Here is a 102,647-nt window from a genome sequence, read left to right on the forward strand (position 1 = left end):
CCTGACCGCGGAGATCCCGCTGACTTCGGACCTGGAGCAGGTGTGCAGTACTACGATTCGATGATTGAGCTGGTCGGCAACACCCCGCTGGTAAAGCTCAACAACGTCACCGAGGGCATCCGGGCGACCGTTCTGGCCAAGGTCGAGTACTTCAACCCGGGCGGTTCGGTGAAGGACCGCATCGCCGTACGGATGATCGAGGCCGCCGAGCGCTCCGGGGCGCTGCGGCCGGGCGGCACGATCGTCGAGCCGACCTCCGGCAACACCGGCGTGGGCCTGGCCATGGTCGCCCAGCGCAAGGGCTACAAGTGCATCTTCGTCTGCCCCGACAAGGTGTCCACCGACAAGATCAATGTGCTGCGGGCGTACGGCGCCGAGGTCGTGGTCTGCCCGACGGCCGTGGACCCCGAGCACCCCGACTCGTACTACAACGTCTCGGACCGCCTGGTGCGCGAGACCCCGGGCGCCTGGAAGCCCGACCAGTACAGCAACCCCGACAACCCGCGCTCGCACTACGAGAGCACCGGCCCCGAGCTGTGGGAGCAGACGGAGGGGAAGATCACCCACTTCGTGGCGGGCGTCGGCACCGGCGGCACGATCAGCGGCACCGGCCGCTACCTCAAGGAGGCCAGCCAGGGCCGGGTCCAGGTCATCGGCGCCGACCCCGAGGGCTCGGTGTACTCCGGCGGCAGCGGCCGCCCGTATCTGATCGAGGGCGTCGGCGAGGACTTCTGGCCGACGGCCTACGACCGGACCGTCGCCGACCGGATCGTCGCGGTCTCCGACAAGGACGCCTTCCAGATGACCCGGCGGCTCGCCCGCGAGGAGGGGCTGCTGGTCGGCGGGTCGTGCGGGATGGCCGTGGTCGCGGCGCTGCGGGTCGCGCAGGAGCTCGGCCCCGACGATGTGGTGGTCGTCCTGCTCCCCGACAGCGGCCGCGGCTATCTCTCCAAGATCTTCAACGACGAGTGGATGGCGGACTACGGCTTCCTGGAGGAGGAGGGCCCGGCGGTGCGCGTCGGCGATGTGCTCCAGGGCAAGGAGGGCGGGCTGCCCTCGCTCGTCCACATGCACCCGGACGAGACGGTCGGTCAGGCGATCGAGGTGCTGCGGGAGTACGGCGTCTCCCAGATGCCCATCGTCAAGCCGGGCGCCGGCCACCCGGATGTGATGGCCGCCGAGGTCATCGGCTCGGTGGTGGAACGCGAACTGCTGGACGCGCTGTTCGCGCAGCGCGCCGCGCTGAGCGACCCGCTGGAGAAGCACATGAGCCCGCCGCTGCCGCACGTCGGCTCGGGCGAGCCGGTCGAGGACCTGATGGCGGTGCTGGGCGGGGCGGACGCGGCCATCGTGCTGGTGGAGGGGAAGCCGACCGGCGTGGTGAGCCGTCAGGACCTGCTGGCCTACCTCGCCAAGGGGCAGCGCTAGCCGCTGCTCCGGGGCGCAACTCCCGCCGCGGAAAAGGTCGTACGGCCTTCCGGTAAGTGGTACGTGCGTGTCACGCGCCCGCAGCACAGGCTTAACACAGCTCCGGCAGATTAGGGGGTGTCGGAAAGGACGACACCGACACCCGAAAACGGCGACACGGACCTCCGGAGCGGCTCCCGGACCTCCATGGTCGCCCGGACGTGGCAGCCAGGCCCTGACCCGGCCCGCGTCCCTCGCGGGGACCGCCGTCGTCCCGCCCTCGGTGCTCACACCGGGGTGCGGCGGTTCCCGCGCTCAGATTCACCCGTCCCACTCGTCGCGCGACTTCCCGCGCAAGCGGCGCAGCCAGGAGAAGCCGCCGGACGCGTGCACCACGTTGACCCCGAAGATGCCGGCCCAGGTGACCACCAGCCCGGACAGCCCCGCGTTGACCACGGCGATCGCGGAGAGCGGGATGGCCAGCACGAGCGAGGTCGCGACGAAGGCGAAGCGCTCGCCGACCCCGAGCCCCTGGCCCTGCGCGGGCCGGCCCGTCGTATGGGGACGCGCCCCGCGGGCCGCGGCCATCTGCTGCTCGGCCAGCTGCCGCCGCACATGGCGGTCCGCGGTGTCGTTGAACCGCTGCTCGACCTTCTCCATGAAGGAGTCGACCAGCTCCGTCTCGTACTCCGCCCCCAGCTCCTTGCGCGTCTGGAGCGTCGCGTCGAGTTCGCGCTTGAGATCGGCGTCCCGGCTGTCCATGGTCCAACGGTACGGTCACGGGGACGCATTGTCGGTAGGGCTAGCCCCCTGAATCGCCCGGGGGGACAGGTACCTGTACGGCGGGCTCACCGTGGCCCGCCCGGGCCCGCTGTGGAAGGAGCCAGTCCGTGTCCGCACCTCTGCTTACGTCCCTCGCCGAACCGGGAGGCGCGGGAGACGACAGCCCCGACGCGCTCACCGTCGGCGGCCGTGCCTGCTCCCGCGAGGAACTGCTCGGCGCCGCGGGCGCGGTCGCGGCCCGGATCGCCGGGGCGCCGGTCGTCGCCGTGCGGGCGAGCCCCACGGCGGAGACGGTGACGGCGGTGGTGGGCGCGCTGCTCGCCGGGGTGCCCGTGGTCCCCGTACCGCCGGATTCCGGGCCCGCGGAACGGGACCACATCCTCCGGGACTCCAAGGCCGCGCTCCTGCTGATGGGTTCGCAGACGGGGGAAGAGGCCGGGCAGCCGGCCGCGCCCGTCGAGACCGTCCCGGTGGACCTGGCCGAGCGCGCGGCGTGGAGCGGGCCCGAGCCGGACCCGGAGTCGACGGCGTTCGTTCTCTACACCTCCGGCACCACCGGCGCGCCCAAGGGCGCCCTGATCTCCCGGAGCGCGGTCGCCGCCGATCTGGACGCGCTGGCCGGGGCCTGGGCCTGGACGGCGGAGGACACGCTGGTCCACGGCCTGCCGCTGTTCCATGTGCACGGGCTGGTGCTCGGCGTGCTGGGCGCGCTGCGCGTCGGCAGCCGCCTCGTCCACACCGGTCGGCCGACCCCCGCGGCGTACGCGGCGGCGGGCGGCAGCCTGTACTTCGGCGTGCCGACGGTCTGGCACCGGGTCGTCCAGGACCCCGACGCCGCCCGCGCCCTGTCGGCCGCCCGCCTGCTGGTCTCCGGGAGCGCGCCCCTGCCCGCCCCCGTCTTCCGCGACCTGGAGCAGCTGACCGGCCACCGGCCCGTCGAGCGCTACGGCATGACCGAGACGCTGATCACCATCAGCACCCGGGCGGACGGCGAGCGCCGCCCCGGCTATGTCGGCACCCCGCTGTCCGGTATCCGCACCCGGATCGCCGCCGAGGAGGGCGCGGAGATCGGTGAGCTGCAGCTCACCGGCCCCACCCTCTTCGACGGATATCTGGGCCGCCCCGAGGCCACCGCCGGTTCGTACACCGAGGACGGCTGGTTCCGCACCGGCGACATCGCCGCCATCGAGCCGGACGGCTTCCACCGCATCGTCGGCCGGGCCTCCACCGACCTGATCAAGTCCGGTGGCTACCGCATCGGCGCGGGCGAGGTGGAGAACGCGCTGCTGGACCACCCGGCGGTCCGCGAGGCGGCGGTCGTCGGCGCCCCGCACGAGGACCTGGGGCAGCAGATCGTGGCGTATGTGGTCGCCGACGGGGTGAGCGAGGCGGAGCTCATCGACTTCGTGGCCGGACGGCTCTCCGTCCACAAGCGCCCCCGCAAGGTCCGCTTCCTGGAGGCGCTGCCGCGCAACGCCATGGGGAAGCCCCAGAAGAAGCTGCTGCCCCCGGCCTGACGAGGCACCAGCCTGACGAGGCACCGGCCTGACAAGGCAGAGGGAGGGCAGCGCGGCCCGCGCTGCCCTCCGGCGCGGCGCTATCGCTTGGCCAGGCCGTTCCGCTTCACCCAGTCCGCCGCCACCTCGTCCGGGTCCTTCTTCTCCACGTCGACCAGCTTGTTCAGCTTGGCCAGCTCCTGGGTGGTGAGCGCGCCGCCCAGCCGGGCCAGGGCCCTGCGCACCTTGGCGTCGGCCTTGGCGCTGCGGATGACGGGGACGATGTGCTGGGCGGGGATGAGCTGCTTGGGGTCGGCGAGCGCGACCCAGCCGTTGGCCTGGATGTCGGGGTCGGTGCTGAAGAGGTTGGCGACGTCGACGTCGCCCCTCTTCAGGGCGCCCTTGACCAGCGGGCCGGAGGCGTCCAGGGACTTGAACTCCTTGAAGGTGGTGCCGTAGACATCCTTCAGACCGACCAGGCCGACGACCCGCTTCTTGTCCTCCGCCGGGCCGCCGAAGACCAGCTCGCCGTCGAGCCTGTGGAGGTCGGCGAGGCTGCGCAGCCCGTGCTTGTCCGCCGTCTCCCGGGTGACGGCGAAGACGTCCTTGTCCTCGGCGGCGGCGTAGGGGAGGGCTTCCAGGGCGCTGGGGAGGGCGACGGCCAGAGCGTTCTGCAGATCGCCCGCCTCCGTCTGCTTGGCGGTGTCGTCGAAGTGCAGCAGCAGGTTGCCCTGGTATTCGGGGAGCAGGTCGATGTCGCCCTGCTGGAGGGCGGGGATGACGATCTCGCGGGAGCCGAGGTTGGGGCGGACGCTCGCCTTGACGCCGGCGGCGCGCAGCACCTCGGCGTAGAGGTAGCCGAGGATCTGGTTCTCGGTGAAGTTGGCGGTGCCGACGACCAGGCCGCCCGCGCTGCTGCCACCGCCGGAGCCACCGCCGCCGGACCCGCCGTCGAGCGAGGTGACGCCGCCGCAGGCGGCGAGGGCGGGGAGGGCGGCGGCGCCGAGGAGGCCGCCGAGCAGGGCCCTGCGGGTGGGGCGGGAGGTTTGAGGGGCCCGGGGGTTCAGGGAGCCCCGGGGGTTCAGGGGGGTCATACGGGACTACTCCTCAGTGCGAGTGGGCGTGCGAGGGCGCGGGGCGGTTGCGGAACAGCAGGCGCTGCACCCCGGCCAGCGCCAGGTCCAGGGCGATGGCCAGCACGGCGACCAGCACCGCCCCGCCCAGCACCTGCACCAGGTCGCGCTGGGCGAGCCCGTCGAAGACGTACCGGCCGAGCCCGCCGAAGCTGACGTACGCGGCGATGGTGGCGGTCGCCACCACCTGCACGGCGGCCAGCCGCAGCCCGGTCATGATCAGCGGGAGCGCGAGGGGGAGCTCGATCTGCAGCAGGACCTGGTGGGCCCGCATGCCCTGGCCGCGCGCGGCGTCCTTGACCTCGGGGTCGACGGCCGCCATGCCCGCGTAGGTGTTGGTGACGATGACCGGGACCGCGAGGGCGACCAGCGAGATGTACACCGGCCACATGCTCAGCCCGCTGGCCAGGAAGACCAGTGTGACCAGGCCGACCGTGGGCAGCGCGCGCCCGAAGCCGGCGAGGTTGATGGCGAGGAAGGCGCCGCGTCCGGTGTGGCCGATGAGCAGGCCGACGGGGAGGGCGATGAGGGTGGCGACGAGGGTGGCCAGGAGCGAGTACTGCAGGTGTTCCAGGAGGCGGGTGGCGATGCCGTCGGGCCCGGACCACTGGGCGCCGCTGGTGAGCCAGTGGGCGAGGTTCTTCAGCAGCTCGATCATGTCAGGCACGCCTCCTCAGCCACGGGGTGCACAGCCACTGGACGGCCACCAGGACGGCGTCGGCGACCAGCGCGAGCAGCAGGGACAGGGCGACTCCGGCGACGACGGGGGTCGGGTAGTTGCGCTGGAAGCCGTCGGTGAAGAGCTGGCCGAGGCCGCCGTATCCGATGTAGCTGGCCACGCTGACCAGCGAGATCGCCATGACGGTGGCGACCCGGACGCCCGCCATGATCACCGGGAAGGCGAGCGGCAGCTCGACGGTGAGCAGGGTCCGCAGCGGGCGGGTGCCCATGGCCTTGGACGCCTCGCGGACCTTGGTGGGGACGCTGTCCAGGCCCTCGACGGTGTTCCGGAGCAGCACGACCAGCGTATAGATGGTCAGTCCGGTGATCGCGGTGGTGCGGGTGAGGCCGGTGACCGGGAGCAGCAGCACGAAGATCGCGATGGAGGGGATGGTGAACAGGACGTTGGACAGCCCCAGCAGCAGCCCCCGCAGCGGCCGTACGCGGTGGGCGAGCACGGCGAGCGGCACCGCGATCAGCAGCCCGAACAGCACGGAGGGGACGGCGGTGGACAGATGGTCGAGGGTGAGCCGGACGAGGTCGTCGCGATGGTCCGGGAACCAGTCCCAGTCGATGGTCATGCCGTCACGCTCGCGGCGGCGTCCTGGGCGCCGGGGTCCTGGGAGGCTTTGATGTCCTGAGGCGTGGCGGTCCGCGCCGCCTCGGCGTGGCGCCGCCCCGCGTGCTCATGGATCAGCTCGCGGTCGGTCACACCGGTCAGGACGCCGTCGGCGTCGACCCGGGCGACCAGCCCGGCGGGGGAGGCTATCGACTCGTCGAGGGCGGCCAGCAGGGAGTCGCCGTCCCGCAGCGGGCGCACCGGCAGCAGCGGGGCCCGGTCGCCCCGCGGGCCCTCGGCGTCCCGCCAGCCCAGCGGCTCGCCGCGCTCGGAGGTCACCAGCAGCCAGCGCCCGCCCTCGCCCTTGGGGCCCGCCTCCTCGGTGGGGGCGGGGCGCTGCGGTACGTCGGCGAGCGTGGAGAGCGAGAGCAGCTTCAGGCCGCGCTCGGCGCCGAGGAAGCCCGCGACGAAGTCGTCGGCGGGGTCGGCCAGCAGCTCGGCGGGCGGGGCGCACTGCACGAGGTGGCCGCCGGTGCGGAAGACCGCGATCCGGTCGCCCAGGCGCACGGCCTCGTCGATGTCGTGGGTGACGAAGACGACGGTCTTGCGCAGCTCGCTCTGCAGGCGCAGCAGCTCGTTCTGCAGCTGAGCCCGTACGACCGGGTCGACCGCGCCGAACGGCTCGTCCATCAGCAGCACCGGCGGGTCGGCGGCCAGCGCGCGGGCGACGCCGACGCGCTGCTGCTGGCCGCCGGAGAGCTGGTGCGGGTAGCGCTTGCCGGCGTCGGCGGTCAGGCCCACCAGCTCCAGCAGCTCGGCGGCGCGCGCCCGCGCCTTGCGGCGGCCCCAGCCGAGCAGCAGCGGGACCGTGGCGATGTTGTCGAGCACCGTGCGGTGCGGGAACAGCCCGGCCTGCTGGATGACGTAGCCGATGCCGCGCCGCAGCTCGGCGGCGTCGGCCCGGCGTACGTCACGGCCGCCGACGCTGATCGTGCCGCTGCTCGGCTCGACCATGCGGTTGACCATCCGGAGGGTCGTGGTCTTACCGCAGCCCGAGGAGCCCACGAGGACGGTGATATCGCCCTCGGGGAGTTCCAGATCCAGGTTGTCGACGGCGGTGGTGCCGTTCGGATAGTGCTTGCTGACGTGCTTGAAGCTGATCATCCGCTTCCCCTTGCCCTGTCTGCATATAGTCATGCACAGTCATAGGCGAGTGAATAGAAGTCAATAGTTTCGCGTTAATCAACGGTTACTTCTGCTCACATTCCGGGACGGAAGGTTGACGTCCGTCCGATTAGGGTGCGGATGGGAAGGGGCTTCGCTGGATGTTGTCTCAGATTCTGGACTCCGCGGGGACGGCGGGTGACGCCGCGCCGCGCATCGTGCTGGACGGGCGGACCCTGCGCGTGGCCGACGTCGTACGGCTCGCCGACCGTACGGGCCGGCCCGCCGCCCCCGACCCGGACGCCCTCGCCCGCGCCGAGCGCGCCTGGGAGACTGCGATCCGGCTGGCCGCCACCGGACGCGTCTACGGCCGCAGCACCGGCGTCGGCGCCAACCGCACCGAGGACATCGGCGCCGCCGACCAGGACCACGGCCTGCGCCTGCTGCGCAGCCACGCCGGAGCCATCGGCGCGCCGCTGCCCGCCCGCGAGGTCCGCGCCATGCTCGCCGTACGCGCCAACCAGCTCCTCGCGGGCGGCGCCGGACTGCGCCCCGCCGTCGTCACCGCCCTCGTCGAGGCCCTGGAGCGCGGCGCCCACCCGGTCGTCAACGAACACGGCGCGGTCGGCACCGGCGACCTCGCCGCGCTCGCCCAGACCGGCCTCGCGCTCGTCGGCGAACACCCCTGGGACCTCACCGACGCCGCCCCGGGCGGCAGCGCCCCCGAGCCCATCGAACTCGACAGCAACGACGCCCTCGCCCTCATCAGCAGCAACGCCCTCACCCTCGGCCAGTCGGCGCTCGCCCTCGCCGAGCTGCGCCGGCTGCTGGCCGCCTCGCTCACCGTCGCCGCGCTCTCGCTGATCGCGGTCGGCGGCTCGCTGGAGGCCTACGCCCAGCCCGTGCACGAGGCCCGCCCGCACCCCGGCTCCGCCTGGGCGGCCGCCCGGATGCGCGCCCTGCTCGGCGCCCCCGCCCGCCCGACGCCACCGCTCGGCCGGATCCAGGACCCGTACGGCTTCCGCTGCCTGCCGCAGATCCACGGCCCGGCGATGGACGCCGCCGACGCGCTGGAGCGGGTGCTGACCGTCGAGTTCAACGCCGCCGCCGAGAACCCGCTGATCTGCCCCGACGACGAGGCCGCCTACCACCACGGCAACTTCTACGCCGCGCACACCGCCCTCGCCCTCGACCACTTCCGGCTCGCCGCCCTGCAGACCGCCCGCCTGTCCACCGCCCGGCTCGCCGCGCTCTCCGAGCCCGACTTCACCCGGCTGCGCCCCTTCCTCGGCGACACCGCGCCCGCCAGCTCGGGCGTGATGATCCTGGAGTACGCGGCGGGGGCGGCCCTCGGCGAGATGCGGGCCGTCTCCCACCCCGCCTCCCTCGGCCACGCCGTGCTCTCGCGCGGCGTCGAGGAACAGGCCAGCTTCGCCTCGCTCGGCGCCCGGCAGACTCTGCGCGTGGTCGACAACTACCGGCAGGTGCTGGGCTGCGAACTGGTCGCGGCCGTACGGGCGCTGCGCCAGCGCGGTCTTGAACCGGACCCGGGGCTGCCGGTCGGCGCGGCCTACGCGTTGGCCGAGAAGGCGCTCGATCCGAGGATGGAGGACCGGCCGCTGACGCAGGATGTGGCGGTGGCCGCGGGCCTGCTGGACGGGCTGGCGGACATGAGCGCGGAGAGTTGATCATCGGGGAGCGGGCCCGGGAGGGCCGAGAGGGGCAGGAGAAAGCGATGAGTATGGATACGGGGGCGTCGGCGGGGGCGGCCGGGGTGGTCGGCGCGGGTAGGGCTGCCGGTGTGACCGGTGCGGCTGACGAGGCCAGCGCGGCCGGTGCGACCAGTGCGGCCGACGAGGTCGGGGCGGTCGGGGCGGGCGACGTGGCCGGGGCGGGCAGTGGTGCCGCGCGGCTTCAGCAGCTCTTCGAGGGCCACCGCCTGACGCCCACCCAGCGGCGCATCGCCCACTGCATGGTGCGGCAGGCGGCCGACGCGCCGTTCCTGTCGAGCGTCGAACTCGCCGAACTGGCCGGCGTCAGCCAGCCGTCGGTGACCCGCTTCGCGGTCGCCCTCGGCTTCGACGGCTACCCGGCGCTGCGCAGGCACCTGCGGGAGGTCGCCCCCGCCCCGGCCGAGCGGGTGGCGGGCGAGGGCACGTACAACGAGTACCAGCAGGCGGTGCAGTCGGAGATCGACAACCTGCGCCACCTGGCGTCCCTCCTCGCCGACCCGGCCCCCGTCGCACGGGCCGGGCGGCTGCTCGCCGGGTCCCGGCCGCTGCCGGTCCTCGGGCTGCGCGCGGCCTCGGCCCAGGCGGGCGGCTTCGCGTACTTCGCGCGCAAGGTCCACCCGGACGTACGCCTGCTGGACGAGGGCGGCACCATGCTCACCGACCGCATCGACGCCGCCGCGCGCGCGGGCGCGACCGCCCTGCTGTGCTTCGCCCTGCCGCGCCATCCGCGCGAGGTCGTGGAGGGCCTGGAGTACGCCCGGTCCGCCGGGCTGACCGTGGTGACGGTCGCCGACAGCGCCTTCGCGCCGGTGGCCCGCCACAGCGATCTGCTGCTGCCCGCGGCGGTGGGGACCGGCCTCGCCTTCGACACGGCCTGCGCGCCGATGCTGCTGGGGCGGGTGCTGCTGGAGGCGATGTGCGACGCGCTGCCGGACGCGCAGGCGCGGCTGGAGGAGTTCGACGCGAAGGCCGCGGAGCGGGGACTCTTCGTGGAGTAGGCGTGGACTAGGCGTGGAGTAGGCGCGTCTCACGGAATTCTCACTCCCGGTGGCTAGAGTCCGTGCCCGAACGGATGTATGTACGGCTTGAGCATGAGCCGAATTCGTTGACGAACTTCTGTGACGAGGAGGTCTGTCGTGGGGCGCGGGGCGTATGCGCTGGCTCGGGTGGCCGTGGTCGTACGGGCGCCGGCCGGGTGGCTGTGGTGGCTGGGCGTACTGGCCGCCGGCGTCGGGGTGTTGGTGCCGGGGCTGACGGGGCGCCGGATCGGAGTGCTGGCCGGGGCGGCGCTGTTCCTGATCGCGGCGGCCGTGGCCTTCCTGGCGCGCCGGGGGCGATATCTGGAACTGGCGCGCGGCGCCACGCGCGCGGGCAAGTCGGTGTTCCTGCAGGACCGCGCGGTGACGGTACGGGCCCGGCGGCGGGCGCTGCGCTGGTGGCTGCTGCTGGCGTTCCTGGCCGCGGTCGGGTCGTCGTTCGCCGCCCCCGCGGTCGCCGGGATGCTGCTGGCGGGGGTCGGCGCGGGTCTGTGGGCCAAGGCGCTGTGGCTGGGCCGCTGGGAGCGGGCCAACGACGTGCTGCTGTGGGTGCGCGCGGAGTGGGTGGCCCGCGGCAGGCCGGCGGGCAAGGGCGTCAGCGCCTACCAGACGACCGGGATCGTGGCCGGCGACGCGGGGCCGGGCGGAACCCGGCGGGCACGCGCGACAGCGGGGGCAGCGCGCTGACGCGGTGACGGTGGCCCTCCGCGGTGGCCCTACGGTGGCCCTCTGCGGCGGCGCTTGCGCGGCGGCGCGGGCGTGCGACGACGGCGGTCCGCGGTGGCCCTCTGCGGCGGCGCGGCCCCTGCGGCGGCGCGCTGACGGTGGCCCGCCGCGACGACGGCGGCGGTGACCCTCCGTGGCGGCCCTCCGCGACGGCCCTACGGTGGCCCTCTGCGGCGGCGCGGCCCCTGCGGTGGCGCGGGCGCGCGACGGCCGCGGCGGCGCGCTGACGGCGGCCCGCGGTGCCCCTCTGCGGCGGCCCTCTGCGGTGACGGCGGCCTGCGGTGGGCCCTCCGCGGCGGCGGCCCTCCGCAGCGGCGCTTGCGCGCGCCGGCGGTGTGCCTGTCGTGATGGCGCCGGGCATGTTGCGCCGACGCCGCGCCGGTGGGGCCGGTGCGCGGCGGTATGGGCGGGGCCCCTGCCTCCCGCCCCGCGCTGCCGCGCACGCGACGCACGGCCCACGGGGACCGGGGCACGATGGGCCGGGCGTCCCGCTCGTCGCGCCGCACGGCGCCGCCGCGCCGCGCCGCTCGCCGCACGGCGCCGCTCGCCGCACGGCGCCGCTCGCCGCGCCGCGCCGCCCGCGCCCCCTGCGTCCCGCACCCTCGCGGGTCACAGGCCCGACAGCGCGGCCGTGTGCTCGCCGCCGCTCTCGGCGACGATCTCGTCGAGGGACTGCGGCGAGCGCACCGGGGCGAAGCGCACGCGGCCGTGTTTGCCGTCGTCGACCGAGAAGCCGTAGATCCCGGGGCGGGGCAGGCTGTTGTACGCGAAGTGGTTGGAGAAGTAGTACGCGCCGGTGTCCAGCAGCGCGACCAGGTCGCCCGCCTTGAGCTCGGGCAGTGGCCGGTTCGCGGCGACCAGGTCGCCCGCGAAGCAGCACGGTCCGGCGACGTCCTGGGCGACCGGGCCGTCGGGCCCGGTCGGCTTGGCCACGCCCTCCCCGTCGTACGCCGCGACCCGCAGCGGCCATGACTCGGGGGCGAACACGGTGCGCGTGGCCAGCTGGGCGCCCGCGTGGGTGACGGCGATCGGGCGGCCGCCCGCCGACTTGGCGTACTCGACGCGCGCCAGCACCGTGCCGGACTTGGCGATCAGCGACCGCCCGAACTCGGTGACCAGCCCGTACCGGCCGTCGAACAGCCCGGGGACGGTGGCGAGCAGCAGCCGGGCGTAGTCGCGGTAGCCGGGGGTGACCTCGTCGGAGCCGAAGTTGACGGGCAGCCCGCCGCCGATGTCGAGCGTGTCGATCTGCTGTCGGCCGACCGTCCGGTTGATCTCCTCGGCGAGCTCGTACGCCGCCCGTACGCCCGCCGCCATCAGCTCCAGGGGGCAGCCCTGCGAGCCCACGTGTGCGTGCAGCCGGGTCAGCCAGGGCCGTTCGGCGAAGGCGCGCACGACCCACTCGCGCGCCCCCACATCCAGCAGCGCCACCCCGAACTTCGAGGTCGCGGTGGCGGTGCTGAGCGCCCCGATGCTGCCGCCGCCCACCTGCGGATTGACCCGCAGCCCCAGCGGGCCGGGCGGCAGGACGGGCCCGGGGCCGTTCTGCGGCGCCACCAGCGACCCGAGGCGCGCGAGCTCCTGTGGGTTGTCGGCGTTGACCGCGATGCCGAGCTCCACGGCCTCGCGCAGCTCGGCGGTGGTCTTGGCGGGCGAGTCGAGCACGATGTGCTCGGGCCTGACCCCCGCGGCCCGGGCCAGGGCCAGCTCGCCGGGGCTGGCCACCTCGCAGCCGATGCCCTCGTCGGCCAGCAGCCGCAGTACGGGGACCAGCGCGGCGGCCTTGACGGCGAAGGCGTGCAGCACGGGTGTGCCCGGCGCGGTCACCTCGTCGAAGGCGGCCCGCAGCTCGGCCGCGGCCGCCCGGATGCCGGCCACGTCCAGCAGCCCGACGACGGGCTGATCGGCCCCGATCAGCCCCTGCTCCACGGCGGCCCGCACCGCCCGCTCCCGACGGGCGGCCGCGCCCGCCCCTGTCCCTGTCCCCACCACGACCGGATTCGACGTCATGCCCTCAGCCAACCACCATGCGCCCCCGCGGCCCAGCCTGTCCCACGGGCGGTCCCACGTGGTGGGCCAGGTGGACGCGCGTCGAGGATCGGGCCGTCCGACCGTCCACAGCTCGGTGCGTGGCCGGCGCCCGGGGAGCCCGGGCCTGTCTGACGGATCAGTCGCCGGTTCCGCCGGACGGTACGCGGGACACGGCCGTCGTCACCGAGCGGCTCGGTAGGGGGCTGGAGTAGACGACGCTCGTGGTGACGGAGCCGAGGGCCGCGATGCGGCCCGTGGTGCGTTCCAGGTCGCGCATCGAGCGGGCGACGACCTTGAGGACGAAGCAGTCATCGCCCGTCACATGGTGGGCCTCCACGATCTCTGGTGTGGTGTCGAGCAGGTCGTGGAAGGGCTTGTAGTTCCCGGTGGGGTAGCGAAGGCGGACGAAAGCCAGGATGCCGAGCCCCAGGGCCTCGGGGCTCACGACGGCGGAGTACCCACAGATGGCGCCGCTCTCCTCCAGCCGTCGGATCCGTTCCGTGACGGCGCTCGGCGACATGGAGACGCTGCGGGCCAACTCGGCGTAGCTGGCGCGCCCGTTGCGTTGCAGGGCTTCCAGGATGCGTATGTCGGTGGTGTCGAGGGAATCAGCGGCCATTGCCGATGGATACCACGGATTGCACGGCGAAGTGCGGGCCGGGCCGTTGATCTCGGGTTCTAGGGAAGGCGCGGCGAGCTTAGCGTTGAGGACATGTCCAACAGCCAGATCAGCGCCGCCCTGCGGGTGCCGCCGGCGGCACCCGCCGAGGCGGCCGCCTTTTTCGCCGCACGCCTCGCCTTCCAGGCCGACGTGTCCGATGTCCACGCCTCGCTGGAGTCCGGTGACCCGGGATTCACGCTCATCGACTCACGCGGGGACGAGGCGTGGGCGCAGGGGCATGTGCCCGGCGCGGTGCACCTGCCGACCGCCGAGATACCGGCGCGCGCCGCGAAGCTGCTGGACCCCGCCCTTCCGGTCATCACCTACTGCTGGGGGCCCGGCTGCGACGGCGCGACCCGTGCGGCGCTCGCCCTCGCCGGACTCGGCTATCACGTCAAGGAAATGATCGGCGGCATCGAGTACTGGACCCGTGAGGGGCTCCCGGTCGAGGGTTCCAACGGTGTGGTGCGGCGCGCGGCCGACCCGTTGACGGCGCCGGTCGGATCCGCTCACTGCGCGTGCTAGGGGCTTCCCGGCCCTTGCCGATGTGCGGCTTGGCCGCGTGGCGCCGCACACCGTCCGGTAACTAGCCCGCCGCGGGCGTCCGCGTGGGGCCCAGGTCTCCGCCGAGGTCGCGCAGCGGGCCGCCGACCCGCTGCGCGAGCCCGTCGCGCAGCTCCGTCAGCCGCTCGATGCGCTCGTCGAGATACGCCAGCCGGCGCCGGACGATCATGTTGGGGAGGGTGCACAGCCCGCCCTCCCCGTCTGCACGGGGGCCGGTGGTCGCGGGGCTCACCCCGCGCCGGCCCTGCGGCAGCGCGGCGATGGCCGCGACCAGGGTCCGTACGTCCTCGATGGTCAGCCCGGCCGCCAGCAGCTCGCGCACGGCCCGCAGATGGCGCACGTCCTCGGCCGTGTAGTCGCGGTGGCCGGAGCGCGTGCGGCGCGCGGTGAGCAGCCCGCGCTGTTCGTAGTAGCGCAGCGCCCGTGGCGTCAGCCCGGCGGCAGCGGCCGCGTCCCCGATCCGCATGGGTGTCCCCCGTCCCAGACCCTGGTCTCTTCCATGTCCGAGGGCCATTCTCGCGCCGTGTCGTCTACAACTCCACCAGCACCGCGCCGACATGGCGCCCCTCGACCAGTTCGCACAGCGCGCGCGGCGCCTGCTCGATGCCCCGCAGCCGGGCGTGCGGGTAGGTCATCGTGCCCTCGCGCAGCGCGTCGCCGAATTCGCGCTCGTACTGCGGATACGCGTCCATGTGGTCGAAGGCCGCGATGCCGCGCAGCGTGATGCCCCGCGCGATGAGGTCGAAGGTGCTGATCCCGACGGTGGCCATGGCGTCGCCGGTCAGCTGCGCGGACAGGGCGCCGACGAGGGCGAAGCGGGCGCCCCGGCGGGCCACGGCCAGCGCGGCCAGCAGCTGGTCGCCGCCGACGTTGTCGAAGAGTACGTCGATGCCGTCCGGGGCCGCCTCGCGCAGCTGGTCCTCGATCGGTCCGGCGCCCCGGACCACGGCCGCGTCGTAGCCGAGCTCCTTGACCAGGTGGTCGGCCTTGCGCCGGGAGCCGGTGGAGCCGATGACCCGGGCGGCGCCGTGCAGCCGGGCGAACTGCCCGGCCAGCGTGCCGACCCCGCCGGCCGCGCCGGTGACGAACACGGTGTCCCCGGCCCGTACCCCGGCCCCGCGTACCACCCCCAGCCAGGCGGCGAAGCCCTGCGAGAGGTACGCGGCGGGGTCGGGCAGCGCCTGCGGGCTCAGGCGCTCGGCCTGGGCGGCGTCCACGACCGCGTACTCGCGCCAGCCCAGCCGGTGCCGGACCAGCTCACCAAGCACAAGGTCGGTGCCGGGCGCGACCGCGACCACCTCGCCGATGGCCGGGCCGTGCATCGGGTCGCCGGGCCGCTGCAGCAGTTGGGACAGGGCGAAGCTGTCGGGGTCGGCGATGGTCATGGGCCGCATCACGGCGGCGACGTTCATGAGGCGGTTGCGCACGAGCACCTGCCCGGGGCCCGGCTCGGGCACGGGAGCGGTGGTGAGCTCGAAGTGGTCGGTGGTGAGCGTGTCCTGGGGCAGGGCGGCCAGCAGCACCTGGCGGTGGGTGGCGGGCACGGCGGCCGGGGTGGACTCGGGCAGCGGCATGGAGCGCTCCTCGGTGTGGAGGTGTCGCGGTGGAGCGGAACGCCGAGACGGTAAGACCTGACGTATACGTCAACCGCAAGCCCGTCCCCCGGGAACTCTCCGTGAGGCGGTATTGACTAGCTATATTCAACGAGGCAAAGATGTGAATATCTCGATCCAGTCGACGGCAGGGAGGCACGGCCCATGTCAGGACCGCGACCCGTACGCGCACCGCGCGGCACCGAGCTCAGCGCCCGGGGGTGGCAACAGGAAGCCGCCCTGCGGATGCTGCAGAACAACCTCGACCCCGAGGTCGCCGAGCACCCGGACAAGCTCGTGGTCTACGGCGGTACGGGCAAGGCGGCCCGTGACTGGCGCTCGTTCGACGCGATGGTCCGTACGCTCACCACGCTGAAGCAGGACGAGACGATGCTGGTCCAGTCGGGCCGGCCGGTCGGCGTGATGCAGACCCACGAGTGGGCGCCGCGCGTGCTGATCGCCAACTCCAATCTCGTCGGCGACTGGGCCAACTGGGAGGAGTTCCGCCGTCTGGAGGCGCTCGGCCTGACCATGTACGGCCAGATGACCGCGGGCTCGTGGATCTACATCGGCACCCAGGGCATCCTCCAGGGCACCTACGAGACCTTCGCCGCGGTCGCCGCCAAGCGGTTCGACGGCACGCTGGCCGGGACCATCACCCTCACCGCCGGACTCGGAGGCATGGGCGGCGCCCAGCCGCTCGCGGTCACCATGAACGACGGCGTCGCCATCTGTATCGACTGCGACCCGCGCGCCATCGAGCGCCGTATCGAACACCGCTACCTGGACGTACGGGCCGACAGCCTGGACCACGCCCTCCAGCTGGCGGTCGAGGCGCGCGACGCCCGGCGGCCGCTGTCCATCGGCGTCCTGGGCAACGCGGCCGAGCTGGTCCCCCAGCTGCTCGCGATGAACGCCCCCATCGACATCGTCACCGACCAGACCAGCGCCCACGACCCGCTGTCGTATCTGCCGCTGGGCGTGGACTTCGACGAGATGGCCTCGTACGCCGCCGAGAAGCCCGCCGACTTCACCCAGCGGGCGCGCGAGTCCATGGCCAAGCACGTCGAGGCCATGGTCGGCTTCATGGACGCGGGCGCCGAGGTCTTCGACTACGGCAACTCGATCCGCGGCGAGGCCCAGCTGGCCGGATACGACCGCGCCTTCGCCTTCCCCGGCTTCGTGCCCGCCTACATCCGCCCCCTCTTCGCCGAGGGCAAGGGCCCCTTCCGCTGGGCGGCCCTGTCCGGCGACCCCAAGGACATCGCGGCCACCGACAAGGCCATCCTCGACCTCTTCCCGGAGAACGAGTCTCTGGCCCGCTGGATCAAGCTGGCGGGGGAGCGGGTCCACTTCCAGGGCCTGCCCGCCCGGATCTGCTGGCTCGGCTACGGCGAGCGCGACAAGGCGGGCGAGCGCTTCAACGACATGGTGGCCGACGGCACGCTCGCCGCGCCGCTCGCGATCGGCCGCGACCACCTGGACTGCGGCTCGGTGGCCTCCCCGTACCGCGAGACCGAGGCGATGCTCGACGGCTCGGACGCGATCGCCGACTGGCCGCTGCTCAACGCCATGGTCAACGTCGCCTCGGGCGCGTCCTGGGTCTCCATTCACCACGGCGGCGGCGTCGGCATGGGCCGCTCCATCCACGCGGGCCAGGTCACGGTCGCCGACGGCACGCCGCTGGCGGGCGAGAAGATCCGCCGCGTGCTGACGAACGACCCGGGCATGGGCGTGATCCGCCACGTCGACGCGGGCTACGACCGCGCGGACGAGGTGGCGGAGGAGCGAGGCGTAAGGATCCCCATGCGAGAGGGGGACACCACGTGAGTGTGGGCAATCGTCCCGCGGAGGGGGCACCTCCCAGCGGTAGCTGGGGGAGGGACGGGTGGGCACACGCCACCCACCGGCCCGCACCCGCCCACGAAACGGAACTCCAGGCGGCGCCAGGCGCACCCGGGCCCACGTTCCACGAGATGTGGCGCGACCTGCTCCCCCTCGGCCGCCACGCGGAAACCCGCGGCTACCGCCGCTACGCCTGGACCGGCGCCGACGCCGACTGCCGCGCCTGGTTCCGCGCCCAGGCCGAGACCCGCGGCCTGGCCTACGAGGAGGACCGCAACGGCAACCAGTGGGCCTGGCTGGGCGACCCGACCGCCGGGGACGCCGTCGTGACCGGCTCGCACCTGGACTCCGTGCCGGACGGCGGCGCCTTCGACGGCCCTCTCGGCGTCGTCTCCTCCTTCGCCGCGCTGGACGAGCTCCGCGCCCGCGGGGCGCGCCCCGCCAAGCCGCTCGCCGTCGTCAACTTCGGCGACGAGGAGGGTGCCCGCTTCGGCCTGGCCTGCGTCGGCTCGCGGCTGACCGCCGGGCAGCTGAGCGCCGAGCAGGCGCATGCGCTGCGCGACGGCGACGGGGTGAGCCTGGCGCAGGCCATGGAGCGCGCCGGGTACGACCCGGAGGCGATCGGCCCCGATCCGGAGCGGCTGGCCCGCATCGGCGCGTTCGTGGAGCTGCACGTCGAGCAGGGGCGCGCCCTCGCGGAGACACCGCACCCCGTCGGCGTAGCCTCCGCGATCTGGCCGCACGGCCGCTGGCGGTTCGACTTCCACGGCGAGGCCAACCACGCGGGGACGACCCGGCTGGACGACCGCCACGATCCGATGCTGACCTACGCCAATACCGTCCTGGCCGCCCGCAAGAAGGCGCGGCTCGCCGGGGCGCTGGCGACCTTCGGCAAGGTCGGCGTCGAGCCGAACGGCGTCAACGCCATCGCCTCGCTGGTGCGGGGCTGGCTGGACTCGCGGGCCCCCGACGAGGAGACCCTTGCGGCGGTCGTCGGCGAGATCGAGCGCGCGGCCGTCGAGCGGGGGCGGCGGGACGGCGTGGACGTCAAGGTCACGCGGGAGTCGTTCACGCCGGTGGTGGAGTTCGCCCATGGCCTCCGCGACGAGCTGGCGGGGCTCCTCGGCGGCGCCCCGGTGCTGCCCACCGGCGCGGGACACGACGCGGGCATTTTGTCCGCTTCGGTACCGACCGCCATGCTGTTTGTAAGGAACCCCACCGGCGTCTCGCACTCACCCGCCGAGACGGCGGCCGAGGATGACTGCCTCGCCGGGGTGACGGCACTCGCCGACGTACTGGAGGGCCTGGCGTGTCGCTGACGGCGCAGACCTACTGGGCGGAGCATGCCTGGATGGGCGAGAGCGTGCAGCCGAACGTGCTCATCGTGACGGCGGTCGACGGCCGGATCAAGGCGGTGCGGGCGAACACGCCCGTGCCGCCCGCCGGGGCCGTGTGGCTGCGCGGCCTGACCCTCCCGGGCCTGGCCAACGCCCACAGCCACGCCTTCCACCGCGCCCTGCGCGGTGTCGTCCAGGCGGGCAGCGGCACGTTCTGGACCTGGCGCGAGGTGATGTACGGCGTCGCGGACAAGCTCACCCCCGAGCTTTACTTCGAGCTCGCCCGCGCCGTCTACGCCGAGATGACCATGGCGGGCATCACCTGCGTCGGTGAGTTCCACTACCTGCACCACGCGCCCGGCGGCACCCGCTACGACAACCCCAACGCGATGGGGGAGGCCCTGATCGCGGCTGCCGCCGAGGCCGGGATAAGGATCACCCTCCTCGACACCTGCTATCTCTCCTCCGGCTTCGGCGCCGAGCCGGGCGCCCATCAGCTGCGCTTCTCCGACGGCTCGGCACAGGCCTGGGCGGAGCGGGTGTCCGCGCTCAAGGGCGACGGCAACACCCGTATCGGCGCGGCCGTCCACTCGGTGCGGGCGGTGCCCGTGGACCAGATCGGGACCGTCTCCGGCTGGGCCGACCACCACGCGGCGCCCCTGCACGTCCACCTGTCCGAGCAGACCGCCGAGAACGACGCCTGTGTCGAGGCGCACGGCTTCACCCCGACCCGGCTGCTCGCCGACCACGGCGTGCTGGGCCCGCGCACCACGGCCGTGCACGCGACCCATCTCACCGCCGGGGACATCCGGCTCCTGGGCCACTCGGCCACCGGTGTGTGCATGTGCCCGACCACCGAGCGCGACCTCGCCGACGGCATCGGCCCGGCCGCCCAGCTGCAGCAGGCGGGCTCGCCGCTCTCGCTGGGCAGCGACAGCCACGCCGTGATCGACATCCTGGAAGAGGCGCGCGCCATGGAGATGGACGAGCGGCTGCACACCCGCACCCGGGGCCACTGGAGCGCGGCCCGGCTGCTGCGCGCCGCCACCGTCGACGGCCACGCCGCCCTCGGCTGGGGGGACGACGCGGGCCGGATCGAGCCCGGCGCGCTCGCCGACCTCACGACGATCGCGCTGGACTCCGTCCGCACGGCGGGACCGCCGCCCCGGCTCGGGGCCGAGACGGCCGTATTCGCGGCGACCAACGCGGATGTCCGGCACACCGTGGTCGGCGGGCGCCATGTCGTACGGGACGGGGCGCATCAGCTCGTCCCACGCGTCCCCGAGGCCCTGGCCGAGTCCATCGCAGCCCTGCGGGACTGAGCCGGGGCCCCACGCAAGGCACCCACGCCCCCCACGGCCCCATGAACGGCCCTATGAAGGAGAGCGCCCCCGCGATGACGACCGCGACAGCCATCATCGACATCTCCACCCTCGTCACCAACGACCCCTCCCTCGGCGAAGGCCCCCTCGGTCTGCTCCAGGACGCGGCCGTCGTCATCGACGGCGACCGCGTCGTCTGGGTCGGTGAGTCAAGCAAAGCACCCGCCACTGACAATCAGGTCGACGCGGGCGGCCGGGCGCTCCTCCCCGGCTTCGTCGACTCCCACTCCCACCTGGTCTTCGCGGGCGACCGGACGGCGGAGTTCAACGCCCGGATGTCCGGCCGCCCCTACAGCGCGGGCGGCATCCGCACCACCGTCGCCGCCACCCGCGCCGCCTCCGACCAGGACCTGGAGGAGAACGTGGCGCGCTATGTCCGCGAGGCGCGCCGCCAGGGCACCACGACGCTGGAGATCAAGTCCGGCTACGGCCTCACCTCCCAGGACGAGGCCCGCTCGCTGGAGGTCGCCACCGCCTTCACCGACGAGGTCACCTACCTCGGCGCGCATGTCGTGCCGCCCGAGTTCGCCGACGACCCCGCCGCGTACGTGGACCTGGTCACCGGCCCGATGCTGGACCTGTGCGCCCCGCACGCCCGCTGGATCGACGTCTTCTGCGAGCAGGGCGCCTTCGACGGGGACCAGGCCCGGACGATCCTCACCGCCGGAGCGCGGCGCGGTCTGACCCCGCGCGTGCACGCCAACCAGCTGACCCAGGGCCCCGGCGTCCAGCTGGCCGTCGAGCTCGGCGCCGCCTCCGCCGACCACTGCACGCATCTCTCCGACGCCGACGTGGACGCCCTGGCCCAGGGCGACACGGTCGCCACCCTGCTGCCGGGCGCGGAGTTCTCCACCCGCTCGCCGTATCCCGACGCGCGGCGCCTGCTGGACGCGGGCGTGACGGTGGCGCTCTCGCCCGACTGCAACCCGGGCTCGTCCTTCACCAGCTCCATGCCCTTCTGCGTGGCGCTGGCCGTCCGCGAGATGGGGATGACCCCGGACGAAGCGGTCTGGGCGGCCACGGCGGGCGGGGCGCGGGCCCTGCGCCGCACCGACGTCGGCCGGGTCACCCCCGGCGCCCGCGCCGATCTGACCCTGCTGGACGCCCCCTCGCACGTCCACCTCGCCTACCGCCCCGGCGTCCCCCTCGCCGCGGCGGTCTGGCACGGCGGCACCCTGGTCTGATCAGCACCCTGACCAGCGCCCGGGCCTGACCAGCGCCCGGCCCTGGCGGCGCCCGGCCCGACGGCGCCCGGGTGCGACCGCCCCGTCCGGCCCGCGCTACGCCGATACCTCCAGGACCGCCTTTCCGCGCACCCGGCGGCCGAGCAGCGCCTCGGCCGCCTCAGCGGCCCGCGTCCAGTCGCCCCGCCAGGCGATCTGCGGGTCCAGCTCGCCGCGCGCCAGGAGCCCGGCCAGCCATGCCAGGTCCGCGTCCAGCCCGTCCGCGTCGTCCAGCAGGAAGTACGTGGTGATGGACCGGTTGTGCCGGCCTTCGTTGCCGAACAGGGCCCCGTACCCGAAGCTCTCGCCGTCACCGCCGCTGTGCCCCATGGCGACCAGCGTCCCGTGCGGGGCCAGGGCCTCGTACGCGGTGACCAGCGCCGCGCCGCCGATGAGGTCGATCACGCCGTGCACCGGCTCGGACGGCTTCACCCCGGCCGGTTCTCCGGCGCTCACCACGACCTCGTGCGCCCCCAGGGCCCGCAGCTCGGCCTCCTTCGACGGGTCCGAGGTGGCCGCGACGACCTGCGCGCCGCCCCGGGCCGCGAGCTGTACGGCGAAGCGCCCGACCCCGCCGCCCGCGCCCGTCACCAGCACCCGCCGGCCCAGGATCGGCCCCAGGCGGCGCAGCCCGCGCAGCGCGGAGCCGGCGGCCACCGGCAGGGTGCTGACCGCGCCGGGGTCGGTGCCGGGCGGGACGGCGGCGAGCAGGCCGGTGTCCACCGCGCGCAGCTGGGCCCAGGCGCCGTCGGCGCCGATGGAGACCACGGGGGTACCGACGGCCGGGCCCGAGCCGTCCGCCGCCGCCCGGACCACCACGCCCGCCGCGTCCCAGCCGGGCACGGCCCCGTCCTCGCCGCCGGGTACGACGTGGGAGACCTCGCCGTAGTTGAGCGAGAAGGCCTCGACCCGGACCAGCGCCTGGTGGGGAGCGGGCTCGGGGTCGGGGATCTCGGCCAGGGACAGATGCCCGGGGGCCGCATGGTCGATCGTCAGGGCGCGCAACTTCGCCTCCGCGGTTCACAGGTGCTGATCAAGGAAGCGCCATAGTGCCACTCAGTGGCATAAGCCTTCAAGTGGCAAAAGTTCGGCCGGCGGGCCGGGCGGTAGGCTGCCCGGCGTGGTGAACGAACTGCCGCTGCGCGAGCGCAAGAAGCTGCGCACCCGCGAGGCCCTGGTCGAGACCGCTCTGGCACTCTTCTCGGAGAAGGGGTTCGGCGCGGTCACGCTCGATGAGCTGGTGGCCGCGGTGGAGGTGTCCAAGCGCACGTTCTTCCGTACGTTCTCCTCCAAGGAGGACGTGGCGCTCGCGCCCGAGAAGGAGCTGTGGGCCGCGTACACCGCGCGCATCGAGGCGCACCCGCTGACCGGCCCGCTGCTGGCGGCGATCGAGGACACGCTCTTCGCCGCCGTGGCGGACATGGCGGACGGCTGGGAGCGCCGCTTCCGCGTCAGTCGCGCCCTCGCCGACCGCACCCCGGCGCTGACCGCGCACAGCCTCGGACACTGCGCGGACGTCACCGACGCCATCGTGCGCTCCGTCACGGACCGCCGGCCCGATCCGGCGACCGACGAACTGCGCGTGCGGCTGCTGCTCGAGCTGATGCTGGCGGCGTGGCGCTGCGCGCTCAAGGACTGGGCGCAGGCCCCGGGCGACCCGGGCCGCGATGCGCTGCGGGCGCGGACGAGGGAGGCGTTCGACGCGATCCCGGACGTCGCAGAGCTGGCCTCCACCGGAACCGGAATCGGAACCAGGACCAAGACCCGGTCCGGGGCCGAGCCCGGAACCGCGCCCGGAACCGCGCCCGGCTCCGGGGCCGACGTGACGGGATGAGCGGGGGGCAGGAGTGATGCGGATACGGCGGGGGGTCGCGGCGTGCGCCGCGCTGGTCGCGGCCGGGCTGCCGGCCGCGGGCTGCGGCTCCGGCGCCGGGGACGAGCGGGGCGGCACCGCCGGCGAGAGCGGCAAGGGCCGGCCGGGCGCGGAGGCGAAGCCCTCGATGAGCGCCCCACGCGTCCCCGGGGTCGACGAATCCGCCGACCCCGCCCGTCTGTTCACCGAGGCCCAGCTGGAGAAGGCGCTGCTGGACGGCGACGAACTCCCCGGCGGGGGGCGGGAGGTGTGGAGCGCGCGGGGCACCTTCAACCAGGTGGCCCGGATACCCGAAGGCGGCGCCCTGTGGGCGGACTGCCCGGCCGCGGTCGAGGGCGACATCGCGGAGCTGTGGGCCTTCCGCGCGCCGAGCGTCGTACGGCATCTGGTCCCCGGCGACCGGAAGGCGGCCGCGGGCGGCGGCGGCATCAGGCCCGAGGTGCTGCTCTCGATGACACGGGAGCGCGCCGACCGCTATCTCGCGCTCAGGCGCGCGCTCTACAGAAGCTGCCCCCGGACGGCGGTCGACGCCGAGGCGGGCCCGCCGCACACCTACCGCTACACCGTGGACGACGTGGAGCTGGGCGACGACGCCTTCGTCGAGGCGGCGCAGTCGAAGGAGGCCGACGCCGAGCTGGAGGACGCGGCCGACCGGGGCCCGTCGTACCAGGTCTATGTCCGCCTGGGCGGCGTGATCGTGACGTCCGGTGACTGGAAGGACCGCGCCGCCGCGCTCGCCGCGGCCGCGAAGGCGGCGGAGAAGGTCCGGACGACGCTGTACGCGGGCGCCTGAACGGGCGCGGACCCGAAAGGGGCGGAGCCGAAAGGGGCGGACCCCAGGGGGCGCGGACCCGAGCGGGCGCGGATAAGGGCCCGTCCCACGTGGGGGCGGGCCCTTATCCGTCTGCGGTGAGCGCTTATTCCTCGACCATCAGCCCACGGCGGAGCCGGACGAGTGTGCGCGACAGCAGCCGGGAGACATGCATCTGGGAAATACCCAGCTCATCTCCGATCTCCGATTGCGTCATATTTGCCACAAAACGGAGCGAGAGAATCTTGCGATCACGCGGCGGGAGATCCGCGATGAGGGGTTTGAGGGATTCGACATATTCGATGCCCTCAAGTCCGTGATCCTCATAGCCGATGCGGTCCGCGAGCGCGCCCTCGGAGTCGTCCTCCTCCGGCTGGGCGTCCAGCGAGCTCGCGGTGTACGCGTTGCTCGCGGCCATGCCCTCGATGACCTCGGCGGTGGTGAGGCCCAGCCGCTCGGCCAACTCGGCGGCGGTCGGGGCGCGGTCCAGCCGCTGGGCCAGTTCGTCCCCGGCCTTGGCCAGGTCGAGCCGGAGTTCCTGCAGCCGCCTGGGCACCCGTACCGACCAACTGGTGTCCCGGAAGAAGCGCTTGATCTCGCCGACGATGGTCGGCATGGCGAAGGTGGGGAATTCCACGCCCCGGCTGAGCTCGAAGCGGTCGATGGCCTTGATCAGGCCGATGGTGCCGACCTGGACGATGTCCTCCATGGGCTCGCTGCGGGAGCGGAAGCGGGAGGCGGCGAACTTGACCAGGGCCAGGTTCAGCTCGACCAGGGTGTTGCGCACGTACGCGTATTCGTGCGTGCCTTCCTCGAGGGCCTCGAGCCGCTCGAAGAGCGTCTTGGACAGCGCCCGCGCGTCCACCGGCCCCACCGTCTCGTACGGCGGGATCTCCGGTAGGTCGGCCAGATCGGGCAGGTCCTCGGAGGAATGGCCGGTGGCCTTGGGGCCGTCCGGGCCGGATGTGAACTGCTGTGACAACGACGTCATTGCCGACGAGGCGGTGATCCGAGTGTCCTGAGTGGTCGATGTGTTCACAGAGGAATCGGGGCGCGATTCGTCGAGCCGGGGTGACATAAGTCTCCTCCCTCATTCTCGGCATATGGCTGCCGATGCCATTACGAGCTGCTGCGGTTTGCGGCGCCTCCAAAGCCGGCCGTGGTGTGTGTGTCTCTACTACGCCTACCCGCAACCACCTCCAACTGGCAAGTCCATCTTGTCCATATTTGGCGAAGTATGTGGAATGTTCAGCTACCGGAGGGCGTGGAGAAGGCGTAATGTTCGATGCGCGCAATCGAAAGCAACGAGACGCCAGAAGAGGTGCGCACATGGACCGCCAGATGGTCGGCAGCGCAAGCAAGGGCCGACTGCAGGTCGAGGTTCGGCACCACGGGGCGAGTGCGGTCGTGACGCCGGCCGGTGAGCTGGATCACCACACCGCCGAGGCATTGCGCGAACCGCTTGAGGCCTGCGTGGAGGAGGGGCATGCGCGGCTGGTCGTGGACTGTTCCAAGCTGGAGTTCTGTGATTCCACCGGGCTCAACGTCCTCCTCGGCGCCCGCCTGAAGGCCGAGGCCGAGGGCGGTGCGGTCCATCTGGTCGCGATGCAGCCGGTCGTGGCGCGCGTGTTCGAGATCACGGGCGCGGAGGCCGTCTTCACGGTGCATGACTCCCTGGACGCGGCGCTCGTCGAGTAGCGCCGGCCCCTCCTGTTCCCGGCGTTCCCCGGGCGCCTCTTCGGCGCGTCATCGACGCGTATCCCTCGTCACACGAGACGTTCGGGGGAAGTGGGTGTTCTCACGCTTTCGTCGGGCAGGAGACAGGCTGAAACTGTTGAAAAGATCAGGTATCTCTTGTCCCTGAATCGGTGAATCGGTGAGGTGAAGCCGCTGATGAGCACCACCCGGCCGTACCCGCCGGGCGACCGTGGCCCGGAGCCGGACGGCCCCGCTGCTTCGGCCACCCCAGCGGTGTCCCCGCCCGTGGGGCACATCCGTCAGATCCGCAGGCTCCACCTGATCGGAGCCAGCGGCGCCGTGCCGCGCGCCCGCGACTTCACCCGCGAGGCGCTGCGCGACTGGGGCTGGCTTCCGGCCGTGACGGCCGATCAGCAGGCCGCCGCCGAGGATGTCCTGCTCGTCGTCTCCGAGCTCGTCACCAATGCCTGTCTGCACGCCGACGGGCCCGAAGAGCTGCGCGTCAGCAGCTCGCCGAAGGTGCTCCGGCTCGAAGTGGTGGACCTCGGCTCGGGCACCCCCGCTCCCCGCACCCCCCACCGCGCGGGCCGCCCCGGCGGCCACGGCATGTTTATCGTGCAGCGGCTGTGCCTCGACTGGGGGGTCGTGCGGAACCCCGACGGCGCCGGCAAAACGGTCTGGGCCGAACTGGCTGCCCCCTCCTGACGCCCGGGGCCGCCCCCTCCTGACACCCGGGCCGCCGTCCCGGCCTGCTCCGGTCCTGTGACACTCCTGCGGACACGGGCCCCTGGGCCCCGGTTTCCGTATCTTCACCCGCTGCGCGCCGAACCGGCGCGCACTTTGTCTTCCCTCGGCAAGGTCCCCGGCGTACTGTCAGCGCCCGATCTGATGTGTCGTCAGTAACATTCGGCTGCGGCACTTGACGAGAGGGGATCTCGAGGTGTCCCACACGAAACGCCACCCGGTCGGCCGTGGCGCAGCCCTCGCACTCGCCGCTGCCGTGGCCGGTTCGGCGGTACTCCTCACCGCCCCGGCCGCGTATGCCGCCACCGTGGACGTCAACTACAAGTGCAAGACGCCGATCGGCGACAAGAGCGCCGTGTCGCCCATCGACATCAAGGCCGTGAAGAGCGGCAGCGCGTACAAGCTCACCATGTCCTTCCAGAAGGGCGTCTCCTCCAGCCCCGTCGAACTGGGCAAGGGCGCGATGCATCCGAGCGCGCTCATCAAGCTCGGCGGCGCGGAGACCGGCACGCTCCAGGTGACCGGGCCGCCCAACCCCGAGGCCATCCCGGCCAACACCCCCATCAAAATCACCGATCTGTCGGGTACGTACACCCCGAAGAAGACCGGGAAGGTCACCTTCACCGCCTCGACCCTCACCATCAAGGCGCTGGGCACCACCACGACCTGCACGCCGGGCAACAACCCGGGGCCCTCCCTGACGCTGGACGTCACGGGCGCGGGCGGCTCCGGCGGCTCCGGCGGTACGGGCGGCTCCGACAGCACGGGCGGGAGCGGTACGAGCGGATCGGGCACCAGCGGCACCAGCGGTGCGCAGAGCTCTTCCGGCGGTGGTCTCCCGCAGACCGGACCGGCCGACTCCGCGATCGCCCTCGGCACGCTCGGCGCCACCGTGGTCCTCGCCGGCGCGGCCGGAACGCTCTGGCTGACCCGCCGCAGGCGCCCGCACCGGGCCTAGGCCGACGGGCCGACGGGCCATCGGGCACAGGGGCGTACGGAAGGCGTACGGAAGGCGCACGGAAAGGGACGCAGCGGTCCGCCTCGGGCGGCGGGCCGGTCCGCCGCCGCCCCGCGGCCACGCACGAGCACGAGCACCAGCACCCAAGGAGCCGCCGATGCCGTCTCGTATCCGCGCAGCATGGACGGTCGCCGCCGTGCCCGCCGTCGCCGCCGCGCTGCTCACCGCGCCCGCCACGGCCGCCGGGCCCAACTGGTCCGCGCGGCCCGCGGCCGGTGGCACGGCCGGGCCGGGCGCCGGCGACCGGCCGTACTTCTATCTGGAGGGCGGGCCGGGCAGCGCGCTCCGGGACCGGCTCTCCGTCGTCAACCGCGGTGAGGGGCCCCGCACCGTCCAACTCCGCCCCGCCGACGCCACCCCTGACGCGCCATCGGCGGGGCGGGGCAGCGGTGCGTGGATCTCGCTCGCCGCCAAGCGGGTCACGGTCCCGGCCCGCACCCGCGCCGACGTCCCCTTCACCCTCACCGTCCCGCCCGAGACGCCACCCGGCGACCACCCCGGCGCCATCCTCGTCACCGGCGGCGGCAGGGAAGTCCGGGTGCCGGTGCATCTGCGGGTCCGCGGGCGGACGCTGGCGGCGATCACCGTCGAGGACGTGAAGGTGGTCAAGGACGGTGGCGGGGCCACCATCCACTACGCGCTCGTCAACCGCGGCAACACCGTGCTGACGCCCCGCCTCGCGGTGCGCGCCGACGGGCTCTTCGGCGAGGTGCTGCGCCGGGACGCCCGCACACTGCCCGTCGAGCTGGCGCCGGGCCGCCGGGTGCGGCTCACCGAGAAGTGGCCGGACCCGCCCGCGCTCGACTCGGTGGACGTCACCCTCACCGCCACCGCGGCGGGCGGCGCCCACGCGGTCGCCTCCGCCGGTTACACCCCCGTGCCCTGGGGCGTTCCGGCCGGGGCGGGGGCCCTGGCGCTGGGCGCGGTCGCGGGCGGGGGCGCCTGGCTGCTGCGGTGGCGGCGCGGACGCCACCGCACCGGGGACGGTGACGCGCCCGCGGAACCGGCGCGGGAGGCGCGGGAACCAGCAGGCACGGGGTCAGGAGCGAGGACATGACAGGCCGTACGGACACCCAGCCGACCCCGCGCCCGGCACCCGCACCAGCACGCGTACCAGCGCCACGCGTGCGCGCGGCCCGCCACCTGCGCCGCCCGCTCGCCGCGCTGTTGGCCGTGTGCACGCTCGTCGTGCTCGCGCTGGGCGCACCGCCGCAGGTCCGCGAGGCCGCCGCGGCCGAGGGCCCGACCGCGACGGTCTCGGACCAGGAGGCGGGCGCGGGTGGCACGGTCACCGTGAGCGGCCGGGGCTGGCGGCCCCGCGCCCTGCTCATGATGCTCATCTGCGGACAGAACATGATCGGCGGCACCAACTCCTGCGCCAACTCCGACGGCAGAGCGGTCACCACCGATGCTCAGGGCGCCTTCCGCAAGAAGCTGCCGGTCGCCGAGCCGCCCAAGCCCTGCCCGTGCGTCGTCCATGTGGCGACGGTCACCGGCGAAGCCGCCTATGACGATGTGCCGTTCCGGGTCGCGGGGCATCCGGTCGCGCCGCTGCCGAAGCAGGAGGGGACCGGGGGCGAACGGCTGCGGGCGCTGTCGGCGCGGCTCGACGGGTCGAGCGGGCTGCTCACCTGGTTCGGCGCGCCCCCGCAGCGCCGCCTGGTGGTCACCGTCGCCAACCTCGGCTCCACCCCGGCCCGCGACCCGGTCTTCCGGGTCGGCACCTCGCACGGCGTGTTCGCACCCTCCTGGGAGGAGCAGCAGTGGCGGGGGACCATAGCGGCCGGGAAGAAGGCACAGGTCAAGCTCCCGGTCGAGCTGTCGGCGGGTGCGCACGGCGACTATCGGGTCTCGCTCAGGTACGGCCGGAAAGTGCTGGTCGAAGAGGCGTGGACGGTGGGGCGGCCGTGGGGCGTCACCCTCTTCTGGATTCTGCTGTGCGTGGTGGTCCCGGCGGCGGTCTTCCGCATCGGCATGGCCGTCGTGGACAAGGTGCGGCCACGTACGGCGGCGGTCGCGGCGCGCGGCGGCGACGACGGCGGCGCGCTGCCCTGGTTCACCCCGGACACCCTGCCGCAGGCACAGAGCACACAGACGCAACACCTTTCCGCACCGTCCCAGGAGAACCGACCGACCCCGAAAGGATCGACGTGAGTACGCAACGAAGAGTGGGCGCGGCAGCGGCCGCGCTGCTGCTCGGCGGTGCGGGCGTGCTGATGGGCGCGGGCACCGCACGGGCGGCCGAGGTCTCGTACGCGACCGAGTGTCTGCCGCCGCCGATCTCAGGCCTGCCTCCGGTGGAGGGCACCACGACGGTGGAGGTGCAGGCCCCGGCGACGGCGAAGGTCGGCGACGAGGTCGAAGTGGTCTGGAAGACCGTGCAGGCCGCCTCCAAGAACCCGCCGATCCTCGACATCGAGGAGAACACCGTCAAGCCGACCGGCACCCTCACGGTGGGCGGCGCGCAGACGGGTGAGCTGGCCATGGAGGGGCCGCGGGAGAATCCGGCGATCCCCAAGGACAGCCCGATGAAGCTGTCCGACATGAAGGGCAAGCTCAAGCTGACGCAGGCGGGGGAGGTGACGCTGACCCCGGGCGCGTACGACATCAACGTCAGCAAGCCGCTGTCCACGGACACCAAGTGTTCGGCGAAGGAGGCGGTCAAGGCCGCGGCCACCATCAAGGTGACGGCCAGTGGCGGCAGCACCACGGGCGGCTCGACCACAGGCGGTAACACCACAGGTGGCAACACGACGGGAGGTAACACCACCGGGGGCAACACGACGGGCGGGAACACCACGGGCGGCAACACCACAGGTGGCAACACGACGGGCGGCAACACCACAGGCGGGAACACCACCGGCGGCGGTGGGGGCGGCGACTCGTACACCGGCAAGGAGGTCCCGGTCGCATACGCCTGCAAGACCCCCATCGGCGACAAGAACGCCACCTCCCCGGTCCGCGTCAACGCCGTCAAGAACGGCGGGAGCTTCGACCTGACCGTCAAGTTCGGCAAGTCCGTCATGGACAGCCCGGCCGACATCCCCGCGGACTCGGTCAAGCCGTCGATGGCCGTCAAGCTCGGCGGCGCGGACAAGGGCACGGTCGCGGTGACGGGTCCGACCAACAAGGGGCCGATCAAGTCGGGCGAGCCGATCGAGATCCCCGACCTCACCGGCACCTACAAGCCGGGCGCGAGCGGCAAGTCGACGCTCACCCCCGGCGTGCTCACGGTCAAGGCGCTCGGCACGACGACCACCTGCACCCCCGCCCGGGACACCCAGGCCTCGCTCGAGCTGGACACCACGGCCCAGTCCAACGGCGCTTCGGGCGGCAACGGCAGCGGGAGCAGCGGTTCCGGCGGCGGCACCGCCACGTCCGGCGGCGGCGCCTCCACCAGCGGCGGGCTCGCCGAGACCGGGGCGAGTGACCACGGCGGCCTCAAGGCGCTCGGGCTGGTGGCCGGCACGGCCGTCCTGCTCGGCGCCGCCGTCTTCACCCTGACCCCCTGGCGCAAGCTGCGCGGCACGCGCTGACCCACGGCGTACGGCGTACGGGGAGGCACCGTACGGAGCACGCGAGGGGCCCGGCGCGATCACCGCGCCGGGCCCCTCGCTCATGTGCGCCGCCTCAGTGGACGTCGGCCATCAGCCGTACGACCTTCTTGCGGGAGAAGTAGATCGCGACACCGGCCGCCGCGGCCACCGCCGCCTCCAGCGCGATGATCCCCACGCCGCTCAGGTCGACCCCCGCGATGGACAGCAGACCCGTGGTGCAGTCACCTGCCGTGACGGCCAGGAACCACACGCCCATCATCTGGCTCGCGTACTTCGCGGGCGCCATCTTGGTCGTCACCGAGAGCCCCACCGGCGACAGGCACAGCTCGCCCATGGTCTGGATCAGATAGATCGACACCAGCCACATCGGGCTGACCGTCGTGCCGTCCGAGGCCATGGCCATCGGGACGACGAAGACGAAGAACGATCCGCCGATCAGCATCAGGGCCAGGGAGAACTTCGCCATCGTGCCCGGCTCCCGGCTGCGCCGCGCCAGGGCCAGCCAGGCCCAGGCGAAGACCGGCGCCAGCGCCATCACCATCAGCGGGTTCACCGACTGGAACCAGGAGGACGGGAAGTGCAGGCCGAAGATCGTGTCGGCGGTCTTGGTCTCGCCGAAGGCGGACATCGTCGAGCCGCCCTGGTCGTAGATCATCCAGAAGACGGCGGCGGCCACGAAGAACCAGATGTAGCCGCTGACCTTGGTCTGCTCGACCGGGCTGAGCTCCTTGTCGCGCTTGATGCGGACCAGGACGCCGGTCGGGATGATCAGGCCGAGGACGGTGATCGGCACCAGCGCCCAGTTGAGGGTCCAGTGGCCGGTGGCCACCACCACGGAGTAGAAGACCGCGGCGACGACCAGCCAGACCAGGCCCTTGCGCAGCCAGGCGGTGCGCTCCGCGACCGCCAGCGGGGTCGGCACCACGCTGCTGCGCGGGCTCAGGTGGCGGGTGCCGATCAGGAACTGGGCCAGGCCCAGCGCCATGCCGAGTGCGGCGAGCGCGAAGCCCAGGTGCCAGCTGTAGCTCTGGCCGATGGTGCCGATCACCAGGGGCGCGGCGAAGGCACCGAGGTTGATGCCCATGTAGAAGATCGTGAAGCCGCCGTCCCGGCGCGGGTCGGAGGGGCCGTCGTAGAGGTGGCCGACCATCGTGGAGATGTTGGCCTTCAGCAGGCCCGAGCCCAGGGCGACCAGCGCCAGACCGGCGAAGAAGGTGGCCTGTCCGGGCACGGCGAGCGCCAGGTGGCCGGCCATGATGATGCCGGCCGAGATGGCCACCGTCTTGCGCGGGCCCCAGACGCGGTCGCCGAACCAGCCGCCCGGCATGGCGAGCAGATAGACCATGGCCAGGTACACCGAGTAGATGGCCACCGCGTTGCCCTCGGACAACCCGAGGCCGCCGCCCTGGCTGCCGTGCTTGGCGTCCGGGCCTCCGGCGATCAGGTACAGCACCAGGAGGGCCCGCATGCCGTAGAAGCTGAAGCGCTCCCACATCTCGGTCATGAAGAGGGTGGCCAGGCCGCGGGGGTGGCCGAAGAAGGTCTTGCCGCCGTTCACAGGGGTTTCCTGGCCGGCCGCGTCCTTCGTCAGGCTGGACGCCATGGTGGTGGTTCCTTGCGTGTGCTCGTGCCCGGGCATGACGGCCCGAAGGCACGCCCGGTGGGGGGTGGCGGCCGCGTGCCGGGCTGACAGAGCTGGTGGCTGCTGCCGCGGGGTACACGACGAGGACCTTCGGCGCCGTTATGCGGCCAAAGGTCCCAGAAAGTTGCTACGGACTCCTTGTCACCATACGACACGCCATGCTCGGCGATGACCGTATTGAGAGATAGCTCACGCGTGGCGTGTGCAACCTTTTGCGCTTCGTCCGTAGTCCTGTGCGCGCCCCGTGCGCGAACCTGGTCGGACTACCATCACCCCATGACCCGAGTACTGCTCGCCGAGGATGACGCATCCATCTCGGAGCCGCTCGCCCGCGCCTTGCGCCGCGAGGGGTACGAGGTCGAGGTGCGTGAAGACGGACCGACCGCGCTGGACGCCGGTCTGCAAGGGGGCGTCGATCTGCTCGTCCTCGATCTGGGCCTGCCGGGCATGGACGGCCTGGAGGTCTGCCGCCGGCTGCGTACGGAGGGCCACGGCTTCCCGGTGCTGGTGCTCACCGCGCGCGCGGACGAGGTGGACACCGTGGTCGGCCTGGACGCCGGCGCCGACGACTACGTCACCAAGCCGTTCCGCCTCGCCGAGCTGCTGGCCCGGGTGCGGGCCCTGCTGCGGCGCGGCGCCGTCGAGACGCAGGCGCAGCAGCCGGCCACCCACGGGGTGCGCATCGACGTCGAGTCGCACCGCGCCTGGATGGGCGACGAGGAGCTGCAGCTGACCGCCAAGGAATTCGATCTGCTGCGGGTCCTGGTCCGGGACGCGGGGCGGGTCGTCACCCGCGACCAGCTGATGCGCGAGGTGTGGGACACCACCTGGTGGTCGTCGACCAAGACACTCGACATGCACATCTCCTGGCTCCGCAAGAAGCTCGGTGACGACGCCGCCAACCCCCGGTACATCGCCACCGTGCGCGGCGTCGGGTTCCGGTTCGAGAAGAGCTGAGAGACATCTCAGCGTGACACGGTAGGGCTATGCGCCGTCGCTTGATCAACTCCACGCTCGCCGTGGTGCTCGTCGTCATCGCCGTCTTCGGACTCTCCCTGGTCATCGTGGAGACCCGGACGATCGAGAACAGCGCCCTGGAGAGCGTCGACGCCGACGCGGTGCGCCTGGTCAGCATCGTCGACAGCAGGCTGCTGGGCGGCGAGGGGGTGACCCCCGCGGTGCTGCGCGAGCAGATCGAGCCAGGGCGCTACGCCGTGATCACGATCCCGGGCCATGAGGTGGTCGAGATCGGCAAGCGCCCGACCGGCAGCGTCATCTCCGCGCAGGAGCGGGGCGACCAGGGCGAGACGGTGCGGGTCGAGGCGTCCCGCTCGACGGTCAGCCGGGAGATCGGCCGCACCATGCTGATCATCCTGGGGGTGGCGCTGCTCGCCGTGCTCGCCGCCGTGGGCCTCGCCGTACGGCAGGCGCACCGGCTCTCCGCCCCGCTCACCGACCTCGCCGAGACCGCCGAGCGCCTGGGCTCGGGGGACCCGCGCCCCCGCCACCGGCGCTACGGGGTGCCGGAGCTCGACCGGGTCGCCGATGTGCTCGACGCGAGCGCGGAGCGGATCGCCCGGATGCTCACCGCCGAGCGCCGGCTGGCGGCCGACGCCTCGCACCAGCTGCGGACGCCGCTGACCGCGCTGTCCATGCGGCTGGAGGAGATCACGCTCACCGACGACCCGGAGACGGTCAAGGAGGAGGCCACGATCGCGCTGGCCCAGGTGGAGCGGCTCACCGACGTCGTCCAGCGCCTGCTGACCAACTCACGGGACCCGCGGACCGGCTCCGCGGTGGCCTTCGACCTGGACGAGGTGGTCAAGCAGCAGATCGAGGAGTGGCGCCCGGCCTCGCGCAGCGAGGGCCGCGCCATCGTGCGGTCGGGGAAGAAGGGGCTGCGCGCGGTCGGCACTCCGGGAGCCGTCGCCCAGGTGCTCGCCACGCTGATCGAGAACTCGCTGATGCACGGTGACGGCACGGTCGCGCTGCGCACCCGCGTCACCGGCAACCAGGCGGTGGTCGAGGTGTCCGACGAGGGGCCGGGTGTGCCGTCCGACCTGGGCGCGCGGGTCTTCGAGCGCACGGTCAGCGGGCGCAACTCCACGGGCCTCGGGCTCGCCGTCGCCCGTGATCTCGCGGAGGCGGACGGCGGCCGTCTGGAGCTGCTGCAGCAGCACCCGCCGGTCTTCGCGCTCTTCCTGAGCCGCGAGGGCGACCCGGGCCGCGAGACCGACTCGGGGGCCGGCTCCGACACCGTGTGATGCCTTCCGGACCGGGCCGCGCCCCCCGGGGGCTACTTGCGGACCGTCGGCTGGTCGCTCGCCTGGGACAGGAAGGACTCGGCGGTCTCCACCGCCTCGCGGGCGGGCAGCGCGCGGAACACCCAGGTGCGGTAGGACCAGAACCGGAAGAGCGTGGCGATGCCGATGCCGAGGAACTTGAACACGTTGTTCTGCAGCTGGCTGTCCCAGCCGAACCCGTACGTCGCCGCGTAGAGCACGCCGTTCTCGATGACCAGGCCGACCGCGCTGAACAGCAGGAAGAGGGTCAGCTCCTTGGTGCGCCCCTGACTGTCGCGCTCCCGGTAGGTGAAGTACCGGTAGCCCAGGTAGTTGAACAGGGTGGCGACGACGGTGGCCACGATGCTGGCCCGCACCGTGGGCAGTTCGGTGAGGTGTTTGATCAGGTTGAAGACACCGAGGTTGACGAAGACACCGGCACCCCCGACGGCGCCGAACTTGAGGACCTCACGGGCGAGTTGGTCCACTCGTGCGCGCAGCCTGCCGATCGTGCGCTGTTCACTCATGGCGACTACTCAGCCCCGTCCGATCGGCGTCTACAACTCCGACCATGCTAACCAGCGGCCGCGGAGCCCGCCCGTCGGTGTGACGGAACCGGCCTTTTATCACCGAACTGTCACAGGCCGCCACGGGTGCGCATCCGCAGCTCGAGCACCGCGGCCACCGCTTCCAGCCACCGCGCCACGGTCTCGTCCCCCGCCACGCCCTTCACCAGGGGCGCGGCCGTCCCCAGCCACTCGCGCGCCAGCGCGCCCGCCTCGGGCCCGGGCAGCGGTTCCGGCAGCTCCGCGGCCATCCGGGTGCCGCCGCGCCGTACCACCTCCCCGAGGTACGCCACCGAGCGCGGCAGCACCCCCAGCCGCTCGGCCCCGAGGGCGGCGGCGATCGTCCCGTCCCCGAAGAGCGCGGTGCGGTGGGCGCCGCCGAACATCAGCCCGTAGCGGATCATCAGGGGGACGTCGAGGGCGAGCAGCTCCTCGTCGGTCATGTTCTGGTGTGTCATGGGCCGGGGTCACCTCAGCGGGAAGGCTCATCGGGGCAGGGAATACACATACGCGTTCGGCAGGCGGCGGTCGGACGCCTTGTCCATGTGGTTGTTGACGAAGTCTTCCTCGCTGACCCAGGTGGTGTACCCCCACGGGTTGTAGACCTCGAGCTTGTCGCCCTCATAGCCGACGATCAACATGGCGTGCCCGGAGCGCACCTGGCCGGAGCTGTCCGTCGAATACCCTTCGACGCCGATCGGTACGGGCTTGCCCTCGTCCACCGCCTCCTCGATCAACGGCAGGGCGTTCCGCCGGCTCTCCGTGTCGTTCATTCGGTGGTGCTCATAGGTGCCGCCGGTGCGCGGCGCGAGCTCGTCGTTGAGGATTTCGCGCTTGCCGTTCAGGTCCATGCCACCGTCGGGGAGGGGATGGCCGCCACCCTCCTCGTGGACCCGGACCTGCTCGTTGAGCAGCCGCTTCTTGAACGCGGCGGGGCTGTCGTACGCCGGGTCGCCGGGGTGCCCGCCGGTGGTCAGCCGCAGCGTGTAGACGGGGTCGACCAGGGCGCGGGCGGCGACGGTGGACGAGGACACGCAGGTCCCGTTCTTGCCCTGCGTCCACTCCGCCCCCTTGGCGCCGGGGACGTCGAACTCGGACGCGGAGTCCACGCCGACCCTGGTGTCCCCGCTGGTGTGGAACGGCGCGAGGTGTTCGCGCAGCCAGGTCGCGTCCCGGCCGTGGATGTCCTCGCCGAAGGACCGCAGCGTCTTGATGTCGTACCCGGCGGCCAGGGCCTTCATCAGATACGCCCCCTCCTGCGGGGACTTGGCGCGGGACATCAGCTGGTCGAACTCGGCCTGGTCCTGCGCGCTCAGCCTGTCCCTGAACTGCGCGGAGCGCTTGAGCTCGTTGGCGCTGAGGATTTCGTTGAGGTCCGCGGGGCCGCCCGGGTCGGCCGCGTCGGCGATGACCAGCCGGTCCGCGTCGGTGAGGCCGTTCGCGGTGACCTTCCGGGTCCGCGCCTGCGCGGCCAGCTTGCTGAGCTTGTCCGCCGCCTTCTTCCCGCCCTCCTTGGCCCGGTCGTCCGCCTCGATCAGGTACGTGATGCCGTCGAGGGTGGCCTTCTTGGCTTCCGTGAGCTGTTTGCCGTCGCTGAAGAAGGGGGTGCACAGCGACTTGGCGTTGTCCAGCGCGAGGCGCGCGTATTCGTCCGTCGCCTGCGCCGCTCCGATGTCTATGGCCAGCTGCCGCAGCACCGGCACGGCCTCCCGGAGCTTTTCGGCCGTCTCGTCCGTGGAGCGCGAGGCGGCGCCCGCGACCTCGCTCGCCTTCTCCCCGGCCGTGCCCACCCACACCGCGGGCAGTCCGGCCTTCGCCACCTTTCCCAGGTCGCCCTGCGCGGACTCCAGGAGCTCCGCGGCCCGCGTGTAGCGCGCCGCGACACCGTCGATGTGGTCCGAGTCACCGAGGGGCGTCGGAGTGTCCCGTGCCTTGCCGATCGCGTCGGACAGCGCCAGGCAGAACGCGTACGTCTCGTCGTCCGAGGGCTTCAGAGCCTGCACGTGCTTGTGCAGTGCGTCCAGCTTCTGCCGCTTGGTCTGATCCTGCGGCTTGTGCTGGGTTTTACCGTCCCCGGCCATATGCGCCCTGCCTCTCAGGAGTTCCGCGAGTAGCGGTCGATGGCGCTGAAGTCGCTCTCTCTGGCCTGGTCGGTTCCGCGGTACGCCTTCGAACTGACCCCGATCTTCTTCTGCAGCTCGCGCACCGCGCCCTCGAGGGTCTCGCACTCGGCGATCCACGCCTCGGAGAACTCGTTGAAGGCGGGCGCGGCCCCGTACTCGCCGAAGTGCAGGAGGGAGGAGGGCAGTTCGAGGAAGCCGCCGATGCCGGGGAAACCGCCCTCGCCCTTCTCCAGCAACCCCTTGGCCGCCTGGATGTCATCGGCGGCGAGCCCCAGGCGCTCCCCCTGGCTGAGCGCGCCGCCGTGCTGGATGCCGAGGTCCTTGTCCCGTCCCATGAAGGCCTCCCCCGAGGAAGTGGACGCGGCGGGTCCGCGTCAAATACGGCCGAATCCTAACCATCGTCGCTGAGACCGGGCCGGGCAGGGCCGGGCAGGTCATGGGCGCCGCTCCCCGGACGCCGGATCAGCGCACGGTCACCCGGTAGGTGACGGTGTGGGGGAGGCCGGAGGAGTAGCCGCCGGCGGACTTGTCCGTGCCGAAGGAGTTGGCGAGGACGATCCGGGTCTGACCGGCCTTCAGCGCCTCGAAGGTGAAGTACTTGGTGTGGCCCCCGCCGATGAGTTCCTTCTCGCGGGCGGTCTGGTACGAGCTTTCGCCGACCTTGCGCAGCACCGCCGTGGACGGGCCGGGCTCGGCCACGCTCCAGTCGGCGCGCGCGGAGATGTTCTGCCGCATGGCGATCGAGAACCGCTCGCCGCGCTTCACGGTGATCGGGCCCTCGGTGCGGTCCAGGTCCTTGGAGTCGGCCCGGTCCTGGTGGATCGTGCCGAGACCGGCGGGTTTCGGATCGGAGGAGGGCGAGGGCGAGGAGGAGGACGAGGGTGGGGTCGGAGACGACGAGGGGCCCGCGGTCTTGGCGGGGGACGCGTCGTCCGACTGGCAGCCCGCGGCGCAGAGCGCGAGGCCGGTCAGGAGCAGGGCGGAGGTGCGACGGGTGATGGCGCTCATGGTCACTTCGGTAGGTAGACGGAGTAGGCGGTCGGGAAGTAGCCGTTGGTCGTGTAGCCCATCCTGTTGTGGACGAAGTCGTCCTCTTTGATCCAGGTGATGGTGCCGTCCGGGTTGTAGACCTGGAGTCTGTCGCCCTCGTGCCCGACGATCATCATCGCGTGGCGGCCGACGGAGCCCTCGACGTCGACCGGGACGGGCACGCCGTTGTCGATGTGCCGCTCGATCTCGGCCAGGGACGCTTGGCGCTCCGCGTTGTTGTCCAGCTTCCGTTCGGCGTAGTTGGCGCCGGTGTAGCTGCCCACCTCGACGTCGGCGACGTGCTGCTGGCCGTAGGGGTTCATCCCGCCGTCGGGCAGGGGGTCGCCGCCGCCCTCCGCGTGGACGCGGTTCTGCTCCTGCTTGAGGCGGTTGTCGAACGCGTTGGGGTTGTCGTACTCGGGGTCGTCGGGGTGGCCGCCGGTCGTGAGGTGGAAGGCGTACAGGGGGTCGATCATCGCCCGGGCCTCGACGGTGGACGAGGCGACACATGTCCCCCGACCCTGTTCCCACTTGGCGCCCTGGTAGTTCACGTAGTTGGTGCCGGATTCGGTGCTCTGGACGACGACGGGGGTGAGGCGGTCGCTCAGCCACTGCGGGGACCGGCCGTGGATCTGCTGGGCGAAGCGGTCGATCTCCCGCACATCGTGCCCCGCCGCCAAGGCCTTCATCAGATACGCCCGCTCCTGCGGGGACTTGGCGGCGGAGAGCAGCCGGTCGAACTCCGCCTTGTCGTGCGCGCTCATCTTGTCCATGAACTCGGAGGAACGCTTGAGCTCGTTGGCGGTCAGGATCTCGTTGAGCTCGGCGGGGCCGCCTGGGGCGGCGGCGTCGGCGAGAACGAGCTGGTCGGCGTCGGTGAGCCCGTCGGCGGTGACCTTCCGGGCCCGGGCCTCGGAGGCCAGCTTGGTGAGCGCCTTCTGGGCCTCGATGCCGGCCGCCTTGGCCTGGCCGGCGGCCTCGCTCATGTAGGAGACGCCGTCGAGGACGGCCGTCTTGGCCTCGCGCAGCTCGTCGGGCGGCATGATGAGGCCGCCGTTGTTCAGGGTCGACGCCGCCACATCGAGTGCGACGAGCCCGTAGTCGTGCCTCGCCTGGGCCTTGCCGATACCCATGGAGAGGGCCTTCAGCACGGGCACGGCCTCCTGGAACTTCTGGGCCATCTGATCGGCGGAGTACGAGGCGGCGCCCACGACCTCGCTCGCCTTCGCCCCGGCGGTGCCCACCCACACGGCGGGCAGCCCGTCCTTGGCGACCTTCCGCAGATCGCCCTGGGCCCTGTCCACGATCTCGGCCGCTTTCCCGTAGCGCGCCGCGACGCCGTCGATGTGGTCCGGGCTGCCGAGAGGGGCGGAGAACTCCCGCGCCTCGCTGATCGCGCCGGCCAGGTCGTTGCGGGCCCTCATCTGATCGTCGAATGAATCGGCGTCCACCTGGATGGCCTGGACGCGCTTGTGCAGCTTGTTCAGCCCGTCCTGGTTGTCGCTGAACTTCTCTCTCAGCCTGCCCGTCGTCATTCGGCTTCCCCCCAAGGACGCGCGCGGCAGGCCCACGTCGAACCCTGCTCGTCAGGTCCATGCAGAATGCACGGAGATCATAACGTTGTGGAGGAACCTCCAAGAGATCCGTCGAGGCGGGCCCGGGGATACGCGCTCCGGGGCCCGCGTGGCCGGGAAGCTACCCTTGGGGGCGTGACATTCCCGGTAGTCGGCATGGTCGGCGGCGGCCAGCTCGCCCGTATGACCCACGAGGCGGGCATCCCCCTCGGTATCAGGTTCAAGCTGCTCAGTGACACCCGCCAGGACTCGGCGGCCCAGGTGGTCAGCGACGTCGTGGTGGGCGACTACCGCGACCTGGAGACCCTTCGTGCTTTCGCACAAGGCTGCGACGTGGTCACCTTCGACCACGAGCATGTCCCGGCGGAGCATCTGCGCGCCCTGGAGGCGGACGGCGTCGTCATCCGCCCCGGCGTCGAGGCGCTGCTGCACGCCCAGGACAAGGGCGTGATGCGGGAGCGGCTGCACGCGGCCGGGGTGCCCTGCCCCCGCCACCGCATCGTGGCCGACCCCGCCGACGTGGAGCGGTTCGCCGCGGAGGGTGACGGGTTTCCGGTCGTCCTCAAGACGGTGCGCGGTGGCTACGACGGCAAGGGGGTGTGGGTCGTCGGCGACGCCGAGGAGGCGGCCGAGCCCTTCCGCGCCGGGGTGCCCGTGCTCGCCGAGGAGAAGGTCGACTTCGCCCGTGAGCTCGCCGCCAATGTCGTACGGTCCCCGCACGGCCAGGCCGTCGCCTACCCCGTCGTCGAGTCGATCCAGGTGAACGGGGTCTGCGACACCGTCATCGCCCCGGCCCCCGGGCTCAGCGAGGCGCTGTCCGGCCAGGCCCAGGAGATGGCACTCAAGATCGCGGCGGAGCTCGGGGTCGTCGGCCATCTCGCGGTCGAGCTCTTCGAGACCCGGGACGGGCGGCTGCTGGTCAACGAGCTGGCGATGCGCCCGCACAACTCCGGCCACTGGACCCAGGACGGCGCCGTCACCTCCCAGTTCGCCAACCATGTGCGCGCCGTGCTCGACCTGCCGCTCGGCGACCCGCGCCCGCGCGCCACCTGGACCGTGATGACCAATGTGCTCGGCGGTGACTTCCCCGACATGTACACCGCGTATCTGCACTGCATGGCGCGCGACCCGGCCCTGAAGATCCACATGTACGGCAAGGACGTGAAGCCCGGCCGTAAGGTCGGCCACGTCAACACCTACGGCGACGACCTGGCCGACGTGCGCGAGCGCGGCCGCCACGCCGCCGACTACCTCCGAGGGACCATCACCGAATGAGCAGCCCCAGCGCCCCCGTCGTCGGCATCGTCATGGGCTCCGACTCCGACTGGCCCGTGATGGAGGAGGCGGCGAAGGCCCTCGACGAGTTCGAGATCCCGTACGAGGTGGATGTCGTCTCCGCCCACCGCATGCCGCGCGAGATGGTCGCGTACGGCGAGAACGCGGCGCCCCGCGGCCTCAAGGCGATCATCGCGGGCGCCGGCGGCGCCGCCCACCTCCCGGGCATGCTGGCCTCCGTTACCCCGCTGCCGGTGATCGGCGTGCCGGTCCCGCTGAAGTACCTGGACGGGATGGACTCGCTGCTGTCGATCGTCCAGATGCCCGCGGGCGTGCCCGTGGCCACCGTCTCCGTCGGCGGCGCCCGCAACGCCGGGCTGCTGGCCGCCCGCATGCTGGCCGCCCACGACCCCGAACTGCTCGCCCGGATGCGCGACTTCCAGGAGGAGCTGAACGAGCAGGCCACGCAGAAGGGCAAGCGGCTGCGGGCCAAGGTGGACGGCGCGGGGGCGTTCGGCTTCGGGAAGTAACGGGCCCCACGTGGCCCCCGTGACTTGGGGCGGGCCGCGTAAGAGGATGGGTGCATGACCGACCGACTCGCGCAAGCCCGTGCACTGCTGGCCGCCCACCCCGTCGTCGACGGCCACAACGACCTCCCGTGGGCCCTGCGCGAGCAGGTCCGCTACGACCTCGACCGGCGCGATATCGCCCTCGACCAGCGCGCCCATCTGCACACCGACATCCCGCGGCTGCGGGAGGGCGGCGTGGGCGCGCAGTTCTGGTCGGTCTACGTCCCCTCGCGCCTCAGCGGCGACGCCGCGGTCAGCGCCACCCTCGAACAGATCGACGCGGTGCGGCGGCTGGCCGACCGCTACGGCTCCGACCTGCGGCTCGCCCACACCGCCGACGACATGGAGGCGGCGCGGGCCGAGGGCCGGATCGCCTCCCTGATGGGCGCGGAGGGCGGCCACAGCATCAACTGCTCGCTCGCCACCCTGCGCGCGCTGTACGAGCTCGGTGTGCGCTACATGACGCTCACGCACAACGACAACACCCCGTGGGCCGACTCGGCGACCGACGAGCCGCGCGCCCATGGTCTCACCCGCTTCGGCGAGGAGGTCGTCCGGGAGATGAACCGGCTCGGCATGCTCGTCGACCTCTCGCACGTCTCGGCGGACACCATGCGGGACGCGCTGCGGGTGACCGACGCCCCCGTCGTCTTCTCGCACTCCTCGGCGCGCGCCGTGTGCGACCACCCGCGCAACGTCCCCGACGATGTGCTGGGCCGGCTGCCCGCCAACGGTGGTGTGGCGATGGTCACGTTCGTCCCGAAGTTCGTGCTGCCGGAGGCCGTGGCGTGGACCCGGACGGCGGAGGAGAACCTGCGCTCCCACGGCCTGGACCCGCTGGCCACCACGCCCGAGGCGATCAAGGTCCACCAGGCGTACGAGGAGGCCAACCCCCGCCCGGTGGCCACGGCCGCCACCGTCGCCGACCACCTCGACCACATGCGGGAGGTGGCGGGCGTCGACCACCTCGGCATCGGCGGCGACTTCGACGGCACCCCCTTCGTCCCGGCGGACCTCGCCGATGTCGCGGGCTATCCGAACCTGATCGCCGAGCTGCTGGAGCGCCACTGGTCCGAGGCCGACCTGGCCAAACTGACCTGGCAGAACGCGGTGCGGGTGGTGCGCGACGCGGAGGCGGTGGCACGCGACCTCCGCGCCCACCGCGGGCCCTCCCTCGCGACGATCGAGGAGCTGGACGCGGCGGAGGCCTGACGGCCCGGGCGCCCGCCGCGCGGGCGCCCGACTGCGGCGTCAGTCAAAGGCGTCAGTCAAAGGCGTCAGTCGAAACAGAGGCAGAAGGGGTGCCCGGCGGGGTCGGCATAGACGCGGAAGTCCCGCTTCCCGCCCTGGTCGTCGGTGTCCAGGGCCCGCGCCCCGAGCGCCAGCACCCGCTCCTCCGCCTCCGCGATGTCACAGGTGACGTTCAGATCGAGGTGCAGCTGCTGCGAGGAGCCCTCGCCCGGCCAGCTCGGCGGCACCAGTCCGGGCGCCTCCTGGAACGCCAGCCGGACGCCGCCCCGCGCCCCGATCAGATCCACCCACTTCTCGCCCTCGCCCCTGATCTCCCCGCCGACGATCTGCTGGTAGAAGCGGGCGAGCGCGGTCGGGTCGGGGGCGTCGAGCGCGATGACGTTCACGAACGCGACGGGCATGGCTCCTCCGTAGGACTTCTCGGCGCGAGACGGGCGCCGCACGAGTTGACCGGAGGAGCCGCCGCAAACCTCGGGCGGTGCGCCGCCGCCGCAGGGGCGGCTACACGGTGGGGCGGCCCAGCGCCCGGTAGGTCCAGCCAGCCTCGCGCCACCGCTCCGGGTCGAGCGCGTTGCGCCCGTCCAGAATCCGGCGCTCGGCGACCGCCCCGCCCAGCGCCGCCGGGTCCAGCTCGCGGAACTCGGCCCACTCGGTCAGGTGCAGCACCGCGTGCGCGCCCTGCGCGGCCGCCGGCGCGCTGGGCGCGTAGGCGAGGGTCGGGAAGAGGGCGCGCGCGTTGTCCATGCCCTTGGGGTCGAAGACGGTGACCTGGGCGCCCTGGAGGTGGATCTGGCCCGCGACATTGAGCGCGGGGGAGTCCCGCACGTCGTCCGAGTCCGGCTTGAAGGTCGCGCCCAGCACCGCGACGCGCTTGCCGAGGAAGCTGCCGCCGACGGCCTCGCGGGCCAGCTCGACCATGTGGCCGCGCCGCCGCATGTTGATCGAGTCGACCTCGCGCAGAAAGGTCAGCGCCTGGTCGGCGCCGAGCTCGCCGGCGCGCGCCATGAAGGCCCGGATGTCCTTGGGCAGACAGCCGCCGCCGAAGCCGATCCCGGCCCGCAGGAACTTCTTCCCGATCCGCTCGTCATGGCCGATGGCCTCGGCCAGCTTGACCACGTCGCCGTCCGACGCCTCGCAGACCTCGGCCATGGCGTTGATGAACGAGATCTTGGTCGCGAGGAAGGAGTTCGCCGCGGTCTTCACCAGCTCGGCGGTCGGGTAGTCGGTGACGACGAACGGAGAGCCCTCGGCGAGCGGCGTCTCGTACACCTCGCGCAGCTGCTTCTCGGCCCGCTCGCTGGTCACGCCGACCACGATGCGGTCCGGGTGCAGGGTGTCCTGCACGGCGAAGCCCTCGCGCAGGAACTCCGGGTTCCAGGCCAGCTCGGCGTCCGCCCCCGCCGGGGCCAGCTCCGCCAGCCGGGCCGCGAGCCGGGCCGCGCTGCCGACCGGGACGGTGGACTTGCCCACGACCAGGGCCGGGCGGCGCAGATGCGGGGCGAGCGATTCGACGGCGGCGTCCACGTAACTCATGTCACACGCGTACTCGCCGTGCTTCTGCGGAGTGTTCACACAGATGAAGTGGATGTCGCCGAACTCACCGGCCTCCTCGTAGGAGGTGGTGAAGCGCAGCCGCCCGGTGGCTCCCTCGAACCCCGCGACATGCCGCCGCAGCAGCTCCTCAAGGCCCGGTTCGTACATCGGCGCCTTGCCCGCCGTGAGCGTCTCGATCTTCTGGGGAACGATGTCCAGGCCAAGCACCTCGAAGCCGAGCTCGGCCATGGCCGCGGCGTGCGTGGCGCCCAGGTAGCCGGTGCCGATCACGGTGATCTTGAGGGCCATGCGTGCTCCTGTAGGCGTGCGGGCGGGATGCGCTGCATGAGCATAGTCGCGCCCGCGCCCGCGCTCCGATCCGCTGCCTCCTCCACCGCCTCCTCGGTGCGCTCAGCTGTCGGCAAAGTCACCTGTACCTGGTCCGGACGGCGCTCTAGACTTCAGTTACTTAACGGTAGTTAGCACTCAGGGGAGTGAGAAGATCTTGGCGGGATCCATGGACTTCGACCTGTACCGGCCGCTCGAGGAGCACGACATGCTCCGCGAGTCGGTGCGCTCGCTCGCCGAGGCGAAGATCGCCCCCCATGCGGCAGAGGTCGACGAGGAGGGCCGGTTCCCTCAGGAGGCGCTGGAGGCCCTGGTCGCGAACGACCTGCACGCGGTGCACGTACCCGAGTCGTACGGCGGCGCGGGCGCCGACGCCCTGGCGACCGTGATCGTCATCGAGGAGGTCGCCCGCGTCTGCGCGTCCTCCTCGCTGATCCCGGCCGTCAACAAGCTGGGCTCCCTCCCGGTGATCCTCTCCGGCTCCGAGGAGCTGAAGAAGAAGTACCTGGCGCCGCTGGCCAAGGGCGACGCGATGTTCTCGTACTGCCTGAGCGAGCCGGACGCGGGCTCGGACGCGGCCGGTATGAAGACCAAGGCCGTGCGCGACGGAGACCACTACGTCCTGAGCGGCGTCAAGCGCTGGATCACCAACGCCGGGGTGTCCGAGTACTACACCGTCATGGCCGTGACCGACCCCGAGAAGCGCTCCAAGGGCATATCCGCCTTCGTCGTCGAGAAGTCCGACGAGGGCGTCTCCTTCGGTGCCCCCGAGAAGAAGCTCGGCATCAAGGGCTCCCCGACCCGCGAGGTCTACCTCGACAACGTCCGCATCCCCGCCGACCGCATGATCGGCCCCGAGGGCACCGGCTTCGCCACCGCCATGAAGACCCTCGACCACACCCGCATCACCATCGCCGCCCAGGCCCTCGGCATCGCCCAGGGCGCCCTGGACTACGCCAAGGGCTATGTCCAGGAGCGCAAGCAGTTCGGCAAGCCCATCGCCGACTTCCAGGGCGTCCAGTTCATGCTCGCCGACATGGCCATGAAGCTCGAGGCCGCCCGCCAGCTCACCTACGCGGCCGCCGCCAGGTCCGAGCGCGTTGCCGCCGGAGGCGGGAAGGAAGACCTCACCTTCTTCGGCGCCGCCGCCAAGTGCTACGCCTCCGACGCCGCCATGGAGATCACCACCGACGCGGTCCAGCTCCTCGGCGGCTACGGCTACACCCGCGACTACCCGGTCGAGCGCATGATGCGCGACGCCAAGATCACCCAGATCTACGAGGGCACGAACCAGGTCCAGCGGATCGTGATGGCCAGGAACCTTCCCTAGGCCCTGTCGTCAAAGGGGGCGCCCTGCTCCCGACGCCTGGCACGGCACCTCGCTGCGTTGTCGCATCGCCCAAGTACGCCCAGTACGAGGGCGACGCTCCGCCTTGCGATGTTCCCCCAGCTACCGCTGGGAGGTGCCCCCTGCACCAGACGCCGCTCGCGGCCGGACGCCCCCTTTGACGACAGACCCTAGCCTCGGGGAACCCGCCGCCCTCCCCGGTCGTCGAAGCGGACATGCCGAGCCACTGCGGCATCACATGGGCGACCTTCGGCGGCAGGAGCTGGAAGATCTCCGGAGTCGGCCCCAATATCAGCAGGCGGGTCGAGGGCGATGCCCCGGAAGGGGGTAACGCGACGGCGGGCTATATGACGCTGCTGTCCAAGGACGAGGCGGTCTTCGAGACATCGGGCTTCCCGCCGGTGTACTTCATGGCGACGAAGGAGACCCCGCCCATGTGCGAGTGAGCCCTCGGAGGCTCAGGGGCGGTCGAGGCGCAGCCGCTCGGCCCTCGGCAGACCCGCGACCACCAGATCGTAGGAGTCCTCGATGAGCTCTTGGACCAGCCGGTCCGGGAGCTCGGCGTCGACCGTCACCGTGTTCCAATGGCGCTTGTTCATATGCCATCCCGGAACGATCAGCCCCGGGTGCTCGGCGCGGAGGCGGATCGCCTGCTCCGGGTCGCACTTCAGGTTGACCGTGAGGGGACGCGCTTCCAGGGTCGTCAGGGCGAACATCTTGCCGCGCACCTTGTAGACCGAGACTTCCGGGACTCTGGGGAAGGGGAACTCCTCCGCCGCCGCGTTGAAGGAGAGGCAGAAGGAGCGAAGCTGCTCGGGGGTCACTCCGGTGTCTCCTCGGGCTCGACTGGTGCGCTACCCCACCGATGTTGGCACGGGGCACCGACAACCGGGCGGCGGGCGATCAGCGTGCGGACTCCAGCGCTCCGCCCGGCTGCTAGCATCCCGTCCAATTCTCCACGGGGGTGAGGAGCAGAGATGGGGGACGGCCGGGTCGTTTATGAAATCAGCGGCGTCACCAAGAGATTCCCCGGGGCCGACCGGGCGGCGAACGACGATGTTTCGTTCACCATCGAACAGGGCGAGTTCTTCGGCATGCTCGGCAGCAATGGCGCCGGGAAAACCACCCTGATCAAACAGATGGTGGGACTGCTGAAGGGCGATTCCGGCTCCATCCGGCTCTACGGCAAGGACGTGCTCGCCGACCCCGTCTTCACCGGCATGCGGGTCTCGTACATGCCCCAGACCGCGTTCGCCCTCAACAGCCTCACGGCCGCCGAGGCGATTTATGTCACGGCGCATCTGAGGGGGCTCGGGCGGCGGGAGGCCAGGCGCCGCCGGGACGAACTCATCGAGCGGCTGGACATCGGGGCGATGCGGAACAAGGCCGCCCGGCGGATGTCCGGCGGGGAGCGCCGGCTGCTCCAGCTGGCGGTGGCGCTGGTGGCCGATCTGCCGGTGCTGATCCTCGACGAGCCGACGAACGAGCTGGACCCGGCGCGCCGCCGCATGGTCTGGGACCTGCTGCGCGAACTCAACCAGGAACAAGGGCAGACCATCGTCCTGATCACCCACAACGCGCTCGAGGCCGAGCAGGTGATCGAGCGGGTGGGCATCCTCCGCGAGGGCCGGCTGGTGGCCGTGGGGCGGCCGGCGGAGCTGAAGAGCGGGCTGGCCAAGACGCTGAGCGTGCATCTGACCCTGCGCGAGGGGCAGGCCACCGAGCTGCCCGACTACCTCGTGGTGCGGAGCAGGCACCGGGGCAGGGTGGTCGCGCAGGTCTCCCGTACGGACGTGGCACGGCTGACCGCCGACCTCGATCTCGACGAAGTCCTGGAATTCCGCCTCCAGTCCAAGACACTGGAAGAAGTGTATTTTGAATACGGAAACTAATACGGAAACGGATACGGAAGTCGACACGGAAATCGATCGCGCGCCGCTTCCGTTCCATCGCGCGGTGTGGACCCTGTTCCTGGTGCAGCTCTCCAACTGGCGGTGGTCCTGGCGGGGCATGGTGATCACCGGCATGGTGGCGCCCGTCCTCACCCTGGCCGCGATGGGGGTTTTCGCCAAGGAGTCGGGCGGGCAGGCGGTGCATCAGGTATTCGTCGGCAGCCTGACCCTGGCGCTGCTCTTCGAGACGCAGAACAAGGTCGCGGGCAACTTCGCCTTCATGAAGTTCAACGACGCCTTCGACTTCTACGCCGCGCTGCCGGTGCGCCCGCAGGCGTTCCTCGTCGCCACGGCGGCCGCGTTCACCCTGCTGGCGCTGCCCGCGCTGGTGTGCACCACGCTGTTCGGGGTGCTGATCCTCGGGCTGGACGTCAGCGTGTCGCCGCTGGCCGTCCCCGTGCTGCTCGCGGTGGTCCTGCCGTTCGTCGGCTACGGCGCGTGGCTCGGGAGCCGGGCGAACAGCCTGGAGGAGGCCGGCTCGCTGAGCCTGCTGTCCGTCCTGGCCATGGTCTCGCTCGGGCCCGTGGCGGTCCCGGCCCATCTGCTGCCGGACTTCCTGGTCTGGATCGGCTGGGTGAACCCCGCCTTCTACGCCTCGTCGCTGCTGCGGCAGGTGTTCTTCGGCCCGGTCGACGGCACGACGGCCCTCTACTTCGGGGTGCTGCTGGGCTGTCTGCTGCTCATGTGGGTGCTGAGCAGCAAGCGGATGGCCGGATTCGGCGGGACGGCGCAGCCGTAGCCGACGCACGCTCGTGGCGCGTACGGCGTGGAACGCGAACGGCTGCCGCCCCGAACCGGGTGCGGCAGCCGTTCATGTTCCGCGCGGAGGTCTCGCGGTGGCCTTATTTGCTGGAGACGGTCACCTTCTCGTCGTTCTTCAGCTCCTCCACCAGCTGCTTGACCTTCGGCATGTCCCACTGGACCGCGCTGCCCTTGGAGGTGGCGAGCCCCGGGTTGGAGACGGGCATGTTCATCTGCTTGCCGTCACCGCCGGAGACGCTCTTCATCGCGAAGAACATGTCCTTCACGTCCCACAGGCTCATGTCCTTGTCCACGATCAGCGAGTCCAGGCCCGCGCCCATGGTCGGGTAGAGCTTGAAGGGGTTGAGGACGGTGCTCGGCGTGGCGGCCTTGTTGGCCAGCGCGGACAGGAACTTCTGCTGGTTCCTGGTGCGGTCCAGGTCGCCGCCGGCCAGGCCGTAGCGCTGGCGGACGAAGGCCAGCGCCTCCGTGCCGTTCAGCGTCTGCTTGCCCTTCTTCAGGTTGGTGCCGGCGTGCTTCTCCTTCATGTCCTGCGGGACGTCGATCTCGACGCCGCCGACCGAGTCGACGATCTTGGCGAAGCCGTCGAAGCCGATCTCCGCGTAGTGGTCGATGTGCAGTCCGGTGTTGTACTCGACCGTGCGGACCAGCAGCTCGGGGCCGGCCATGGAGAAGGAGGCGTTCAGCTTGTTCTGCGAGTTCTGGTACCGCTTGCCGGTGTCCGGGCCGGTGAAGGCCGGGATGGTGACCCAGGAGTCACGGGGCAGGCTGACCATGGTGTTCCCGTTGTCACCGACGTGCAGGAGGATGATCGAGTCGGTGCGGCGGCCGTCGGCGGAGCCGGTGTGCAGCTTCTTCTTCTCCTCGGCGGACAGGCCCTCACGGCTGTCCGAGCCGACGATCAGGTAGTTGGTGCCCTTGCCGCCCTCCGGCCGGTCCTCGACCTTGCCGAGGTCCACCTCGCGCCGGAGCTTGGAGTCGGCCCAGAAGTAGGTGCCGACGCCGACCGCGAGCAGCAGCACGACAAAGGTGATCAGGCCGATGGTTATCCGGCGCTTCCAGTTCTTGGGCCGGGCCGCGCGCGGGGCGCCGCCGCGGCCGCCCGGTCCGCCGGGTCCGCCCGGGGCGCCGGGGCCGCCCGCGCCGTGCCCGTAGACCTGGCCGGTGTTGTAGCCGTCGTCGGCGTGGCCGCCGTACTCGTCGTAGTCCTGGGCCGCCCGCTGCTGGTGCGGGACGGGGCCGCGCGGCGACAGCTCAGGGGGCAGCGGCGGCTCGGCCTGGCGCGGCGGGCCGCCGACGCCCTGGCCCGCGCGCCGCACCTGCGGCATGGCGCGGGCGCCTTCCGGTTCGGCGCTGCCGCTGCCGCGTCCGTACCGGTCCCTGCGGTCGCTCGTCCACCCGTCGGGCCAATCAGTCATGCAGGGAAGTGTGCCTTCCCCGGGTGGTCGCCTTACAGGGCGGGTGCCGGATCGGGGCACGGCTGTTGCAGACCTGATAAGAATCCGCCCGGCATATGGTTGAGGCCATGACCATTCAGGCCCCGAATCCGGAGTCAGACATTCCGGGTAAGCCCACGTCCGCCGCACGCATCACCCTCTCCCACATCATGACCGGCAGTGACACCAATCTCCTCGGCACCGTGCACGGCGGCGTGATCATGAAATTGGTCGATGACGCGGCGGGGGCGGTCGCCGGGCGCCACTCCGAGGGGCCCGCCGTCACGGCCTCGATGGACGAGATGGCGTTCCTGGAGCCCGTCCGGGTCGGAGACCTGGTCCATGTGAAGGCCCAGGTGAACTGGACCGGGCGGTCCTCGATGGAGATCGGGGTGCGGGTGATGGCCGAGCGGTGGAACGAGTCCACGCCCGCGACCCAGGTCGGCAGCGCCTATCTGGTCTTCGCGGCCGTCGACGCCGACGGCAAGCCGCGGACCGTGCCGCCGGTCATACCGGAGACCGAGCGGGACAAGCGGCGGTACGAGGAGGCCCAGATCAGGCGTACGCACCGGCTCGCCCGGCGCCGCGCGATCAAGGAGCTGCGGGCCCAGCGGGCCGCGGAGGGCATCGAGGACGCCTGAGGCGCCGCGGGGCCGTCCCCGGGTTGCCCCCGACAGGCGCAACGGTGCGTGACGGCACGATTACCCCTGGTTCGTACAGTGGGCGCATGCCACGCCTTCCCCGCGCCGGTTCCCTGGCCGTCATCCGCATCCCGGCCACCACGCTGCTCGTCGCCGCCGGTCTGATGGTCGGCGGGACGGTCATCAACGCGGGCGGACTCGTCACGCTGACGATCAAGCCCGTGCGCACCGTCACCCCCGAACCCAACCCCACGTGGTCCACCACACCCGGCCAGGCGCCGGGCACGACGACCCCGCCGGTCACCGACATCATCCCGACCTCGCCCCCGACCTCGCCCCCCACCTCACCCCCGACCAGCGGCCCCGGCACGAACTCACCCGGGCCCCAGGAGTCACCGCACCAGCCCGAGCAGCCGCAGCCCCAGCAACCCCAGCCGGACCAGCCCCAGCAACCCCAGCAGCAGCCGCAGGGCGGGCCGCCGAGGGCGCTCTGGCGGCCCGCCGCCCTGCACAGCGCGGCGGCCCTGCCCGGGGCGCGGCAGGGCACCGCACAGGTCGGGACGAAGCTCCAGGCCAATGTGCCGGCGATCGCGACGGCCCTGGTGGGCCTGTGCACCCAGATCCTGGCCCTGCTGACGGCCCTGATCGGGCTGTACGTGGGCGGGCGGCGGGCCGGCTCGGCCGCCCGGGAGCCGCAGCCGGCGGGGGCCCACGACACCCGCCCCCTCCGTAACACCGGCACCGTCCGCACCCCTAGGGGCAGGAGACCTCGGCGCCGTTGAAGGCCGTGCCGGCGCCCTTCTCCGCCGCGGGGTCCTCGGGCCGCACCGGATGCACCGCCCGGAAGTCCGAGCCCAGCGTGACCCGCATCACCGACCCCTGACGCGCCACCGGCTTCAGCCGGGCGCCGGGCAGGGCGGCCGCCAGGGTGCGCACCGAACGGTTCCAGATCGGGTCGTACTCGATCAGCGTGCGCCGCACCCCCGAGGACGCGGCGTCCGCCGGGGCCCCGGTGGTGGCGAAGCCGTGGGCGCGCAGCGCACGGAGGGTGCGCCGGGCCAGCCCCGTGGTGCTGGTGCCGTTGAACACGCGGACGCGGACCTGGGCGGGGGGCACGTCGACCGGGGTGGCCCGCCGCCGCTTGGGGCGGTGGACGGCGAGCGGGCGGTCCTCCCGGAGGGCCTTGAACAGGCGCGCGGCCCGCACCCGGTCCCAGCGGAGCGTCGAGCCCAGGCCCTTGACCGGGGTGCCGGGGAGCCGGACCGGGACCGAGACGAACTCCGAGGACTCGACGGTGAAGCCGCGCATGGCCTGGCCGAGCGCGACCATGTCCGCCGCGCCGAAGCCGCGGTCGGCGCGGACCGAGCGGAACAGGGTGGCCGCGACCCGGCCGAACTTCACCGGGTTCAGCAGGGTGCCGCTGCCGGTCACCTGGTGGATGACGGCGGCCAGGAACCGCTGCTGGCGCCGGATCCGGCCCAGGTCCGCGGCGCCGTCGAGGTGCCGGGAGCGTACGTACTGCAGCGCCTGGCCGCCGTCCAGGGCATGGGTGCCGGCCGGCAGGTTCAGACCGGTGTACGGGTCCTTGAGCGGCCGCGTCGTACAGACCGTGACCCCGCCCACCACGTCCACGGTCTTCATGAAGCTGGTGAAGTCCACTTCCAGGTAGTGGTCGATGTGCACCCGGGTCATGTGCTCGACGGTGCGCACGGTCAGGCTGGGGCCGCCCTCGGCATAGGCGGCGTTGAGCTTCTGGTGGTGCGCGGGGCGCACCCGCCCGGACGGGGTGGTGTAGGCGGGGATCCGGGCGTACGAGTCGCGGGGGAGGCTGACCACGCTGGCGCGGTCCCGGTCGGCCGACAGATGCACCAGCATGATGGTGTCGGTGCAGTGGCAGGGCGCGCCGCCCAGCCGGTAGCGCCGCTTCTGGGCGCGGGTGATCTTGTCCCGGCCGTCGGTGCCGACCACGAGGATGTTGACGCCCTGGTCGCTGTCCACGGGCCGCTCGTCGAGGCCGCCGAAGGCGTCGACCCGGTGGATGCCGGACTCCAATTCGGTGACCAGCAGATGCCCCACGCCGCCGGCGAGCAGTACCAGGGCGGCGGCGCCCGTGGCGATCCGCAGGCCCCAGCGGGGCCAGGAGGGCTGCCGGGGACGCGGCGGGCGGGCCGGTGCACTCACTGCGGGGGACCTCCGTGACGGGCGAGGGGCCTGGCGGGCGGCGAGGGGCCTGGCGGGACTGCGGGGCACAACCGCCGACACCGTAGGGCCATACGATGAGCGGTTCGGTGGCCCCACGCCGCCTACCCCGCCCGCTGCCACCCGGGCGGCGCGCTCCGGTGTCCCCCATTCGCGGTAACGTGGCCTCTCGAATTCGCCAACCGCAGTCTTTGGGGGGTCTCCCCCCAACCCCCGAGGTGCCATGCCCCCGCATCAGCTCCCGGCCGTCTCCGTGATCATGCCGGTGCTCAATGAGGAACGTCATCTGCGCAACTCCGTCCGGCACATCCTGGAGCAGGAGTACGCCGGGGAACTGGAGGTGGTGATCGCCCTCGGCCCGTCCACGGACCGCACCGACGAGATCGCCGCCGAGCTGGTGCGCGAGGACCCGCGGGTGCACACGGTCCCCAACCCCACGGGCCGCACCCCCGCCGCCCTGAACGCCGCGATCAAGGCGTCCCGCCACCCGGTGGTGGTGCGGGTCGACGGCCACGGCATGCTGTCGCCGAACTACATCGCGACCGCGGTGCGGCTCATGGAGGAGACCGGCGCGCAGAACGTCGGCGGCATCATGCACGCCGAGGGCGAGAACGACTGGGAGCGGGCCGTCGCCGCCGCCATGACCTCGAAGATCGGCGTGGGCAACGCCGCCTTCCACACCGGCGGCGAGGCGGCCCCGGCCGAGACCGTGTACCTCGGGGTGTTCCGCCGCGAGGTGCTGGAACAGCAGGGCGGCTACAACGAGGAGTTCATCCGGGCCCAGGACTGGGAGCTGAACTTCCGGATCCGTGAGGCGGGCGGGCTGATCTGGTTCTCGCCCGAGCTCCGGGTCTCCTACCGGCCGCGTCCGAATGTGCGGGCGCTGGCCAAGCAGTACAAGGACTACGGCCGCTGGCGGCATGTGGTGGCCCGCTTCCACCAGGGCTCGATCAACCTGCGCTATCTGGCGCCGCCGACCGCCGTCGTCGCCATCGCGGCGGGGGTCGTGGTCGGCGCCGCGCTGACCCCGTGGGGGCTGCTGGTGCCGGGCGGCTATCTGGCGGCCATCGCGGCGGGCTCCGTCCCGGCCGGCAAGGGGCTTCCGCTGAAGGCCCGGCTGCTCATCCCGGTGGCGCTGGTGACCATGCACATGTCGTGGGGCTGGGGCTTCCTCACCAGCCCGCGGTCGTTGGCCAGGAAGGTCATCGCCAGCCGGCGCCCGGCGGTCACGGTGGGCCAGTAGCCCACCCCCGGACCCGCGTACGCCGAAGGGGCCGGAACCAGGTTTCCCTGGTTCCGGCCCCTTCTGCCTGCTCAGGAGCGCGTGCTCAGAAGGTGTAGTCCGGGTTGACCGTCATGCACTTCTTCTCCTCGCCGTTGGTCTTGTCGGCGATCTCGGGCGCCTTGTCCTCGTCATCGGCCTCGGACTTCGGGAAGGCCGTGCCCTCGCGCCAGTCGTTGCCGACGACCAGGGTCACCTCGGTGACCGACTTGGACTCCTTGACCGCGCTCTTGGGCAGCCCCAGAGCCTTGGCCACGGCCAGCGCGTCGCCCTGCTTGGCCTCGCCCGGGTAGCTGATGGTGGTGTCGGCCTGCGAGGTCAGCTCGCGGTTGGCGGTGGCCTTGGCATAGCCGAGCCGGCCCAGCTCGCCGGTGATGTCACTGGCCCGGCCGGAGGCCGGCCCCAGGACGGTGGAGCCGGTGCCGTTCTGCACGACCACCGGGAGCTCGCCCTTGTCCATGCTGGGGGCCGGGACCTTGTCCTTCTTCTTCTTGTCCTTGCCGTCCAGCGCGATGTCGTTGCGGATGAGCGAGAAGGTCTTCTCGGCGTCGCCGGGCTTGGGCACCGGGTACTCGAAGCCGCCGCCGTCGCGGTACTCCCACGGCATGGTGATCATCGTGGTCCGCTTGGTCGGCACCCGCTTGAGGTCGTTGCCCAGGTCGTAGAGCTTCTTGACGGTGCCCAGGCCGTGGTCGACGGTGAGCGCGTTGGTCGCGGCCTCCGCCAGGTCCATCAGCTGGCCCGGGTCGGAGAGCTTGGTGCCGGACTTGAGCTGCCGGATCATGGAGCTCATGTACATGTGCTGGGCCTTGGCCCGGCCGATGTCGGTGTTGTCCTCGAAGCCGTACCGCGTCCGCAGCCACTGGAGGGCCTGGACGCCCTTGACCGGGTGGGTGCCCTTGGTCAGCTTCAGCCCGGAGCCGTGGCCGCGGCTGTCGTGGGAGTAGATGTTCTTGTCGACGCACACCGGGACGCCGCCGATGGCGTCCGCCATGTCCACCACGCCCTTGAAGTCGACCATCATGAAGTGGTCGATGTAGATGCCGGTGAGCTCCTTCCAGGTGGCCACCGTGCACCCCGGGCCGCCGTGGGTGAGCGACTCGTTGATCGGGCGGACCGTCTTCTCGTAGACCTGGTCGTCCTTCGGGTCCGTGCACTTGGGGATGGTGACCCGGGTGTCGCGCGGGATGCTGATCACCGTCATGTTGCTGCGGTCGGCCGAGACGTGCACCAGCATCTGCACATCGGCGAGCCCCTTGCGGCCGACGTCCTTCTTGGCACCGCCGAGCTTGAGGTTCTCCTTGTCGTTACGGCTGTCCTGGCCGATCAGGAGGATGTTGAGAGGGGTCTGGCCCGCGGCGTTCGGCTCCGGTTTGGTGAGCTTGCTGTCGCCGAGGTCGAGCTCGGCCTTCTTGATGTTGCTGTTCAGGTGCTCGTAGTAGAGATAGCCCGCGCCGGCCGCGCCGACTATCAGCACGGCCAGGGTCAGCGCGGTCCAGCGAAGTATTCGCACACCCTTGCTCCTCTTGCGGCGCGGGCCCTTGCCCTTGCGGCGGCGCCCGCCGCCCGCGGACTCGGCGCGGGCGGCGCGCCGGGACGCCGCACGGCCGCCGGCCCCCGCCCCGGCGGCACTCGCGGTGTCCTCGGCCGCGGAGCCGTCCCGGGCCTCGGCGTCACGCTGCTCGCCGGTGCCGTTCTCCTCGCGCGGGTCGCGGTCCCCGCCCCCGTCACGGGGTTCGGGCACCCGCCGACGGGGGCCCTCCCCCCGCACACTGCTCTGCCGCACCGGGCCTCCCCTGTTGATCAATGGTGGTTCCGGCCCGATGGGTGAGGGTGCTCCGATGGCCGGCGGTGATTACTTCGCGCAGACGCTCTTGTCGTCCGCTTCGACTCTCTGAATGTCCTTCGGCGCCTTTGCCGGAGCGGTGATCGGTGTTCCGGCGCCCTTGAAGTCCGCGCCGAGCGTGAGGGTCATCTCCGCCATGGGAGCGGCGTCCTTGGTGCCCTCCTTGAGGGCGGAGGCGGGCAGCCCCATGCTGTCGGCCAGGCGGCGGGCCTGGTCGGCCTGGTTCGGGGCGTACTCCAGCGTCGTCTTCTTCAGGTCTGCCGAAGCGTTTCCGCCGTTGCTGGACCGGAGCATTCCCTCGCTGTTCTGCATCCAGTCGACGGTCTCCTGGGCGGCCCCCATCTTTCCGCTGCCGTTGAGGACCTTCACCCGGACGTTCGCCGGGTCGGCCTTGGGGCCCTTGAGCTTGGCGGCCTGCTTGGCCTTGTCGGCCTTCTCCTTCTTCTTCACCTCGGTCAGCGACACATCCTGCCTGACCATGGCGAACAGCGGCTCCGCCTTGGCCTCGTCGAGCTTCACCGTGGCGCCGTCGGTGTTGTCGACCACCGGGACGGTGACGAAGGTGACGTTCTTCAGGTCGACCTTGCTGAGGTTCAGCGCCAGGTCCTTGAGCTTGTTCACGGTGCCGATGCCGGTGTCCACCGTCAGTGCCTTGGTGGCGGAGTTGGCCAGGTCCCACATCTTCGAGGGGCTGGTCAGGGTGCCGCTCGACTTCATCTTGCGCATCATCGAGCTGAGGAACTGCTGCTGCAGCTTGATCCGGTCCAGATCGCTCTCGAAGCCGACGCTGTGCCGGGTCCGTACGAACGCCAGGGCCTGCTCGCCCTCGATGGTGTGCCGGCCCTCGCTGAGCTTCAGATGCGACTTGGGGTCGTCGATGTCCTTGCCCAGGCAGACCTCGACCCCGCCGACCGCGGAGGAGAGCGTCTTGACGGCGTTGAAGTCCGCCATCAAGAAGTGGTTGATCTCCAGCCCGGTGATCTTCTCGACGGTCGCCCAGGTGCAGCTGGGGTCGCGCCCCTCCTGCCCGAGGCTGGTGTTGAAGCGCACCCCCTCCTCGCCCCGGATGGTCTTTTTGGTGCCGTCTTTCCTGGTGGTGCACTCCGGGATGTCGGTGATCATGTCGCGCGGAATGGACAGCGCGGTCGCGTTCGTCCGGTCCGCGGAGACATGGAAGAGGAGGGTGGTGTCGGCGTGGCCGACGCTCCCCGCGTCGCCGTACCCCTCGTTGCCCTTGCCGTCGCGCTTGTCGGTGCCGATGACCAGGATGTTCATCGGACCGTCGCTGACCGCGGCGTTGTTCTCGCCGACGTCGATCTTCTTGATGTTGTTGTTGAGGTGCTGGTAGACGAGGTACGCCGCGACGGACCCGCCGACCAGGATGAAGGCGAGGGTGCCGCTGGTCCAGTACAGCGCCTTCTTCGCCTTGGACTTCTTCGGCTTCGGCTTGCGGCGGCTGGTGGGGCCGGTCGGCTTCTCCGGTTTGCCCGCCGCCCTGCGCCGCCCGCGCGACGGCGCGGGCGGTGGCTCGGGGGCGGCGCGGCGGCGGCTCCTGGGTCTGGAGGCCGGCGGGTCCTGAGGGGTTATGTCAGCTGAATCCCCGGCAGGATTCAGCCGCAGCTCATAGCTGCCGGTGTTCGGGTCGAACACCCACTGATCGGCGGGATCAAAATCATCCGCCTGCCCATGGCCTTGCGCGTCCACGGTCCCCTGAGTCCTCCGTTGGTGCCACGCGGCGCCTCCCCCTCAAGGCGCACCGGTCGATCGTCAAAAGGTAGTGCGCGGCCACCTGGTAAGCGCACTGGATCGCTCACACTATCCGCCCAGTTCAGCGTCAAGCGACGCCGGTGACAAATTCCACTTCCCTACAACTGGGCAATCTGCCCAATCCTTTCCAGATCTTTGAGGAATCGTTGAGCGTACCATTTGGAGCTTTTATCGGCACATGTCATGGGCCGCGGTGGTTCCTTCGTACGGTGTGGACTTCCCGCTCTTCGGGTCGTCGCCGGAGGCGTGGGTGACCTTCTTGGCCACCGACACCGGACGATCCAGCCTCAGTTGCCGAAAGAGCCGGTCGGCATCGGGCTGGACCAGCTCGTCGCGGTTCCGGTCGTAGGTATAGGGCTGCCGGGGAATCGTGAGGAACCGGATCTTCTCGCGGGGGATGTGCCGCACTCCGCTTGCCAGGTCGTACAGGTCCTTGAGCGAGCTCAGGCCCGGATCCGTGGTCAGTGAGGACGTCGCGGCGTCGAGCACCGGATACAGCCGGGTCGGATTCAGCAGTACACCATTGCTCTGCAACTTCTTCACAAGCGCGCCGAGGAACTCCTGCTGTCGCCCGATACGCTCGGTGTCGCTGCCGTCGCCGATGCTGTAGCGCGCCCTGACATAGCCGAGGGCCTGTTCGCCGTGGAGGACCTGGCGGCCGGCGGGCAGCCGCAGATGCGCCTCGTCGTCGTCGATGGACTCCTTCAGGCACACCTCGACGCCGCCGACGGCGTTGACCATCTTCTTGAAGCCGCTGAAATCCACGATCATGTGATGGTCGACGCGGATGCCGGTGAGCTTTTCGACGGTGCGGATCGTGCAGGCCGGCCCGCCGAATTCGAACGCCCAATTGAACTGGGCGAACCTGGCCTTGCCGCGTTTCCCGTCCGCCTGGGTGCAGCTGGGGATGTCCACCATCAGGTCGCGCGGGATGGAGACGGCGGTGGCGCTCTTCCCGCCGGCCTGCAGATGCAGCAGGATCGTGGTGTCCGAGCGCTGGGTGCCGGTGTCCTTGCCGTACTTGCCGTTGCCCTTGCCGCCGCGGTTGTCGGAGCCGATGAGCAGGATGTTCTGTGCGTCCCTGACCACTGCCACCGGCCGCTCGGCCTCGTACTTCCGCAGCTCGTTGTAGGTGCGGGTGTCGGTCTTGATGTTGCCGTTCAGGTGCTCGTAGACCCACCAGGCCGCCCCGGCCCCGGACAGCACCAGCACGGCCACCGCGAGCGCGAGCAGACGCAGCCAGCGGCCTCGGCGTCTTCGTTTCGGTGCCGGTGTCTCTTCCGTGCTCTCCGCCGTCACGTCTGCGTCCTCCCACCCGTCCACCTCCTCGGCCGGGAGGAGCGGCATCGGCCCGTGCAGGGGCCGTGATTACTGGAGCAGACATGCGAACCCCGCACATGGTTGTACGTCGCGTCGATCATCGCGCGGGGCGGGCGGCGGAGCCCGGGGGCTCGGCCCACGGGTCCGCCGGACGGGTCAGGGGCCGGCCGGGTTTCCCCGGCGACAGGCCCTAGGGGGCGGTCGCGGTGACCCGCTCACTGGCCCGGCGCTCGGCGAGGCGGCCCTCGTCCAGCCGGTCCAGGTGGCGGCACAGCACCACCGAGCCGCCCGTGGCCAGCGGCGCGTACAGCCCGTACGACAGCCCCTCCCAGGTGTCGTACGGCAGCCCGGACAGCACCCGGGAGCCGGGGCCGAGCCCCTGCCCGGCGGCGTCGGCGCGCGCCCGCTCCACCAGCTCCGCGGCCGTCAGCTCAAAGCCGGCCACGGTGAGCGCGGGGGCGTGCGGGTCGACCGGCACGTACGGCGCGAAGCGGTCGCCCTGGCCGGGCACCTCCACCGCGTAGTCCGTGAAGCCCTCAGGCGGCTGCGGGAACCTCCCGCCCAGGGGGCGCAGCGCCAGCGCCACCCGCTCCCCGGAGCAGGCGCGCGCCTGCTCCAGCGTGTCCGGGCCGCTGACCACGAGGTCCGCGGCGGCCGGGTCGCCGCCCACCTCGGCCGTCACGCCCACGGAGGAGCAGGCCAGCAGCCACACCGCGGTCTGCCAGTGGGCGGGCAGCAGCAACGCCAGTCGGTCGCCGGGCGCGGCGGCGAGGTCGCCCTGGAGGAGGTTCGCGGTCTTCGCCACCCAATTGGCGAAGGTGGCCACGGACAGTTCGACGCGCTCGCCGGTCGCGTCGTCGTAGAAGGTCACAAGCGGACGCGCCGGATCCGCGGCGAGCGCGGATCGCAGCAGGTCGGCGGGGGTGCGATCAGTAGCGTTCATCGGCGCCAGAGTACGCGGCGCCACGGCGCGCCACAGGTGGAGTGCGGGGCTGGGGGCGCCGGTTCGCGGGTGCGTCCACCGCCTTCCCGAATGGACAGATTTGTTGTGTTATGTCCAGTATTTTTCCCATGCGTGCATTTCTGGCATCCTCGATCGGCGTCGCGTGCACCGCCGCCCTCGCTCTCCCCCTCACCCTCAATCCGGCCCCCGCCCGCCCGGACCGCACGGGCGGGACGGATTCACTGGGCAGTACCCAGTCGCTGCCACTGCTCCCACTCGGCGGCGGCGGTCTCGACCGGGGCGCGGCGATGTCGTCCGGCGCCGTGCTCGGGGTCGAGCCGCGGAACGTGCGGCCCTTCTCCCTCGTCGGCGTGGTCTGGGACGACGCCTCCGCGCGGCTGCGCGGCCAGGTGCAGGTGCGCACCCGCGAGGCGGCCACCGGCGCCTGGTCGGCCTGGCGCGACCTGGAAGCGCTCGATGACGACGCCCCCGACCCCGACTCGCCCGAGAGCGCGGGGGGCCGCCGGCGCGGCGGCACCACACCCCTGTGGGTCGGCGACTCCAACGGCGTCCAGGCCCGGGTCAGCCCCCGCGGCGGCTCCCATGCGCTCTCCGCCCAGCCGGTCGGCCTGCCCTCCGGGCTCCGCCTTGAGCTCGTCGACCCCGGCCGGGGCCCCGCGACGCTCACCCGGCCGCTGACCACCGACCCCAGCTCCGAGCCCAGCTCCGAGCCCAGCTCCGAGCCCAGCTCAGAGCCCAGCTCCGGGCTCAGCTCCGAGCCCGGTTCCGGCGTCGGCTCCGAGCCCGCGACGGAGCACCCCCCGGCGGACCTCTCCGCGTCGCCCGAGGCCCCGCAGGCCGACCCAGACGACCCGTCGGTCCCGCCGGCGCCCCCGCGGCCGGAGCCCACCGAGCTCACCTCCGAACCCTCCACCCCGCCCCCGCTGGAGCTCCCCGAGGAGCAGCCGAGCACCAGCTCGGCCCATCGGTACACCGCGCCGCGGCCCCGTATCGTCACCCGCGCCGGCTGGGGCGCCGATGAGAAGCTGCGTGAGAAGGGCCACCGCTACACCAAGACCGTCAAGGTCGCCTTCGTCCACCACACCGTGACGGGCAACGCGTACAGCTGCTCGCAGGCGCCCTCCATTATGCGAAGTATCTACCGCTATCACGTCAAGAGCATGGGGTGGCGTGACTTCGGCTACAACTTCGCCGTCGACAAGTGCGGAAACATCTATGAGGGCAGATCCGGGGGCGTGTCGAAGGCAGTTCAGGGCGCGCACACACTCGGATTCAACAAGAACAGCATGGGCATCGCGGTGCTCGGCACCCACTCCTCCAAGAAGCCCGCCAAGAAGGCGGTCAAGGCCGTGGCCAAGCTCGCCGCCTGGAAGCTCGGCCTGTTCGGCCGGAATCCGAGCGGCACCGCACGGCTGAAGTCCGCCGGCGGCAACCGGTACAAGAAGGGCACCAAGGCCAAGCTGCGCGTCATCTCCGGACACCGCGACGGCTACAACACCGACTGCCCCGGCAGCGCCCTGTACGCCAAGCTCGGCACCGTGCGCAGCACGGCCTCCCGGCTGCAGGGCCGCTGACGCAGGAGCGCTGAGACAGGGCGCTGACCAGGCGCGGGCCGGGTACTCAGGGTCTGCATACACTGGCCGCCGACCCGGCGAGCCCCAGCAGGAAGCAGAGACGATACGTGACCACAGCGCCAGCGACGCCAGAAGCGATCCTCCTGGTCGGCGGCAAGGGCACCCGGCTGCGGCCGATGACGGTGAACACCCCCAAGCCGATGGTCCCGGCGGCCGGCGTCCCGTTCCTCACCCACCAGCTGGCGCGCGCCCGTGCGGCCGGGGTCGAGCACATCGTGCTCGCCACGTCGTACCTGGCCGAGGTGTTCGAACCGTACTTCGGTGACGGCTCGTCACTCGGCCTGCACCTGGAATACGTGACGGAGCGGGAGCCGCTGGGCACCGGCGGCGCCCTCCGCAACGTCGCCTCCCGGCTGCATTCGGGCCCGAACGACCCCGTGCTCATCTTCAACGGCGACATCCTCACCGGCCTCGACATACGCGCCCTCGTCGACACCCACCGCACCACCGGCGCCGATGTCTCCCTGCACCTCACCCGCGTCACCGACCCGCGCGCGTACGGGCTGGTGCCGACCGACCCCACCGGGCGCGTCACCGCCTTCCTCGAAAAGCCGCAGACCGCCGAGGAGATCGTCACCGACCAGATAAACGCGGGCGCCTACGTCTTCAACCGCTCGGTGATCGACACCATCCCGGCCGGCCGCCCCGTCTCCGTAGAACGCGAGACCTTCCCAGGCCTGCTGGCCGCGGGCGCCCACCTCCAGGGCATGGTCGACTCCACGTACTGGCTCGACCTCGGCACCCCCCAGGCCTTCGTCCGCGGCTCCGCCGACCTGGTGCTGGGCCGCGCCCCCTCCCCGGCGGTCCCCGGCCGCTGCGGCGACCGGCTGATCCTGGACAGCGCGCAGGTGGCGCACGACGCCAAGGTCACCGGCGGCACGGTCATCGGCCCCGCGGCCCGGGTGGGCGCGGGCGCCAGCATCGACGGCTCCACGGTGCTGGCCGGCGCGGTGGTGGAGGAGGGCGCGCAGGTCCGCGACTCCCTCATCGGCGCGCGGGCCCGGATCGGGGCCCGTACGGTGCTGCAGGGCGCGGTGGTCGGGGACGGCGCGCTGGTGGGGCCGGACAACGAGCTGCGGGACGGGGTGCGGGTGTGGTGCGGGGCGGACATCCCGGCGGGGGCGGTGCGCTTCTCGTCGGACCAGTGAGGTCCGGCGAGGTCCGGCGGAGGTCCGGTGAGGGCTTGTGCGGGCGTGTCGGGGGCGGGCCGTAGGCTGGCGGTGTGCCCGCCCACCGCAGTTGGACCCCCTCCGGTCCGTACGACCTCGCGCGCAGCCTGAGCGTGCTGCGGCGGGGACCGGGGGACCCGGCGTTCCAGGTGGCCGCCGACGGCGCCGTCTGGCGGGCCAGCCGCACCCCCCAGGGCGCGGGGACGATACGCCTCGTCCAGCGCGGCGAGGCGGTCCAGGCGCAGGCCTGGGGCCCGGGCGCCGACTGGCTGCTCGACCACCTCCCCGCCCTGCTCGGCGCCGAGGACGACCCCTCCGCCTTCACCCCCCGCCACCGCCTGGTGCACCAGGCACACCGCCACCACCCCGGCCTCAGGCTGATCCGCACCGGTCTTGTGCTGGAGTCGCTGATCCCCTCGATCCTGGAGCAGAAGGTCACCAGCGACGAGGCGTACCGGGGCTGGCGGCTGCTGCTGCAGCGCCACGGCGAGCCCGCGCCCGGCCCCGCCGAGCGGCTGCGGGTCATGCCGGAGCCGCGCGACTGGGCGCTGATCCCGTCGTGGGAGTGGCACCGGGCGGGGGTCGACGCCAAGCGCTCGTCGACGATCCTGCGGGCCGTCCGGGCCGCCCGGCGCCTGGAGGAGGCCGCGGCCATGGACCTCGCCGCGGCCTCGGCCCGGCTGCAGGCCATCCCGGGCATCGGCCCGTGGACGGCGGCGGAGACCCTGCAGCGCAGCAACGGCACCCCGGACGCGATCACGGTCGGCGATCTGCACCTCCCGAAGATCATCGGCTACGCCCTCACCGGTGAGCACGGCACCGACGACGCGGCGATGTTGGAGCTGCTGGCCCCCTACGCCGGCCAGCGCCACCGCGCCGCCCGCCTGATCCTCCTCTCCGGCCGTGTCCCGCCCCGCCGCGCCCCACGCTTCTCGGTCCGGGACTTCCGGGCGATCTGAGCTCGCGCCTACGGGTCAGGCGTGCGCGGACGGACCGCCGCCGATCCCCGGCACGCTGCACTCCGGGACCTTCGACACCAGCCGGAACGACACCGACTTGGTCGCGTTGTCCTCGCCGAACTCCGCCACGATGAGCAGCGACCCGCCGGCCGTTCGACGGGACGGTGTCGTCCGGAATCAGCTCCGGGTGGATGTCGCCTGACGTGTGTGCAGGACCGTGCGGAACGTCACCGATACCCGGCGTCCACGGGGAATCCGTCCGGCCGCCCCGGGGTCGCTCTTGCGCGCGGCGATGGCGTGCCGCCAGGCGTAGCGGGCCGGGCCGGCCATGACCAGCAGGCTGCCCGGCGCCAGGGGCACCGCCAGCTTGGTGCCCTCGTCGGGGTCGGTGAAGTCCATCAGACAGCCGGAACCCAGGGAGATCGCGGCGACGACCGGGCCGAAGCACGGCACGCAGTCGACGTGGGCGCTGATCCCCTGCCCCGGCAGGTACTCATTGACGATCACCTGGTCCGCCTCCCGGTCCAGCAACCCCTCGGCCACCAGCCGGGCGGCCAGCTCCCGCGCCCACACCGGAAGCGGCGGCGCGGTCGGCCGCGATGCATCGGCGGCCACGGCGGCCACGGAGCGGCGGCCGTAGTCGTACCGATGGCCGTAGTGCTGTACGCGCCGCTTGAGCTGCGCCGACCATGGCGCCGCGTCGATCCCCGCGAGCAGGGCCGCACCGGCATCGGGGGCGAGCCAGTCGGCGATGTAGCGCAGCCCGGGTACCGAGGGCGCCTGGGCATGGGTGTCGAACGAGAGTTGGCCAGAGGTCTCGGACATGCCGGAACAGTAACCATCAGCCGCAGTTGGCGGATCGGCGGTGACATCAGGGCTCCGCCAGCGCCTGCACTTCCGCGTAGGAGGGGGCCGTGAGGTCCGTCGGCCGGCCGTCGCGGACGGCGGTCGCGGCGGTCACGGCCGCCGCCAGGGCCCTGCGGTAGAGCAGCGAGCCGAGACTGACCCTGCGTACGCCCAGCGCGGCCAGCTCGGCGAGCGTGGGGCCGGCCGGCGTGTACAGGATGTTCAGCGGGACGAGGAGGGTCGCCGTCAGGGCGGCGATCCCGTCCGAATCCGACAGCCCCGGTACGAACACCCCGTCCGCCCCGGCCTGTTCGTAGAGCGCCAGGCGCGCCGCGGTCTCCTCCCGCTGACGTCCGAGCCAGTGGGTGTCGGTGCGGGCGTTCACGAACAGCGCGGGCGCGGCGGCCTTGACCGCGGCGATCTTCGCGGCGTGCAGCTCCACCGGGGCGAGGGTGCCGTCCGGCCGGCCGTCCTCCAGGTTGATCCCCGCGGCGCCCGCCTCGTACAGCTCCCGGGCCAGCGCGGCCACGTCCTCCACGTCGTCGCTGAAGCCCCCTTCGGCGTCGACGGTGAACAGGAAGGAACCCCGCCCGAGCGTGCGGGCCAGGGACAGGGTCGCTTCGACGCTCGCGCCCGCCCCGTCCGGCAGGCCGGCGGCCGCGGCCACGCCCAGGCTCGTGGTGCCGATCGCCGGGAAGCCCTGTGCCGCCAGGGCGGCGGCGGAGGCGTAGTCCCAGGCGTTGGGCAGCAGCAGCGGGGTGGTGGCCTGGTGGTGCAGGCGGGCGAAGGCGGTCAGCGGGCGCTGGAGCAACCCGTCGGCCAGGGCGAGGGCGTGGGCCCGGCCGGGGCAGACCCGGGGCGGTGCGCCGAAGGCGAGGGGGACGGGGCGCGCGCGCTGGGCGGTCGCGAGGTCCAGGAGCACCACATCGCCCTCGTCGATCTCCCGGCCGGCGACCCGGGTGGCGCGGGCGGCGACCCGGCGCATGGTCCGTACCGGCGGCGCCTCCCGGAGCACCCGGGCCGGCGGTACGTCGCCGCCCCGGGCGTTACGGGCGGGCGGTACGTCGCCGTCCGGGGCGCTCTGTACGGCCGGTACGCCGCCGCCCGAGGTGCTCTGTACGGGCGGTACGTCGCTGTCCGCCGCGGATTCCACCAGCGCGGCCCCCGCGCAGGCCTCCACCAGCGCGGCCGTCGCATCGCAGGCCTGCACCAGCAGCCCGATGCGGTTGGCGACGGCCTCCAGGGCCGCCTCATCGGCACCGGCCGGTGCCAGCCGCGCCACGAGCCGGGCCACCGCCTCGTCCGCGGCGGCGTCCGTACCCCCGAAGTAGGCCCCGGCCACCACGGTCACCGCCTCCGCGACCGCCCCGGCCTCCGGCATCCCCAGGGCCTCGGCGAGGGCACGCACCACCCGCACCCGGACCTCCCCCTTGGGCCCGGTCGCCGCCGCCCGCCACAGCGCGGCGGGCTCCAGCCGGGCCAGTTCGGCCTCCACCAGAGCCCGCCGCCGCCGGTGCGGCTCGCCGGAGCTGAACCGGGCGACGGTGGCACGCAGCCAGGCGACGCTCGCCCCCACGGGACCCCCATCCGTAGCCGGGAGTTCCGGGACGAGGGCCGGGTCGGCGAGCGCCGCCCGTACGTCCGCGAAGCAGTTGAACTCATGCGTCGTGTGCGTCATGGCCCGACGCTAAGCGCGGAACGTTTCGGTGCCGCCCGAACCACCCTCGGTGGCGGCCCTGTCGGCAGGGCTTGCGACCATGACCCGTATGAGCCACGTGATCAGCATGAAGGTGCTAACCATGAGCCGGACTCTCGCCTATCTGCAAGGCGGCGAGCCCACCGCCCACCACGAGCTGGTCCTCGCCACCATGCGCGAGGAGGCGCGGGCCGTCCAGCACCGCGTCGAACACCAGCGCATCGACTGGGGCCTCACCGTCCCCGAGGCCCTGGAACACCTCATCATGGGCCGGGCCGACGCGGAGGGGGATCATGTCGGCCACGCGTACTACGCCGCGCTGATGACCGTCCTCGACTGCACCGGATCGGACCCCATCGACGTGGGCGTGTATTCCAAACCGTCCACCTTCTTCGGCCGCATGGACGACGAACTCCGCGCTCTGGGAGTCCCCGTCGACCTGCTGCCGTGCAGTTTCCTGTTCGCGGACTTCACCGACCTGCTCCCGTTCTCCGTCCCGAGCCCCATGGACGGCTACCCGGCCATCGGCTACCTGCCGCTCGCCAAGGCCAAGTCCGTCGCCGACGCCTACACGGCCGTACTCGACCGCTTGGACCACAGCTTCACCTACGACGCCAAACTCCTCATCGACAAACTCACTGTGGAGCATGAGGAGTGGCAGACCGCCCTGAAGCACGGCCACACCATGGACATGCTCGTCTTCTGCATCCAGGGCTGATCGGGCCCTACGGACGCGGGGACCGCCGTCGCGCCGCGCGGGTCCGGATCAGCGGTGCCGTGGCGCACACGGCGGCGAGGAGGATGCCGAAGCCGACCGTCAGGGCGGTGGTGTAGCCGTGCCCCGCGACCCGGGGCCGATGAGCGGACAACCCACAGTCGGGAGCGCGACGAGGTGCGAACGGCCGAGCGTACAAGGACGGCCGTTCACGGCCGAGAAGGTGACCTGTCATGACCAGCCTGGACACAACGATGAGGTCGTCGGCCGACCCGGCGAAGGTGAAGTTCTACCGGATCGCCGTCGAGGGCTCCCGGCTGATCCGCTCGGCGTGGACCGAGGGCAGACGGCCCCGGGAGACCGTGACGGAGTGTGCGGGCGAGCACGAGGCGGAGCGGGAGTTCGAGGAACTGCGCGGGAAGAAGCTGCGGGAGGGCTTCGCCTGCGTCGCCGACGCCGTCCAGGCGGCGCGCGGCGCCGTCGTGCTCGACGTCAAGGTCCCCAACCGGTGCTCCGCCGAGGCGTTCGACCTGTCCCCGGACGGCCGGACCCTCGCCGTCGGCACCATGCTCAAGGGCGCCTACGGTGCCGAGATCCATCTGATCGACGTCACCACCGGACACCGCCGGCTGATCCACGCCGAACCCGTGGGCGAGCGGCAGACCTTCGTGCACGCCGTGCACTTCGACGCCGGCGGTGAGCACATCGTCTACGCGCTCAATGAGGAAACACGCCTGTTCCATCCGACAAGCGGGCAGACCCGGATTCTCGCCCGGTACAGGGAGTTCCAGGACGCCGACTTCAACCCTTTCCGTGTGCGCCCCTCATGGGACGCGGCCCGGCGACGGCTGCTGCTCTTCGACACGGGTGACCGCGTCCGCATCCTCGACCGGGGCTGGAACGACGTGTTCGCGACATCCGCGCAAAGACCCTCGACGCGCTGCTGGGCGGGCGCGCTTTCCCCGTCCGGGAAGCTCATGGCGCTGTGCTTCACCAAGGGGTCCCGGTACAAGGAGGACGACCCCGAGGTCACCGAGGTCGAGATCTGGGACATCGACCGGGACGCGGTCGTGTGCCGTATCCCGATGGACCGCAAGCCGCATGCGATCGGCTTCGACCCGGCCGACACGCAGTTGGTCGCCAACCCCGAGTCCGCCCAGGGCCCGTGCGCGTACTCCCTGGAGACCGGCGAACGGATCTGGCACTTCCCGCACTCGTTCCGCACCGACCGCTGGGCCACCTGCCACGGCTGGGCGTACTCGCCCGACGGCTCCACCCTGGCCATCGGCCGGCGGGGGGACACCGACGTCGTCGACGCCGTCACCCGCCACAGCGACCCCGCCTTCACCCGCCGCCCAGCGGACCTGGGCACGGGGCGCACCTATACGGTCAGGTTCTCGGCGGACGGCACGCTCGTCGCCTCCGGCGGCGACACCGGCCGCGTCATCGTGCGCAAACTCTGAGCAGGCGGGGGTGAAGGGTCCGTCAGGCGGGTTCGGCGCCCAGGACCCGCCCGGCGGGGCTGCGGGTGTGGGCCCACGCGGGCAGCGCGGTCAGCGCCGCGATGGCCGACAGGACGGCGAGCGCGGTGGCGAGCAGCCACGATCCCGGGGGCGTGACCTGTGCGCCGAAGAGCCAGTACAGGCCGAGCCCGGTCGGAACACCCACCGCCACTCCGGGCACGGCGGGCAGGAGTTGCGCGACGCAGAGCGCCGCGACGACCTGGCCGGGCGTGGCGCCGAGGGTACGGGCGATGGACAGGGCGCGCCGGGCCTGTACGGCGGTGCTCCAGCCGAGCAGCACGGTGTTGAGCGTGGACAGCGCCACCAGCGTGAGCGTGACGGCGAGCAGCACCTCGCCGGTCAGGTCGACCCGCACTTCGACGGGGCCGAACCGCGTGAAGTCGGGCCTCCCCTCGAGTTCGGTGTGCCAGGTGAGCAGGGCGGTGAGCATGAGGGCGGTGGCGGCCGTGCCGGTGGCGGCCAGCACGGCGCGGCCGGGCCGGCGGGCGAGCAGCCGGATGCCGAGCAGGAGCGAGGTGGGCAGATGCGCCGTCAGGGCGTTCAGGCGCGGGTGGCGCGTGAGCAGGTGCGCCGGGTCGGCCAGGGCGTGGACGGTGCTGGTGCGGGCGGCGCGCAGGGCGGGGCCGAGCGCACCGGTCAGGGCGACCACCACGGCGAGGAAGACCGCGGCGGTGACGGTGTCGGAGTCCGGAGGGCTGACGGCGTTGAGCAGCCCGGCGCTGGGATCGACCAGGCGGGGTGCGGCCAGCGTTCCGGCGGTCAGCCCGAGCGCGGAGGCCAGGAGGGTCAGCAGCAGGTACTGCGCCAGCAGGGCGGAGGTGACGGTGGCGGGTCCGGCGCCGACGGCCTTGAGCAGTGCGGCACGCCGGTTGTCGCGGGCGGCGCGTGTGGTGGCGAGCGCGGCGAGGGTGACCATCGCCGCGACGGCGAGCAGCCAGCCGCCGACCACCAGGGCGGGCTGGATGGACCGGATCATGGACAGGTCCGTCCGGAGGACGTCCTGCCAGTAGTGGACGTTGACCGAGGAGTCGACCTCGCGGTCGCGGCCGAACACGGTGTTCTGCCATCGTGTCGTCGCGGTGGGATCGGTCAGCTTCAGATGGATCAGGTGGACACTGGGCTCGTCCCCCGCCGCCGCGCGGGTGTCGGCTGAGGTGAGCCAGATCCTGCCGCCGTAGTCGGACGGCCCGGCCCCCTGCGCGGCGTCGCTCCCGGGATACACCCCGGTGGCCGCGCTGATCGCGGTCCCGACGACCGGATAGTCGCGTCCGCTGATGGTGACGCGGTCGCCGACGCGTACGCCGAGCGCTTGCGCGAAGCCGCGTTCGAGCACCGCGCCGCCGGGGCGCACCCAGGTGCCGGAGGTCACCAGCGGCCGGTCCACGGCGGACGGTGCGGTCTCGCGCCCCTCGACCGAGGAGTGCGCGGTTTTGCCGTGTGCCTTGATGTAGGTGTCGAACGCGAAGACGGGCTCGGCGTGCGCGGCCACACCGGGCGCGTCCGCGAGGCGTTCGGCCACGCGGGACGGGTCCTCGGCCGTCGTGGTGGCGATGATGTCGGGTCCCGCGGTGGCCGCGCGGGTCTTCTCGTACCCGCTGACGACGGCGTCGTTGGTCGCCAGTCCGAGGGTGAGACTGGCGCCGGCGATGGTGACGGCGAGCAGGAACATGACGGCCTCGCCGGGACGGCGGCGCATGTCGCGCAGGACCAGGCGGCCCTATCAGCAGCAGACGTCCCACGGTCAGTCCTCCCAGCTCAAGAGCGTGCCGAGACGTGTGGTGGCGCTGTCGGTGGCGCTGTCCGCTGTCCAGGGACGTGTCGTCGGCCAGCGCGCCGTCCCGCAGGGAGACGACGCGGTCGGCGGTGGCGGCGACGCGTTCGTCGTGGGTGACCATGACCAGGGTCTGGCCGGCGGTGCGCAGCTCGTCGAAGAGCCGGAGGATGTCGTGGGTCGCGGCGCTGTCGAGGTTTCCGGTGGGCTCGTCGGCGAGGACGACCAGCGGCTTGTTGACCAGGGCGCGGGCGATGGCGACCCGCTGCCGCTGCCCGCCGGACAGCTCCGAGGGCAGATGCCGGGCCCGGTCGGCGAGTCCGACCTGATCGAGGAGTTCGGCGGCACGGCGGCGGGCGGTGCGCGGTGAGGCGCCGGCGAGCAGCGCGGGCAGCTCGACGTTCTCCGCCGCGGTCAGCTCGTCCATCAGGTGGTAGGCCTGGAAGACGAACCCGACGGCGCGGCGCCGCAGCCGGGCCAGCGCCCGCTCGCCGAGGTCGTCGACGCGCCGTCCGCCGAGCCACACCTCGCCCTCGGTGGGCCGGTCAAGACCGCCGAGAAGCTGGAGCAGTGTGGACTTGCCACAGCCGCTGGGCCCGGTCACGGCGAGCGTCTGCCCGGCGGGAACGTGGAGGTCGACCCCGTCGACGGCCCACACCGCGCTCTCGTCCTGGCCGTACACCCGCGCCAGGCCGACCGCGCGCAGCACCGGCCCGGCCGCCGCGCCGTGCCCGCGGCCGGACCGTCCCGCGCCCGGGCCGTCGTCCGTACCCCTCCGCCGGGACCGGGCCCTGACCCGCTGACCGTCTCTCGTCATCCGTTTCCTCTGCCTTTCGCACGCGGTGTGCGGGTGGACCAGGTCCGCTCGCACGCCTGCAACCAGCGCAGATCGGCCTGCAACCGGAGCGCGATGCCCTCCAGGAGCAGCCCGGCCTCCGAGCCCGTCTCGTGAGCGAGGGCGGCGTGCTGGGCTTCGGCGAGGCTGCGCATCAGCTCCCGCCGCCGCGCGTCCACGAGCGCGAGCGGATCAGCCAGGCCCGACTCGCCCGCGGCCACCAGCTTCAGGTGGAACTCCGCCACGTCCGCTCTGGGCCCGGCGCTCTCGGCCATCCATGCGGCCACCCGCTCCTGCCCGGCCGCGGTCAGCGCGTACACCTTGCGTCGCGGGCCGCGCACCGGCTCGTCCTCACGCTCCTGGACGACCAGGCCCGCCTTTTCGAGCCGGGTGAGCGTCACATAGATCTGCCCCGCGTTCAGCGTCTCCCCCAACGGCCCGAGCGCCGCCGCCAACCGCCTGCGCAGGTCGTACCCGTGTGAGGGCTCCTTGACCAGCAGCGCCAGCACCACGTCCTGCACGGACCACCCTCCTCTGCGACCCCCCAATAGATAGCGGTTAGCTAAAGGGGCGTCAAACGGGGCCCCTGAACCCCAGGGGTGGCCGGGGCGAAAGTAAGAGGGAGCATTCCGGAATATTCATGGCAGGGCGGTCGATCATGAATCTTGAATCGCGGTGAGCCGCGTGATTCCCTGTCGATCACGCCCAGGGCGGCGATGGGGACGCAAGTCCCTTTGGCCGGCGGCCCGTTGGGAGTCATCCCGGCGTCCGCGAAACCTTCCGCACCGGAACGTGTTCCGCCCTGAGCGGTCATACCAGTCAACGGGGAGGTGAACTGTGATGCAGGGCGACGAATTCCAGGAGACCAACGAGCTCCAGGCCTATGAAGCTCCCAAGATGGTCGAGTGCGGCTCCTTCCAGGAGGACACCGGCTACTTCGGCCTGACCGGCTACGAGAACATCATCCACTTCTACGACAGGCTCTAGGGCCGACGCTGATGCGGCACTCCTCCTAAGGACATTGACATGGCCGATGCCGGTTGGCAGTACTTCGTCGCGCTGCCGGATGACGAGGGCGCGGCAGCCGCCATCGGCCGGCTCCCGACGGACGGCGTGCGCATCCTGCTGAGGCACCGGTCCGGCCGGCCCTGTGTGGCCGGCCGGCTGGCCGAAGGCCGGGCCCTGGTGGCCGAACGGGGCGACACCCGGCTCGCCGTGATCGGCCACTGCTCGGCGACCCAGGACGAACTCGCCGCGGCCGCCGCCCGGATCGACGAGGTGACCGACCTCGACCGGCTGGGCCTGGCGTGGGCCGGCAGCTACCACCTCGTCGCCTCCGTGCGTGGCCGCCTGCGCGTCCAGGGCACCGCCTCCGGACTGCGCCGGGTCTTCCACGGCGAGCTGGGCCCCCTCACCATCGCCGCCGACCGCGCCGACGTCCTGGCGACCGTCCTGGACGCCCCGCTCGACCCGGCCCTGCTCGCCCTGCGCACCCTGGACGCGCTGCCACACCCCCTGGGCGACCTGCCGCCGTGGCGCGACGTCTGCGCGGTGCCTCCGGGCTCGTACCTGGCGCTGCCCGCGGACGGCCGGCGGCCACGGGTCACACCCTGGTGGCAGGCCCCCGAACCGGCGCTTTCCCTGACCGAGGGCGGCCGGCTGTTGCGCCAGGCACTGGACGACGCGGTGCGGGTGCGCGCCGACGGCACCCGGCCCGTCAGCGCGGACCTCTCCGGCGGCATGGACTCCACCAGCATCGCCCTGCTGGCCGCCCGGTACCGGCCCGCGCTCACCACGCTCACCATGGAGAACGACGACCAGGCCGACGAGGACGTCGAGTGGGCCAGGCAGGCCGCCGCCGGCCTGCCGGACCTCAACCACATCGTCTACTCCAACCGCGAACTGCCGCCGTTCTTCGGCGGCCTCATGGACGTGGACGGCGTGCCCGACGAGCCGTCCATCGCCCTGCTGAGCGGACCCCGGCTGCGCGCCATACGGCAGCGGGCCGTCGCGTACGGCTCTCGGCTGCACCTCGACGGGCTCGGCGGCGACCAACTGCTGCGCGGCCACCCCGCCTATCAGCACGACCTGTTGCGCCACAGGCCGCTGCTGGCCGCCCAGCGCCTGAGAGTGCTGGCCCAACTGCGCCGGAGCAGCTGGGGCGTCGAGGCCCGAGGCCTGCTGGACGGCCGCTCCTACCGCCGCTGGTTCGCGGACCGGGCCCACGGCCGCGTCCGCCGTGCCCCGAACCCGCTGTCCGACTGGGGCCACTTCCCGCGCCTGCCCGGATGGCTCACCCCGGACGCCAGGGACCTGGTGACCCACACCCTGCGGGACGCGGCCGCGACGGCCGAGCCGCTCGCGCCGACACGGGGGCGGCACAACGACCTCCTGGGCATCCAGGACGCCGGACGGCTCGTCCGCCAGTGCCACCAACTGACCGAAACACGCGACTTCAGCCACACCTCGCCCTTCCTCGACGACCAGGTCATCCAGGCGTGCCTGGCCGTCAGGCCCGAAGAGCGCGTCACCCCCTGGGAGTTCAAGCCCCTCATCAAGACGGCGATGGCGGACATCATGCCGCCGGGGGTGCTGACCCGGCGGACCAAGGGCGACGGCACCACGATCGTCGCCGAGGGCTTCGAAGAGCACCGGCGGGACCTCGCGGAACTGTGGGACGGCTCCCGCCTGGCCGCCCTGGGGCTGATCGACCCCGGGCCGCTGCGTGAGCTGTTCGACCGGTCCTACACCGACAGCCTCCACCAAGGTGCGATGCAGTCCGCGCTCAGCTGTGAACTGTGGGCCCGGGCCACGGCCCCCCAGCCGGCCACCGCCACCCACCCCTGAGCCCGCCCCAGGCCCCGAGGCAGGAGACAACCATGACATGGAGACTGCACCCCGACGTCTCAACGGTGGACACCGACTACGGGACGGTGCTGCTGGACGGCAGGGACGGCCGCTACTGGCAGCTCAACCCGACCGCCTCCCTCGCCTTCCGCGCCCTGGTCGACGGCAGCACGGTGCAGGAGACCACCGAGCGGCTGATGGCCGTCTACGACGTCGACGAGCCACGCGCCCGCGCGGACGTGGAGCAGCTGATGGACAGTCTCCGGCAGGCGAAGGTGGTGCAGCAGCGTTGAGTTCGGTCGTACCGCACCGGACGGAGGTCCGGCTCTCCCCGGCCCGCCGCCTGCTGGTGCTGCTCGCCGTGGCCGTCGCCCGGCGCCTGGCCGCCAAGCCGCCGGCCCGGACCCGCGCCATCCTCACCCGCCTGCGCGGGGGCGCCCGCCCGGCCACGTACGAGGAGGCCCGCGCCGCCCGGGAGGCCGTGGTGGCCGTCAGCCTCCGCTGCGCCGGGGACGAGGGGTGCCTGCCCCGCTCCCTGGCGATCGTCCTGCTGTGCCGGGCGCGCGGCACCTGGCCCACCTGGACGGTGGGGGTACGGGCCCGCCTGCCCTTCGGCGCCCACGCGTGGGTGGAGGCCGAGGGGCGCATGGTCGAGGAGAAGGCGGACCCTTCCTACTTCCGCCCCTTGTTCTCGGTGCCCGCGGAAGGTGCTCAGCGCGCCTTGAGTTGAGGGTCCTCTGCCCGTGGCGAATCTGCGGTGGGCCAAGAAACCGCATCCGGGGATCTCCCGAGGTCAACAGTGGAGTCGACGGCATCCCCGCCTCGACAAGGAGACCAGATGACTCCACCCACCACGCTTCCGCCCCGCGCGGAGGAGGGCGACACACCGCCCAGCCGCTTCGACGACCATCTCGCGGCACAGCTGCTCGCCCAGCGGATCGTCCTCCTCGGCACACAGGTCGACGACGTGTCGGCCAACCGGGTGTGCGCGCAGCTGCTGCTGCTGTCGGCGGAGGACCCGCGCACCGACGTCTGCCTGTACATCAACAGCCCCGGCGGGTCGGTCACCGCGGGTCTGGCCATCTACGACACCATGCGGCTCATCCCGAACGACGTCTCGACGCTGGCGATGGGCTTCGCCGCCAGCATGGGCCAGTTCCTGCTCACCGTGGGCACGCCCGGCAAGCGGTTCGCGCTGCCGAACGCGCGGATCATGATGCACCAGCCCTCGGCGGGCATCGGTGGCACCGCCGCGGACATCGAGATCCAGGCGGAGAACCTCCAGTTCACCAAGAAGGCCATCGAGCGGATCACCGCCGAGCACACCGGGCAGAGCGAGGAGACGATCGCCCGGGACGGCGACCGGGACCGCTGGTTCACGGCCGAGCAGGCCAGGGAGTACGGGATCGTGGACCGGGTGGTGGAGTCGCTCACCGACATCCGCCCGGCCACCTCCCGCCGACGGATGGGGTTGTGACATGGGGTCGTACACGGTTCCCTACGTCATCGAGCGGACCGCGCAGGGTGAGCGGTCCTATGACGTCTTCAGCCGGCTGCTGAACGAGCGGATCATCTTCCTCGGCACCGAGATCGACGACGGGGTCGCCAACGTGGTCATCGCGCAACTCCTGCACCTGGAGGCGGTGAACCCGGAGCGCGAGATCTCGATCTATCTCAACTCGCCCGGCGGATCGTTCACTTCGCTGATGGCGATCTACGACACGATGACGTACGTGCAGGCGCCGATCTCCACGTTGTGCGTCGGTCAGGCGGCGTCGACGGCGGCGGTGCTGCTGGCCGGCGGAGATCCCGGGCGACGGTGCGTGCTCCAGCACGCGCGGGTGCTGCTCGGCCAGCCGGCCAGCGGCGGCCGGCAGGGGACGGTCTCCGACCTCAGCCTCGCGGCCAAGGAGATGGTCCGCATCCGCTCGCAGGTGGAGGAGGTCCTGGCCCGGCACACGCGGCACGACGTGGCGACGCTGCGCGCGGACATGGACCGGGACAAGGTGCTCACCGCCGAAGAGGCCGTCGCCTACGGGCTCGCCGACGAGGTACTGAGCCGACGGCCCGCGTTCGTCTGACCCCGCGCGGCCGTGGCCGAAGGCCGGCGGGCCGGTACGGCGGTGGGGCGCCCCGCCGTACCGGCCGCCGGTTCGCTCAGGCGACGAGGCAGAGGCCGTCGTACTGCGCCGTGGGCGACGTACGGCCCCGGCCCACCCGGCTCCGGGCGTACCGGGCCAACTCGTCCTGGGCGAGCGAGAGCAGATCGGCGAGGCCGAGCCCGAGGGCCTGGGCGGCGGCCGCGAGCACCTCGGAGGAGGCCTCCTTGCGTCCGCGCTCCAGCTCCGACAGGTACGGCATCGAGATCCGGCCCGCCTCCGCGACGTCCTTCAGCGTGCGCCCCTGGGCGAGCCGCTCGCGCCGCAGCACATCGCCGACGAGATCGCGCCACAGGGGCTCCCTCGGCGCGGGTGTCCGTGGGGCTCCCTCCGGTCGCTGCGGGGCGCGGGCCGTCCCGCCGGAACCGGGCGGCGAGGTCTGCGGGCGCAGGGGGATGACGCGGGCTTCGTTCGGCGCATGAGTGCTCACCCCAACAGCCTAGGGATGCCGGGCGCCGGGGGAAGGGGGCGGCGTTCTGCCCTGGGTGAAGCCGTGCGGGTCTACTCCGGCCGCACCAGGCGGGTGTCGTACGCGAAGATCACCGCCTGGACGCGGTCCCGGGCGCCGATCTTCGCCAGGATGCGGCCCACGTGTGTCTTGACGGTGGACTCCGCGACGACCAGCCGCTCCGCGATCTCGCCGTTCGTCCAGCCCCGGCCGATCGCCGTCAGGACCTCGCGCTCGCGGCCGGTGAGGGCCGCCAGGCGGGGGTCGGCTCCGGTGGTGGTGCCGGGCGTCGGCAGGTGGTGGGCGTAGCGGTCGAGGAGCCGGCGGGTCAGGGCGGGGGCGACGACCGCGTCGCCGCGGGCCCGGCGCGCGCCGCCGCGAGCCCGGGCTGCGGGGCCAGATCGGCGGTTGCGTCCGGCACCATGCCCAGCAGCGTGCGCAGTTCGCCCAGGGCCTCGCGGCTGGTGTCGCCTATGGCTTCCAGGGCCTGTGTCGCGCGCTCGGGGTTCTTGCGGGCCGCGTACGAGCCGCCGTCGGCCAGGCCGGTGATGACGGACAGAGTCGGCCCGCCCCGACCTCCAGGGCGATCCCGGTCCAGGCGTCAACGGCCCCCGGCACCGCCAGCACACACAGGACGGCGAGGGGTCCGCGCCGCCGCCAGGTCACCGGCAGCACGAATCCGGCGCTCACCAGCCACGGCAACCAGCCCGGCACATCCGTCCCGTGCGCCGTCAGCTTCCACCGAGCACCGATGAGGTCGGCCAGCGCGACCGGGGCGAGTACGCCCGTCAGCAGCAGGTACCACACCCGCGGGCGTCGAAGTCCCGTACGCGCCGGACGGCCCGGTGGAAGCGGCGGGTTGGCGACAGGGTGCCGGGGGACCACTCGGAGGTCATCAGGCCGGTGGGGGAATCGAATTCTTGAAGCGGAGCCGCGCGGCGGCGGATTACGGTGCGTTGTCAGTGGTGGTCGGTAGAGTGATCGCACCGGATTTGACCAGGGAAGACGCTGACGGAGGGGGCGGGCTGCGTTGCTGCGTGCGTACAAGTTCCTGCTGCGCCCTACTGTCCGGCAGGCGCAGGCCCTAGCGGAGATGCTTGGGGATCACTGCTCCCTCTACAACGGCGCGCTCCAGGAGCGGCGGGGCGCCTGGCGGCACAGTTCGAAGACGAGCATCAGCTATGGGCAGCAGTCCGCGCAGCTGAGGGAGATCCGGGCATTCGACCCGGAGCGGCAGGGTCGCTGGTCCTTCAGCTCGCAGCAGGCCACGCTTCGCCGTCTGGACAAGGCGTTCGCCGCGTTCTTCCGCCGGGTCAAGGCCGGGGAGAAACCCGGATATCCGCGTTTCCGGGGCGTGAACTGGTTTGACACCGTGGACTTCCCGAAGGACGGGGACGGCTGCCGGTGGGACTCGACCCCACATGACCCGGTGACCCGTGTCCGCTTCCAGGGTGTCGGGCACGTCCGTGTGCACCAGCACCGTGCGGTCAAGGGCCGGGTCAAGACCGTCAGCGTCAAGCGCGAGGGACGGCAGTGGTATGTCATCCTCGCCTGCGACAACGTGCCTGCCGAACCCCTGCCCGCCACGGGCGCCGTGACCGGCATCGACATGGGTGTCACTCACTTCCTCACCACATCCCAGGGCGCCCACGTCGAAAACCCCAGGCACGCCAAGCGCAACGCCGATGCCCTGGCCGACGCTCAGCGAGCACTCAAGGCGTTCCCACGCAACCGACGCCGCGACCAGCGCGGCGTCAAGCACCGCCGGGCGGTGGAGAAGGTTGCCGGCCTGCACCGCAAGGTGCGCCGTCAGCGCACCGACCACGCACACAAGACCGCGCTTGCGATGGTTCGCGCGTACGACCGGATAGGTCACGAGCGCCTGAACATCGCGAACATGGTCCGTGCGCCCAAACCGAAGCCCGACCCCGAAGCGCCCGACAGATTCCTGCCGAACGGTGCCTCCTCGAAGGCTGGGCTGAACCGGAGCATTCTTGACGCGGGTTGGGGGGTGTTCCTGGGCATCCTCACGCACAAGGCTGAAAGCGCCGGTCGTGTACTGATACCCGTGGACCCCCGCAACACCTCCCGCACCTGTCCCGCTTGCGGGCACGTGGACGGTGAGAACCGCGACGGCGAAAAGTTCCAGTGCACCAAGTGCAGGCACATCGACCACGCAGACCGCGTGGGCGCCTGGAACGTCGCACTCAGGGCCGGGCTGGTCCTTCCCGACGTGGCCTGAACCACCGACAGGAGAAGCCCCCGGAATCGTCCGGGGGAGGAGTCACGAAGGCTTCCTCCAAGGAGGCGGTGCGCGGGGTGAGTTCGTGGACGGGAATGCCGTGGCGCGCGGCGACGCTCCCGATGCGCTCGCCGTCCGCGCCGGTGACGCGGAGCGTGCCGGGCGCGTCGGAGGTGATCTCGACGCCGGGCGCGGCCAGCAGGTCGCGCAGCCGAGCCGCCTCGGGGCTGACGACCTTGACCTCGCCCACCCCCGCGCTCCGCACGAACCGCTCCACCGTGGTGTCGGCCAGCAGCCTGCCGCGACCGATGATGATCAAGTGATCTGCGGTGACCGCCATTTCGCTCATCAGATGGGAGGAGACGAAGACGGTACGGCCCTCGGCCGCCAGCTCCTTGAGGAGCGTACGGATCCACCGCACGCCCTCCGGGTCGAGGCCGTTGACCGGCTCGTCGAGGATGACCGTGCCGGGGTCGCCGAGCAGTGCGGCGGCGATGCCCAGCCTCCCCCAGCTACCGCTGGGAGGTGCCCCCTGCCCCATCCCGAGCGAGAAGCCGCCCACGCGCCTGCCCGCCGTCTCACGCAGCCCGACCTGGTCGAGGACCTGCTCGACGCGGCGGCGGGGGATGCCATGGGTGTGCGCGAGGGCCATGAGATGGCCGAGCGCCGACCGCCCCTTGTGGACGGACTTCGCTTCCAGAAGGGCGCCGGCCACGGTGAGCGGGGCGGGGTGTTCGGCGTACGGGCGGCCGGCCACGGTGACCCGGCCCCGGGTGGGGGCGTCCAGGCCGAGGACCATGCGCATGGTCGTCGACTTTCCCGCGCCGTTGGGCCCCAGAAAGCCCGTGACCTTGCCCGGCCGGACCGTGAAGGTCAGGTCCTCGACCGCCGTTCTGTCCCCGTACCGCTTGGTGAGTCCGCGTGCCTCGATCATGCCTGCCGCCTTACGCCGGTGGGTTCTCCTACGGCTTCGAACCTAGGCAGCGAGCCGGCTGGACCCGTCCCCCCGCGGACGGAAGTCCACGGGCCCCGTACGACCGTGGGGGGACGGCCCTTAAGGGGCGGCGGACGTGCCCTTAAGGGCTAACGCACCACCAGGAACGCGTCGGCGTCCCGCGGCGGCCGGGCCGCGGGCGGCGCCGCCGCGCGGCCCACCGCGACCGCCCCCATCGGGTCCCACTCCTCGGGCAGCCCCAGCACCTGGCGCACCACCGGGCGGCAGAACATCGTCGACGACACCCACGCCGACCCCAGGCCCTCACCCGCCAGCGCGACCAGCAGGTTCTGCACCCCGGCGCCCGCCGCCACCACGAACATCTCGCGCTCGGCCGCGCTCCGCCGGGCGTCGGGGTAGGCGTGGGCGCCGTCCGCGACCAGGCAGGGCACCACCAGGCAGGGCGCCTTGCGCAGCACATCCCCGCGCCGCACCCGCTTGGCGATGCTCGCCTCGGAGAAGCCGTCGCCGCGCAGATCCGCGATCCACGCGTCGCGCATCGCGTCGAGCAGCCGCAGCCGCGACTCCTCCGACTCCAGGAGGACGAACCGCCAGGGCGTGGTGTGGTGCGGGGCAGGGGCGGTGATCGCGGCGGCCACGGCCCGGCGCACCGCGGCGCCGTCCACCGGCTCGTCGGTGAACTCCCGCACCGTACGGCGCAGGGTGACGGCCTCCCGTACGGCCTCGGAGGTCCCGAGCCGGAACATGTCGTCGGCGGCCCCGCGGATCAGGGGCCGGGCGCCCAGGTCGGGGTCGGCGGGGGCGCCGGGGCTGCCGGGGCTTTCGGTCTCGGCGGGGCCGGCGGCGGTGCCGGAGTCTTCGGTGCCGCCGGGGCCCTGGGTGCCGCCGGGGCCGTCCGCGCCGTCCGGGCTCGCTCCCGCGGCGTCGGCCGCCCGTACTGCCCGTACGACGTGTGGCAGGCCCCGCACCACCGCCACCGGCAGCCCGCCTGCCTTGCCCTTGACCAGATCCCCCGCCGCGGCCAGCTCGTCGGCCGTGGCGACCACGGTGGCGCTCAGCGGGTTCCCATGGGCGTCGGTGCCGCCGCGCAGGTCCTCCAGCACCCGCACCCCGGCCGCTCCGATGGCGACATCGGTCACCCCGCTGCGCCACGGCCGCCCGAAGGTGTCGGTGACCACCACCCCCACCTCGACGCCGAGCGCGTCCCGCAGCCCGGCCCGGATCCGCCGCGCGGAGGCGTCGGGGTCCTCGGGGAGCAACAGCACGGTCCCTGCGGGGGTGTTGGAGGCGTCCACCCCGGCCGCGGCCATCACCAGGCCGTGCCGGGTCTCCACGATGCGGGTGCGCCCGCGCCGGGCGACGACCCGGACCGCCTCGGCGTCTATGGCAGCCTCGCGGTCCGCGGCCTGGACGACGCGCCCCTCCGCCTTGCTGACGATCTTGGAGGTGACGAGCAGGACATCGCCGTCCGCGAGCCCCGGCAGGCCCTCGGCGGTCGCGGCGTCGGCGATGAGCTTGGCGAGGTCGTCGCCGGGGCGGACCTCGGGGATGCCGGGGAGCGCCCACACCCGGTACGCCGGGGCCTTCACCTGGTGCGTGGGGGCCTGCGTCATGCCCGTACCTCCTCGGCCAGGGCCAGGGCCTGCGCGGCCATCCGGGCCGTGGCCTCTACGTCGGTCATCATCAGCGGGACGGCGCGGCAGCGGATTCCGGCCGCCTCGACCTCGTCCACGGCGGTGGCGTCCACGGTGTCCACGAGCCAGCCGTCGAGCAGCCCGGAGCCGTAGTGACGGGCGACGGCCGCGGCGGTGGACTCCACGCCCACGGCGGCCAGCACCTTGTCGGCCATGCCGCGCACGGGTGCGTCGCCGACGATGGGGGACAGGCCCACCACGGGCACCCCGGCGTCGGCGATGGCCTCCCGGACGCCGGGCACGGCCAGGATGGTGCCGATGCTGACGACGGGGTTGGAGGGCGGGAAGAGGACGACGTCGGCCCCGGCGATGGCCTCCAGCACCCCGGGCGCGGGCTTGGCCTGATCGGCGCCGACGGGGATGACGGCGTGGGCGGGCACGGAGGCGCGCAGCCGCACCCAGTACTCCTGGAAGTGCACGGCCTTGCGCGCGGGGCGGCCCTCGGCGGCCCCCTCGGCAGCCTGGGCGGCGGGATCGTCGATCAGGACGTGCGTCTCGACCCGGTCGTCAGTCATCGGCAGCAGCCGCACGCCCGGCTGCCAGCGCGCGCACAGGGCCTCGGTGACGGCGCTCAGCGGATAGCCCGCGCCGATCATCTGCGTCCGGACGATGTGCGTGGCGAAGTCCCGGTCGCCCAGGCCGAACCACTCGGGCCCCACGCCGTACGCCGCCAGCTCCTCCTTGACGGCGAAGGTCTCGTCCGCCCGGCCCCAGCCCTGGTCCTCGTGGATGCCGCCGCCGAGCGTGTACATCACCGTGTCGAGGTCGGGGCAGACCTTCAGCCCGAAGAGGTGGATGTCGTCGCCGGTGTTCCCGATGACGGTGATGTCGGCGTCCGGCGCCGCCGACTTCAGACCGCGGAGAAAACGGGCGCCGCCGATGCCGCCTGCCAGAACCACAATGCGCATGCGAGACATACTGTCAGGCGCATCCGTTGAGGGTGGTGGGGGGCGACGGGCGGGCCTGTCAGCCGCCTACGACATCCAGCGTGTCCGGGGCGTCCGGAACCAAGCCGTTCGTGCGGCCTTCCGCCAGCTCCCGTACCGCGTCCTGCGAGGGGTGCATCGGCATGTCGGTCAACCCGGGGAAGTAGATGTGCAGGCTGACGGCCGGTTCGAGCGCGTCGTTGACGACGTCGTGGACATAGCCCGGCGCGAAGGCCCGCTGCGCGCCCGCCGTCAGGGTGTGCCGCCCGCCGGGCCCCACCCGCTCGGTCAGCTCGCCTTCGAGGACGGTCAGCACACCCGAGGACGCGCCGTGGTCATGGGCCCCGCTGCCCTGGCCGGGGACCCAGCTGAGCAGCCACACCTCGTAGCCGGGGCCGGTGCGCAGCCGGTGGTACCAGCGGCTGGTGGCGTCGTACTGGACCAGGGGCGCCCAGCTGTCGCGGTCGGCCGCGATGGAGCGGGCCAGTCCGGCGAAGGCGGAGACGGTGGAGGGGTGTGCGGGTGCGGGCGGCAGCAGATGCGGGATGGCGAGCGGGTCACCGGCGATCTGGATGTCGCTGTTCATAGGGGGTTCCTCGGCGGAAGGTGGCGTGGCGGGCGCGTGGACGGCCGGGTGAGGCGGCCGGAGGGGACGGCTGCGTGAGGCGCGCCACAAGGGGCGGCGGCCGGGAGGGCGGCTGTCGGGATGACTGGAGCTCAGGGGCTATCGACAGGCATCAACAGCTGGAACAGCGACAGCGAGCCTGCACAGCGCAGCGGAACCCGTGGTCACGGGTCGCCTGGGGCGCGGGGGTCACTGACATGCTGACAAGGAGACCGGGTCGCCGGCCCCCGTGTCAACTTGACGTCCGGTTGGTGGGCGAGGTTTCACCTCATCCGGTTGCCGGAGCGGCAGAAAGGTTTGTGCCCGCCGGTTAGCGGTCAGAAGGCGCAACACCCGGAACCAGCACCCGGAATCCCCTGGGGTGCAACGGGATCGGCCGTCATGACGTCCTCCCCTGTGAGCGAGAGGAGGGGCAGGGGTGACGGTCGGGGAAGGTGTCGGCTTTAGGCCGATTTGAACACTTTCTGCGTCGCCTTGGTTCCGCAGAGTGAATAAGGGGCTCAATAGCAGATCTCGGCTTGACTGGCCCGGATCGGCACACTTGTAATTTCACTCGTGTCGTTTTGCCGCGGACCAACGGCAGCGGGCACGGGGACGTAATGACGGACGAGGGGCGCACATGACCGAGTTGTTCCAGCAACTGCTGGTCGAAGAGGCGGACGAGGAGCTCGGTTGGCAGGAGCGCGCATTGTGCGCCCAGACCGATCCCGAGTCGTTCTTCCCGGAAAAGGGCGGATCCACCCGTGAGGCGAAGAAGGTCTGCCTCGCCTGCGAGGTCCGCTCCGAATGCCTCGAGTACGCCCTCGCCAACGACGAGCGCTTCGGCATCTGGGGCGGTCTGTCCGAGCGGGAGCGCCGACGTCTGAAAAAGGCCGCCGTCTGAAGGCCGCCGCCTGACTCCACGCCATACCAGACCTGAACCCAGCGGTCCGCCTCCCGCGCCCTGGCGCCGGGAGGCGGACCGCTGTGTGGACAGCCGTTAGTGTGGGGCCCCGTCCGAGACGCGCGGGCGCCGCCAAGGGCGCGCGCGTCCACTGCAGTCCAGCGAACCGGGGCCCGTACCTCGATGTCCGTGCACAGCCACCAGGCGGCCCAATACCCGGCCGCCAACGCCGCGTTTGCGTCCACCCAGACGCCGGCGTTTCCCCGCCATGTCGTCACCGCCGTGCTCGTCGCCCACGACGGCGCCCGCTGGCTGCCCGAGGCGCTGGCCGGGCTGCTCGGCCAGGAGCGGCCCGTCCAGAGCGCGATCGCCGCCGACACCGGCAGCGCCGACAACTCCGCGCAGCTGCTGGCCGACGCCCTCGGCCCCGACCGGGTGCTCCACCTCGCCCGCCGCAGCGGCTTCGGCACCGCCGTCGCCGAGGCGGTCCGCGGCGCCGAGGTGCTGGGCCCCGAGGAGCTGCCGTACCTCAAGCGGCCCAGCGGCTGGGACCCCGTCAACCGCACCTGGCGCGACGACGCGTACGACATGCCGGAGCTGCCCCACGGCGAGCCGATCCAGTGGCTGTGGCTGCTGCACGACGACTGCGCCCCCGCCCCGGACGCCCTCGCCGAACTGCTGCGCGTCGCGGACGACCACCCGCGCGCCGCGATCGTCGGCCCCAAGCTGCGCAGCTGGTACGACAGCCGGCAGCTGCTCGAAGTCGGCGTCAGCATCGCCCGCAGCGGCCGCCGCTGGACCGGCCTGGAGCGCCGCGAACAGGACCAGGGCCAGCACGACCAGGTGCGGCCGGTGCTCTCGGTCTCCACCGCCGGCATGCTGGTGCGCCGCGACGTCTGGGAGGAGCTCGGCGGCTTCGACCCCCGGCTGCCCCTCATGCGCGACGACGTGGACCTGTGCTGGCGCGCCCAGGCCGCCGGCCACCAGGTGCTGATCGCGCCGGACGCCGCGCTGCGCCACGCCGAGGCCGCCTCCCGCGAGCGGCGCCCCATCGACTGCGTGGGCCGCTCTGTCGCCGGACCGCACCGCGTCGACAAGGCCGGTGCGGTCTACACCCTGCTGGCCAACAGCCGCGGGGCGGCGCTCCCGTACGTCATGCTGCGGCTGGTGCTCGGCACGCTGCTGCGCACCCTCGCGTATCTGGTGGGCAAGGTGCCCGGGCAGGCGCTCGACGAGGTCGCCGGGCTCTTCGGCACGCTGCTGCGCCCCGAGAAGATCCTCGCCGCGCGCAAGCGGCGCGGGAGGCCCGTGGCCGAGAAGGACGAGCTGCGGCCGCTGTTCCCGCCGCCCGGCGCCACGGTGCGGGCCACCGTCGAACAGATCGCGAGCAACCTCGGCGGACGGTCGGAGCCCGAGCTGTCCTCCGGCGGGCGGCACGGGGCCGTGGAGTCCGGGCCGGGCGACGACGACGCCGACTTCCTGGAGGTCGAGCAGTTCGCCCGGCTGAAGCGGATCGCCCGCAAACCCGGGCCGATGCTCTTCGCCGTCCTGCTGCTCGTCTCGCTCGTCGCCTGCCGCGATCTGCTCGGCGCCGGGGCGCTGACCGGCGGCGCGCTGCTGCCCGCGCCCGACGGCGTCAGCGAGCTGTGGGCGCGCTACCTGGACGGCTGGCACCCGGTGGGGACCGGCGGGACGCAGAGCGCGCCGCCGTATCTGGCCGTGCTCGCCTCGGTCGCCACGCTCTTCCTGGGCAGCACCGGCTTCACGCTCACGCTGCTGCTGGTCTGCTCGGTGCCGCTGGCCGGCTTCACCGCGTACTTCGCCTCCCGGCCGCTCGTCGAGTCCCGGCTGCTGCGCGCCTGGGGGAGCGTCGCGTACGCCTTCCTGCCGGCCGCGACCGGGGCGCTGGCGAGCGGGCGTCTGGGCACCGCCGTGCTCGCCGTCCTGCTGCCGCTGATGGCCCGCGCCGCGGTCGCGGCGAGCGGGTTCCAGCTCGGCGAGCGGGCGCGCGGCGGCGAGCGGCCGAGCTGGCGCGCCACCTGGGCGTACACGCTGCTGCTGACCTTCACCATGGCGTTCACGCCGATCGTCTGGCCGATCGCGCTGGTCCTGGGCCTGGGGGTGCTGTCGGTGCGGTTCGCGGAGAGCCGCACCGAGCAGCTGATGGCGTACGGGCTGCGCTTCCTCGCCGTCGTCCTCACCCCGCTGGCCGTGCTCGCGCCCTGGTCGGCCGATCTGCTGACCGACCCGGGCCGGTTCCTGGACGAGGCGGGTCTCGACTACTCCACCGGCTCCGCGTCCGCCCTGGACCTGCTCGCGCTGAGCCCCGGCGGCCCCAAGGCCGGCGGAACACTTCTGCTGCTCGGCTTCGTCCTGGCGGCGCTCGGCGCGCTGATGCGCACCGAGCGGCAGCCGGCGGTCCGTACGGCATGGGCCGTGGCCCTCACCGGCTTCCTCTTCGCGGCGCTCGCGAACGGCTCCGGCTGGGCCGGGCCCGCGACCCTCGTCTACGGGCTGGCGCTGCTGGGTGCCGGCGTGGTGGGCGCCGAGGGCGCACGGGAGCGCGTCGCGGCGCAGAGCTTCGGCTGGCGCCAGCCGCTCGCGCTGCTGATCACCGCGGCCGCGGCCGCCGCCCCCCTGTGGGCCGCCGCCCACTGGATGCTCAGCGGCGCGGACGGCCCCGTCGGGCGGCGCGACCCCGACCAGGTCCCGGCCTTCGTCGCGGCCGAGAGCAGCACCCGCGACCAGGCGCGCACCCTCGTCCTCGACGGTGACGCCGCCCGCGCCGACTACGTCCTGGTGCGCGGCTCCGGCGCCCGGCTCGGCGACGCCGAGCTCACCGGCGCGGCCGGCGGCGACAGCCGGCTCGACCGGGTGGTGGCCAACCTGGTCGCGGGCTCCGGCGCCGACCAGACCAGCCAGCTCGGCGGCTACGCCATCCGCTATGTGGTGGTGCGCGAGGGCTCGGCGCGCCAGATGAGCCGGGTGCTGGACACCACACCGGGGCTCACCAGGCTCAGCCAGGAGGACGGCAGCGCCCTGTGGCGGGTCAACCAGCGGATCTCGCGGGTCACCATCGTCCCCGGCGCCCAGGCGGGCGAGACGGCCGGGACAGGGGGTCAGGGCGGCTCGGCGGCCGGGTCCCAGGCGGCGCCGGTGAACGTCCCCTCCGGTCCCGTCGAGGCGCACACCACCGTCCCGGCCGGCCCGGCGGGGCGGGTGCTGCGGATCGCCGACAAGGCGACGCCCGGCTGGCAGGCCACGCTCGACGGCAAGCCGCTGAAGGCGACGACCGTGGACGGCTGGGCGCAGGGCTTCGAGCTCCCGGCGAACGGCGGGCGGCTCGACCTGAGCTACGACGCCCCCGTCGGGCACACCGCCTGGATGTGGGCCCAGGGGCTGCTCGCGCTGGTCCTGGTGGTGCTGGCGCTGCCGGGCCGCCGCCGTACCGTCGACGACGACCTGCCGGAGGCGGAGGCCGCGGCGGTCGCGGCCGAGGACCTGACGGGCGACGGGCGCCGGGCGCGGCGGCTGCGGGCCGCCGCGGAGGCGGAGGCGGCGGCGCAGGCCGCGCAGCGGTCGGCCGATGAGCAGCCGGCCGACGCGCCGGGCGCGCAGGAGCAGCCATACGCCGGCCAGGCCGGTCACGCGGGCCAGGTCGGTCAGGAGCACCAGGCGGCTCAGACCGGGCAGGCGGCTCAGGCCGGGCACGCTGCTCAGGCCGGACAGACGGACCAGGAGGCCGCCGCCGACCCGTACGCCGCGGTGCCGCAGCAGCAGTACGGCGAGTGGGACGCCCAGTCGTACGCGGACGCGGGCTACGGCCAGTACGCGGGCGGCCAGTACCAGGGCGGCCAGTACCCGGCCGGTGACTACGCCGGCGCCGGCTACCAGGGCGCCGGCTACCAGGGCGGCGAGTACCAGGGCGCGGGCACCGGCTACCAGGGCGCCCAGGACCAGTACGGCCAGGAGCAGTACGGCCAGGACCAGTACGCGCAGGGGCAGTACGCCCAGGGTCAGGGCCAGTACCCGGCGGACCCGTACGCCGGCGGCCAGTACGCCGATCCGTACGCCTACGACCAGCAGCAGCCCTACGCCGACGGCGGCACGTACCCGCCGCAGGGCGACACGACGTACGGCGGCGCCGACCCCGAGGCCCGCCGCGACGGGAGCGAGCAGCAGTGATGAACCGCACCATCCTGTCCCTGATCGGCGCCACCACGGCGCTCGCGGCCATCACCGGCGTCGCCTCGCTGACCGCGGGGTCCTCCGACGACACGGCACCGGCGGCCAAGGCGGCCACCAGGCTGCCCGTCGAGCGCTCCACGCTCCTGTGCCCGACGCCCACCTCCTCGGACGTGGGCACCACCACCTACACCGCGTTCACCCCCAAGGGGGCGGGCGCGCAGGGCGCGAAGAAGGGGACCGCCGGGCTGCTGCCCGCCCAGGGCCCGCAGGACGACTCCGCGGGCGACTCCGCGGGCGGCGGCCAGAAGGACACCGGGAAAGACCGGAAAGGCACTCAGAAGGACAAGGCGAGCCAGCCCTTCGTGGCCCTGAAGGAGCCGGGGAAGCCGGTCACCGCCGAGACCGACCGCTCGGACGCCCCCGCGCTGATCGGCACCGCCGACGGCCCCCTCGCCCCCGGCTGGACCGTGCAGCAGACCACCACCGTGGCCGCTGGCAGCGGGCGCGGTGTGCTGGGCACCACGTGCGCCGCGCCCGACACGGACTTCTGGTTCCCCGGCGCCAGCACCGCCAAGGACCGGCAGGACTATGTGCACCTGACCAACCCGGACGACAGGGCGGCCGAGGTGGACCTCAAGCTCTATGGCGAGAACGGCCGGCTCAAGCCCTCGACCGACGAGGCGGTCACGGTCCCGGGCCGGTCCACCGTCCCGGTGCTGCTCTCCACCCTGACGGACGTGGAGGCGACCGACGCGACCCTCAGGGTGTCGGCCCGCTCCGGCCGGGTCGGGGCGACCGTCCAGGCGGTGGACGAGTCGTCCGGCAGCGACTGGCTCCCGGCCTCGGCCGAGCCGTCGACCAGCGTGGTGCTGCCCGGTATCCCGGCGGACGCGACCTCGGTGCGCCTGGTGGTCTACGCGCCCGGCTCGGACGACGCGGACCTGAAGGTGCGGCTGGCCGGGCGCAGCAGTTCGATCACCCCGGCCGGCCATGAGTCGCTGCACGTCAAGAGCGGGATGACCGCGTGGGCCGACTTCGGGAACCTCACCGAGGGCGAGCCGGGCTCTCTCGTGCTCACCCCTGAGGACGGGGAGGGCCGGGCCGCCCCGGTCGTGGCCGCGCTGCGGGTGACCCGCGGCAAGGGGAGCAACCAGGAGACGGCCTTCATCCCCGCCACCACGAGCATCGAGCGGAACGCCACGGCCCCCGACAACCGCTCCAAGGGTTCGACGCTGTCCCTGGTGGCGCCGAGCGCGTCGGCGAAGGTGCGGGTCACCGCGTCGGCCGGGAGCGGGGGCGGCACCCCCGTCAGCAAGACCTACGACGTCAAGGGCGGCACCACCCTGGCCGTGCAGCCGCCGCGCCCGGCCTCGGGCAAGGGCGGATACGCGGTGACGGTCGAGCGGATCTCGGGCGGGCCGGTGTACGCGTCGCGGATGCTGGCGCTGCCCCAGGGCGGCGTGCCGATGTTCACGATCCAGGCGCTGCCCGACGACCGGGGCACGGTCGCGGTCCCGGCGGCGCGCCAGGAGCTGTCCCTGCTCAACGACGGGAAGCAGTGACGCGGTGACGTCGCGGTGGCTCTGCGCCGTCGAGACCCCGTCGCCACGGCGTGTCGGCGGGGCAAAGCCACCGCAAGAGGGTCAGTCCTGCCCGTAGCGCGGGTCCACCAGTTCCGGGGCGAGCCCGAGCAGCTCGGCGACCTGCTCGACGACGACCTCGTGGACGAGCAGCGCGCGCTCGTCCCGGGTCTTGGCGCGGATCTCGACCGGGCGGCGATAGATCACGATGCGGTCCGGGCTGTCGCCGCGCGCGGCGATGAACTGGCCGAGCGGCACGGATTCGCCGTCCCAGCCGTCCGGGCCGCCGTGCCCGCTCATGGTCGGCACCTCGAGCACGGCGAAGTCGACGGCGGACAGCTGGGGCCAGCGTCTCTCCAGCCGCTCCGCGGACTCCTGGACGAGATCCAGGAAGGAGGCCGCGCGGCTGACCGAGAGCGGCACCTGCGGCGGCGCGATCGGTCCGCGCATTCCACGCCCGTGCCGATCGCGGCGGCGCGGGCGCGGCTCGGACTGATGAGGTGGTACGGGCCTGGTCATCACTCACGAGGGTAGCTGTCAACGGCAACCGGGTACGCGCTTACCGGACAGCGCGTCCGTCACCGGCGCCGACATCCCTCTGACGGCGTCTTGCGCATCGCCGCCGAGTGCGCTCCTTACGTCGCCAGATGAATATTCCGGCCATCCTTCCGCCCGAAAACAGTCGCCTCTTGGGTCGGCTTTCTTACACAAGATGATCTATATCGGATCGAGCCGTGACCGGATTCGTTCTCGCCGGTCATCGCCCTCCGTCTGAGTCCGCGCTGGTCAACGCCGATGTTCACGGATCGGGACGCACGGGGCGAACCGTGACGACACGGCGGAGTGAGCTGGTGGAGAGTCGTCGCGGCCCGCTCAAGAGTGCGGTACCGTCCAACGTCGTGAGCCCTGTACGTCGCTGTTCGCGCACCGCGTGCGGCCGCCCCGCCGTCGCGACGCTGACGTACGTCTACGCGGACTCGACCGCGGTCCTCGGGCCACTCGCCACCTATGCCGAGCCGCACTGCTACGACCTGTGCTCCGAACACTCCGAGCGGCTGACCGCCCCGCGCGGCTGGGAGGTCGTCAGGCTCGCCGTCGACACCGGCCCGCCCCGCCCCAGCGGTGACGACCTGGAAGCCCTCGCCAACGCCGTGCGCGAGGCGGCCCGCCCCCATGAGCGCGCGTCCGGCGGCTCGCCGGGCCCGGGGGGCGGCGGCCGGGAGGGCGACCCGCGAGAGGCCTCCCGCCGCGGCCACCTGAGGGTCCTGCGCTCGCCCGACTCCTGAGCCTTCCCGCTCCCTCCCCTCGGCTTCCGGCCGTACCACCGCCCCGAGCGCGCCGTACGACGGGCTTCACAGTTGCCCCCCAGGTCCTACGGGTAGGTTTTGAACCCCCAGAACGTAGAGACCCGCAGAAGTTGAGACCTCCAGAAGGGACTGCTGTGACCGACTTGTCGCAGATCGTGAAGGCGTACGACGTGCGCGGTGTGGTCCCGGACCAGCTGAACGAGCCGCTCGCCGAGCTGTTCGGCGCCGCCTTCGCCCGGGTGACCGGCGCGCGCGCGGTCGTCGTCGGCCATGACATGCGCCCCTCGTCGCCGGGCCTGTCGCGGGCCTTCGCGACCGGGGCCGCCGCGCTCGGCGCGGACGTGACCGAGATCGGGCTGTGCTCCACCGATCAGCTCTACTTCGCCAGCGGCCACCTCGACCTGCCCGGCGCGATGTTCACGGCCAGCCACAACCCCGCCCGGTACAACGGCATCAAGATGTGCCGCGCGGGCGCCGCCCCCATCGGCCAGGACAGCGGGCTCGCCGAGATCCGCGCCCTGGTGGAGGAGTGGTCCGCGGGCGGCGCGCCCGACCCGGTCGCCGCCCGCGGCACGATCACCCAGCGGGACGTACTCGACGCCTACGCCGCCCATCTGCGCTCGCTCGTCGACGTCACCGGCATCCGCCCCCTCAAGGTCGTCGTCGACGCCGGCAACGGCATGGGCGGCCACACCGTCCCCACCGTCTTCGACGGGCTCCCCGTCGAGCTGGACGCGATGTACTTCGAGCTGGACGGCACCTTCCCCAACCACGAGGCCAACCCGCTCGACCCCAAGAACATCGTCGACCTGCAGGCGCGCGTCCGCGAGACCGGCGCCGACCTCGGCCTCGCCTTCGACGGCGACGCGGACCGCTGCTTCGTCGTCGACGAGCGCGGCGAGCCGGTCTCCCCGTCCGCGATCACCGCCCTGGTCGCCGCCCGCGAGCTGGCCAAGCACCCGGGCGGCACGGTCATCCACAACCTCATCACCTCGTGGTCGGTGCCCGAGGTCGTCAAGGAGCACGGCGGCACCCCGGTCCGCACCCGCGTCGGGCACTCGTTCATCAAGGCCGAGATGGCCCGCACCGGCGCGATCTTCGGCGGCGAGCACTCCGCGCACTACTACTTCCGCGACTTCTGGAACGCCGACACCGGCATGCTGGCCGCCCTCCACGTCCTGGCCGCGCTCGGCGAGCAGGACCGCCCGCTGTCACAGCTGGTCGCCGGGTACGACCGGTACGCCGCCTCCGGCGAGATCAACAGCGTCGTGGACGACCAGGCCGGGCGCATGACCGCGGTCAAGGCCGCCTACGAGGGGCGCGACGACGTCGAGCTGGACGAGCTGGACGGGCTGACGGTGACGGCCGCGGACTGGTGGTTCAACCTCCGCCCCTCCAACACCGAGCCGCTGCTGCGCCTCAACGTGGAGGCGCGCGGCCCGGAGACCGCCGCCCGCGTCCGCGACGAGGTCCTGGCCGTCGTCCGCGCCTGAGTGACGGCAGCCCTGAAGCAGCCCTGAAGGGGAGGGGGCGCCCCGCCCTCTCCCCGGCGGTACGCTGACTGCGCTGGACTCAAAGCGAAGCAAACCGAAGGGACGACGCCCCATGCCGCTCGAAGCCGGTCTGCTGGACATCCTCGCCTGCCCGGCGTGCCATGCGCCGCTGCGCGAGGAACAGGGGCCGCAGACGCCCGAGCTGGTGTGCACGGGCGAGGGGTGCGGTCTCGCCTACCCGGTCCGGGACGACATCCCGGTGCTGCTCGTCGACGAGGCGCGCCGCCCGGCCTGACGCCATCCGGCGCACTTCCCGCACCGCACCGCACCGCCCCGCCCACGGCGATCGGAGGCCGAAGCACCATGCTCGACGAATCCCTCCTCGACGCCCCCGAAGCCCTCGCCCGCGCGGACGCCCGCGGGCTGCTGCGCGGGGCCGCGGAATCCGGCGCCCGGGTGCGTACCGCGGCCCGGTACGCCGCCGAGGCGGGGGTCGCCGACCTCAAGCCGGACGGCCGGCCGCGCACCGTACTGGTCGCGGGCCCGGGCGCGGCGGGGAGCTGCACCGCCGACCTCCTCGGCGCCCTCAGCGGGAACAACTGCCCCGTCAGCCTGATCGCGCCCACGGGCGTGGCGCCCGCCCCGGGCGCGCTGCGCTGGACGCTGCCCGGCTGGGCGGGCCCCCTCGATCTGCTGCTGCTCGTCACGCCGGACGGCGCGGAGCCGGGGCTGCCACCGCTGGTCGAGCAGGCCTACCGGCGCGGCTGCTCGATCGTGGCGGTCGCGCCCGCGCACTCCCCGCTGGCCGCCGCCGTCGAGCAGGCGCGCGGGCTGACGGTCCCCCTGGCCACTGCCTCGCACAATGACTCGGCGCCGTACGACACGGCCCCGCCCGCCCCCGCCGGCACCCCGCCGCCCGAAGGGCAGCACACCGAGCCGACGGGCACGGCGCCGGACGAGGTGACCGGGCCCGCCCTGCCGGGCACCCTGTGGGCGCTGCTCACCCCGCTGCTGGTGCTCGTCGACCGCATCGGCCTGGTGGCCGCCCCGCCCAGCGTGCTGCAGCAGGTGGCCGACCGGCTGGACCAGGTCGCCGAGCGCTGCGGCCCGGCGATCGCCACCTACACCAACCCCGCCAAGGCCCTCGCCGTCGAGCTCGCCGGTTCACTGCCGCTGATGTGGACCGAAGGGCCGGTCGCGGCGGCCGCCGGGCGGCGCTTCGCGAGCCTGCTCGCGCTGCTCGCCGGGCGCCCCGCGCTCGTCGCCGAGCTGCCCGGGGCGCTCGCCGCCCACGGCACGCTGCTGGCCGGATCGCTCGCCGGCGGCGCCGACCCCGACGACTTCTTCCGCGACCGGGTGGAGGAGGCCGAGGCGCTGCGGGCCCGTGTTGTGCTCTTGTACGACGAGCAGGTGAGCTCGCTCTCGGCCGTGCCGACCGCCCGGGAGCTCGCGCTCGCCCACGACACGGCGCTCAGCGAGCTCGAACCGGGCGGCGGCGGTGTGCTGGAGAACGCGGCGGAGCTCCTCGCCATCACGGATTTCACCGCCGTTTACCTGGCGCTCGCCTCCACGGAGAGATCATGACGGAGTAATCCCGTCCTTCCGTACGTACAGTCAGGAACCGCACCGCATGGACCGCCTCGTCAACACCGTCCGCCCCTACGCCTGGGGCTCCGCCACCGCCATCCCCGCGCTGCTGGGCACGGAGCCGACGGGCGAGCCGCAGGCCGAGCTGTGGATGGGGGCGCACCCCGGGGCGCCGTCCCGCGTCGACCGCGGCCAGGGCCCGGCGGCCCTCTCCGACGTGATCGCCGCCGACCCCGAGGGGGAGCTCGGCCCCGACGCCGTACGCCACTTCGGGCCGCGGCTGCCGTTCCTGCTCAAGGTGCTCGCCGCCGCCTCGCCGCTCTCCCTGCAGGTGCATCCCGACCTGGCCCGGGCCAAGGTGGGGTTCGCGGACGAGGAGGCGCGCGGCGTCCCCGTCGACGCCGCCCACCGCAACTACAAGGACGCCAACCACAAGCCCGAACTCATATGCGCGCTCACGCCCTTCGACGGGCTGTGCGGCTTCCGCGGCGCCGACGAGGCCGCCGGGCTGCTGGCCGCCCTCGAGGTGGACTCGCTCAAGCCGTACGTGGACGTCCTGCACGCCCACCCGGAGTCCCACGCGCTGCGCGAAGTCCTCACCGCCGTACTGACCGCCGACCGCGAGGCGATCGCGGACACCGTCCACCAGGCCGCCGCCGCCGCGGAACGGCTCGGCGCGCAGGACGGCCCGCACGCCCCCGCGTACCGCGCGTACGCCTCCATCGCCCGGCACTACCCGGGCGACCCCGGCGTGATCGCCGCGATGCTGCTCAACTACGTACAGCTGCACCCGGGCGAGGCGCTCTACCTCGGCGCGGGCGTGCCGCACGCCTATCTCGGCGGCCTCGGCGTCGAGATCATGGCCAACTCCGACAACGTGCTGCGCTGCGGTCTGACCCCCAAGCACATCGACGTCCCCGAACTGCTGCGCATCGTCCGCTTCGAGAGCGAGGCGCCGGGTGTGCTCCGCCCCGAGGCGGATTCCTCGGGCGAGGAGGTGTACACCACCCCGATCGACGAGTTCCGGCTCTCGCGCTACGTCCTGGCCGAGGGCGCCGGGCCGCGCCGGCTGCCTTCCCGCACCCCCCAGATCCTGCTGTGCGTCTCGGGTACGGCGGTGCTGCGCGCGCGGGGCGGAGAGGTCGGCGACGGCGGGGACGGCGGCGACGGCGGTCAGGCGGCCGAACTGCGGTTGGCACAGGGGGAGTCGGCCTTCGTACCGGCGGGTGAGGCCGTGGCGCTGTCCGGGCCCGGCACTGTGTTCCGGGCCACAGTCGCCGCCTGACGCACCGCCGCTTGGCGGGGCTGCAACAATGGCCCGCCGTATGCAGTAAAGCGACGGCAAAGCTGCCGCGTGACGGAAGGGACATTCGGCACAAAATGAGTGCATCAGGCGGAACCAAGGCGATTGTTGCCGCGCTGGGCGCCAACCTGGCCATCGCCGCAGCCAAGTTCGTGGCGTTCGCGTTCAGCGGCTCGTCGTCGATGCTCGCCGAGGGCGTGCACTCGATCGCCGACTCAGGCAACCAGGGCCTGCTGCTGCTCGGCGGCAAGAAGGCCAAGCGCGAGGCGACCCCGGAGCACCCCTTCGGCTACGGCCGTGAGCGCTACATCTACGGCTTCCTGGTCTCCATCGTCCTGTTCTCCATCGGCGGCGTCTTCGCCCTCTACGAGGGCTACGAGAAGATCAAGCACCCGCACGACCTGGAGCACTGGTACTGGCCGGTCGGTGTGCTCGTCTTCGCGATCATCGCGGAGGGCTTCTCGTTCCGTACGGCCATAAAGGAGTCGAACGAGATCCGCGGCGCGCTGACCTGGTCGCAGTTCGTGCGCCGGGCCAAGGCCCCCGAGCTGCCCGTCGTCCTGCTCGAAGACCTCGGCGCCCTGGTCGGCCTGGTGCTCGCGCTCGGCGGCGTCGGCCTGTCGCTGCTCACCGGCGACGGCGTCTGGGACGGCATCGGCACGGTCTGCATCGGCGCCCTGCTGGTCCTGATCGCCCTCGTGCTGGCGGCCGAGACGAAGTCCCTGCTGCTGGGCGAGGCCGCCGACGCGGACCAGGTCGCCAAGATCCGCGAGGCCCTGGTGGACGGCGAGACGGTCACCAGCCTGATCCACATGCGCACGCTCCACCTGGGCCCCGAGGAGCTTCTGGTCGCCGCCAAGGTCGCGGTCCAGCACGACGACACGGCGGCGGAGGTCGCCCGCGCGATCGACGCGGCGGAGGCCCGTATCCGCGAGGCGGTCCCCATCGCCCGGGTGATCTACCTGGAGCCGGACATCCTGCGCACCACCTCCGCGTAAGCGCTCACACACGGCGTCGGCCTCCGCGCCCGCACCGCGGGCGCGAAGGCCGACGCCGTTTCCGGCCGCGTCCAGGGCTGCTGCTCGGGGTGCTCCTCGGGCGCGGCTCGGGACGTGGCAAGCGGATCCGCGCGCTATTCGATCTCGCCGAGCACTCGCAGGATCGCCGCCTCGTCCGCGGCCCCCAGCAACCGCTCCCGGAACTCCGCACTCATCAGCTTCCGCGACAGCAGCGCCAGGATCCGCAGGTGCTCATCGCCCGCCGCCGCCTCCGGCACCGCGATCATGAACACCAGCTTGGCCTTCGTACCGTCCAGCGCACCCCACTCGATGCCCTCGGGCGACCGCGCGAAGCCGACGACGGGCTCGGTCACCGCGTCCGTCTTGGCGTGCGGAATCGCGATCTCCTCGCCGAGGCCGGTCGTGCCCTGCTCCTCGCGGGCCAGCGCCGCCCTAACCAGCTCCGCCACATCGGCGACCTTGCCGGAGGTGGCCAGCAGCTCGGCCATCTCCCGTATGGCGGCCTCCTTGCCGTCCGCCGCCAGCCGTTCCCGTACGGTCTGCCCGGTCAGATACCCGGACAGCACCTGATCCGCCCCATCCGCCGACGCACCCTCGGACACGGCCGCAGAAGCGGGGGCAGGGTCAGCCGCAGGCGCAGAAGCAGAGTCAGCCGCAGGGGCAGAACCAGCCGCAGGGGCAGAACCAGCCGCAGGGGCAGAACCAGGCGCGGACCCGGACCCGGCCGCGGCCGCGCCCGCGGCCCCCGCCCCCTCCGCCGCGACCCCCACCAGCGCCGGCTCAGGCATCGGCGCGGGAACGCCGGCACCGCCGGCCGCGCCCGGCCGCGGAGCCTCATCGCCCCCCTGGGCCGCATTCCCGCCGACCGACATCAGCGCGATGGTCGTGACCGCCGTGGCCGCCGTGCCGATCACGACGGCGACGAAGAACATCGGCACCCCGCCGACCGCACCGAGCAGCGCCACGATCGGACCGCCGTGCGGCACGTTGTCCTCGACCGACGCCAGCCCCGCCACCGCACCGGCGACCGCGCCGCCGAGCATGTTCGCCGGGATGACCCGCGCCGGGCGCGCCGCGGCGAACGGGATGGCGCCCTCGGTGATCCCGAAGAAGCCCATGAACAGCGCGGCCAGGCCGGTCTCCCGCTCCTGGTCGTCGAACATCCGGCGGCGGATGAGCGTGGCCAGCCCCTGGCCCAGCGGCGGGACCGGGATGGCCGCCGCACACATCCCCATGACCTCGGGGTTCTTGGAGACCAGGCCTGCGCCGAAGAGGAAGGCGGTCTTGTTGACGGGACCGCCCATGTCGAACGCGATCATCAGCCCGAGGATCGTGCCGAGCAGCGCCGCGCTGGTGCCGGTCAGCCCGCCGAGCCAGTCGGTCAGGTTCTCGAAGACCCACGAGATCGGCTCGCCGAGCACATAGATGAAGAACAGCCCGAGCGCCGAGGTCGCCACGATCGGGATCACGATGATCGGCATGATCGGCTGGACGAACTTGGGCACCTTGACCATCTTGATCCAGCGCACCAGATAGCCGGCCAGGAAGCCGGTGACGATCGCGCCGATGAACCCCGCGCCCGCCTCGCTGTCGTACAGCTCGCCGTGCGCCGCGATCCAGCCGCCGACCATGCCCGGCACCAGCGCGGGCCGGTCGGCGATCGCATAGGCGATATAGCCGGAGAGCACCGGGATCATCAGCTGGAAGCCGATCACGCCGATGTCGTTGACGGACTTCCAGAAGGAGTCGTCGGGGATGACGATCCCCTTGGGCGTCGTATCGCCGCCCAGCGCGAGCGACACCGCGATCAGCAGCCCGCCGACCACGACGAACGGGATCATGTACGAGACGCCGTTCATCAGCGCCTTGTACGTGATGCCGCGCCCCTTGGCGCCGGCGGAGCCCCCCGCGCCGCCGCCCGGCCCAGGTCCCGCGGCGGAGCCGTCCCCGCCGTACACCGGAGCGCGGCGGACCTGCTCGATCAGCCGCTCGGGGTGGTGAATACCCTCCGCGACGCCGACGACCAGCACCCTCTTGCCGACGAACCGGCTGCGGTCGACGTCCTTGTCCGCGGCGATGATGATGCCGTCCGCGTCTCTGACATCGTTGTCGGAGAGTACGTTCTCGGCCCCGATGGAGCCTTGTGTCTCCACCTTCATGACGTGCCCGAGCGACTTCGCGGCCTGGGCCAGCTTTTCCGCGGCCATATAGGTGTGCGCGATGCCGGTCGGACAGGCGGTCACGGCGAGCAGCTTGAGCCCTGGTCCGCTGGCCCCCGCGCCAGTGGGGGGATCGGCTGGACTGGTCACGTGGTTCTCCTCCTACAGCGCGTTGATCGAGCGCGGGAAGGTGCAAGGGTCCCCGTGCCGAACGCATCCCGCAAGAGGTCGGGGACCGGAACACAGCCCGGATCGGCGACCCACCGGAACCCCGGCCTCCGTGATCGTGGCGGGGAGGCGGCCGAAGAAAGCGTCCACAGGCTGAAGAAAGCCGCCATCGACTGGGGCTCGCTGCGCCGATCGGTGTAGATTCGTGACGAGCCAGACGTCGCTGCTGATGGCGGTCGGGCGGTCCGTCCCGCGGACCGGCCGAGGGAGAGAGGGCCTCCGACGGACTGCGCCTGCGAGCAGGGGACCGGTGTGTCCGTATGACCACGGTGCCGAGGGACCGCTGCCGCATGCCCAGCCGAAACCACTCTCGCTCGACACCGATCGATGAGGAGCAGCAGATGACGAATGCCGTCTCCGGTCAGGACTTCAAGGTCGCCGACCTGTCCCTGGCCGCCTTCGGCCGCAAGGAGATCACCCTCGCCGAGCACGAGATGCCCGGTCTGATGGCGATCCGCAAGGAGTACGCCGCCGCCCAGCCGCTCGCGGGCGCCCGGATCACCGGCTCGCTGCACATGACCGTGCAGACCGCGGTCCTGATCGAGACCCTGGTCGCGCTCGGCGCGCAGGTCCGCTGGGCCTCCTGCAACATCTTCTCCACCCAGGACCACGCGGCGGCCGCGATCGCCGTCGGCCCGAACGGCACCCCCGAGGACCCGCAGGGCATCCCGGTCTTCGCCTGGAAGGGCGAGACCCTGGAGGAGTACTGGTGGTGCACGGAGCAGGCGCTGACCTGGCCGGGCACCGCCACCGGCGGCCCCAACATGATCCTGGACGACGGCGGTGACGCCACCCTCCTGGTCCACAAGGGCGTCGAGTACGAGAAGGCCGGCGCCGCCCCGGACGTCTCCACCGCGGAGAACGACGAGCACCGCGTCATCCTGGAGCTGCTGAACCGCACCCTCGCGGAGAGCCCCCAGAAGTGGACGCAGCTCGCCTCGGAGATCCGCGGCGTGACCGAGGAGACCACCACGGGCGTCCACCGCCTGTACGAGATGCACCGGGACGGAACGCTGCTCTTCCCGGCGATCAATGTGAACGACGCCGTCACCAAGTCGAAGTTCGACAACAAGTACGGCTGCCGCCACTCCCTGGTCGACGGCATCAACCGCGCCACCGACGTGCTGATCGGCGGCAAGGTCGCCGTCGTCTGCGGCTACGGCGACGTGGGCAAGGGCTGCGCCGAGTCGCTGCGCGGCCAGGGCGCCCGGGTCATCGTCACCGAGATCGACCCCATCTGCGCGCTGCAGGCGGCCATGGACGGCTACCAGGTCGCCACCCTGGACGACGTGGTGGAGACCGCGGACATCTTCATCACCACGACCGGCAACAAGGACATCATCATGGCCTCCGACATGGCCAGGATGAAGCACCAGGCGATCGTCGGGAACATCGGCCACTTCGACAACGAGATCGACATGGCCGGTCTCGCCGCGATCGCCGGCATCGTCAAGGACGAGGTCAAGCCGCAGGTCCACACCTGGACGTTCCCCGACGGCAAGGCGATCATCGTGCTGTCCGAGGGCCGTCTGCTGAACCTGGGCAACGCGACCGGTCACCCGTCCTTCGTGATGTCCAACTCCTTCGCGAACCAGACCATCGCCCAGATCGAGCTCTTCACCAAGCCGGAGTCCTACCCGACCGACGTCTATGTGCTGCCCAAGCACCTGGACGAGAAGGTCGCCCGGCTCCACCTCGACGCCCTCGGCGCCAAGCTGACCACGCTCCGCCCGGAGCAGGCCGCCTACATCGGCGTCCCGGTCGAGGGCCCGTACAAGTCCGACCACTACCGCTACTGATCAGCGCCTGATCGCCTGCCGATCAGCCACTGACCGCATCAGCATCCGGTAGCCGGCCCCCGCCTCGGCGGGGGCCCAGGGCCCGCCCAGGCCGGTTCGGCCGGGCGGGCCTTCGCACGTCAAGGACCAAGCCCATGCCCCGCGGCCGCTACTCCCTCCACGATCCGCACGATCACGCCCCGCTCGGCGAGGAACACTTCCACTGCGCGACCGGCCCGACCGGCTGGCGCTACGTCGCCCAGCTCACCTCCCCCTCCGGCGACCACAGCGGCTCAGTGGACCTCACCCTCGACGAGCTCGGCCGCCCCCTGCGCCTGGAACTGAACGCCGCGAGCTGGCGCGTCCGCGGCGCGGCGCTGGACGGCGTCACCTGGGTCCGTACCGACCCGTCCGGAGCACACGCGACCGAGGGCAATGTCGCCGCCCACGCCTTCACCGGCACCTCGCCGGCCTTCCTGATCGCCACGGCCCGCCTGCTCCGCCTCACCCCGGGCGCCCCCGCCACCCGCGTCCGTCTCGTCGCCTTCACCGCTCCCGTCCTCGCGCCCCGCACCCTCGACCAGTCATGGGCCCTGCTGGACAGGACGGCACACCCGACGGACACCGGCCCTCTGATGGTGGACGAGTACCAGGTCACGGCCCTCGACACGGGCGAGCGACACTCGGTCCACATCGCCGGAGACGTGGTGCTGGCGGCACCCGGCATCGAGCTCGAAGAGCTTGAGACCCCACCGTCGTCCTTCTCCGACCCCCTTGCCGAACCGGATGCTTGACCTTCGGCTCCTGCGGAGTTACAAAGACAGTCGTTGGTTGCTTCACATGACGGTCGAGACGCCGCTCAGACGTCGAGACAGCGGGTCGACACACCGCTCACCACGCGTGGCGCACTGTGCATGGACCCCCTCTGACCTGCTATTGTGCTTACCTCGCCCAGGCCCCTTGACGGGGGCTGCCGGGGGAGGTAGGTTTTAACGGTTGCGGCGAGCAGGGTTTGCTCGCGGGCAACCGTTAGCACCAAGATCGCCCGGGCTCTGAATTCCGATTCGAGCGGGGCACTTCGATCCCGCAGGAATCGCGAAGCCGATTAGGTCGGCCGATGCGAGTCTGCTAAAGTCGAAACAGCCGAAAGGCAAAGGCCACTCCAACGGCCACCAGAAATGGAATTCGGACCGGGAACGGACCGGAAAACGGATCTGGTAAGGTTGGAAACACCGAAGGGAAGCGCCCGGAGAAACCGGTGAAACGGTTACGAAG

93 protein-coding genes and 2 pseudogenes are annotated in these 102,647 nt (G+C 72.4%); 54 read left to right on the forward strand and 41 right to left on the reverse strand.

Annotation, left to right across the window (positions count from 1 at the left end; translation table 11 throughout):
• Window positions 1-42 precede the first annotated feature (42 nt).
• Window positions 43-1,428, forward strand: coding sequence for a cystathionine beta-synthase (locus ACFZDL_RS34420; RefSeq protein WP_353594376.1), 1,386 nt, complete (start codon window positions 43-45; stop codon window positions 1,426-1,428).
• 300 nt (window positions 1,429-1,728) lie between these two features.
• On the opposite strand, the gene ACFZDL_RS34425 is transcribed toward ACFZDL_RS34420, so the two are convergent.
• Window positions 1,729-2,169 (reverse strand): hypothetical protein, encoded by a 441-nt coding sequence (locus tag ACFZDL_RS34425; protein WP_353594375.1) that lies wholly within the window; start codon window positions 2,167-2,169, stop codon window positions 1,729-1,731.
• A gap of 128 nt (window positions 2,170-2,297) precedes the next feature.
• Between ACFZDL_RS34425 and ACFZDL_RS34430 the strand changes: the two genes are divergently transcribed.
• Window positions 2,298-3,707 (forward strand): acyl-CoA synthetase, encoded by a 1,410-nt coding sequence (locus ACFZDL_RS34430; protein ID WP_353594374.1) that lies wholly within the window; start codon window positions 2,298-2,300, stop codon window positions 3,705-3,707.
• 80 nt (window positions 3,708-3,787) lie between these two features.
• Here the strand turns inward: ACFZDL_RS34430 and ACFZDL_RS34435 are convergent, their stop codons facing one another.
• From ACFZDL_RS34435 to ACFZDL_RS34450, 4 genes are read right to left on the reverse strand one after another with little or no spacing between them, the layout of a single operon-like run.
• The gene (locus ACFZDL_RS34435; RefSeq protein WP_353594373.1) at window positions 3,788-4,780 is read right to left on the reverse strand and encodes an ABC transporter substrate-binding protein; all 993 of its coding nucleotides are present in this window, start codon (window positions 4,778-4,780) and stop codon (window positions 3,788-3,790) included.
• A 13-nt stretch (window positions 4,781-4,793) separates the two neighbouring features.
• Window positions 4,794-5,477 carry an ABC transporter permease gene (locus ACFZDL_RS34440; protein WP_353594372.1) on the reverse strand — a complete coding sequence of 228 codons (684 nt, stop codon included), beginning with the start codon at window positions 5,475-5,477 and terminating at the stop codon, window positions 4,794-4,796.
• Between the two features lies 1 nt (window position 5,478).
• Entirely contained in the window at window positions 5,479-6,120 is a 642-nt protein-coding gene (locus tag ACFZDL_RS34445) for an ABC transporter permease (protein ID WP_353594371.1), read from the reverse strand.
• Window positions 6,117-7,262 (reverse strand): ABC transporter ATP-binding protein, encoded by a 1,146-nt coding sequence (locus ACFZDL_RS34450; RefSeq protein ID WP_353594370.1) that lies wholly within the window; start codon window positions 7,260-7,262, stop codon window positions 6,117-6,119. Before ACFZDL_RS34450 ends, ACFZDL_RS34445 begins: the two co-directional genes overlap by 4 nt.
• A gap of 161 nt (window positions 7,263-7,423) precedes the next feature.
• Here ACFZDL_RS34450 and ACFZDL_RS34455 point away from each other — a divergent pair, with 161 nt between their 5' ends.
• From ACFZDL_RS34455 to ACFZDL_RS34465, 3 genes are all read left to right on the forward strand, one after another.
• Entirely contained in the window at window positions 7,424-8,950 is a 1,527-nt protein-coding gene (locus tag ACFZDL_RS34455; RefSeq protein ID WP_353594369.1) for an aromatic amino acid ammonia-lyase, read from the forward strand.
• Window positions 8,951-8,997: 47 nt separating this feature from the next.
• Entirely contained in the window at window positions 8,998-9,993 is a 996-nt protein-coding gene (locus ACFZDL_RS34460) for a MurR/RpiR family transcriptional regulator (RefSeq protein ID WP_353594368.1), read from the forward strand.
• A 138-nt stretch (window positions 9,994-10,131) separates the two neighbouring features.
• Window positions 10,132-10,719 (forward strand): hypothetical protein, encoded by a 588-nt coding sequence (locus ACFZDL_RS34465; protein ID WP_353594367.1) that lies wholly within the window; start codon window positions 10,132-10,134, stop codon window positions 10,717-10,719.
• Window positions 10,720-11,367: 648 nt separating this feature from the next.
• Here the strand turns inward: ACFZDL_RS34465 and ACFZDL_RS34470 are convergent.
• Window positions 11,368-12,768, reverse strand: a complete 1,401-nt coding sequence (locus tag ACFZDL_RS34470) for a diaminopimelate decarboxylase (protein ID WP_353594366.1) — start codon at window positions 12,766-12,768, stop codon at window positions 11,368-11,370.
• Window positions 12,769-12,925: 157 nt separating this feature from the next.
• Window positions 12,926-13,408: an Lrp/AsnC family transcriptional regulator gene (locus ACFZDL_RS34475; RefSeq protein WP_353594365.1), complete on the reverse strand. Its 483-nt coding sequence runs from the start codon at window positions 13,406-13,408 to the stop codon at window positions 12,926-12,928.
• A gap of 93 nt (window positions 13,409-13,501) precedes the next feature.
• On the opposite strand from ACFZDL_RS34475, the gene ACFZDL_RS34480 reads away from it, so the two are divergent.
• Window positions 13,502-13,975, forward strand: coding sequence for a rhodanese-like domain-containing protein (locus ACFZDL_RS34480; protein WP_353594364.1), 474 nt, complete (start codon window positions 13,502-13,504; stop codon window positions 13,973-13,975).
• Between the two features lie 61 nt (window positions 13,976-14,036).
• Here ACFZDL_RS34480 and ACFZDL_RS34485 read toward each other — a convergent pair whose 3' ends face one another.
• Window positions 14,037-14,480, reverse strand: coding sequence for a MerR family transcriptional regulator (locus ACFZDL_RS34485; RefSeq protein ID WP_353594363.1), 444 nt, complete (start codon window positions 14,478-14,480; stop codon window positions 14,037-14,039).
• A gap of 64 nt (window positions 14,481-14,544) precedes the next feature.
• Window positions 14,545-15,588, reverse strand: coding sequence for an NADP-dependent oxidoreductase (locus ACFZDL_RS34490; RefSeq protein ID WP_353594362.1), 1,044 nt, complete (start codon window positions 15,586-15,588; stop codon window positions 14,545-14,547).
• A gap of 183 nt (window positions 15,589-15,771) precedes the next feature.
• Here ACFZDL_RS34490 and hutU point away from each other — a divergent pair, with 183 nt between their 5' ends.
• The 4 genes from hutU to hutI all read left to right on the forward strand — a co-directional run bounded on the left by hutU (window position 15,772) and on the right by hutI (window position 21,354).
• Window positions 15,772-17,436, forward strand: a complete 1,665-nt coding sequence (gene hutU, locus ACFZDL_RS34495) for a urocanate hydratase (RefSeq protein WP_353594361.1) — start codon at window positions 15,772-15,774, stop codon at window positions 17,434-17,436.
• A 146-nt stretch (window positions 17,437-17,582) separates the two neighbouring features.
• Entirely contained in the window at window positions 17,583-18,770 is a 1,188-nt protein-coding gene (locus tag ACFZDL_RS34500) for an allantoate amidohydrolase (RefSeq protein ID WP_353594360.1), read from the forward strand.
• Window positions 18,771-18,802: 32 nt separating this feature from the next.
• Window positions 18,803-20,110, forward strand: coding sequence for a formimidoylglutamate deiminase (locus ACFZDL_RS34505; protein WP_391193309.1), 1,308 nt, complete (start codon window positions 18,803-18,805; stop codon window positions 20,108-20,110).
• 74 nt (window positions 20,111-20,184) lie between these two features.
• On the forward strand, window positions 20,185-21,354 hold the full coding sequence (gene hutI, locus ACFZDL_RS34510; protein ID WP_353594358.1) for an imidazolonepropionase: 1,170 nt from the start codon (window positions 20,185-20,187) through the stop codon (window positions 21,352-21,354).
• Window positions 21,355-21,450: 96 nt separating this feature from the next.
• On the opposite strand, the gene ACFZDL_RS34515 is transcribed toward hutI, so the two are convergent.
• A complete protein-coding gene (locus ACFZDL_RS34515; protein ID WP_353594357.1) occupies window positions 21,451-22,398 on the reverse strand; it encodes a zinc-binding dehydrogenase in 948 nt (315 codons plus the stop codon).
• A 115-nt stretch (window positions 22,399-22,513) separates the two neighbouring features.
• On the opposite strand from ACFZDL_RS34515, the gene ACFZDL_RS34520 reads away from it, so the two are divergent.
• Window positions 22,514-23,227: a helix-turn-helix domain-containing protein gene (locus ACFZDL_RS34520; protein ID WP_353594356.1), complete on the forward strand. Its 714-nt coding sequence runs from the start codon at window positions 22,514-22,516 to the stop codon at window positions 23,225-23,227.
• Window positions 23,228-23,243: 16 nt separating this feature from the next.
• Window positions 23,244-24,059: a hypothetical protein gene (locus tag ACFZDL_RS34525; protein WP_353594355.1), complete on the forward strand. Its 816-nt coding sequence runs from the start codon at window positions 23,244-23,246 to the stop codon at window positions 24,057-24,059.
• Between the two features lie 124 nt (window positions 24,060-24,183).
• Here ACFZDL_RS34525 and ACFZDL_RS34530 read toward each other — a convergent pair whose 3' ends face one another.
• The gene (locus ACFZDL_RS34530; RefSeq protein WP_353594354.1) at window positions 24,184-25,155 is read right to left on the reverse strand and encodes an RNA polymerase sigma factor SigF; all 972 of its coding nucleotides are present in this window, start codon (window positions 25,153-25,155) and stop codon (window positions 24,184-24,186) included.
• Between the two features lie 251 nt (window positions 25,156-25,406).
• Between ACFZDL_RS34530 and ACFZDL_RS34535 the strand changes: the two genes are divergently transcribed.
• From ACFZDL_RS34535 to ACFZDL_RS34560, 6 genes are all read left to right on the forward strand, one after another.
• The gene (locus ACFZDL_RS34535) at window positions 25,407-25,775 is read left to right on the forward strand and encodes an STAS domain-containing protein (protein WP_319695992.1); all 369 of its coding nucleotides are present in this window, start codon (window positions 25,407-25,409) and stop codon (window positions 25,773-25,775) included.
• 195 nt (window positions 25,776-25,970) lie between these two features.
• The gene (locus ACFZDL_RS34540) at window positions 25,971-26,480 is read left to right on the forward strand and encodes an ATP-binding protein (RefSeq protein ID WP_353594353.1); all 510 of its coding nucleotides are present in this window, start codon (window positions 25,971-25,973) and stop codon (window positions 26,478-26,480) included.
• Between the two features lie 235 nt (window positions 26,481-26,715).
• A complete protein-coding gene (locus ACFZDL_RS34545) occupies window positions 26,716-27,477 on the forward strand; it encodes an LPXTG cell wall anchor domain-containing protein (protein ID WP_353594352.1) in 762 nt (253 codons plus the stop codon).
• Between the two features lie 157 nt (window positions 27,478-27,634).
• Complete coding sequence (locus ACFZDL_RS34550; RefSeq protein WP_353594351.1) at window positions 27,635-28,594, forward strand: hypothetical protein; 960 nt, start codon at window positions 27,635-27,637, stop codon at window positions 28,592-28,594.
• Complete coding sequence (locus ACFZDL_RS34555; protein ID WP_353594350.1) at window positions 28,591-29,691, forward strand: hypothetical protein; 1,101 nt, start codon at window positions 28,591-28,593, stop codon at window positions 29,689-29,691. Before ACFZDL_RS34550 ends, ACFZDL_RS34555 begins: the two co-directional genes overlap by 4 nt.
• A gap of 14 nt (window positions 29,692-29,705) precedes the next feature.
• Window positions 29,706-31,073 (forward strand): hypothetical protein, encoded by a 1,368-nt coding sequence (locus ACFZDL_RS34560; protein ID WP_353594425.1) that lies wholly within the window; start codon window positions 29,706-29,708, stop codon window positions 31,071-31,073.
• A gap of 94 nt (window positions 31,074-31,167) precedes the next feature.
• Here the strand turns inward: ACFZDL_RS34560 and ACFZDL_RS34565 are convergent, their stop codons facing one another.
• A complete protein-coding gene (locus ACFZDL_RS34565; protein WP_353594349.1) occupies window positions 31,168-32,697 on the reverse strand; it encodes an oligopeptide:H+ symporter in 1,530 nt (509 codons plus the stop codon).
• Between the two features lie 315 nt (window positions 32,698-33,012).
• On the opposite strand from ACFZDL_RS34565, the gene ACFZDL_RS34570 reads away from it, so the two are divergent.
• Window positions 33,013-33,693, forward strand: a complete 681-nt coding sequence (locus ACFZDL_RS34570; protein WP_014177112.1) for a response regulator transcription factor — start codon at window positions 33,013-33,015, stop codon at window positions 33,691-33,693.
• Between the two features lie 29 nt (window positions 33,694-33,722).
• Window positions 33,723-35,000, forward strand: coding sequence for an ATP-binding protein (locus ACFZDL_RS34575; RefSeq protein ID WP_353594348.1), 1,278 nt, complete (start codon window positions 33,723-33,725; stop codon window positions 34,998-35,000).
• A 32-nt stretch (window positions 35,001-35,032) separates the two neighbouring features.
• Here ACFZDL_RS34575 and ACFZDL_RS34580 read toward each other — a convergent pair whose 3' ends face one another.
• The 6 genes from ACFZDL_RS34580 to ACFZDL_RS34605 all read right to left on the reverse strand — a co-directional run bounded on the left by ACFZDL_RS34580 (window position 35,033) and on the right by ACFZDL_RS34605 (window position 40,271).
• Window positions 35,033-35,545: a GtrA family protein gene (locus tag ACFZDL_RS34580; RefSeq protein WP_353594347.1), complete on the reverse strand. Its 513-nt coding sequence runs from the start codon at window positions 35,543-35,545 to the stop codon at window positions 35,033-35,035.
• Between the two features lie 110 nt (window positions 35,546-35,655).
• Window positions 35,656-36,042 (reverse strand): hypothetical protein, encoded by a 387-nt coding sequence (locus ACFZDL_RS34585; RefSeq protein WP_353594346.1) that lies wholly within the window; start codon window positions 36,040-36,042, stop codon window positions 35,656-35,658.
• Between the two features lie 27 nt (window positions 36,043-36,069).
• Entirely contained in the window at window positions 36,070-37,665 is a 1,596-nt protein-coding gene (locus tag ACFZDL_RS34590) for a peptidoglycan-binding protein (protein ID WP_353594345.1), read from the reverse strand.
• A gap of 14 nt (window positions 37,666-37,679) precedes the next feature.
• Window positions 37,680-38,042 (reverse strand): hypothetical protein, encoded by a 363-nt coding sequence (locus ACFZDL_RS34595; protein ID WP_353594344.1) that lies wholly within the window; start codon window positions 38,040-38,042, stop codon window positions 37,680-37,682.
• 127 nt (window positions 38,043-38,169) lie between these two features.
• The gene (locus ACFZDL_RS34600; protein WP_353594343.1) at window positions 38,170-38,715 is read right to left on the reverse strand and encodes a protease inhibitor I42 family protein; all 546 of its coding nucleotides are present in this window, start codon (window positions 38,713-38,715) and stop codon (window positions 38,170-38,172) included.
• Window positions 38,716-38,717: 2 nt separating this feature from the next.
• On the reverse strand, window positions 38,718-40,271 hold the full coding sequence (locus ACFZDL_RS34605; protein WP_353594342.1) for a peptidoglycan-binding protein: 1,554 nt from the start codon (window positions 40,269-40,271) through the stop codon (window positions 38,718-38,720).
• A gap of 174 nt (window positions 40,272-40,445) precedes the next feature.
• Here ACFZDL_RS34605 and ACFZDL_RS34610 point away from each other — a divergent pair, with 174 nt between their 5' ends.
• From ACFZDL_RS34610 to ACFZDL_RS34620, 3 genes are read left to right on the forward strand one after another with little or no spacing between them, the layout of a single operon-like run.
• On the forward strand, window positions 40,446-41,585 hold the full coding sequence (locus ACFZDL_RS34610) for a 5-(carboxyamino)imidazole ribonucleotide synthase (protein ID WP_353594341.1): 1,140 nt from the start codon (window positions 40,446-40,448) through the stop codon (window positions 41,583-41,585).
• Complete coding sequence (purE, locus tag ACFZDL_RS34615; RefSeq protein ID WP_353594340.1) at window positions 41,582-42,115, forward strand: 5-(carboxyamino)imidazole ribonucleotide mutase; 534 nt, start codon at window positions 41,582-41,584, stop codon at window positions 42,113-42,115. Before ACFZDL_RS34610 ends, purE begins: the two co-directional genes overlap by 4 nt.
• Before the next feature lie 54 nt (window positions 42,116-42,169).
• A complete protein-coding gene (locus ACFZDL_RS34620) occupies window positions 42,170-43,366 on the forward strand; it encodes a dipeptidase (protein ID WP_353594339.1) in 1,197 nt (398 codons plus the stop codon).
• A gap of 65 nt (window positions 43,367-43,431) precedes the next feature.
• On the opposite strand, the gene ACFZDL_RS34625 is transcribed toward ACFZDL_RS34620, so the two are convergent.
• Both ACFZDL_RS34625 and ACFZDL_RS34630 read right to left on the reverse strand, forming a co-directional pair.
• Window positions 43,432-43,806, reverse strand: a complete 375-nt coding sequence (locus ACFZDL_RS34625) for a VOC family protein (RefSeq protein WP_353594338.1) — start codon at window positions 43,804-43,806, stop codon at window positions 43,432-43,434.
• A gap of 100 nt (window positions 43,807-43,906) precedes the next feature.
• Entirely contained in the window at window positions 43,907-45,247 is a 1,341-nt protein-coding gene (locus ACFZDL_RS34630; protein ID WP_353594337.1) for a UDP-glucose/GDP-mannose dehydrogenase family protein, read from the reverse strand.
• A gap of 196 nt (window positions 45,248-45,443) precedes the next feature.
• Between ACFZDL_RS34630 and ACFZDL_RS34635 the strand changes: the two genes are divergently transcribed.
• Complete coding sequence (locus ACFZDL_RS34635) at window positions 45,444-46,616, forward strand: acyl-CoA dehydrogenase (protein WP_353594336.1); 1,173 nt, start codon at window positions 45,444-45,446, stop codon at window positions 46,614-46,616.
• Window positions 46,617-46,849: 233 nt separating this feature from the next.
• Entirely contained in the window at window positions 46,850-47,080 is a 231-nt protein-coding gene (locus ACFZDL_RS34640; RefSeq protein WP_353594335.1) for a hypothetical protein, read from the forward strand.
• Between the two features lie 12 nt (window positions 47,081-47,092).
• On the opposite strand, the gene ACFZDL_RS34645 is transcribed toward ACFZDL_RS34640, so the two are convergent.
• Entirely contained in the window at window positions 47,093-47,458 is a 366-nt protein-coding gene (locus ACFZDL_RS34645) for an MmcQ/YjbR family DNA-binding protein (protein ID WP_353594334.1), read from the reverse strand.
• A gap of 153 nt (window positions 47,459-47,611) precedes the next feature.
• Here ACFZDL_RS34645 and ACFZDL_RS34650 point away from each other — a divergent pair, with 153 nt between their 5' ends.
• Together ACFZDL_RS34650 and ACFZDL_RS34655 are read left to right on the forward strand one after the other, a co-directional pair.
• On the forward strand, window positions 47,612-48,526 hold the full coding sequence (locus tag ACFZDL_RS34650; protein WP_353594333.1) for an ABC transporter ATP-binding protein: 915 nt from the start codon (window positions 47,612-47,614) through the stop codon (window positions 48,524-48,526).
• A gap of 64 nt (window positions 48,527-48,590) precedes the next feature.
• Window positions 48,591-49,325, forward strand: a complete 735-nt coding sequence (locus tag ACFZDL_RS34655) for an ABC transporter permease (protein WP_353594332.1) — start codon at window positions 48,591-48,593, stop codon at window positions 49,323-49,325.
• Between the two features lie 103 nt (window positions 49,326-49,428).
• Here ACFZDL_RS34655 and ACFZDL_RS34660 read toward each other — a convergent pair whose 3' ends face one another.
• Window positions 49,429-50,766 carry an LCP family protein gene (locus tag ACFZDL_RS34660; protein WP_353594331.1) on the reverse strand — a complete coding sequence of 446 codons (1,338 nt, stop codon included), beginning with the start codon at window positions 50,764-50,766 and terminating at the stop codon, window positions 49,429-49,431.
• A gap of 107 nt (window positions 50,767-50,873) precedes the next feature.
• On the opposite strand from ACFZDL_RS34660, the gene ACFZDL_RS34665 reads away from it, so the two are divergent.
• Window positions 50,874-51,425, forward strand: coding sequence for an acyl-CoA thioesterase (locus tag ACFZDL_RS34665; RefSeq protein ID WP_353594330.1), 552 nt, complete (start codon window positions 50,874-50,876; stop codon window positions 51,423-51,425).
• 86 nt (window positions 51,426-51,511) lie between these two features.
• Entirely contained in the window at window positions 51,512-52,207 is a 696-nt protein-coding gene (locus tag ACFZDL_RS34670; protein ID WP_353594329.1) for a hypothetical protein, read from the forward strand.
• Here the strand turns inward: ACFZDL_RS34670 and ACFZDL_RS34675 are convergent.
• A complete protein-coding gene (locus tag ACFZDL_RS34675) occupies window positions 52,179-53,606 on the reverse strand; it encodes an LCP family protein (RefSeq protein WP_353594328.1) in 1,428 nt (475 codons plus the stop codon). The genes ACFZDL_RS34670 and ACFZDL_RS34675 overlap by 29 nt on opposite strands.
• A gap of 241 nt (window positions 53,607-53,847) precedes the next feature.
• On the opposite strand from ACFZDL_RS34675, the gene ACFZDL_RS34680 reads away from it, so the two are divergent.
• Entirely contained in the window at window positions 53,848-54,867 is a 1,020-nt protein-coding gene (locus ACFZDL_RS34680; RefSeq protein ID WP_353594327.1) for a glycosyltransferase family 2 protein, read from the forward strand.
• Between the two features lie 85 nt (window positions 54,868-54,952).
• On the opposite strand, the gene ACFZDL_RS34685 is transcribed toward ACFZDL_RS34680, so the two are convergent.
• The 4 genes from ACFZDL_RS34685 to ACFZDL_RS34700 all read right to left on the reverse strand — a co-directional run bounded on the left by ACFZDL_RS34685 (window position 54,953) and on the right by ACFZDL_RS34700 (window position 60,782).
• The gene (locus ACFZDL_RS34685) at window positions 54,953-56,650 is read right to left on the reverse strand and encodes an LCP family protein (protein WP_353594326.1); all 1,698 of its coding nucleotides are present in this window, start codon (window positions 56,648-56,650) and stop codon (window positions 54,953-54,955) included.
• A 111-nt stretch (window positions 56,651-56,761) separates the two neighbouring features.
• Complete coding sequence (locus ACFZDL_RS34690) at window positions 56,762-58,456, reverse strand: LCP family protein (protein ID WP_353594325.1); 1,695 nt, start codon at window positions 58,454-58,456, stop codon at window positions 56,762-56,764.
• A 231-nt stretch (window positions 58,457-58,687) separates the two neighbouring features.
• Complete coding sequence (locus ACFZDL_RS34695) at window positions 58,688-59,866, reverse strand: LCP family protein (protein ID WP_391193301.1); 1,179 nt, start codon at window positions 59,864-59,866, stop codon at window positions 58,688-58,690.
• A 163-nt stretch (window positions 59,867-60,029) separates the two neighbouring features.
• On the reverse strand, window positions 60,030-60,782 hold the full coding sequence (locus ACFZDL_RS34700; protein ID WP_353594323.1) for a TIGR03089 family protein: 753 nt from the start codon (window positions 60,780-60,782) through the stop codon (window positions 60,030-60,032).
• Between the two features lie 128 nt (window positions 60,783-60,910).
• On the opposite strand from ACFZDL_RS34700, the gene ACFZDL_RS34705 reads away from it, so the two are divergent.
• From ACFZDL_RS34705 to ACFZDL_RS34715, 3 genes are all read left to right on the forward strand, one after another.
• On the forward strand, window positions 60,911-62,377 hold the full coding sequence (locus ACFZDL_RS34705) for a peptidoglycan recognition protein (protein WP_353594322.1): 1,467 nt from the start codon (window positions 60,911-60,913) through the stop codon (window positions 62,375-62,377).
• Window positions 62,378-62,484: 107 nt separating this feature from the next.
• Window positions 62,485-63,585, forward strand: coding sequence for an NDP-sugar synthase (locus tag ACFZDL_RS34710; RefSeq protein ID WP_353594321.1), 1,101 nt, complete (start codon window positions 62,485-62,487; stop codon window positions 63,583-63,585).
• Window positions 63,586-63,659: 74 nt separating this feature from the next.
• A complete protein-coding gene (locus tag ACFZDL_RS34715) occupies window positions 63,660-64,565 on the forward strand; it encodes a DNA-3-methyladenine glycosylase 2 family protein (protein ID WP_353594320.1) in 906 nt (301 codons plus the stop codon).
• Window positions 64,566-64,742: 177 nt separating this feature from the next.
• On the opposite strand, the gene ACFZDL_RS34720 is transcribed toward ACFZDL_RS34715, so the two are convergent.
• Together ACFZDL_RS34720 and ACFZDL_RS34725 are read right to left on the reverse strand one after the other, a co-directional pair.
• Complete coding sequence (locus ACFZDL_RS34720; RefSeq protein ID WP_353594319.1) at window positions 64,743-65,390, reverse strand: alpha-ketoglutarate-dependent dioxygenase AlkB; 648 nt, start codon at window positions 65,388-65,390, stop codon at window positions 64,743-64,745.
• A gap of 46 nt (window positions 65,391-65,436) precedes the next feature.
• Entirely contained in the window at window positions 65,437-67,089 is a 1,653-nt protein-coding gene (locus ACFZDL_RS34725) for an isocitrate lyase/phosphoenolpyruvate mutase family protein (RefSeq protein WP_353594318.1), read from the reverse strand.
• Between the two features lie 121 nt (window positions 67,090-67,210).
• On the opposite strand from ACFZDL_RS34725, the gene ACFZDL_RS34730 reads away from it, so the two are divergent.
• Window positions 67,211-67,825 (forward strand): hypothetical protein, encoded by a 615-nt coding sequence (locus ACFZDL_RS34730; protein WP_353594317.1) that lies wholly within the window; start codon window positions 67,211-67,213, stop codon window positions 67,823-67,825.
• A 230-nt stretch (window positions 67,826-68,055) separates the two neighbouring features.
• On the forward strand, window positions 68,056-69,285 hold the full coding sequence (locus ACFZDL_RS34735) for a WD40 repeat domain-containing protein (protein WP_353594316.1): 1,230 nt from the start codon (window positions 68,056-68,058) through the stop codon (window positions 69,283-69,285).
• 22 nt (window positions 69,286-69,307) lie between these two features.
• Here the strand turns inward: ACFZDL_RS34735 and ACFZDL_RS34740 are convergent, their stop codons facing one another.
• Window positions 69,308-71,041, reverse strand: a complete 1,734-nt coding sequence (locus ACFZDL_RS34740) for an FtsX-like permease family protein (RefSeq protein ID WP_353594314.1) — start codon at window positions 71,039-71,041, stop codon at window positions 69,308-69,310.
• Between ACFZDL_RS34740 and ACFZDL_RS34745 the strand changes: the two genes are divergently transcribed.
• A complete protein-coding gene (locus tag ACFZDL_RS34745) occupies window positions 71,040-71,486 on the forward strand; it encodes a hypothetical protein (protein ID WP_353594313.1) in 447 nt (148 codons plus the stop codon). The two genes, ACFZDL_RS34740 and ACFZDL_RS34745, sit on opposite strands and share 2 nt — an antisense overlap.
• Here the strand turns inward: ACFZDL_RS34745 and ACFZDL_RS34750 are convergent.
• Together ACFZDL_RS34750 and ACFZDL_RS34755 are read right to left on the reverse strand one after the other, a co-directional pair.
• Window positions 71,379-71,933, reverse strand: a pseudogene (locus ACFZDL_RS34750) (ABC transporter ATP-binding protein); the annotation flags it as partial. The gene ACFZDL_RS34745 and the pseudogene ACFZDL_RS34750 overlap by 108 nt on opposite strands.
• Window positions 71,930-72,472, reverse strand: coding sequence for a PadR family transcriptional regulator (locus tag ACFZDL_RS34755; protein WP_353594312.1), 543 nt, complete (start codon window positions 72,470-72,472; stop codon window positions 71,930-71,932). The gene ACFZDL_RS34755 and the pseudogene ACFZDL_RS34750, both read right to left, overlap by 4 nt.
• Before the next feature lie 319 nt (window positions 72,473-72,791).
• Between ACFZDL_RS34755 and ACFZDL_RS34760 the strand changes: the two genes are divergently transcribed.
• From ACFZDL_RS34760 to ACFZDL_RS34785, 6 genes are all read left to right on the forward strand, one after another.
• A complete protein-coding gene (locus tag ACFZDL_RS34760) occupies window positions 72,792-72,938 on the forward strand; it encodes a keywimysin-related RiPP (RefSeq protein ID WP_353594311.1) in 147 nt (48 codons plus the stop codon).
• 39 nt (window positions 72,939-72,977) lie between these two features.
• Window positions 72,978-74,798, forward strand: a complete 1,821-nt coding sequence (locus ACFZDL_RS34765) for an asparagine synthase-related protein (protein WP_353594310.1) — start codon at window positions 72,978-72,980, stop codon at window positions 74,796-74,798.
• A 32-nt stretch (window positions 74,799-74,830) separates the two neighbouring features.
• Entirely contained in the window at window positions 74,831-75,091 is a 261-nt protein-coding gene (locus ACFZDL_RS34770; RefSeq protein WP_353594309.1) for a lasso peptide biosynthesis PqqD family chaperone, read from the forward strand.
• Window positions 75,088-75,528 (forward strand): lasso peptide biosynthesis B2 protein, encoded by a 441-nt coding sequence (locus tag ACFZDL_RS34775; RefSeq protein ID WP_353594308.1) that lies wholly within the window; start codon window positions 75,088-75,090, stop codon window positions 75,526-75,528. The genes ACFZDL_RS34770 and ACFZDL_RS34775 overlap by 4 nt, the downstream gene beginning before the upstream one ends.
• Before the next feature lie 108 nt (window positions 75,529-75,636).
• On the forward strand, window positions 75,637-76,275 hold the full coding sequence (locus tag ACFZDL_RS34780) for an ATP-dependent Clp protease proteolytic subunit (RefSeq protein ID WP_353594307.1): 639 nt from the start codon (window positions 75,637-75,639) through the stop codon (window positions 76,273-76,275).
• 1 nt (window position 76,276) lies between these two features.
• Window positions 76,277-76,879 carry an ATP-dependent Clp protease proteolytic subunit gene (locus tag ACFZDL_RS34785; RefSeq protein WP_353594306.1) on the forward strand — a complete coding sequence of 201 codons (603 nt, stop codon included), beginning with the start codon at window positions 76,277-76,279 and terminating at the stop codon, window positions 76,877-76,879.
• 76 nt (window positions 76,880-76,955) lie between these two features.
• On the opposite strand, the gene ACFZDL_RS34790 is transcribed toward ACFZDL_RS34785, so the two are convergent.
• The 3 genes and pseudogenes from ACFZDL_RS34790 to ACFZDL_RS34800 all read right to left on the reverse strand — a co-directional run bounded on the left by ACFZDL_RS34790 (window position 76,956) and on the right by ACFZDL_RS34800 (window position 78,003).
• Window positions 76,956-77,387, reverse strand: a complete 432-nt coding sequence (locus tag ACFZDL_RS34790) for a helix-turn-helix domain-containing protein (protein ID WP_353594305.1) — start codon at window positions 77,385-77,387, stop codon at window positions 76,956-76,958.
• A 71-nt stretch (window positions 77,388-77,458) separates the two neighbouring features.
• Window positions 77,459-77,767: pseudogene (locus ACFZDL_RS34795) on the reverse strand (response regulator transcription factor); the annotation flags it as partial.
• The gene (locus ACFZDL_RS34800) at window positions 77,734-78,003 is read right to left on the reverse strand and encodes a histidine kinase (protein ID WP_391193311.1); all 270 of its coding nucleotides are present in this window, start codon (window positions 78,001-78,003) and stop codon (window positions 77,734-77,736) included. The pseudogene ACFZDL_RS34795 and the gene ACFZDL_RS34800, both read right to left, overlap by 34 nt.
• A gap of 432 nt (window positions 78,004-78,435) precedes the next feature.
• Between ACFZDL_RS34800 and ACFZDL_RS34805 the strand changes: the two genes are divergently transcribed.
• Window positions 78,436-79,647 carry a transposase gene (locus ACFZDL_RS34805; protein WP_353594304.1) on the forward strand — a complete coding sequence of 404 codons (1,212 nt, stop codon included), beginning with the start codon at window positions 78,436-78,438 and terminating at the stop codon, window positions 79,645-79,647.
• Here ACFZDL_RS34805 and ACFZDL_RS34810 read toward each other — a convergent pair.
• From ACFZDL_RS34810 to ACFZDL_RS34825, 4 genes are all read right to left on the reverse strand, one after another.
• The gene (locus ACFZDL_RS34810) at window positions 79,613-80,581 is read right to left on the reverse strand and encodes an ATP-binding cassette domain-containing protein (RefSeq protein ID WP_353594303.1); all 969 of its coding nucleotides are present in this window, start codon (window positions 80,579-80,581) and stop codon (window positions 79,613-79,615) included. The genes ACFZDL_RS34805 and ACFZDL_RS34810 overlap by 35 nt on opposite strands.
• 149 nt (window positions 80,582-80,730) lie before the next feature.
• Complete coding sequence (locus ACFZDL_RS34815; protein ID WP_353594302.1) at window positions 80,731-82,215, reverse strand: coenzyme F420-0:L-glutamate ligase; 1,485 nt, start codon at window positions 82,213-82,215, stop codon at window positions 80,731-80,733.
• Window positions 82,212-83,204, reverse strand: a complete 993-nt coding sequence (gene cofD, locus ACFZDL_RS34820; RefSeq protein ID WP_353594301.1) for a 2-phospho-L-lactate transferase — start codon at window positions 83,202-83,204, stop codon at window positions 82,212-82,214. Before cofD ends, ACFZDL_RS34815 begins: the two co-directional genes overlap by 4 nt.
• A gap of 58 nt (window positions 83,205-83,262) precedes the next feature.
• Window positions 83,263-83,808: a cysteine dioxygenase family protein gene (locus ACFZDL_RS34825; protein WP_353594300.1), complete on the reverse strand. Its 546-nt coding sequence runs from the start codon at window positions 83,806-83,808 to the stop codon at window positions 83,263-83,265.
• Between the two features lie 658 nt (window positions 83,809-84,466).
• Between ACFZDL_RS34825 and ACFZDL_RS34830 the strand changes: the two genes are divergently transcribed.
• The 3 genes from ACFZDL_RS34830 (at window position 84,467) to ACFZDL_RS34840 (ending at window position 90,480) form a co-directional block, all read left to right on the forward strand.
• Window positions 84,467-84,730: a WhiB family transcriptional regulator gene (locus ACFZDL_RS34830; RefSeq protein ID WP_004952403.1), complete on the forward strand. Its 264-nt coding sequence runs from the start codon at window positions 84,467-84,469 to the stop codon at window positions 84,728-84,730.
• 183 nt (window positions 84,731-84,913) lie between these two features.
• Complete coding sequence (locus tag ACFZDL_RS34835) at window positions 84,914-88,915, forward strand: glycosyltransferase (protein WP_353594299.1); 4,002 nt, start codon at window positions 84,914-84,916, stop codon at window positions 88,913-88,915.
• Window positions 88,915-90,480 carry a DUF5719 family protein gene (locus ACFZDL_RS34840; protein ID WP_353594298.1) on the forward strand — a complete coding sequence of 522 codons (1,566 nt, stop codon included), beginning with the start codon at window positions 88,915-88,917 and terminating at the stop codon, window positions 90,478-90,480. The genes ACFZDL_RS34835 and ACFZDL_RS34840 overlap by 1 nt, the downstream gene beginning before the upstream one ends.
• A gap of 81 nt (window positions 90,481-90,561) precedes the next feature.
• On the opposite strand, the gene ACFZDL_RS34845 is transcribed toward ACFZDL_RS34840, so the two are convergent.
• A complete protein-coding gene (locus tag ACFZDL_RS34845) occupies window positions 90,562-90,948 on the reverse strand; it encodes a metallopeptidase family protein (protein ID WP_353594297.1) in 387 nt (128 codons plus the stop codon).
• A 401-nt stretch (window positions 90,949-91,349) separates the two neighbouring features.
• Between ACFZDL_RS34845 and ACFZDL_RS34850 the strand changes: the two genes are divergently transcribed.
• From ACFZDL_RS34850 to ACFZDL_RS34875, 6 genes are all read left to right on the forward strand, one after another.
• Entirely contained in the window at window positions 91,350-91,784 is a 435-nt protein-coding gene (locus ACFZDL_RS34850; protein WP_353594296.1) for a DUF3499 domain-containing protein, read from the forward strand.
• Between the two features lie 155 nt (window positions 91,785-91,939).
• The gene (locus tag ACFZDL_RS34855) at window positions 91,940-93,298 is read left to right on the forward strand and encodes a phosphomannomutase/phosphoglucomutase (RefSeq protein WP_353594295.1); all 1,359 of its coding nucleotides are present in this window, start codon (window positions 91,940-91,942) and stop codon (window positions 93,296-93,298) included.
• Between the two features lie 112 nt (window positions 93,299-93,410).
• Window positions 93,411-93,593 carry a Trm112 family protein gene (locus ACFZDL_RS34860; RefSeq protein WP_353594294.1) on the forward strand — a complete coding sequence of 61 codons (183 nt, stop codon included), beginning with the start codon at window positions 93,411-93,413 and terminating at the stop codon, window positions 93,591-93,593.
• A gap of 68 nt (window positions 93,594-93,661) precedes the next feature.
• Window positions 93,662-94,882 (forward strand): SIS domain-containing protein, encoded by a 1,221-nt coding sequence (locus tag ACFZDL_RS34865; protein WP_353594293.1) that lies wholly within the window; start codon window positions 93,662-93,664, stop codon window positions 94,880-94,882.
• Between the two features lie 46 nt (window positions 94,883-94,928).
• Entirely contained in the window at window positions 94,929-96,170 is a 1,242-nt protein-coding gene (gene manA, locus ACFZDL_RS34870) for a mannose-6-phosphate isomerase, class I (RefSeq protein WP_353594292.1), read from the forward strand.
• Between the two features lie 95 nt (window positions 96,171-96,265).
• Window positions 96,266-97,186: a cation diffusion facilitator family transporter gene (locus ACFZDL_RS34875; protein ID WP_353594291.1), complete on the forward strand. Its 921-nt coding sequence runs from the start codon at window positions 96,266-96,268 to the stop codon at window positions 97,184-97,186.
• Between the two features lie 134 nt (window positions 97,187-97,320).
• Here ACFZDL_RS34875 and ACFZDL_RS34880 read toward each other — a convergent pair whose 3' ends face one another.
• Window positions 97,321-99,516, reverse strand: coding sequence for a fructose-specific PTS transporter subunit EIIC (locus ACFZDL_RS34880; RefSeq protein WP_353594290.1), 2,196 nt, complete (start codon window positions 99,514-99,516; stop codon window positions 97,321-97,323).
• Window positions 99,517-99,935: 419 nt separating this feature from the next.
• On the opposite strand from ACFZDL_RS34880, the gene ahcY reads away from it, so the two are divergent.
• Both ahcY and ACFZDL_RS34890 read left to right on the forward strand, forming a co-directional pair.
• Entirely contained in the window at window positions 99,936-101,393 is a 1,458-nt protein-coding gene (ahcY, locus tag ACFZDL_RS34885; protein WP_353594289.1) for an adenosylhomocysteinase, read from the forward strand.
• A 134-nt stretch (window positions 101,394-101,527) separates the two neighbouring features.
• On the forward strand, window positions 101,528-102,166 hold the full coding sequence (locus ACFZDL_RS34890; RefSeq protein WP_353594288.1) for a hypothetical protein: 639 nt from the start codon (window positions 101,528-101,530) through the stop codon (window positions 102,164-102,166).
• Window positions 102,167-102,647 lie beyond the last annotated feature (481 nt).

The organism is Streptomyces sp. NPDC007917, from assembly GCF_042959105.1.
Lineage (GTDB): Bacteria > Actinomycetota > Actinomycetes > Streptomycetales > Streptomycetaceae > Streptomyces.

Coding starts and splice junctions, on each gene's coding strand:
- ACFZDL_RS34735 (WP_353594316.1), top strand. CDS start 68,056: ATGACCAGCCTGGACACAACGATGAGGTCGTCGGCCGACCCGGCGAAG.
- ACFZDL_RS34765 (WP_353594310.1), top strand. CDS start 72,978: ATGGCCGATGCCGGTTGGCAGTACTTCGTCGCGCTGCCGGATGACGAG.
- manA (WP_353594292.1), top strand. CDS start 94,929: ATGGACCGCCTCGTCAACACCGTCCGCCCCTACGCCTGGGGCTCCGCC.
- ACFZDL_RS34555 (WP_353594350.1), top strand. CDS start 28,591: ATGACAGGCCGTACGGACACCCAGCCGACCCCGCGCCCGGCACCCGCA.
- ACFZDL_RS34720 (WP_353594319.1), bottom strand. CDS start 65,390: ATGTCCGAGACCTCTGGCCAACTCTCGTTCGACACCCATGCCCAGGCG.
- ACFZDL_RS34760 (WP_353594311.1), top strand. CDS start 72,792: ATGCAGGGCGACGAATTCCAGGAGACCAACGAGCTCCAGGCCTATGAA.
- ACFZDL_RS34425 (WP_353594375.1), bottom strand. CDS start 2,169: ATGGACAGCCGGGACGCCGATCTCAAGCGCGAACTCGACGCGACGCTC.
- ACFZDL_RS34890 (WP_353594288.1), top strand. CDS start 101,528: ATGCCCCGCGGCCGCTACTCCCTCCACGATCCGCACGATCACGCCCCG.
- ACFZDL_RS34570 (WP_014177112.1), top strand. CDS start 33,013: ATGACCCGAGTACTGCTCGCCGAGGATGACGCATCCATCTCGGAGCCG.
- ACFZDL_RS34815 (WP_353594302.1), bottom strand. CDS start 82,215: ATGACGCAGGCCCCCACGCACCAGGTGAAGGCCCCGGCGTACCGGGTG.
- ACFZDL_RS34825 (WP_353594300.1), bottom strand. CDS start 83,808: ATGAACAGCGACATCCAGATCGCCGGTGACCCGCTCGCCATCCCGCAT.
- ACFZDL_RS34640 (WP_353594335.1), top strand. CDS start 46,850: ATGCCGAGCCACTGCGGCATCACATGGGCGACCTTCGGCGGCAGGAGC.
- ACFZDL_RS34810 (WP_353594303.1), bottom strand. CDS start 80,581: ATGATCGAGGCACGCGGACTCACCAAGCGGTACGGGGACAGAACGGCG.
- ACFZDL_RS34625 (WP_353594338.1), bottom strand. CDS start 43,806: ATGCCCGTCGCGTTCGTGAACGTCATCGCGCTCGACGCCCCCGACCCG.
- ACFZDL_RS34700 (WP_353594323.1), bottom strand. CDS start 60,782: ATGAACGCTACTGATCGCACCCCCGCCGACCTGCTGCGATCCGCGCTC.
- ACFZDL_RS34450 (WP_353594370.1), bottom strand. CDS start 7,262: ATGATCAGCTTCAAGCACGTCAGCAAGCACTATCCGAACGGCACCACC.
- ACFZDL_RS34835 (WP_353594299.1), top strand. CDS start 84,914: ATGTCCGTGCACAGCCACCAGGCGGCCCAATACCCGGCCGCCAACGCC.
- ACFZDL_RS34475 (WP_353594365.1), bottom strand. CDS start 13,408: ATGGCCGCTGATTCCCTCGACACCACCGACATACGCATCCTGGAAGCC.
- ACFZDL_RS34860 (WP_353594294.1), top strand. CDS start 93,411: ATGCCGCTCGAAGCCGGTCTGCTGGACATCCTCGCCTGCCCGGCGTGC.
- ACFZDL_RS34620 (WP_353594339.1), top strand. CDS start 42,170: ATGACCGACCGACTCGCGCAAGCCCGTGCACTGCTGGCCGCCCACCCC.
- ACFZDL_RS34565 (WP_353594349.1), bottom strand. CDS start 32,697: ATGGCGTCCAGCCTGACGAAGGACGCGGCCGGCCAGGAAACCCCTGTG.
- ACFZDL_RS34485 (WP_353594363.1), bottom strand. CDS start 14,480: ATGCGGATCGGGGACGCGGCCGCTGCCGCCGGGCTGACGCCACGGGCG.
- ACFZDL_RS34670 (WP_353594329.1), top strand. CDS start 51,512: ATGCCACGCCTTCCCCGCGCCGGTTCCCTGGCCGTCATCCGCATCCCG.
- ACFZDL_RS34580 (WP_353594347.1), bottom strand. CDS start 35,545: ATGAGTGAACAGCGCACGATCGGCAGGCTGCGCGCACGAGTGGACCAA.
- ACFZDL_RS34695 (WP_391193301.1), bottom strand. CDS start 59,866: ATGCCGCTCCTCCCGGCCGAGGAGGTGGACGGGTGGGAGGACGCAGAC.
- ACFZDL_RS34740 (WP_353594314.1), bottom strand. CDS start 71,041: ATGCGCCGCCGTCCCGGCGAGGCCGTCATGTTCCTGCTCGCCGTCACC.
- ACFZDL_RS34665 (WP_353594330.1), top strand. CDS start 50,874: ATGACCATTCAGGCCCCGAATCCGGAGTCAGACATTCCGGGTAAGCCC.
- ACFZDL_RS34480 (WP_353594364.1), top strand. CDS start 13,502: ATGTCCAACAGCCAGATCAGCGCCGCCCTGCGGGTGCCGCCGGCGGCA.
- ACFZDL_RS34680 (WP_353594327.1), top strand. CDS start 53,848: ATGCCCCCGCATCAGCTCCCGGCCGTCTCCGTGATCATGCCGGTGCTC.
- purE (WP_353594340.1), top strand. CDS start 41,582: ATGAGCAGCCCCAGCGCCCCCGTCGTCGGCATCGTCATGGGCTCCGAC.
- hutU (WP_353594361.1), top strand. CDS start 15,772: ATGTCAGGACCGCGACCCGTACGCGCACCGCGCGGCACCGAGCTCAGC.
- ACFZDL_RS34660 (WP_353594331.1), bottom strand. CDS start 50,766: ATGACTGATTGGCCCGACGGGTGGACGAGCGACCGCAGGGACCGGTAC.
- ACFZDL_RS34745 (WP_353594313.1), top strand. CDS start 71,040: ATGTCGCGCAGGACCAGGCGGCCCTATCAGCAGCAGACGTCCCACGGT.
- ACFZDL_RS34865 (WP_353594293.1), top strand. CDS start 93,662: ATGCTCGACGAATCCCTCCTCGACGCCCCCGAAGCCCTCGCCCGCGCG.
- ACFZDL_RS34770 (WP_353594309.1), top strand. CDS start 74,831: ATGACATGGAGACTGCACCCCGACGTCTCAACGGTGGACACCGACTAC.
- ACFZDL_RS34845 (WP_353594297.1), bottom strand. CDS start 90,948: ATGCGCGGACCGATCGCGCCGCCGCAGGTGCCGCTCTCGGTCAGCCGC.
- ACFZDL_RS34600 (WP_353594343.1), bottom strand. CDS start 38,715: ATGAGCGCCATCACCCGTCGCACCTCCGCCCTGCTCCTGACCGGCCTC.
- ACFZDL_RS34535 (WP_319695992.1), top strand. CDS start 25,407: ATGGACCGCCAGATGGTCGGCAGCGCAAGCAAGGGCCGACTGCAGGTC.
- ACFZDL_RS34440 (WP_353594372.1), bottom strand. CDS start 5,477: ATGATCGAGCTGCTGAAGAACCTCGCCCACTGGCTCACCAGCGGCGCC.
- ACFZDL_RS34550 (WP_353594351.1), top strand. CDS start 27,635: ATGCCGTCTCGTATCCGCGCAGCATGGACGGTCGCCGCCGTGCCCGCC.
- ACFZDL_RS34500 (WP_353594360.1), top strand. CDS start 17,583: ATGTGGCGCGACCTGCTCCCCCTCGGCCGCCACGCGGAAACCCGCGGC.
- ahcY (WP_353594289.1), top strand. CDS start 99,936: ATGACGAATGCCGTCTCCGGTCAGGACTTCAAGGTCGCCGACCTGTCC.
- ACFZDL_RS34725 (WP_353594318.1), bottom strand. CDS start 67,089: ATGACGCACACGACGCATGAGTTCAACTGCTTCGCGGACGTACGGGCG.
- ACFZDL_RS34595 (WP_353594344.1), bottom strand. CDS start 38,042: ATGGGACGGGACAAGGACCTCGGCATCCAGCACGGCGGCGCGCTCAGC.
- ACFZDL_RS34780 (WP_353594307.1), top strand. CDS start 75,637: ATGACTCCACCCACCACGCTTCCGCCCCGCGCGGAGGAGGGCGACACA.
- ACFZDL_RS34785 (WP_353594306.1), top strand. CDS start 76,277: ATGGGGTCGTACACGGTTCCCTACGTCATCGAGCGGACCGCGCAGGGT.
- ACFZDL_RS34705 (WP_353594322.1), top strand. CDS start 60,911: ATGCGTGCATTTCTGGCATCCTCGATCGGCGTCGCGTGCACCGCCGCC.
- ACFZDL_RS34605 (WP_353594342.1), bottom strand. CDS start 40,271: ATGACGACGGGCAGGCTGAGAGAGAAGTTCAGCGACAACCAGGACGGG.
- ACFZDL_RS34435 (WP_353594373.1), bottom strand. CDS start 4,780: ATGACCCCCCTGAACCCCCGGGGCTCCCTGAACCCCCGGGCCCCTCAA.
- ACFZDL_RS34575 (WP_353594348.1), top strand. CDS start 33,723: ATGCGCCGTCGCTTGATCAACTCCACGCTCGCCGTGGTGCTCGTCGTC.
- ACFZDL_RS34830 (WP_004952403.1), top strand. CDS start 84,467: ATGACCGAGTTGTTCCAGCAACTGCTGGTCGAAGAGGCGGACGAGGAG.
- ACFZDL_RS34730 (WP_353594317.1), top strand. CDS start 67,211: ATGAGCCGGACTCTCGCCTATCTGCAAGGCGGCGAGCCCACCGCCCAC.
- ACFZDL_RS34455 (WP_353594369.1), top strand. CDS start 7,424: ATGTTGTCTCAGATTCTGGACTCCGCGGGGACGGCGGGTGACGCCGCG.
- cofD (WP_353594301.1), bottom strand. CDS start 83,204: ATGCGCATTGTGGTTCTGGCAGGCGGCATCGGCGGCGCCCGTTTTCTC.
- ACFZDL_RS34505 (WP_391193309.1), top strand. CDS start 18,803: ATGGGCGAGAGCGTGCAGCCGAACGTGCTCATCGTGACGGCGGTCGAC.
- ACFZDL_RS34530 (WP_353594354.1), bottom strand. CDS start 25,155: ATGTCACCCCGGCTCGACGAATCGCGCCCCGATTCCTCTGTGAACACA.
- ACFZDL_RS34490 (WP_353594362.1), bottom strand. CDS start 15,588: ATGCCGCTGCCCGAGTCCACCCCGGCCGCCGTGCCCGCCACCCACCGC.
- ACFZDL_RS34585 (WP_353594346.1), bottom strand. CDS start 36,042: ATGACACACCAGAACATGACCGACGAGGAGCTGCTCGCCCTCGACGTC.
- ACFZDL_RS34650 (WP_353594333.1), top strand. CDS start 47,612: ATGGGGGACGGCCGGGTCGTTTATGAAATCAGCGGCGTCACCAAGAGA.
- ACFZDL_RS34445 (WP_353594371.1), bottom strand. CDS start 6,120: ATGACCATCGACTGGGACTGGTTCCCGGACCATCGCGACGACCTCGTC.
- ACFZDL_RS34460 (WP_353594368.1), top strand. CDS start 8,998: ATGAGTATGGATACGGGGGCGTCGGCGGGGGCGGCCGGGGTGGTCGGC.
- ACFZDL_RS34470 (WP_353594366.1), bottom strand. CDS start 12,768: ATGACGTCGAATCCGGTCGTGGTGGGGACAGGGACAGGGGCGGGCGCG.
- ACFZDL_RS34525 (WP_353594355.1), top strand. CDS start 23,244: ATGCGGATACGGCGGGGGGTCGCGGCGTGCGCCGCGCTGGTCGCGGCC.
- ACFZDL_RS34590 (WP_353594345.1), bottom strand. CDS start 37,665: ATGGCCGGGGACGGTAAAACCCAGCACAAGCCGCAGGATCAGACCAAG.
- hutI (WP_353594358.1), top strand. CDS start 20,185: ATGACGACCGCGACAGCCATCATCGACATCTCCACCCTCGTCACCAAC.
- ACFZDL_RS34875 (WP_353594291.1), top strand. CDS start 96,266: ATGAGTGCATCAGGCGGAACCAAGGCGATTGTTGCCGCGCTGGGCGCC.
- ACFZDL_RS34540 (WP_353594353.1), top strand. CDS start 25,971: ATGAGCACCACCCGGCCGTACCCGCCGGGCGACCGTGGCCCGGAGCCG.
- ACFZDL_RS34630 (WP_353594337.1), bottom strand. CDS start 45,247: ATGGCCCTCAAGATCACCGTGATCGGCACCGGCTACCTGGGCGCCACG.
- ACFZDL_RS34840 (WP_353594298.1), top strand. CDS start 88,915: ATGAACCGCACCATCCTGTCCCTGATCGGCGCCACCACGGCGCTCGCG.